126 protein-coding genes, 3 tRNA genes and 1 pseudogene (2 of these 130 cut by a window edge) are annotated in these 108458 nt (G+C 63.4%); 84 read left to right on the top strand and 46 right to left on the bottom strand.

Annotated elements, in window-relative coordinates:
- A protein-coding gene (locus HAH_RS10950) for a tRNA-binding protein (protein ID WP_014040962.1) crosses the window boundary here: on the bottom strand, positions 1 to 248 show its 5' portion. Its footprint begins 97 nt before the window's first position; 248 of the gene's 345 nt are visible here — the first part of the coding sequence; it begins with the start codon at positions 246 to 248; its stop codon lies off the left edge, out of view.
- Positions 249 to 299: 51 nt separating this feature from the next.
- On the opposite strand from HAH_RS10950, the gene HAH_RS10945 reads away from it, so the two are divergent.
- Together HAH_RS10945 and dnaG are read left to right on the top strand one after the other, a co-directional pair.
- Positions 300 to 1010 (top strand): sugar phosphate isomerase/epimerase family protein, encoded by a 711-nt coding sequence (locus tag HAH_RS10945; protein WP_014040961.1) that lies wholly within the window; start codon positions 300 to 302, stop codon positions 1008 to 1010.
- Between the two features lie 182 nt (positions 1011 to 1192).
- Positions 1193 to 2530: a DNA primase DnaG gene (dnaG, locus tag HAH_RS10940; protein ID WP_014040960.1), complete on the top strand. Its 1338-nt coding sequence runs from the start codon at positions 1193 to 1195 to the stop codon at positions 2528 to 2530.
- Here the strand turns inward: dnaG and HAH_RS10935 are convergent.
- Complete coding sequence (locus tag HAH_RS10935; protein ID WP_014040959.1) at positions 2527 to 2943, bottom strand: GNAT family N-acetyltransferase; 417 nt, start codon at positions 2941 to 2943, stop codon at positions 2527 to 2529. The two genes, dnaG and HAH_RS10935, sit on opposite strands and share 4 nt — an antisense overlap.
- Positions 2940 to 4298, bottom strand: a complete 1359-nt coding sequence (locus HAH_RS10930; RefSeq protein WP_014040958.1) for a DUF92 domain-containing protein — start codon at positions 4296 to 4298, stop codon at positions 2940 to 2942. Before HAH_RS10930 ends, HAH_RS10935 begins: the two co-directional genes overlap by 4 nt.
- 95 nt (positions 4299 to 4393) lie before the next feature.
- On the opposite strand from HAH_RS10930, the gene HAH_RS10925 reads away from it, so the two are divergent.
- Entirely contained in the window at positions 4394 to 5002 is a 609-nt protein-coding gene (locus tag HAH_RS10925; protein WP_023843370.1) for an undecaprenyl diphosphate synthase family protein, read from the top strand.
- 4 nt (positions 5003 to 5006) lie between these two features.
- Here HAH_RS10925 and uppS read toward each other — a convergent pair whose 3' ends face one another.
- Positions 5007 to 5933 (bottom strand): polyprenyl diphosphate synthase, encoded by a 927-nt coding sequence (gene uppS / locus HAH_RS10920; RefSeq protein WP_044951957.1) that lies wholly within the window; start codon positions 5931 to 5933, stop codon positions 5007 to 5009.
- A gap of 115 nt (positions 5934 to 6048) precedes the next feature.
- On the opposite strand from uppS, the gene HAH_RS10915 reads away from it, so the two are divergent.
- The 3 genes from HAH_RS10915 to HAH_RS10905 all read left to right on the top strand — a co-directional run bounded on the left by HAH_RS10915 (position 6049) and on the right by HAH_RS10905 (position 7025).
- Positions 6049 to 6243: a cold-shock protein gene (locus tag HAH_RS10915; RefSeq protein ID WP_004517065.1), complete on the top strand. Its 195-nt coding sequence runs from the start codon at positions 6049 to 6051 to the stop codon at positions 6241 to 6243.
- 2 nt (positions 6244 to 6245) lie between these two features.
- Positions 6246 to 6440 (top strand): cold-shock protein, encoded by a 195-nt coding sequence (locus HAH_RS10910; RefSeq protein WP_004591449.1) that lies wholly within the window; start codon positions 6246 to 6248, stop codon positions 6438 to 6440.
- A gap of 174 nt (positions 6441 to 6614) precedes the next feature.
- On the top strand, positions 6615 to 7025 hold the full coding sequence (locus HAH_RS10905; protein ID WP_014040955.1) for a DUF5778 family protein: 411 nt from the start codon (positions 6615 to 6617) through the stop codon (positions 7023 to 7025).
- 87 nt (positions 7026 to 7112) lie between these two features.
- On the opposite strand, the gene HAH_RS10900 is transcribed toward HAH_RS10905, so the two are convergent.
- Positions 7113 to 7403, bottom strand: a complete 291-nt coding sequence (locus HAH_RS10900) for a DUF7577 domain-containing protein (protein WP_014040954.1) — start codon at positions 7401 to 7403, stop codon at positions 7113 to 7115.
- Between the two features lie 100 nt (positions 7404 to 7503).
- Here HAH_RS10900 and ahbB point away from each other — a divergent pair, with 100 nt between their 5' ends.
- The 6 genes from ahbB to HAH_RS10870 all read left to right on the top strand — a co-directional run bounded on the left by ahbB (position 7504) and on the right by HAH_RS10870 (position 12102).
- Positions 7504 to 8559, top strand: a complete 1056-nt coding sequence (ahbB, locus tag HAH_RS10895; protein WP_014040953.1) for a siroheme decarboxylase subunit beta — start codon at positions 7504 to 7506, stop codon at positions 8557 to 8559.
- Positions 8560 to 8605: 46 nt separating this feature from the next.
- On the top strand, positions 8606 to 9253 hold the full coding sequence (locus HAH_RS10890; protein ID WP_023843369.1) for a precorrin-2 dehydrogenase/sirohydrochlorin ferrochelatase family protein: 648 nt from the start codon (positions 8606 to 8608) through the stop codon (positions 9251 to 9253).
- The gene (hemA, locus tag HAH_RS10885; protein WP_014040951.1) at positions 9250 to 10596 is read left to right on the top strand and encodes a glutamyl-tRNA reductase; all 1347 of its coding nucleotides are present in this window, start codon (positions 9250 to 9252) and stop codon (positions 10594 to 10596) included. The genes HAH_RS10890 and hemA overlap by 4 nt, the downstream gene beginning before the upstream one ends.
- Positions 10597 to 10637: 41 nt before the next feature.
- Positions 10638 to 10916, top strand: coding sequence for a 4a-hydroxytetrahydrobiopterin dehydratase (locus HAH_RS10880; RefSeq protein ID WP_008312658.1), 279 nt, complete (start codon positions 10638 to 10640; stop codon positions 10914 to 10916).
- Positions 10917 to 10926: 10 nt separating this feature from the next.
- Positions 10927 to 11346, top strand: a complete 420-nt coding sequence (gene lwrS / locus HAH_RS10875; protein ID WP_014040950.1) for an LWR-salt protein — start codon at positions 10927 to 10929, stop codon at positions 11344 to 11346.
- Positions 11347 to 11454: 108 nt separating this feature from the next.
- On the top strand, positions 11455 to 12102 hold the full coding sequence (locus HAH_RS10870; protein ID WP_014040949.1) for an HAD family hydrolase: 648 nt from the start codon (positions 11455 to 11457) through the stop codon (positions 12100 to 12102).
- Here HAH_RS10870 and HAH_RS10865 read toward each other — a convergent pair.
- Positions 12090 to 13016 carry a molybdopterin-binding protein gene (locus HAH_RS10865; protein ID WP_014040948.1) on the bottom strand — a complete coding sequence of 309 codons (927 nt, stop codon included), beginning with the start codon at positions 13014 to 13016 and terminating at the stop codon, positions 12090 to 12092. The two genes, HAH_RS10870 and HAH_RS10865, sit on opposite strands and share 13 nt — an antisense overlap.
- 111 nt (positions 13017 to 13127) lie before the next feature.
- On the opposite strand from HAH_RS10865, the gene HAH_RS10860 reads away from it, so the two are divergent.
- Genes HAH_RS10860 through HAH_RS10850 form a run of 3 tightly spaced genes read left to right on the top strand, consistent with a single transcriptional unit; the run spans position 13128 to position 16047 of the window.
- Positions 13128 to 13904, top strand: coding sequence for a GIDE domain-containing protein (locus HAH_RS10860; RefSeq protein WP_014040947.1), 777 nt, complete (start codon positions 13128 to 13130; stop codon positions 13902 to 13904).
- A gap of 49 nt (positions 13905 to 13953) precedes the next feature.
- A complete protein-coding gene (locus tag HAH_RS10855; RefSeq protein WP_014040946.1) occupies positions 13954 to 14310 on the top strand; it encodes an Hsp20/alpha crystallin family protein in 357 nt (118 codons plus the stop codon).
- Between the two features lie 18 nt (positions 14311 to 14328).
- A complete protein-coding gene (locus HAH_RS10850) occupies positions 14329 to 16047 on the top strand; it encodes an ABC1 kinase family protein (RefSeq protein WP_014040945.1) in 1719 nt (572 codons plus the stop codon).
- A gap of 21 nt (positions 16048 to 16068) precedes the next feature.
- Here HAH_RS10850 and HAH_RS10845 read toward each other — a convergent pair whose 3' ends face one another.
- Positions 16069 to 16596 carry a GNAT family N-acetyltransferase gene (locus HAH_RS10845; protein ID WP_014040944.1) on the bottom strand — a complete coding sequence of 176 codons (528 nt, stop codon included), beginning with the start codon at positions 16594 to 16596 and terminating at the stop codon, positions 16069 to 16071.
- Positions 16597 to 16816: 220 nt separating this feature from the next.
- Here HAH_RS10845 and HAH_RS10840 point away from each other — a divergent pair, with 220 nt between their 5' ends.
- Together HAH_RS10840 and HAH_RS10835 are read left to right on the top strand one after the other, a co-directional pair.
- Entirely contained in the window at positions 16817 to 18235 is a 1419-nt protein-coding gene (locus HAH_RS10840) for a sulfatase-like hydrolase/transferase (RefSeq protein ID WP_014040943.1), read from the top strand.
- A gap of 6 nt (positions 18236 to 18241) precedes the next feature.
- The gene (locus HAH_RS10835) at positions 18242 to 18652 is read left to right on the top strand and encodes a GtrA family protein (RefSeq protein ID WP_014040942.1); all 411 of its coding nucleotides are present in this window, start codon (positions 18242 to 18244) and stop codon (positions 18650 to 18652) included.
- Here HAH_RS10835 and HAH_RS10830 read toward each other — a convergent pair.
- Complete coding sequence (locus HAH_RS10830; protein WP_008312676.1) at positions 18649 to 19596, bottom strand: AAA family ATPase; 948 nt, start codon at positions 19594 to 19596, stop codon at positions 18649 to 18651. The two genes, HAH_RS10835 and HAH_RS10830, sit on opposite strands and share 4 nt — an antisense overlap.
- Before the next feature lie 85 nt (positions 19597 to 19681).
- On the opposite strand from HAH_RS10830, the gene HAH_RS10825 reads away from it, so the two are divergent.
- A tRNA-Ser gene (locus HAH_RS10825) sits at positions 19682 to 19766 on the top strand.
- Positions 19767 to 19993: 227 nt separating this feature from the next.
- On the opposite strand, the gene HAH_RS10820 is transcribed toward HAH_RS10825, so the two are convergent.
- From HAH_RS10820 to HAH_RS10805, 4 genes are all read right to left on the bottom strand, one after another.
- Positions 19994 to 21850: a DUF2070 family protein gene (locus HAH_RS10820; protein WP_014040941.1), complete on the bottom strand. Its 1857-nt coding sequence runs from the start codon at positions 21848 to 21850 to the stop codon at positions 19994 to 19996.
- Between the two features lie 55 nt (positions 21851 to 21905).
- Positions 21906 to 22475 carry a GMP synthase subunit A gene (locus HAH_RS10815; RefSeq protein WP_004957654.1) on the bottom strand — a complete coding sequence of 190 codons (570 nt, stop codon included), beginning with the start codon at positions 22473 to 22475 and terminating at the stop codon, positions 21906 to 21908.
- A 68-nt stretch (positions 22476 to 22543) separates the two neighbouring features.
- A complete protein-coding gene (locus HAH_RS10810; protein ID WP_008312682.1) occupies positions 22544 to 23641 on the bottom strand; it encodes an ATP-binding protein in 1098 nt (365 codons plus the stop codon).
- A gap of 71 nt (positions 23642 to 23712) precedes the next feature.
- Entirely contained in the window at positions 23713 to 24261 is a 549-nt protein-coding gene (locus HAH_RS10805; RefSeq protein ID WP_008312684.1) for a DUF7097 family protein, read from the bottom strand.
- Between the two features lie 82 nt (positions 24262 to 24343).
- Here HAH_RS10805 and HAH_RS10800 point away from each other — a divergent pair, with 82 nt between their 5' ends.
- Positions 24344 to 24688 (top strand): DUF192 domain-containing protein, encoded by a 345-nt coding sequence (locus HAH_RS10800; protein WP_014040939.1) that lies wholly within the window; start codon positions 24344 to 24346, stop codon positions 24686 to 24688.
- 196 nt (positions 24689 to 24884) lie between these two features.
- Positions 24885 to 26393, top strand: coding sequence for a (R)-citramalate synthase (locus tag HAH_RS10795; RefSeq protein ID WP_014040938.1), 1509 nt, complete (start codon positions 24885 to 24887; stop codon positions 26391 to 26393).
- Positions 26394 to 26467: 74 nt separating this feature from the next.
- Here HAH_RS10795 and HAH_RS10790 read toward each other — a convergent pair whose 3' ends face one another.
- The 5 genes from HAH_RS10790 to HAH_RS10770 form a co-directional block, all read right to left on the bottom strand.
- Complete coding sequence (locus HAH_RS10790; RefSeq protein ID WP_014040937.1) at positions 26468 to 27436, bottom strand: terpene synthase family protein; 969 nt, start codon at positions 27434 to 27436, stop codon at positions 26468 to 26470.
- A 424-nt stretch (positions 27437 to 27860) separates the two neighbouring features.
- A complete protein-coding gene (locus HAH_RS10785; protein WP_014040936.1) occupies positions 27861 to 28160 on the bottom strand; it encodes a HalOD1 output domain-containing protein in 300 nt (99 codons plus the stop codon).
- Positions 28161 to 28259: 99 nt separating this feature from the next.
- Positions 28260 to 30713: a bacterio-opsin activator domain-containing protein gene (locus HAH_RS10780; protein ID WP_023843367.1), complete on the bottom strand. Its 2454-nt coding sequence runs from the start codon at positions 30711 to 30713 to the stop codon at positions 28260 to 28262.
- Between the two features lie 90 nt (positions 30714 to 30803).
- Positions 30804 to 31478, bottom strand: coding sequence for an HAD family hydrolase (locus tag HAH_RS10775; RefSeq protein ID WP_014040934.1), 675 nt, complete (start codon positions 31476 to 31478; stop codon positions 30804 to 30806).
- A gap of 43 nt (positions 31479 to 31521) precedes the next feature.
- Positions 31522 to 31983: a bifunctional nuclease family protein gene (locus tag HAH_RS10770; protein ID WP_014040933.1), complete on the bottom strand. Its 462-nt coding sequence runs from the start codon at positions 31981 to 31983 to the stop codon at positions 31522 to 31524.
- Positions 31984 to 32301: 318 nt separating this feature from the next.
- On the opposite strand from HAH_RS10770, the gene HAH_RS10765 reads away from it, so the two are divergent.
- Together HAH_RS10765 and HAH_RS10760 are read left to right on the top strand one after the other, a co-directional pair.
- Complete coding sequence (locus tag HAH_RS10765) at positions 32302 to 32853, top strand: hypothetical protein (protein ID WP_014040932.1); 552 nt, start codon at positions 32302 to 32304, stop codon at positions 32851 to 32853.
- Positions 32854 to 32931: 78 nt separating this feature from the next.
- Positions 32932 to 33258, top strand: coding sequence for a hypothetical protein (locus HAH_RS10760; protein ID WP_014040931.1), 327 nt, complete (start codon positions 32932 to 32934; stop codon positions 33256 to 33258).
- Positions 33259 to 33311: 53 nt separating this feature from the next.
- Here the strand turns inward: HAH_RS10760 and HAH_RS10755 are convergent, their stop codons facing one another.
- The 4 genes from HAH_RS10755 to HAH_RS10740 all read right to left on the bottom strand — a co-directional run bounded on the left by HAH_RS10755 (position 33312) and on the right by HAH_RS10740 (position 34888).
- On the bottom strand, positions 33312 to 33548 hold the full coding sequence (locus tag HAH_RS10755; RefSeq protein ID WP_005537965.1) for a hypothetical protein: 237 nt from the start codon (positions 33546 to 33548) through the stop codon (positions 33312 to 33314).
- A 4-nt stretch (positions 33549 to 33552) separates the two neighbouring features.
- Entirely contained in the window at positions 33553 to 33942 is a 390-nt protein-coding gene (locus HAH_RS10750; RefSeq protein WP_004591484.1) for a prefoldin subunit beta, read from the bottom strand.
- 137 nt (positions 33943 to 34079) lie between these two features.
- Positions 34080 to 34589 (bottom strand): hypothetical protein, encoded by a 510-nt coding sequence (locus HAH_RS10745; protein ID WP_014040930.1) that lies wholly within the window; start codon positions 34587 to 34589, stop codon positions 34080 to 34082.
- Positions 34586 to 34888 (bottom strand): UPF0175 family protein, encoded by a 303-nt coding sequence (locus tag HAH_RS10740; RefSeq protein WP_004517029.1) that lies wholly within the window; start codon positions 34886 to 34888, stop codon positions 34586 to 34588. Before HAH_RS10740 ends, HAH_RS10745 begins: the two co-directional genes overlap by 4 nt.
- A 144-nt stretch (positions 34889 to 35032) precedes the next feature.
- Here HAH_RS10740 and HAH_RS10735 point away from each other — a divergent pair, with 144 nt between their 5' ends.
- Both HAH_RS10735 and HAH_RS10730 read left to right on the top strand, forming a co-directional pair.
- Positions 35033 to 35869, top strand: a complete 837-nt coding sequence (locus HAH_RS10735; RefSeq protein ID WP_014040928.1) for a pantoate kinase — start codon at positions 35033 to 35035, stop codon at positions 35867 to 35869.
- A 60-nt stretch (positions 35870 to 35929) separates the two neighbouring features.
- Positions 35930 to 36658, top strand: coding sequence for a DUF2103 domain-containing protein (locus tag HAH_RS10730; RefSeq protein ID WP_014040927.1), 729 nt, complete (start codon positions 35930 to 35932; stop codon positions 36656 to 36658).
- A 21-nt stretch (positions 36659 to 36679) separates the two neighbouring features.
- Here HAH_RS10730 and HAH_RS10725 read toward each other — a convergent pair whose 3' ends face one another.
- The gene (locus HAH_RS10725) at positions 36680 to 37324 is read right to left on the bottom strand and encodes a hypothetical protein (protein WP_014040926.1); all 645 of its coding nucleotides are present in this window, start codon (positions 37322 to 37324) and stop codon (positions 36680 to 36682) included.
- A gap of 35 nt (positions 37325 to 37359) precedes the next feature.
- Entirely contained in the window at positions 37360 to 37584 is a 225-nt protein-coding gene (locus tag HAH_RS10720) for a hypothetical protein (RefSeq protein ID WP_008312705.1), read from the bottom strand.
- Between the two features lie 75 nt (positions 37585 to 37659).
- Here HAH_RS10720 and HAH_RS10715 point away from each other — a divergent pair, with 75 nt between their 5' ends.
- The 3 genes from HAH_RS10715 to HAH_RS10705 all read left to right on the top strand — a co-directional run bounded on the left by HAH_RS10715 (position 37660) and on the right by HAH_RS10705 (position 38488).
- The gene (locus HAH_RS10715) at positions 37660 to 37968 is read left to right on the top strand and encodes a 50S ribosomal protein L37ae (protein ID WP_004591489.1); all 309 of its coding nucleotides are present in this window, start codon (positions 37660 to 37662) and stop codon (positions 37966 to 37968) included.
- Between the two features lie 26 nt (positions 37969 to 37994).
- A complete protein-coding gene (locus HAH_RS10710; RefSeq protein WP_004517024.1) occupies positions 37995 to 38129 on the top strand; it encodes a DNA-directed RNA polymerase subunit P in 135 nt (44 codons plus the stop codon).
- A 107-nt stretch (positions 38130 to 38236) separates the two neighbouring features.
- The gene (locus HAH_RS10705) at positions 38237 to 38488 is read left to right on the top strand and encodes a KEOPS complex subunit Pcc1 (RefSeq protein WP_014040924.1); all 252 of its coding nucleotides are present in this window, start codon (positions 38237 to 38239) and stop codon (positions 38486 to 38488) included.
- Between the two features lie 64 nt (positions 38489 to 38552).
- Here the strand turns inward: HAH_RS10705 and HAH_RS10700 are convergent, their stop codons facing one another.
- Positions 38553 to 39155, bottom strand: a complete 603-nt coding sequence (locus HAH_RS10700; RefSeq protein WP_023843365.1) for a metal-dependent hydrolase — start codon at positions 39153 to 39155, stop codon at positions 38553 to 38555.
- A 75-nt stretch (positions 39156 to 39230) separates the two neighbouring features.
- Between HAH_RS10700 and HAH_RS10695 the strand changes: the two genes are divergently transcribed.
- From HAH_RS10695 to HAH_RS10665, 7 genes are all read left to right on the top strand, one after another.
- Positions 39231 to 39872 (top strand): hypothetical protein, encoded by a 642-nt coding sequence (locus HAH_RS10695; RefSeq protein ID WP_014040922.1) that lies wholly within the window; start codon positions 39231 to 39233, stop codon positions 39870 to 39872.
- Positions 39873 to 39889: 17 nt separating this feature from the next.
- Complete coding sequence (locus HAH_RS10690) at positions 39890 to 40495, top strand: hypothetical protein (RefSeq protein ID WP_014040921.1); 606 nt, start codon at positions 39890 to 39892, stop codon at positions 40493 to 40495.
- A 237-nt stretch (positions 40496 to 40732) separates the two neighbouring features.
- Positions 40733 to 43501, top strand: a complete 2769-nt coding sequence (locus HAH_RS10685) for a PAS domain S-box protein (RefSeq protein WP_014040920.1) — start codon at positions 40733 to 40735, stop codon at positions 43499 to 43501.
- A 156-nt stretch (positions 43502 to 43657) separates the two neighbouring features.
- Positions 43658 to 44017 (top strand): DUF7344 domain-containing protein, encoded by a 360-nt coding sequence (locus HAH_RS10680; RefSeq protein WP_014040919.1) that lies wholly within the window; start codon positions 43658 to 43660, stop codon positions 44015 to 44017.
- A gap of 80 nt (positions 44018 to 44097) precedes the next feature.
- On the top strand, positions 44098 to 44859 hold the full coding sequence (locus HAH_RS10675) for an aldo/keto reductase (protein ID WP_014040918.1): 762 nt from the start codon (positions 44098 to 44100) through the stop codon (positions 44857 to 44859).
- A gap of 143 nt (positions 44860 to 45002) precedes the next feature.
- A complete protein-coding gene (hop, locus tag HAH_RS10670; protein WP_044951950.1) occupies positions 45003 to 45833 on the top strand; it encodes a halorhodopsin in 831 nt (276 codons plus the stop codon).
- 133 nt (positions 45834 to 45966) lie between these two features.
- Positions 45967 to 46149, top strand: a complete 183-nt coding sequence (locus tag HAH_RS10665) for a hypothetical protein (protein ID WP_014040916.1) — start codon at positions 45967 to 45969, stop codon at positions 46147 to 46149.
- A 332-nt stretch (positions 46150 to 46481) separates the two neighbouring features.
- Here HAH_RS10665 and aspS read toward each other — a convergent pair whose 3' ends face one another.
- On the bottom strand, positions 46482 to 47786 hold the full coding sequence (gene aspS, locus HAH_RS10660; protein ID WP_014040915.1) for an aspartate--tRNA(Asn) ligase: 1305 nt from the start codon (positions 47784 to 47786) through the stop codon (positions 46482 to 46484).
- Between the two features lie 193 nt (positions 47787 to 47979).
- On the opposite strand from aspS, the gene HAH_RS10655 reads away from it, so the two are divergent.
- From HAH_RS10655 to HAH_RS10630, 6 genes are all read left to right on the top strand, one after another.
- Positions 47980 to 48879 carry an ABC transporter permease subunit gene (locus tag HAH_RS10655; RefSeq protein ID WP_023843363.1) on the top strand — a complete coding sequence of 300 codons (900 nt, stop codon included), beginning with the start codon at positions 47980 to 47982 and terminating at the stop codon, positions 48877 to 48879.
- The gene (locus HAH_RS10650; protein WP_014040913.1) at positions 48876 to 49625 is read left to right on the top strand and encodes an ABC transporter ATP-binding protein; all 750 of its coding nucleotides are present in this window, start codon (positions 48876 to 48878) and stop codon (positions 49623 to 49625) included. Before HAH_RS10655 ends, HAH_RS10650 begins: the two co-directional genes overlap by 4 nt.
- A complete protein-coding gene (locus HAH_RS10645) occupies positions 49622 to 50194 on the top strand; it encodes a hypothetical protein (protein WP_014040912.1) in 573 nt (190 codons plus the stop codon). Before HAH_RS10650 ends, HAH_RS10645 begins: the two co-directional genes overlap by 4 nt.
- A gap of 148 nt (positions 50195 to 50342) precedes the next feature.
- Positions 50343 to 50834, top strand: coding sequence for an Lrp/AsnC family transcriptional regulator (locus tag HAH_RS10640; RefSeq protein ID WP_014040911.1), 492 nt, complete (start codon positions 50343 to 50345; stop codon positions 50832 to 50834).
- Between the two features lie 126 nt (positions 50835 to 50960).
- Positions 50961 to 51425 carry an NAD-binding protein gene (locus HAH_RS10635; protein ID WP_044952261.1) on the top strand — a complete coding sequence of 155 codons (465 nt, stop codon included), beginning with the start codon at positions 50961 to 50963 and terminating at the stop codon, positions 51423 to 51425.
- 2 nt (positions 51426 to 51427) lie between these two features.
- Positions 51428 to 53632 (top strand): APC family permease, encoded by a 2205-nt coding sequence (locus HAH_RS10630; protein WP_014040909.1) that lies wholly within the window; start codon positions 51428 to 51430, stop codon positions 53630 to 53632.
- On the opposite strand, the gene HAH_RS10625 is transcribed toward HAH_RS10630, so the two are convergent.
- A complete protein-coding gene (locus HAH_RS10625; protein ID WP_014040908.1) occupies positions 53633 to 54346 on the bottom strand; it encodes a phosphoglycerol geranylgeranyltransferase in 714 nt (237 codons plus the stop codon).
- Positions 54347 to 54507: 161 nt separating this feature from the next.
- On the opposite strand from HAH_RS10625, the gene HAH_RS10620 reads away from it, so the two are divergent.
- The 3 genes from HAH_RS10620 to HAH_RS10610 all read left to right on the top strand — a co-directional run bounded on the left by HAH_RS10620 (position 54508) and on the right by HAH_RS10610 (position 55636).
- A complete protein-coding gene (locus HAH_RS10620) occupies positions 54508 to 54984 on the top strand; it encodes a hypothetical protein (RefSeq protein ID WP_014040907.1) in 477 nt (158 codons plus the stop codon).
- A gap of 62 nt (positions 54985 to 55046) precedes the next feature.
- Positions 55047 to 55448 (top strand): Rieske (2Fe-2S) protein, encoded by a 402-nt coding sequence (locus HAH_RS10615; RefSeq protein WP_014040906.1) that lies wholly within the window; start codon positions 55047 to 55049, stop codon positions 55446 to 55448.
- Positions 55445 to 55636 carry a hypothetical protein gene (locus HAH_RS10610; protein WP_014040905.1) on the top strand — a complete coding sequence of 64 codons (192 nt, stop codon included), beginning with the start codon at positions 55445 to 55447 and terminating at the stop codon, positions 55634 to 55636. The genes HAH_RS10615 and HAH_RS10610 overlap by 4 nt, the downstream gene beginning before the upstream one ends.
- 24 nt (positions 55637 to 55660) lie before the next feature.
- On the opposite strand, the gene HAH_RS10605 is transcribed toward HAH_RS10610, so the two are convergent.
- On the bottom strand, positions 55661 to 58186 hold the full coding sequence (locus tag HAH_RS10605) for a DNA topoisomerase I (RefSeq protein ID WP_014040904.1): 2526 nt from the start codon (positions 58184 to 58186) through the stop codon (positions 55661 to 55663).
- A 223-nt stretch (positions 58187 to 58409) separates the two neighbouring features.
- On the opposite strand from HAH_RS10605, the gene HAH_RS10600 reads away from it, so the two are divergent.
- Together HAH_RS10600 and HAH_RS10595 are read left to right on the top strand one after the other, a co-directional pair.
- A complete protein-coding gene (locus HAH_RS10600; protein WP_014040903.1) occupies positions 58410 to 58955 on the top strand; it encodes a hypothetical protein in 546 nt (181 codons plus the stop codon).
- A gap of 170 nt (positions 58956 to 59125) precedes the next feature.
- Positions 59126 to 59422 carry a hypothetical protein gene (locus HAH_RS10595; RefSeq protein WP_008312747.1) on the top strand — a complete coding sequence of 99 codons (297 nt, stop codon included), beginning with the start codon at positions 59126 to 59128 and terminating at the stop codon, positions 59420 to 59422.
- Positions 59423 to 59469: 47 nt separating this feature from the next.
- Here the strand turns inward: HAH_RS10595 and gatB are convergent, their stop codons facing one another.
- Entirely contained in the window at positions 59470 to 60987 is a 1518-nt protein-coding gene (gene gatB, locus HAH_RS10590) for an Asp-tRNA(Asn)/Glu-tRNA(Gln) amidotransferase subunit GatB (protein WP_014040902.1), read from the bottom strand.
- A 143-nt stretch (positions 60988 to 61130) separates the two neighbouring features.
- Between gatB and HAH_RS10585 the strand changes: the two genes are divergently transcribed.
- From HAH_RS10585 to HAH_RS10570, 4 genes are all read left to right on the top strand, one after another.
- On the top strand, positions 61131 to 61433 hold the full coding sequence (locus HAH_RS10585; protein ID WP_008312751.1) for a DUF7518 family protein: 303 nt from the start codon (positions 61131 to 61133) through the stop codon (positions 61431 to 61433).
- Positions 61434 to 61454: 21 nt separating this feature from the next.
- Positions 61455 to 65042: a chromosome segregation protein SMC gene (gene smc / locus HAH_RS10580; protein ID WP_014040901.1), complete on the top strand. Its 3588-nt coding sequence runs from the start codon at positions 61455 to 61457 to the stop codon at positions 65040 to 65042.
- On the top strand, positions 65035 to 66000 hold the full coding sequence (locus HAH_RS10575) for a segregation and condensation protein A (protein ID WP_014040900.1): 966 nt from the start codon (positions 65035 to 65037) through the stop codon (positions 65998 to 66000). The genes smc and HAH_RS10575 overlap by 8 nt, the downstream gene beginning before the upstream one ends.
- 87 nt (positions 66001 to 66087) lie before the next feature.
- A complete protein-coding gene (locus tag HAH_RS10570; protein ID WP_014040899.1) occupies positions 66088 to 67191 on the top strand; it encodes a site-2 protease family protein in 1104 nt (367 codons plus the stop codon).
- Positions 67192 to 67221: 30 nt separating this feature from the next.
- Here the strand turns inward: HAH_RS10570 and HAH_RS10565 are convergent, their stop codons facing one another.
- Positions 67222 to 67872 carry a hypothetical protein gene (locus HAH_RS10565; protein ID WP_014040898.1) on the bottom strand — a complete coding sequence of 217 codons (651 nt, stop codon included), beginning with the start codon at positions 67870 to 67872 and terminating at the stop codon, positions 67222 to 67224.
- A gap of 48 nt (positions 67873 to 67920) precedes the next feature.
- On the bottom strand, positions 67921 to 68157 hold the full coding sequence (locus HAH_RS10560; protein WP_014040897.1) for a DUF7576 family protein: 237 nt from the start codon (positions 68155 to 68157) through the stop codon (positions 67921 to 67923).
- Positions 68158 to 68251: 94 nt separating this feature from the next.
- Between HAH_RS10560 and HAH_RS10555 the strand changes: the two genes are divergently transcribed.
- The gene (locus HAH_RS10555) at positions 68252 to 68503 is read left to right on the top strand and encodes a hypothetical protein (RefSeq protein ID WP_014040896.1); all 252 of its coding nucleotides are present in this window, start codon (positions 68252 to 68254) and stop codon (positions 68501 to 68503) included.
- A gap of 21 nt (positions 68504 to 68524) precedes the next feature.
- Here the strand turns inward: HAH_RS10555 and HAH_RS10550 are convergent, their stop codons facing one another.
- The 4 genes from HAH_RS10550 to HAH_RS10535 form a co-directional block, all read right to left on the bottom strand.
- Complete coding sequence (locus tag HAH_RS10550) at positions 68525 to 69223, bottom strand: SDR family NAD(P)-dependent oxidoreductase (protein WP_014040895.1); 699 nt, start codon at positions 69221 to 69223, stop codon at positions 68525 to 68527.
- 105 nt (positions 69224 to 69328) lie between these two features.
- On the bottom strand, positions 69329 to 69574 hold the full coding sequence (locus HAH_RS10545; RefSeq protein WP_014040894.1) for a hypothetical protein: 246 nt from the start codon (positions 69572 to 69574) through the stop codon (positions 69329 to 69331).
- A gap of 213 nt (positions 69575 to 69787) precedes the next feature.
- Complete coding sequence (locus tag HAH_RS10540; RefSeq protein ID WP_023843359.1) at positions 69788 to 70219, bottom strand: hypothetical protein; 432 nt, start codon at positions 70217 to 70219, stop codon at positions 69788 to 69790.
- Between the two features lie 12 nt (positions 70220 to 70231).
- Positions 70232 to 70669, bottom strand: a complete 438-nt coding sequence (locus tag HAH_RS10535; protein ID WP_014040892.1) for a pyridoxamine 5'-phosphate oxidase family protein — start codon at positions 70667 to 70669, stop codon at positions 70232 to 70234.
- A gap of 193 nt (positions 70670 to 70862) precedes the next feature.
- Between HAH_RS10535 and HAH_RS10530 the strand changes: the two genes are divergently transcribed.
- On the top strand, positions 70863 to 71453 hold the full coding sequence (locus HAH_RS10530; RefSeq protein WP_014040891.1) for a HalX domain-containing protein: 591 nt from the start codon (positions 70863 to 70865) through the stop codon (positions 71451 to 71453).
- 195 nt (positions 71454 to 71648) lie between these two features.
- Here the strand turns inward: HAH_RS10530 and HAH_RS19520 are convergent.
- Positions 71649 to 71793: transfer RNA gene (locus HAH_RS19520), tRNA-Met, on the bottom strand.
- Between the two features lie 145 nt (positions 71794 to 71938).
- Between HAH_RS19520 and HAH_RS10525 the strand changes: the two genes are divergently transcribed.
- Entirely contained in the window at positions 71939 to 72949 is a 1011-nt protein-coding gene (locus HAH_RS10525) for a DUF7115 domain-containing protein (protein ID WP_014040890.1), read from the top strand.
- Between the two features lie 129 nt (positions 72950 to 73078).
- Here the strand turns inward: HAH_RS10525 and HAH_RS10520 are convergent, their stop codons facing one another.
- On the bottom strand, positions 73079 to 73468 hold the full coding sequence (locus HAH_RS10520) for a DUF5830 family protein (protein ID WP_008312872.1): 390 nt from the start codon (positions 73466 to 73468) through the stop codon (positions 73079 to 73081).
- 51 nt (positions 73469 to 73519) lie between these two features.
- Between HAH_RS10520 and HAH_RS10515 the strand changes: the two genes are divergently transcribed.
- Positions 73520 to 74179 carry a TVP38/TMEM64 family protein gene (locus tag HAH_RS10515; protein WP_014040888.1) on the top strand — a complete coding sequence of 220 codons (660 nt, stop codon included), beginning with the start codon at positions 73520 to 73522 and terminating at the stop codon, positions 74177 to 74179.
- Here the strand turns inward: HAH_RS10515 and HAH_RS10510 are convergent.
- On the bottom strand, positions 74157 to 76736 hold the full coding sequence (locus tag HAH_RS10510; RefSeq protein WP_014040887.1) for a PAS domain S-box protein: 2580 nt from the start codon (positions 76734 to 76736) through the stop codon (positions 74157 to 74159). The two genes, HAH_RS10515 and HAH_RS10510, sit on opposite strands and share 23 nt — an antisense overlap.
- Before the next feature lie 46 nt (positions 76737 to 76782).
- On the bottom strand, positions 76783 to 76905 hold the full coding sequence (locus tag HAH_RS20390; protein ID WP_004591539.1) for an HVO_2523 family zinc finger protein: 123 nt from the start codon (positions 76903 to 76905) through the stop codon (positions 76783 to 76785).
- A 105-nt stretch (positions 76906 to 77010) separates the two neighbouring features.
- Here HAH_RS20390 and HAH_RS10505 point away from each other — a divergent pair, with 105 nt between their 5' ends.
- On the top strand, positions 77011 to 78531 hold the full coding sequence (locus HAH_RS10505; protein ID WP_014040886.1) for a sulfite oxidase: 1521 nt from the start codon (positions 77011 to 77013) through the stop codon (positions 78529 to 78531).
- A gap of 43 nt (positions 78532 to 78574) precedes the next feature.
- Positions 78575 to 78865 carry a DUF7526 family protein gene (locus HAH_RS10500; protein ID WP_014040885.1) on the top strand — a complete coding sequence of 97 codons (291 nt, stop codon included), beginning with the start codon at positions 78575 to 78577 and terminating at the stop codon, positions 78863 to 78865.
- Between the two features lie 753 nt (positions 78866 to 79618).
- Here the strand turns inward: HAH_RS10500 and HAH_RS10495 are convergent.
- Positions 79619 to 82720 carry an adenosylcobalamin-dependent ribonucleoside-diphosphate reductase gene (locus tag HAH_RS10495; RefSeq protein WP_014040884.1) on the bottom strand — a complete coding sequence of 1034 codons (3102 nt, stop codon included), beginning with the start codon at positions 82718 to 82720 and terminating at the stop codon, positions 79619 to 79621.
- A gap of 574 nt (positions 82721 to 83294) precedes the next feature.
- Here HAH_RS10495 and HAH_RS10490 point away from each other — a divergent pair.
- The 3 genes from HAH_RS10490 (at position 83295) to HAH_RS10480 (ending at position 86483) form a co-directional block, all read left to right on the top strand.
- On the top strand, positions 83295 to 83864 hold the full coding sequence (locus HAH_RS10490; protein WP_014040883.1) for a J domain-containing protein: 570 nt from the start codon (positions 83295 to 83297) through the stop codon (positions 83862 to 83864).
- 37 nt (positions 83865 to 83901) lie between these two features.
- Positions 83902 to 84585: a phosphoglycolate phosphatase gene (locus tag HAH_RS10485; protein ID WP_014040882.1), complete on the top strand. Its 684-nt coding sequence runs from the start codon at positions 83902 to 83904 to the stop codon at positions 84583 to 84585.
- A 266-nt stretch (positions 84586 to 84851) separates the two neighbouring features.
- The gene (locus HAH_RS10480) at positions 84852 to 86483 is read left to right on the top strand and encodes a GTPBP1 family GTP-binding protein (protein WP_014040881.1); all 1632 of its coding nucleotides are present in this window, start codon (positions 84852 to 84854) and stop codon (positions 86481 to 86483) included.
- Positions 86484 to 86495: 12 nt separating this feature from the next.
- Here HAH_RS10480 and HAH_RS10475 read toward each other — a convergent pair whose 3' ends face one another.
- The 5 genes from HAH_RS10475 to HAH_RS10455 form a co-directional block, all read right to left on the bottom strand.
- Entirely contained in the window at positions 86496 to 86993 is a 498-nt protein-coding gene (locus tag HAH_RS10475) for a hypothetical protein (RefSeq protein ID WP_014040880.1), read from the bottom strand.
- 6 nt (positions 86994 to 86999) lie between these two features.
- Entirely contained in the window at positions 87000 to 87932 is a 933-nt protein-coding gene (gene mch / locus HAH_RS10470) for a methenyltetrahydromethanopterin cyclohydrolase (protein ID WP_014040879.1), read from the bottom strand.
- Between the two features lie 24 nt (positions 87933 to 87956).
- Complete coding sequence (locus tag HAH_RS10465; protein ID WP_014040878.1) at positions 87957 to 88289, bottom strand: MTH1187 family thiamine-binding protein; 333 nt, start codon at positions 88287 to 88289, stop codon at positions 87957 to 87959.
- Positions 88290 to 88409: 120 nt separating this feature from the next.
- Positions 88410 to 89060 (bottom strand): HVO_2922 family protein, encoded by a 651-nt coding sequence (locus HAH_RS10460; protein WP_014040877.1) that lies wholly within the window; start codon positions 89058 to 89060, stop codon positions 88410 to 88412.
- A 307-nt stretch (positions 89061 to 89367) separates the two neighbouring features.
- Positions 89368 to 89439: transfer RNA gene (locus HAH_RS10455), tRNA-Gly, on the bottom strand.
- Between the two features lie 349 nt (positions 89440 to 89788).
- On the opposite strand from HAH_RS10455, the gene HAH_RS10450 reads away from it, so the two are divergent.
- The 26 genes from HAH_RS10450 (at position 89789) to HAH_RS10325 (ending at position 105497) form a co-directional block, all read left to right on the top strand.
- Entirely contained in the window at positions 89789 to 90634 is an 846-nt protein-coding gene (locus HAH_RS10450) for a putative RNA uridine N3 methyltransferase (protein WP_004957426.1), read from the top strand.
- Between the two features lie 4 nt (positions 90635 to 90638).
- Positions 90639 to 91655, top strand: coding sequence for a 50S ribosomal protein L3 (gene rpl3p, locus HAH_RS10445; protein ID WP_004957423.1), 1017 nt, complete (start codon positions 90639 to 90641; stop codon positions 91653 to 91655).
- Positions 91656 to 91658: 3 nt separating this feature from the next.
- Positions 91659 to 92399 (top strand): 50S ribosomal protein L4, encoded by a 741-nt coding sequence (gene rpl4p / locus HAH_RS10440; protein WP_014040876.1) that lies wholly within the window; start codon positions 91659 to 91661, stop codon positions 92397 to 92399.
- Entirely contained in the window at positions 92396 to 92653 is a 258-nt protein-coding gene (locus HAH_RS10435) for a 50S ribosomal protein L23 (RefSeq protein ID WP_004591553.1), read from the top strand. The genes rpl4p and HAH_RS10435 overlap by 4 nt, the downstream gene beginning before the upstream one ends.
- 2 nt (positions 92654 to 92655) lie before the next feature.
- Positions 92656 to 93378: a 50S ribosomal protein L2 gene (locus HAH_RS10430; protein WP_004957415.1), complete on the top strand. Its 723-nt coding sequence runs from the start codon at positions 92656 to 92658 to the stop codon at positions 93376 to 93378.
- Positions 93375 to 93797 carry a 30S ribosomal protein S19 gene (locus tag HAH_RS10425; protein WP_004516967.1) on the top strand — a complete coding sequence of 141 codons (423 nt, stop codon included), beginning with the start codon at positions 93375 to 93377 and terminating at the stop codon, positions 93795 to 93797. Before HAH_RS10430 ends, HAH_RS10425 begins: the two co-directional genes overlap by 4 nt.
- A gap of 2 nt (positions 93798 to 93799) precedes the next feature.
- Entirely contained in the window at positions 93800 to 94267 is a 468-nt protein-coding gene (locus HAH_RS10420) for a 50S ribosomal protein L22 (RefSeq protein ID WP_014040875.1), read from the top strand.
- The gene (locus tag HAH_RS10415) at positions 94267 to 95181 is read left to right on the top strand and encodes a 30S ribosomal protein S3 (protein WP_014040874.1); all 915 of its coding nucleotides are present in this window, start codon (positions 94267 to 94269) and stop codon (positions 95179 to 95181) included. The genes HAH_RS10420 and HAH_RS10415 overlap by 1 nt, the downstream gene beginning before the upstream one ends.
- A complete protein-coding gene (rpmC, locus tag HAH_RS10410; RefSeq protein WP_004516964.1) occupies positions 95178 to 95393 on the top strand; it encodes a 50S ribosomal protein L29 in 216 nt (71 codons plus the stop codon). Before HAH_RS10415 ends, rpmC begins: the two co-directional genes overlap by 4 nt.
- Positions 95393 to 95677 (top strand): ribonuclease P protein component 1, encoded by a 285-nt coding sequence (locus tag HAH_RS10405; protein WP_014040873.1) that lies wholly within the window; start codon positions 95393 to 95395, stop codon positions 95675 to 95677. Before rpmC ends, HAH_RS10405 begins: the two co-directional genes overlap by 1 nt.
- Positions 95668 to 96021: a 30S ribosomal protein S17 gene (locus tag HAH_RS10400; RefSeq protein WP_008312918.1), complete on the top strand. Its 354-nt coding sequence runs from the start codon at positions 95668 to 95670 to the stop codon at positions 96019 to 96021. The genes HAH_RS10405 and HAH_RS10400 overlap by 10 nt, the downstream gene beginning before the upstream one ends.
- On the top strand, positions 96021 to 96419 hold the full coding sequence (locus HAH_RS10395) for a 50S ribosomal protein L14 (RefSeq protein WP_004516961.1): 399 nt from the start codon (positions 96021 to 96023) through the stop codon (positions 96417 to 96419). Before HAH_RS10400 ends, HAH_RS10395 begins: the two co-directional genes overlap by 1 nt.
- A gap of 4 nt (positions 96420 to 96423) precedes the next feature.
- On the top strand, positions 96424 to 96786 hold the full coding sequence (gene rplX / locus HAH_RS10390) for a 50S ribosomal protein L24 (RefSeq protein ID WP_014040872.1): 363 nt from the start codon (positions 96424 to 96426) through the stop codon (positions 96784 to 96786).
- Positions 96783 to 97487 (top strand): 30S ribosomal protein S4e, encoded by a 705-nt coding sequence (locus tag HAH_RS10385; RefSeq protein ID WP_023843358.1) that lies wholly within the window; start codon positions 96783 to 96785, stop codon positions 97485 to 97487. Before rplX ends, HAH_RS10385 begins: the two co-directional genes overlap by 4 nt.
- Positions 97484 to 98017 carry a 50S ribosomal protein L5 gene (locus HAH_RS10380; protein WP_004591562.1) on the top strand — a complete coding sequence of 178 codons (534 nt, stop codon included), beginning with the start codon at positions 97484 to 97486 and terminating at the stop codon, positions 98015 to 98017. Before HAH_RS10385 ends, HAH_RS10380 begins: the two co-directional genes overlap by 4 nt.
- Positions 98014 to 98199, top strand: a complete 186-nt coding sequence (locus tag HAH_RS10375; RefSeq protein WP_004591563.1) for a 30S ribosomal protein S14 — start codon at positions 98014 to 98016, stop codon at positions 98197 to 98199. The genes HAH_RS10380 and HAH_RS10375 overlap by 4 nt, the downstream gene beginning before the upstream one ends.
- A 2-nt stretch (positions 98200 to 98201) precedes the next feature.
- Positions 98202 to 98594 carry a 30S ribosomal protein S8 gene (locus tag HAH_RS10370; RefSeq protein ID WP_004516956.1) on the top strand — a complete coding sequence of 131 codons (393 nt, stop codon included), beginning with the start codon at positions 98202 to 98204 and terminating at the stop codon, positions 98592 to 98594.
- A 2-nt stretch (positions 98595 to 98596) separates the two neighbouring features.
- On the top strand, positions 98597 to 99133 hold the full coding sequence (locus HAH_RS10365; protein ID WP_004591564.1) for a 50S ribosomal protein L6: 537 nt from the start codon (positions 98597 to 98599) through the stop codon (positions 99131 to 99133).
- Entirely contained in the window at positions 99133 to 99858 is a 726-nt protein-coding gene (locus HAH_RS10360) for a 50S ribosomal protein L32e (RefSeq protein WP_008312922.1), read from the top strand. The genes HAH_RS10365 and HAH_RS10360 overlap by 1 nt, the downstream gene beginning before the upstream one ends.
- On the top strand, positions 99858 to 100307 hold the full coding sequence (locus HAH_RS10355; protein ID WP_014040870.1) for a 50S ribosomal protein L19e: 450 nt from the start codon (positions 99858 to 99860) through the stop codon (positions 100305 to 100307). The genes HAH_RS10360 and HAH_RS10355 overlap by 1 nt, the downstream gene beginning before the upstream one ends.
- The gene (locus HAH_RS10350) at positions 100307 to 100870 is read left to right on the top strand and encodes a 50S ribosomal protein L18 (RefSeq protein WP_023843357.1); all 564 of its coding nucleotides are present in this window, start codon (positions 100307 to 100309) and stop codon (positions 100868 to 100870) included. The genes HAH_RS10355 and HAH_RS10350 overlap by 1 nt, the downstream gene beginning before the upstream one ends.
- Complete coding sequence (locus HAH_RS10345) at positions 100867 to 101505, top strand: 30S ribosomal protein S5 (protein WP_004957374.1); 639 nt, start codon at positions 100867 to 100869, stop codon at positions 101503 to 101505. The genes HAH_RS10350 and HAH_RS10345 overlap by 4 nt, the downstream gene beginning before the upstream one ends.
- Complete coding sequence (gene rpmD, locus HAH_RS10340; RefSeq protein ID WP_014040868.1) at positions 101505 to 101969, top strand: 50S ribosomal protein L30; 465 nt, start codon at positions 101505 to 101507, stop codon at positions 101967 to 101969. The genes HAH_RS10345 and rpmD overlap by 1 nt, the downstream gene beginning before the upstream one ends.
- Entirely contained in the window at positions 101969 to 102466 is a 498-nt protein-coding gene (locus HAH_RS10335) for an uL15m family ribosomal protein (protein ID WP_008312927.1), read from the top strand. Before rpmD ends, HAH_RS10335 begins: the two co-directional genes overlap by 1 nt.
- Before the next feature lie 6 nt (positions 102467 to 102472).
- On the top strand, positions 102473 to 103936 hold the full coding sequence (gene secY / locus HAH_RS10330) for a preprotein translocase subunit SecY (RefSeq protein WP_014040867.1): 1464 nt from the start codon (positions 102473 to 102475) through the stop codon (positions 103934 to 103936).
- Between the two features lie 1357 nt (positions 103937 to 105293).
- The gene (locus HAH_RS10325) at positions 105294 to 105497 is read left to right on the top strand and encodes a hypothetical protein (RefSeq protein WP_014040866.1); all 204 of its coding nucleotides are present in this window, start codon (positions 105294 to 105296) and stop codon (positions 105495 to 105497) included.
- A 628-nt stretch (positions 105498 to 106125) separates the two neighbouring features.
- On the opposite strand, the pseudogene tnpC reads toward HAH_RS10325, so the two are convergent.
- Positions 106126 to 107516, bottom strand: a pseudogene (gene tnpC / locus HAH_RS10320) (IS66 family transposase).
- A 390-nt stretch (positions 107517 to 107906) separates the two neighbouring features.
- On the bottom strand, positions 107907 to 108458 hold the end of the coding sequence (locus HAH_RS10315) for a lipopolysaccharide biosynthesis protein (RefSeq protein WP_014040865.1). The gene runs 918 nt beyond the window's last position; the window shows 552 of its 1470 coding nt (coding positions 919-1470); the start codon falls outside the window, past its right edge; it ends in the stop codon at positions 107907 to 107909.

Here is a 108458-nt window from a genome sequence, read left to right as displayed (position 1 = left end):
AAGCCGGCGATGGAGACCGTTCCGAGGTTGACGACAGCGACGACCTGCGAGCCGAGCAGGTCCTCCGGGTCGTACACGTCGGTCAGTCCCGCGGCGGACTGGCGCGTCTCGTCGCCGAAATCCACGTCGAGTTTGTACACGTCCTTGCGGGCTTCGGGGAACGGTTCGACGTCGACGATTTCGCCGATACGCATCTCTACGTCTTCGAGGAACCGCGCGGGGTCGATCTCCGTTTCAGTGAATCCCATGCCCCCCGGTAGTCCGTCCAGTTATTTTACGACAGCGTTCGCAGCAACGGTATGCAGACAGCGATCCAGCTCTGGACGCTCCGGGAACTCCGGGAGCCGCTATCGGACGTGCTCGACCGCATCAGCGCCGCCGGCTACGACGGCGTGGAGTTCGCCGGCATCGGCGACCCGGGCGCATCCCGACGTGCGCTCGACGAGGCGGGGCTCGGTATCGCCGGCGTCCACGTCCAACTGGAGGACCTGCAGTCCGACCCGCGCACTGTTGGCAATCAGACTCGAACACTCGACGCGCCGTACATCGTCCTTCCGTATCTCGATGACGACCACTTCGCGAGCGAGCGCGCCGTCGAGTCGACCGCGACGCTGCTCGGGATGCTCGACACGGAGTTCGACCGACCCCTGCTGTATCACAACCACGACCACGAGTTCGTCCCGCTCGGCGATGGCACCGCCTTCGACGCGCTCGTCGACCGGACGACGATCGACTTCGAGTTCGACGCCGGCTGGGCGCACGCGGCGGGTCAAGACCCTGCCGCCCTGATTCGGCGACTCGACGGGCGCGTTCCCGTCGTCCACCTCAAAGACATGACCGAGGAGGGGGAGCCGACCGCCCTCGGTGACGGCGTTGTACCGCTCCAGGCGGTGGTGGAGGCGGCCCGCGAGGCCGGGACTGAATGGCTCGTTTTCGAACACGACGACCCCGAGGACCCGGTCGACGCCATCCAGGCGGGTATCGGCGGTATGCGCCCGTTGCTGGAGTGAGTGGCTGACCCGTCTGGTGCACAGCGATCCATCGAGGCAGTGTCGGCTCGAAAGTCAACTGAGTGAGGGTTTTTCCTCCACCGACTCGCGTGCGCAAGGTTATTCCGCTGTACTTCCCAACATCAGTATAGTGACAGCAGTCCGTCGGAACAGCGTTCGACGGGCTGGAAAACAGGACAATCATGCAAGACACGGCGAAATATCTGATACATGCCGACATCACGGCGGCGGGAGTCGTCGAGCGGAGCGACGTCGTCGGCGCGGTGTTCGGCCAGACGGAAGGGCTACTCGGCGACGAACTGGACCTGCGGGACCTGCAGGACTCGAAGAAGGTCGGCCGCATCGACGTGGAGATACGCTCCGAAGGCGGACAGTCCTTCGGCGAGATCACCGTCGCGAGCGGTCTCGACAGAGTCGAGACAGCGATCCTCGCCGCAGCACTGGAGACCATCGAACAGGTGGGGCCGTGTCGCGCCGAAATCGAGGTCTCAGAGATAGAGGACGTACGCAGCGCCAAGCGGCGCGAAGTCGTCGAGCGCGCGACGGAACTCCTGAACGACTTCGAGGAGAAGTCGATCCAGACCGCGGACATCGTCGAGACGGTCAGACAGCAGGTCCGGGTCGCCGACGTGACCGACTACGAGGGACTCCCGGCCGGCCCGCGGGTGGCCGACTCCGACGCGATTGTCGTCGTCGAGGGTCGCTCGGACGTGATGCAACTGCTCAAATACGGCATCAAAAACGCCGTCGCAGTCGAGGGAACGGACGTCCCCGACGCCATTGCGGACCTGACGGCCGGCCGGACGGTGACCTCGTTCCTCGACGGCGACCGCGGCGGGGACCTCATTCTGAAGGAACTCGCGCAGGTCGGCGACGTGGACTATGTCGCCGTCACGCCTACCGGCAAGTCCGTCGAGGACCTCTCACGCAGCGAGGTGATGTCGGCGCTGCGGGACAAGGTTCCCTACGAGACGGTCGCAAGCGCCAAGAGCCTCGACAGCATCCGCGAGGAGATGTCCCATCCCGAGGAGTCGACGACCGCTGACGGCGGTGCCGTGGCGGCCGCGACGTCGGAGGACACCGCAGACAGCCAGCCCGCGCCCGCTCCGCAGGCCGGGTCGGCGCAGGCCGAAACGACCGAGGGGGCGACGAGTGTCGCGGACAACTCGAACGCAACCGCTGTGGCGGATGCCACAGCCGACGAGGAGTCGACCGAAAGCGGCGACGGACCGACCATCCCCTCGCTTTCGGACCACATCGAGGCCGTCATTCAGAACCACAGCGGGACGGCCAGGCTGGTCGACGAGGACGCGACGCTGCTCGCTGAAGGCGATGCTGATACCGTCGTCTCGCTGCTTGCAGCCGCTGAGGCCGTTCCCAAGACCGTCGTCATCGATGCCGACTGCACGCAGAAGCTCCTCGATGTCGCCGCCCAGCGCGGCGTCGATGTTGTCGTCGCCGCCGGCCACGGCGAGTACGTCAAACAGCCGACGGCCGTACAGGTTCGCATCGAGGACTAGAGTTCGCGAACGAGCAACACGCCGTCGCCGTCGTCGTAGTGGTCGGGTAGCTCGTCGGCGACCGAGAACCCGAACCCGTCGTAGAAGGAGCGCGCTCGCTCGTCGTCAGCGCGCGCGGTGAGTCTCGCTGTTTCGAACCCACCAGTCCGGAGCCTGTCCAGAAGCCCGTGCATAAGTGTCGTCCCGAGGCCCTGCCCCTGTTTGCCGGGCGTGATGGCGAACTCCGCCAGGTACGCGACCGGGTGGTCCGGCACGACAAGCGCGTAGCCGAGCGGTTCGCCGATATCGAGGACCAGCACGAGCGGCGGGCCGTCGATTCCGACGCCGAGGAGCTCCGGCCACGGCTCGTCGAGCGCGTCCGTCTGGATCGCCCGGAGACGGACCTCGTCTTCGGGGCGAGCCTCGCGGATCATAGGAGGCCGGCGGTCAGCACGACGCCAGCGCCGGTCAGCGCGGCCGCCAGGGTTGCGAGCATATTGACGCCCTGATTGCCGACGACCGAGCCCTCGACAGTCGCACCCAGCAGGCTGTCGACGGTCATGCCGACCAGCCCACAGAGGAGGATGACGCCGCTACCGACTGTACTGATGTCCTGCGTGAGCGCGGCGATGCCAGCGATGATGCCTGCCCCGATGGCCCCGGCGGCCACGCCCTGCCAGGTGACGCCGCCGTCAGTGCCCGGCTCGACGGGTTTGAGCGTCGTAATGAGTCGCGGGTTGTCGTAGAGCCCGCCGAACTCACTGGAGAACGTGTCGGTCATCGCGGCGGCGACGGCCCCGGCGAAGGCATAGAAGAACAGCAGCGGGTCGACGGCGATGTGGCTCGGACTCGCCGCCGCGGCGACGACGGCGAACAGCGCGACGATGGAGTTCGCGAGCACGTTCCCGCTCCCGCGTGCGCCCTCGTTCTCCTCGGCGATGCCGCGGTCCAGTTTCTCCTCGTAGCGGAACTTCGTCGAGAGGCCACCGAGCGCGAAAAAGGAAATCAGCATGGCGAACCAGCCGAAACCGCCGAGAACGATGGTCAAAAACGAGAGGAGAACGCCGGTGAGCATCCCCGGGAGGGACGCCGTGTCGAGCGCGTAGGAGAGATAGCCGAGCAGTACTGTCACGGCGAGCGCGATGACGACGCGCTGTGCAGTCACCGACGGGTCGAGTTCGAAAAACAGCCACAGCAGCAGTCCCACCGTGAGCATCACCAGCGGGTCGTCCCGTTCGAACAGGACCGAGCGAAGCAGGGCAGCGACGAACGCGCCGCTGGCGGCGAGAAACAGCACGAGTGGAATGTCGACGGCGGCCGCTCCCTCGCCGACGGCGGCCTGAATCCGCGTTCCCGCCACCTGTCCCGCGACGCCGGCGACGAAGCCGACGAGCACGAAGCCTGCGGTTGCGACCACCTCGTCGGAGCGGACGGTGTAGGCGAGTCGCTGGCCGAGGTTCCCGTAGGCGACGATGACGACGACGCCGACGAACACCGGCACCGGTAGACTGAATCGGACGGCAAGCAGCGCGAGCCCGGCGGCGGCAAGCGAGAAGGCCGCCAGGCCGTACAGTTTCCCGTCCTCGTAGTCGCCGGGACGGGCGAACAGGTCGAACAGCCGCGAGTCCTGCCCGATGACCGTCACGCCGAGCGCGGCGACGAGGACGAAGGGTGCGATAGCGGCGACAGTCGCGAGTTCGAGCGAGCGAAAGCCCGTTGCGGCCGGGACGGCGACCGCGAGGGTCCCCACGGCGGCGAACGCGCCTGCCCGACGGACTGTGCCAGTCACGTCCCACCGGTATCCCCGAGAGGCACTTACCCTTTCCGAACTGCGGAGGCGACGGTACCGTGAGATTTACTGGGGCTGTCAGCATACCGGCGGGCGTGGGACTATACGACCGATATCTCGCGATGCGCGTTCGGCGCAGCGACGCCGACCTGCCCGAGACGGTCGCGCTGGTGATCACCGAGCGGGACCTCCTGGGAGACGGTGCATACCGGACCTTAGAGCGATTCTTCGACTGGGCCGTTCAGTACGGCACCGATACCGTCGTCGTCTACGTGAGTGTCCTCGACGAGGAAGCGATCCCGACGCTGCAGCGTGAACTCGAAAGTGTCACCGCGCCACGGGAGATAGCGGTCAGAGTACCGGACGACGAGACGACGGCCGACGCCCCGATCCAGATTTCCATCGGCCTCGGCGGACAGTCGGAGTTCGCGACGGCCGTCCAGAAGCTCGCGGAAGACGTCGATGCAGGCTCACTCGACCCGAACGATATCGACGAGGCCGCGGTCGAGGAGCATCTCGTCTTCCCGACCGACCCGGATCTGGTTATCAAGACCGGGGCCGAACGGCTCTCGGATTTCATGATCTGGCAGTCCGTGTATTCGGAGCTGTATTTCACTGACGTGAACTGGCAGAACTTCCGGCTTCGGGATTACTTGCGGGCGTTGCGGGATTATCAGGAGCGACAGCGGCGCTTTGGCCGCTAGGAGGTCAGTCCGCGAGGTCGTACTCTTCGTCGAGTTGCTCGCGTTCGGTACTCGGGAGCGCGTCACGGAATCGCCCGAGCATCCGTTTGGCCGTCGGTAGCTCCGATTGCTCGATGGCACGAACCAGTGCCAGCGAGCGCTCGGCACGGGTCGTCCGCCAGGACTGCTCTCGGTTCTGGTACGTCCGAATCGCTCGCAGGAAGTCGACCTTCCGGAATTCGGGCCAGTAGGGCGTACAGAAGAACGTGGCAGCCTCGTTGCCGTTGGCGTGCCACGGCAGGAAGTTCGAGGTGCGTTCGTCACCGCCGGTTCGAACGATGAGATCAACGTCGCGGGTCGGCCCCTCGTAGAGCCGCGCTTCGATAGTCTCCGCGGAGACGTCCGTCGGGTCGAGGGTTCCGTCTTCGACGGCAGTGGCGACGTTGCGGGCCGCGCCGAGCAGTTCGGCCCGGCCGCCGTAGGCCAGCGCGATGTTGAGGTTGAGCTGGTCGTACTGGGCGGTTCGCCCTTCAGCGTAGTCGACAGCGTCTCGGACCCGGTCGGGTAGCATCTCTGTCTCGCCGATGGCGCGGATACACACGCCGGCCTCGTGGACCCGGTCGGCGTCGGCAAATGTTCGGAGCTTCTGTTCGACGAGGTCGAAGATGTGTTCGCGTTCCTCGGGGTCGCGGTCGAAGTTTTCCGTCGAGAACGTGTACAGCGTCACCTCACGAACGCCGAGTTCGTCACACCAGTTCAGCAGCGCCTCCGTTGTTTGGGCTCCTTCTCTGTGGCCTTCCTGTTTTTTGGCGCCCTGCTTTTCCGCGTATCTTCGGTTCCCGTCCATAATGACTGCGACGTGGTCGGGCGTCCCTGACAGTTCCCACTGGAGCAATCGCTCGTAGGCCGCATATCCCAGTCGCTTCCCCCTCGATAGCATCGTTGTGTACATTTCAACCACTCAATAAGGGCTTTGTGGAAGGGACTGGGTACAGTTATTTCCCACCTAATCTATCGAAATATATGCGCATAGTTTTAATATACCCCGGCTTAACGTTCAAATTGCAATGGCGACCGGTACGGTAGACTTCTTCAACGACACAGGCGGTTACGGGTTCATCGATACCGAAGACTCCGACGAGGACGTCTTCTTCCACATGGAGGACATCGACGGTCCTGACCTCGAGGAGGGGCAAGAAGTGGAATTCGAGATTGAGCAGGCCGACAAAGGCCCGCGCGCGAAAAACCTCACGCGGCTGTAACCATGGCGACAGGCACTGTCGACTTCTTCAACGATACGGGTGGCTACGGTTTCATCGAAACCGACGATGCCGACGAAGACGTGTTCTTCCACATGGAAGACGTCGGCGGCCCGGACTTAGAAGAAGGGCAAGAAGTCGAATTCGACATCGAACAGGCAGACAAAGGCCCGCGAGCGAAGAACCTCACGCGACTGTAAGCGAGACCGGCTCGCTTTTCAACGGGTTCGCGACTGACCGAGCGGTGCGACTCGGCAGCGCGTGGGTTCCCACCGCTGTCGCTGTGCCGCCCCTCGAACCGAATATCTTCGGGTAGAGCCGACCAGCGTTTGGAATCCGAAGTGTCTTAGGGACAGCAACACCGACCGCATGGTATGAGCGAGGCCGACGCACTTGACGACGACCTTTACCGCCGGACTAAACAACTGCTTGAGCCCGGCGAGATTCAGCTCAACGGCGCTGTCGTCCACACGGAGTACGACGGCAGCGACGAGATCGAGATGATGCAGGCCACCATCGAGGTCGGCGAACTCATCGCCGAAGGCGCGAGCCTGGACCCGAAGGATACGTACGTTTACTCCGGCAGCGACGACCCCGAGTTCGCGTCGAACCAGCACCAGGGCCTCACGCTGGACGGCGAGGAGTTCGTCTGGGAGTGCCAGCAACTCCTGCGCAACGGCTCCTTCGATCTGGTGTTCTACTACGAGGCCAGCGCCGACCACGACGGCATTCTCGAAGCTATCGAGGACGCCGGCTACGCGGTAACCGGTGTCGAAGGCGAGTAACCGCGTCGTACTGTCGGACGGAAGCCTTTCAAGAATGTCGCCACTCCCAGGGTTGCGAATAGCTGTACGAAGTTACGTCCAACAGTATCAGTCGCCGGCCGCCAGCCGTTCCTGGCAGTTGTGACAGTAGGTGTAGTCCGGGCCGTTCGCTGCGCCACAGATACGACAGGTCGTGGCCTCGACGGCGGCCTGTTCGAAGTAGGCGTTGAGCTGGCCGGTGTCGCGACCGTTACGTCGACCACTGAACTGCTCGACCAGCGTATCGTGTGCGGCGTAGTCCATGAGCCGGAACATCAGCACGAACCACAGCGGTACCCCTATCAGGACAAACAGGTAGACCAGCAGCCGGACCGCCAGCTCGGCTGTCGAGATTGCCACGCGCGGGTTAGGGGCGCAAGGGGGTAAAACGCTCCGGCGACCCGGACATGGTACCGGCTGTCCCGGACTGTTTTTATTCGCAGGCCCCCCAGCTTTCGGCATGAGCGAAGACCTCGGGACGGTAGACCGGGCGGTGTTGAACGCCTTCCAGGGCGGCTTCCCGGTCGTCGAACGGCCGTTCGAACCGGCCGCGGCGGCCCTCGCCGACCACGGCGTCGACATCGACGCGGACGAGCTGTTAGCGCGTGTACAGGACCTCGACGACGCGGGCGTTCTCACGCGGTTCGGGGCACTCATCAACGCCGAAGCTATCGGCGGTACCGCCACCCTTGTCGCAACTCACGCCCCCGAGGACAGCTACGACGAACACGCCGAGATGATAAACGCGTACCCGGAGGTCGCGCACAACTACGAACGCGAACATCCGCATCTGAACATGTGGTTCGTCCTCTCGGTGGCAGAGGAAGGCCGGGTTGAGGAGGTCCTGGCAGAAATCGAGGCCGAAACCGGCGAGGAGACGTACAACCTCCCGAAACAGCAGGAGTTCCACGTCGGCGCGAAGTTCCCCGTCGAGGGGCCACAGACGCAAGATATCGACTGTTCGGACCTGGGGCCGGACGTGACGCCGACCGACAGCCAGTCCCTGACCGCCGACGAACTGGACCTCGTGCTGGAAATCCAGGACGGCCTGCCGATTACCGCCACGCCCTACGCCGACGTGGCCGACGAAATCGACGCCGACGTCGACTGGGTGCTGGAGACGATACAGCGGTTCAACATGGAAGGGAAGGTCCGCCGCGTCGGGGTCATCCCGAACCACTACGCGCTCGGCTACAGCGAGAACGGGATGACCGTCTGGGACGTCCCCGACGAGGTCATCGACGAGGTCGGCCCGGCTATCGCCGAGTTCGACTTCGTGACCCACTGCTACGAGCGGCCGCGCCACGACGGCGTCTGGCCGTACAACTTCTTCGCGATGACCCACGGGCGAAGCGAAGCGGAGAGCCAGGAGCGCATCCAGCAGGTCCGCGACCGGATGGCCGACCACTGGGACGTGTCCGAGGACGACTGGGACACGCTGTTCTCGACGCGCATCCTGAAGAAGACGGGAATCAGGCTGGACGAACGAGCGCGGCAGAACACAGAGACGGCGTGACCGTGTCCGCTTGGTGTAGCAGCGCCAGATCAGGAGGGGAGCACCGATGATTCCGCTCATGCACGACTTCGAGGGCGAGACAGTGCTCGTCGTCGGCGGCGGTCCGGTCGGTGCGCGCAAGGCCCGAACGTTCGCCACGGAGGCGAGCGTCGTCGTCCTCAGTCCCGAGTTCGCCGACCGGGCGTTCGCGGACGCCGAAAAGGTCCGGGCCGCCCCGGACCCCGAGGATGCCGAAGAATGGGTCGAGCGGACCGACCCGGCACTGGTCGTCGCCGCGACGGACGACTCGGCCCTGAACGACGCCTTCACCGCGGTTGCCGAGGAGCACGGCGCGCTCGTCAACCGTGCCGACGACCACGGTGACCAGTCGTTCGGCAATGTCGTCGTCCCGGCGACAGTGCGGGACGACCCGGTGACGCTGGCGATTGCGACCGGCGGGCGCGCGCCGGCGCTGTCGAAACACCTCCGCGAGCGTTTCGAAGACGAGTTCGGAAACGCCGGTCTGATGGCGGAACTCGTTGGTGACCTCCGTGAGGACCTGCGCGACCGGGGCGTCCCGCCGGCCGAACGACGTGACGCCGTTAGACTCGTTGTCAGGTCACGGGAAGTTTGGAAGGCTTTAGATAGTGGCAGGTACAAGGGAGAGCAAGTAGCTAGAGACGTGATCGGAGAGTTACCTGGTGATCAAACGTGAGAGGGGACACTGGTGCAATCGTTGGGGTCTGTATCTCCCATGAACGCGCAAGCGTCGACCAATTAGAGACCGCTGCGGCGGACAGCGAGCGCCACGCCGTCGAATCCCTGCTCGCCAACCCAGAGGTCGAAGAGGCGATTGCGCTACAGACGTGTAACCGTACCGAGGGGTACGTCGTCGTCTCTGATCACGCGGACGGGCTCGACGCGCTCGAACTGTTCACCCGCGCCGTGCCCGAAGATGTCGTCGTCGAGATGGGTCACGAGGAGAGCCTCCGTCACTTGCTCCGGGTAGCCGCCGGGCTCGAATCGATTGTGCTGGGCGAGGACCAGATCCTCGGCCAGCTCCGGACCGCCTACGAGACAGCCCGCGGCGTTGGCGGCATCGGGCCGATGCTGGAAGACGGTGTCACGAAAGCGATTCACGTCGGCGAGCGCGCCCGCACGGAGACGAAGATCAACGAGGGTGTCGTCTCGATTGCCTCCGCCGCGGTTCGCTTGCTCAAACAGGAGAGTTCGCTGACTGACGGGACAGCGCTCGTCGTCGGTGCCGGCGAGATGGGCCAACTCGCTGCGGATGCGCTCAGCGAGGAGGTAGACCGGCTGCTCGTGGCTAATCGGACAGTGCCACATGCGGAGCACGTCGCCGAATCGGTCGACATCGACGCCAGTGCGGTTGCGCTCGACGGCATCGAAGCGGCCGTTTCCGAGGCCAGTGCCGTCATCTCGGCGACGGGGAGCGGCGACCAGGTGTTCGATATCGGGACCTTCAGCGATGCCGGTGACGTATCTATCGTCGATATTGCCCAGCCGCGTGACGTTCCGGCCGGCGCGGACCGACTCCCGTCGGTGACGGTGTACGACCTCGACGCGCTGGAGTCGGTGACCGCCGAAACGCGGAACAAGCGGCAGCGAGCCGCCGAGGCAGTCGAACGCATCGTCGACGAGGAGTTCGACCGCCTGCTCACGCAGTACAAGCGCAAACGCGCCGACAGAGTCATCTCGACGATGTACGAGAGCGCCGAACAGGTCAAGGCGGCCGAGATAAACAGCGCGCTCTCGGCGGCTGACTTCGACGATGACCAGGCGGAAGTCGTCGAAGCGATGGCCGACGCCATCGTCTCGCAGATCCTCGCCGCGCCGACCAAGAGCCTGCGCGACGCCGCGGAGGAGGACGACTGGTCGACGATTCATACGGCGCTCCAGTTGTTCGACCCGGACTTCGGCGGCCCGGACCAGGCCACCCCGCCCGAGTTCACCCAGGGCATGTCGGTCGACGACATCCCCGACGGCATGCGCGACGAGATCCCGAACGCGATGCTCGACCGACTCTCTGACGACTGACCACGCCCACCTTTTTGCCCACGCCGCCCGACGTAGCCGATATGGCAGACCTGCTCTCTGATGCAGAGATTAGCGACCGGCTACCCGAGGAGTGGACCCGCGACGGCGACGAAATCGTTCGCGTCTTCGAGTTCGACGGCTATCTGGACGCGTCGGGCTTTCTGAGCGCCGCCGCTGGCCTCGCCGAAGACGCGTGGCATCACCCGGAGATGACCATCCGCTGGGGCGAGGTCGAAGTCCGACTCACGACCCACGACGCCGGTGGCATCACCGAGAACGACATCGATCTCGCCGAGCGGCTGAACGGCATCCACGACTGACGGTGTGACCGTGGACACCGCCGATGGACTCGCGTCGCTCCGGCCGACCGACCCCGAGGGGGCGACCGCACGGTACGTCTTTCGGGTCGAAATCCGGCTGGAGCCGGACGCGGATGGGCTGTGGACTGACCCCGACCGGTTCGAGACGACGCTGTATCGAGCGGCCGACACCCCGGGGACCGGCGGCTGGCTGTTCTTCCGGGACACGCTCTGGCGGGGCGAACTGGCCGACGAACCGCACTTCCGTCGGCTTGTCGAGGACGAACTCGGCTGCCCGGTCGTCTCGGCGTCGTTCCGTGAACTCCGGACCGAGGAGGCGTACCTCGACGCGCTACAAGCCGAAATCGCCGACGACCTGGCCCTGTTCAACGCTGATTCGGTCAGCGAAGTGCTCAACAAGTACCTCGGCAGTTCGATCCGTGTGGCGTGAAAAGAAACGTCGCTGCGTAGTCAGTGTTTACAGCGGTGTTATACGCAGCAAAACTAGTCGTAGGGCCCGAAAGACTTTATTAGAAAATCCCCAATAAAATCACCCCTCATGACCACCGACTATGATTTCTGGCTGTTCGACCTCGACGGGACGCTCGTCGATATCGAGCCAGCCTACCCCCGGAAAGTGATGGGTGCCGTCGGCGACCGCCTCGGCGTCGAGTTCACGGACCGGGAGCGGGATGCGCTCTGGTACGGTTTCGGTGGAACACGGTCGCAGACACTCGCAGAGCGCGATGTCGACCAGCAGGAGTTCTGGCGGCTGTTCCACGAGGAGGAAGATCCCATTTCCCGGGCCGAGGCGACGTATCTCTACGACGACGCCGAGGCGTTCCTCGCCACCCTCGATACACCGGTCGGACTGGTCACGCACTGCCAGCAGTACCTCACCGAACCGGTGCTCGATCACCTCGACATCGCAGACTGGTTCGAGACGGTCGTCTGCTGTGACGACGACATCGGCTGGAAGCCCGACCCGAAGCCGGTGGAACTGGCGATGCGGGAGATGGACGTCTGGTACAACGGCCACCGCGGCGTGCTCGCCGGCGACAACCCGTCAGACATCGGCGCGGCGTGGAACGCGGGCCTCGACGGGGTCCACGTCGGTCGGCGGTCCCCGGCGGAGATGGGTCGGTGCGTGCGCGGCGACAGGCGCGTCGCCTCGCTGCTCGATCTGGCGTCGTCTCAGGGGAGGTAGTCCCAGTTTTCCACGGTGACAGTCGTTCCGGCATCGATACCAGTTTCGTCTGCAGGCACGGATACCCAGCCGTCGGCTCGGGTCGCCGTGGCAAGGTCAGCGCCCGGCAGTGGCGCCGCTGTCCCGTCGGTCACGGTGACCGGCACGAACGAACGGACGGATGCAGGGCTGTCTACCCCGTCGCTCAGTGAGGCTGATTGGTGGGGGTGATCCGACAGCGGTGCATCGGCAAACGCCTTCAGTAGCGGACGAAGGAGTTGTACCGCGCCGACGCGGGCTGCACTCGGCGACTCCGGCAACAGCAGGACCGGGCGGTCCTCGACGACGGCGACTCCCGTCCGCTGGCCGGGGTCGATATCGACGTAGTCGGTGAACACTTCGCCGAGGTCCGCAACGACCTCTCGAAGCGTATCCCCCGGCTCGGTTCCGGTGATGACGAGCGCATCACGGGTGAGGTCGCGCTGGACGGCCATCCGGAGCGCCGGTGCGTCGTCGGCGACGGGGTCCCGGTAGGTCACTTTCCCGCCCCACCGGTCGGCGTACTGCGCCAGCGTGAACCCCGCTGTCTCGACCTCGCGGGCCGCGCTGGCAGCCGCTCGGAGGTCGTCGCCAGTCGGTACGATTCCGACCTGCGGTCGCTGGCGGACGAGTAGCTCGGAGACGCCGGTCGCACGCAGCAGTCCCACGTCACCGGGCCGTACCTGATGCCCCTGGTCGAAGACGGTGTCATCGACCGAGATACCTGCCTCCTCGACGGGTTTGTTCGCCGTCGCATCTGTTGCCAGCACTCGTCCGACAGCGACGGACAGCGGAATCCTGTCTGTCCGGTCGACGGGGACGGCGAAGCTACCGAGCTGTCTGCGGGCAGTCTCCAGCGCGAGCGGCTCGGCCTCCGACGGCGGGGTGCCAGCCATACCCTTGCTAGTGGGTACTATGGCAAAAACGCCCCGAGTGGCCACGTCCCATCAGTCACTCGCCTACATGGACTGGGAACGCTTTTGTTCGGTCCGACGCGGAGTGGCCGTATGGTCCTCCCGCAACTGGTCGCCATCGTGTTCCTGGTCATCGGCGGCTTCGTCCTCCTCCGCGGTGGCCGGGAACTCCGAACGGTGTTTCACATCCTCCGGAACGATCCAGTCCCGGTGCGCTCGCTCGACGGGCACTCCGGTCCCGTCGAAATCACCGGCACAGCCGTCGCCGACGAAGACGCCGGCACGGTCACAGCCCCCTTCACCGGCAGCGAGTGTCTGGCCTACACCTACGAGGTCGAGGAGTATCGGTCGTCGGGGAAACACTCCAGCTGGGAGACGCTAGACGAGGGGCAGGCCGGCGTCGACTTCATCGTCGACGACGGGAACGCTCGCGTCCGCGTGAATCCCGACGGCGCGGACGTACGGTTCGAGTCCCAGTCCGTGACGGTATCCCCCGGGACTGAACTCCCCGAGCGCCTGGCCGGCTACGTCGAGCGAACGGATGCCGTCGAGGCACAGGACGGGTCCGTGAACCTGCTCGTGACTGAGATCAGCCTGGGGAACAAGCAGCGCTTTACCGAGCGCCGGCTGGACGTTGGCGAGGACGTGTACGTCTACGGTCAGGCGATGCGCGGCCCCGCATCGGAGTGGGGAAGTAATCTGGTCGACGCCGTCGTCGGGGATGGCGATGGGACGCCGGTGTTCGTCATCTCCGACACCAGCGAGCGTGGCACGGCCCGACGGATTGTTCGCGGCGCTATCGCTGAAACTGTGTTCGGACTAGCGGCTGTCCTTATCGGTGCTGCCGTCCTCCTCTCCGTACCCCTGTAGAGTAGCAGAGACCGTCGGGTTTACCACTGCGTACCACTTAGACAGGCGTATGCCAGCCCTGCGTGAAGCGCTTCGGGATCTTCCCGACGCCGTGTTCGCGGACGTGCTCGAATCCGAGGACGAATACCTGCTCGTGCTCGACCTGCCGGGTGTGACCGCGGACACAATCGACGTGACCGTTGAAGGGGGCCGCCTTCGTATCGACGGGCAACGGACCAAAGACGTGCCCGGGGAGTTCACGTTCGTCCGCGAGGACCGCTCCGTGTTCCTCGACGCCGAGCTCCCGCTCCCGCCGGACACGACCGGGCAGGGCGGGGAGGGGACCGTGGAAAACGGCGTCCTCGAGCTCCGCCTGCCGAAGGCGACAGCCGCACCGAGCACTACAATCCCGATCGACGGGGACTGACCCAGAGGTGGCAAGCCGGTGAACCTTCGCGCGTACTGGCGGTTCCTCGTCGTCGCTCGCCACTTCCTGCCCCTGTTGGTCGCGTACGCACGAGACCGAAAGCGGTTCTTCGTGGTCGGCTCGTCGCGCCGTGTCACGCCTGAACAGCGTCGCAAACGTGCACAGCAACTGCTCGACTCGCTGCTGACGCTCGGCCCGACGTTCATCAAACTCGGACAGATACTCTCGACCCGGCCGGACGTCCTGCCGCCGGAGTACATCGAGGAGTTCTCGAAGTTGCAGGACCGCGTGCCACCGGCGGACTGGGACGAGGCACGGGTCGTCATCGAGGACGAACTGGGCTCCGTCGACGACCGCTTCGACGAGTTCGAGACAGAGGCGATAAGCGGCGCGTCGCTCGGCCAGGTGTATCTGGCGGAGGTCGACGGCGAGAAGGTCGCCGTCAAGATCCGCCGGCCCGGTATCGAGACGCTCGTCGAGGCCGACCTGCGGGTCGTCCGCTGGTCGCTCCCGCTGTTGATGTATTTCATCGACGACTCCCGGTCGTTCTCGCTTGAGACGCTAGCCGACGAGTTCTCGAAGACCATCCGCGAGGAGATGGACTACCAGCGGGAGGGCCGCATGCTCACCGAAATCCGGGAGAACTTCCGGGACAACGACCGTATCTGCATTCCCAAGGTCAAGGAGTCCCACTCCACGCAACGCGTCCTGACGATGGAGTACGTTCCGGGCACGAAGATCAACGACATCGACAGCCTCGATGCGGGTGGTATCGACCGGACGGAACTGGCCGAGACGCTCCAGCGGGCGTACCTCCAGATGATTATCGACGATGGCGTGTTCCACGCCGATCCACATCCCGGGAACCTCGCTGTGCAGGACGACGGGACACTCGTCTTCTACGACTTCGGAATGTCCGGTCGAGTCGACCCGTTCGTGCAGGACAAGATCATCGACTTCTACGCCGCCGTCGCCGATCAGGACATCGACGCCATCCTCGATGCCCTCATCGAGATGGGGACGCTCTCGCCGGAGGCCGACCGGCAGGTGATGGGTGACGTGATGGAACTGGCCATCGCCGACGCCCGTGGCGAGGACATCGAGCAGTACCGCGTCCAGCAGATCATTCAGCAGGTCGAGGACACCATCTACGAGTTCCCGCTTCGCCTGCCGGCGAATCTGGCGCTCGTGTTGCGCGTCGCCACTGTCGTCGAAGGCGTCTGTGTCACGCTCGACGAGGACTTCGACTTCATCGGCGTTGCTACCGACTATCTCCGCGAGGAGGGGTATCTCGCCGAGGGCGTCCGGAACTTCGTCGAGGACCGGGCGACCGAAGTGTCCGACGCCGCCCGGTCGGCCGTCCGTATCCCGCCAAAACTGGAGTCCGCCCTCGACAGAGTCGAGCGGGAGGACTTCCGCGTACAGGCCGACATTGAGGACTCCGATGGCCTGCTCGCGACGATGACCAAGCGGCTCATCCTCGGGATGTTGCTCGCGAGCACGCTGTTCTCGACAGCGTTCCTCTACACGCAGGCGTCGCTGCCGGCCACTGGTGTCGGCATCGCTGGAACCGTCGGGCTCTCTCTGGCGCTGTGGTGGTCGTTCCGCTCGAAAAAGGCCGTCCGCGCCAAGCCGCAGTTCACGCGACAGAGTATGCGTGAGCAGGACCGGGAGAGCCCGAGTGGGCTCAACACCTCCTTCGGCGAGGACACCGACGACGCCTACAGCGGTGACTGAACGCCGCGTCCGATTGTTGGGTCAGAGCCGTTTCTCGAAGTGGACGAGTTCGTACTCGCCCTGTGTTGACTGGTCTACCTCCTGGTATCCTTCGTCGCGGTAGAACGCGACCGCGGCGGGCTGGCTCTGTGATGTCGTCGCAAGCAGGACCTCGTATCCCTGCTCGACCACTTGCTGTTCGAGTTTGTGGAGGAGGCTCCGACCGTAGCCACGTCGTTGCCGGGACGGAGCCACCCGCATCCGGTGGAGTTCGGCCGCGCCGGAGACGGTTCGCTCGTCCGCGTGCCCGACTTCATTCGGGAGGAACCCGCCCATCGCGGTTAGGCCGCCGTCGAACGTCTGTGGGAGGTCATCGTCGGCATCGGGAACGACGCCGACGAGAAACGCGCCGCCGGTGTCGAAATACCGCGTCTCGATGTTTTGCAGGTCCGACGTTCCGGGGATGTCACTGGGGTCATTGCCGGTCGCTCGCATTGCCCACTCGTGGAGACACCAGACAGCGTCGGCGTCCCGGTCGTCGTAGGACCGAAGCTGAATGGAGTTGGTCATCGAATATGTTCTGGACAGCACATTATCGGAGAACGGGTTTAATTCTACCTTATCAGAGTATGGTTCTATTATAGCCCCCTGAATTTATCCGGAACGTTCAGTATTCAGTGTCTGGTATAGGGGGTATGAGAAAATACGGTGGCACGTACCGGGTGCAAACCCCGGATCGCGGACGCGATACGTCGATACCATTACGATCACGGAGGAGTGTGGGCCGACAATGACGGCCCCGGCAACGAACAACGTGGTGCTGGTCACGGTTGATTCGCTGCGAGCGGACGCACTGGGTGGCGCTGACAGCGTCTCCCCAGTCCTGGACTCGCTCGCTGAGTCGGGCGTTGTCTTCGAAAACGCCGTCGCACAGGGGAACTGGACGCCGTTCTCGTTCCCGTCCATCCACGGCTCGCGGCCGGTGTTCGCTGAGAGCGACGACATCGGTCTGGCGTCGACGCCGACGCTGGCCGAGCAGGTGTCCGATGCCGGTATCGAGACGGCAGGGTTCAACGCCGCAAACGGTTTTCTCACCGATCACTGGGGATACGACCGCGGGTTCGACGAGTTCGAGCCGTTCGTCGACAGCGGCGGCTACAGCAAGTACCTGGCGGCCCACCCGACCATCCAGGCGTGGGTCCAACTCGGCACTTCACCGTTCCGTCGTGCTGCGACCGTCCTCAGCGGCGGGTCTGACGAACGGCCCTTCGCCGACGTGTCCCGGATGGGCGACCTCGAAGACCGCGCCACCGAGTTTCTGGCGACGACCGACGGACCGTTCTTCCTGTGGGTCCACTACATGGACACGCACACACCGTACGTGCCGGCCCCGCGGCACATCCGCGAGGTGTCGGACAACCACTTCGGTGTCCTCCGAATGCTCACCTCCCACCTCCGAACCGGGCTGGGCTGGGAAGTCGACGACCGGACGCTGGAGACGCTCCGGACGCTGTACGAGGCGACGGTTCGGCAGGTCGATGCCAGCGTCGGTCGGCTACTCGACACCCTCGAAACAGAGGGCCATCGCGATGATACGGCCGTCGTCGTCGCCGGCGACCACGGCGAGGAGTTCCTCGAACACGGCCATCTCGCTCACTACCCCAAGCTCTATCGGGAGCTCATCGACGTTCCCTACATCGTCTCGACACCGGACAGCGAGGGCCAGTCGGTCGAGACGACGGTCGGCCTCGACACGATCGCGCCGACGGTGTGCGATCTGCTGTCGCTCACGCCGGCGACGGAGTGGGACGGAGCGTCCGTCGCCCCGGCGATCCACGGCGCGGACATCGAGGACCGCGGCCCCATCGTCTCCGCAGCGGTCCGGGGCGAGAGCGTGACCAGCCAGCCGATCCCGCGGAGCCGCGCGGACGGGGAGCTCCTCCTCAGCGCACGCGACGAGCGCTACACGTACATCGAATTCACGGAATCGGGGCGTCAGGAACTGTACGACCGGACGAGCGATCCCGAAGAGCAGGTCGATCTGTGTTCGGACTCGGCGGACGCCGATCCGCCTGTGACCGTCCTCGACCGGCTCTCGGATGCAGTTGCCGAACACCTCGCAGAACTCGATAGCGACGGGACGGGGGCGGAAAACACCGAGGCATCTGACGAGATAACAGCACGGTTAAAGGCGCTCGGTTATCAGTAAGGCTGTATGGCGTCCGCTGTCGTCACACCGGCCCGACGACAGCAACTCGTCCGGTTCTTCCTCGTCGGTGTGTTTGCTGCGTCAATTCAGCAAGCGCTGCTATGGTTGTTCAACGATGTCGGTGGCCTGAATTACATTCTCGCGGCCGCTATCGCAATCGAGTGTACGATTCTGCTTCAGTACGTCCTCAACAACGCCTGGACGTTCCACCGGTCACAGCACTCGGATCTGCGAGAGTACGTAGTCGGGTTAGGGAAGACGAACCTCGTTCGTGGGACGGCGATCCCGCTCCAGTTGGGCCTCCTCTACGCGTTTGTCACTTGGGGCGGCGTCGTGCCGCTGGTCGGCAATGGCGGGGCTATCGTCATCACGGGTGTGTACCGGTACGCGCTTGACGCCCGCTGGACGTGGGGTTAGACGGTCGGGACGGGGACCTCGTCGAGCACGCTCTGGATAACGGTCCCCTTGTCGACTTGCTCGACGCGGGCGTCAGGCGTCAACACCAGTCTGTGTGCCAGCACTGGCTGTGCGACCCGTTTGATGTCGTCCGGTGCCACGTACTCCCGGCCCGCGATGGTCGCCATCGCCCGCGCTGCCTCGAACAGCCGCTGGGTCCCGCGCGGTGAGACCCCGACGTCCACGCGGTAATCGTCTCTGGTCGCCCGGGCGAGGGCAGCCATGTACTGCAGCAGGTCGTCGTCGACGGTAACCGTCTCCGGAACGCTCCGGAGTTCCGTGACCGACTCCGCGTCAAGTATCGGCTCCACGGTCGGACTCTGTGTCGTCCGGCCGGCACGCCGCCGGAGGAGTTCGACCTCGCCTTCGTCGTCAGGATAGCCGAGTGATGTCTTTGCCAGGAACCGGTCGACCTGCGCTTCGGGGAGTTCGAAAGTCCCCTCCATGTCGACTGGGTTCTGCGTGGCGATGACGAAGAACGGTTCGGGAAGGTCGTAGGTGTCCCCGTCGACGGTGACCTGTCCCTCTTCCATCGCTTCGAGCAGGGCGGACTGGGTCTTGGGCGGCGCGCGGTTGATCTCGTCGGCCAACAGAACGTTGGCGAACACCGGTCCTTCGGTGAATTCGAAACTCCGGGACTCCTCGTTGAAGATGTGCGTTCCCGTGATGTCGGCCGGCAGGAGGTCCGGCGTGAACTGGATGCGGGAGAACGACAGCCCCAGCGCGGTCGCGACGCTGCGGGCGGTCAGTGTCTTTCCCGTGCCGGGAACGTCCTCGAGCAGGACGTGGCCCTTCGCGACGACCCCCAGCAGCACTGTCTCGAAGAAACCGCGGTCGGCGATGACGGCACTCCCGATCTCGTCGAGGATCTGACTCGACACCTCGCTTGCCTCGGTAGCGTCCATAGCCTGTCATGTTACGGGTCCGGTAAAGGGGTGTCGAGTCTGAAATCGAAACCCCTAAAGAGCAAACGGCGGTACTGATGGGTGAGCCGAGGTAGCCTAGCCTGGCCAAGGCGGTTGCTTCGAGAGCAACTGTCCTCACGGACTCAGGAGTTCAAATCTCCTCCTCGGCGTTCTCTGCAGCCATTCCGACGAGCGCAGCGAGTCGGCAGTGCTGCAGGACCGTGATGCGTGGAGAGTTGGAGTAGACCAGTCGCAGCCCGGAACGGCGCACCGCGCCGCACGCCCGGACCGTCTGGGCGTGGTTCAAATCTCCTCCTCGGCGTTCTCTGTACCAGAGTCGGCGAGCGTAGCGAGTCGGTAGTGCTGCAGGAATCGGATCGTATCCGGCCGACCGCCGTCAGGTCAGCAGGAAAATCAACACGCTGATCGTCATTACGACGAGAATGAACGCCCCGGCCAGTGCGCCACCCATCGAGACCATCGCGTTGGCAGTCGAGGCCAGCGTCTCGGTCCGGTCGTTGCCGAACACCGTCACGGTCGCCTGTTCGCTCGCCATCCCGGCCTCGACGGGTTCGAGGTCGGCGACGGCTCTGTCGACGAGGTCCCCGATGAGCGCAACGATTTCCTTCTCGGGGATGACCTGTCCGACCTGATTCTCGGCCTCGACGGTGTTGACGATGTGGGTGTCGCTGGTCATCACCTCCATCATATCCACGCCGTCGGCGGCGTCGATGATGCGCTGACGGAGGCCCGGCTCCATGTTGTTGCCGTCGATGAGCACGTACGCCGTCCGCTGGCCGTTGACTTCGAAGACACAGACCCGGATTCCGAGCGGGCCGATGCCCTCCTCGGGCTCCCAGGGGGTCCTGTCCCAGGCGACTCCACAGCGGAGTTGGCCGGTTTCGGCATCTGTGAGCAAGTTTCCAAGCTGACCGGCCCCGTGGAGCATGTCGAATGACCGCTGACTGCCGGGAACGACGTGGCCGAGGTCGTCGCCCTCGAGCCCGTCGTTGCAGTTGTGTGCGTCGACCAGGAGTACGTCGTCGAGCCCGTCGGCCCGCGCTTCCGACATCGCTGAGAGACCCACGGCGTACTCCACGTCGTCGGCACAGCCCGGCGCGTACGTGTTCACGACGAGCGCATCGGTGCCGAAGGCCTGCCCCGTCAGCGTGGCCTCGCCCTCTGTGACACGGAGGCCCGCCGTCGCCTGGTCGTCGTATTCGAGGTTCTGGTACGCCGTCTCTGCGGTCGACAGGATCGTGTCGACCTCCCGCTCCGTGACGAGGTTGAAGTCGTGGCCGGCGGTCGCGTGTGGCGGGAAGGCCAGGCCGTCGGCCGATTCGGCGACGCGTCTGGGGAGGTTACCGCCGCCGATTTCACCCATCGGGCCGGGGTGAATCATCGGCAGGACGAACCGGGCTTTCTCCTCGCCGCCCGGCCGACGGACCGACAGCAAGGTGACCGGGACGACGGCTTCTTCGCCGATGTCCTCGAAAAACTCCTCCAGTTCGCGCGTGCCTTCGGCGATGTGCCCGATGAACCCCCGGAGGAAATCCAGCGCGGAAACGCCGAGCGAGGAGCGCCATGGTTGGTCGATGACGACCAGGAACAGCCAGACTGCTAGCGCGTAGATGACACAGATAACCGCGAGAATAACGAAGTCCTGCGGGATAAACCCCTGTACCTGCGGCGGGACCTCCTCCGGGCGGGAGAGGTACTCCCGAAGCATCGGGTCTTCGAGGATGAACGCGGTCGCCCCGCTGTATATCGCCAGCAACACGGCGGCAGTGACCGTCTGGACGCTCGCCGGAATCGCCGCCTTCAGCAGTGAGTGCCGCGAGACGGCCATCAGTATCAGCAGCCGGAAGGCGAATATCGACGCCAGCGCGACTAACAGCACGTCGAAGACGAAGTTCTGCCCGAGGCGGACGGTAAAGATGGCGATAACGCCGGCGACAGTCAGCATCGCGATAGTGATCAACTCACAGATGACCGCAAGCAGCGTGGCCCGGTTCGGGGTTAGCTGCCCGCCCAGCTGCCGGTCGACCCACGGCGTCACGGCACTGGCGATTGAGGTCGGCAGGCCGATGAGAAACACGCCCTGCCAGGCGTCGTCGAGGATGAACCGCGAATCGAACGCAACGATACCAGTCATCGCCGCGATGACCAGTGCAAAGGCCAGGCTCGTATACCAGGTCGGAGCCCTGAAAATAAACCGCGAAAGACTAGCGAGATTTCCCTGTGTCGCCGTCATTTATGTATCACATCCTACGCGTGAATATAAAACCAGTTACATCACGCTTCAGCGATTACTGGCGAGCGACAGACTGCTGGTCACAGACCGACAGGAAGTTCTCGAACACTTCCTCGCCCTCTTCGGTGTGAGCGACCTCTGGATGCCACTGGACGCCGTATATCGCTTCGTCTGTGTTGCTCATCGCCTCGACGCCACAGACATCGGAGGTCGCGGTCCGCTCGAATCCGGGCGGGACTTCCTTCACTTCGTCAGCGTGGCTGGCCCACACACGCGTTTCGGGATACAGCGAGCCGAGCAGCGGGTCGTCATCATCGAGGATGTCCACCGTCACGTCCGCGTAGCCGCCGTACTCGCCGCCGCCGACTCGGCCGCCGAGTTCGTCGGCGATGAGTTGCATTCCCAGACAGATGCCGAGCACTGGAACGTCGAGGTCGAGGTACTCGGGACAGTTCCCGATATCGTCCATGTCCGGGCCGCCCGAAAGGACGATGCCGTCGGCGTCGATCTCCTCCGGCGGGGTCGTGTTGTCCCTGAGTGAGACGTCGACGCCCATGTCCCGGAGCGCGCGCTGCTCCAGATGTGTGAACTGTCCGTGATTGTCGATAACGTCGATTCGGGTCATTACTGACGCGAAGGCTACGAAGGCGTATATATCTCCTGATGCGGTCGACGGTTCCCCCGCGTCCGGTTTCAGGGCCACTCTCGAAGGGTTTGGCGAACCCCGTCGAGAACTGTCGGGCCACGCAGTTCCAGCGTCACGGTGTTGCCGCCGTCCGAGGTCGTGAGGTGTACTGCCCCGCCGTAACTCTCGACGATCCACGTCGTCAGCCAGAGCCCGATCCCCTTTGAATGGCACAGTTGCGTTTCCACGCCGCTATTGAGGACATCTCGTTCGTGCTGTGGAATCGACGGACAGTTATCGCCGACGTGAACGAACACGGTTCGGCCGTGCTCTTCGACTGAGATATACAGCGTCGGGGTATTTTCGCAGTGAACGACCGCATTTTCGATGACGTTCCGAAGCACAGTGTCGAGCATCCAGTCGGCGTACACCTTCGACTGCTCCGGGAGGTCGAGTTCAACAGTTGTCTCCGGGTGCGATTGCGTGATTTTTTTCGCCTGTTCTCTGACACACGGCACGAGGTCGATCGGTTGCTGTGCGCGACGGTCCGCGTCGAACGCGAACTCTATCTGCCTCGCCTTCTCCGTAGTGGCGATGATATCGTCGATAGTACCGTTCAACTGCTCGACGTGCGCACGCGACTTGGAGTCGCCACGCTCTGCTGTCTCCCGCTGCAGTTCGCCGAGGTGCCCGAGTGCGACGTTGAGGTCGTTCCGGAGGTCGTGCCTGAGCACTCGAAACAACACCTCGTTGCTCTGGGTGAGTCTGCGCCGGGACCGCCGGAGCTCCAGCAGCCACCCGAACAGAACCCCGCCAAACCCGCCGACTGCGACCCCGCTTGCGAGTATCGACGGGATCATCGAGGACTGCGGTACTGGGGCGAGCAGCACGACGATTTTGATGAGCGTAAACAGCGCGATGCCCAGTCCGCACCACTCCGCGGCAGTCCATATCTGATCTCCGGACAGTCCGCTCACCGGGAGCCAGTAGTTCGCGGCTACCAGGGCTAGCGCCGGTGTCAACCCCACGCTGAGGATGACCACGTCTATCGGGGACGGCCGGACGATAGACATGCCGTGGGCAAGTAACGCGCCGGAAATCACGAAACCCGTTGCGACGACATATCCCGTCCCCAGCGACTGCTTCGTGAGCGCCGGAGAGGTCACTATACTAATCAGTTACTGTGTTCCTACTTATCCGTCTGCCACTGATTATCGGGTTTGATAATCGAGTGGGGCTACGAGTCGTCGTAGCGGTCGGCAGCCGATTCAAACCCCAGTTCGGATTGCTCCTTAGAGCGGCGCTGTTCCCGCTGTGCAATGGCTTCAGGGTCCGGGTTTGCGTCGTCGTCGAGCCGCGCCCACGACTGGTGGATCTTCGCGTGACACCACCGGCAGAGAAAGACCGTTATTTCGTGTGATAGCTCGTTGCCGCCTTCGCGGTACGAGAGGTGGTGTTCCTCTAGCAGCGGTCGGTCCGCAGAGTGGGCCATCCGTCGCTCTTCAAGTCCGCAACGAACACACTCCCGGTCGTGGTTCCGAGAGCGGAAATGCGGGCAGTCGACCCAATCCCATTCCGGCTCCGCGTCTGCGTCCGCGTCATCGGGTGCAATCGCTGCCGGACAGCGAAAGTCGTCGGCACTACGGGTGTTGGCGAACTCGGGGTCGTGGTGGCCGTGTTCGCGCGCCCAGCGACACTTCCCCTCGCCGGTGACGAAGTCACACCGCTGGACGTGGTCGTATGGGTCGTCGACGCCGACGGACGTCCCCCCGGGAGCCTTCTCCATGTGACATAGTGAGTGGCCGTGCCCCCTCAAACCCTCCGTTCCGACAGAAGACTTTTTGCCTGCCTACGACTTCCGCGGTGGTATGCGTCTCGTCCACGACCCCGACGGCGCGGCTCGCTCCCTCGCGACGGAGGTGGAGTACGCCGAGTCGATGCTCGAACAGGGCCGGGGGCTGATGTTCCGGTCGTCGATTCCCGACGACTACGCGCTGGTCTTCCCCTTCGACCGCGCGAGCCGACAGTTCATCCATATGCTGTTCGTCCGGTTCCCACTCGACGTGCTCTGGCTCGTCGACGAGGAGGTCCAGGCCGTCGAAACCCTACAGCCCTGGCGCTCGGTCGGCTACGCGAACGCGGATACTGTCATCGAACTGCCCGGTGGCGCGGCGTCGGACGTTTCCGAGGGCGATACGGTCCGTCTTGAATAACGAGTCTCAATAGCATGGGTCGTGGTAATCAGTTCCGTCACCTTTTAGACCGTGAAGAGTAGAGTAGACACCACTATGTCGGAATACCCGACGGAGGATAGAGGAAGTCGCCGCGAGGCGGCTGGCCGCGAAATTCGTGGCGCGTGATGGAGCATCTTCTGTGAGTCAGAACACATTGTTCGAGGGGCACCCAGCGATGCGTGCGCTCTCAGATGTCGGTGAGGTACAGTTTCTCGACACGACACTTCGCGACGGTGAGCAAGCCCCCGGCGTGTCGCTGACGCCGGACGACAAGGCCGATATCGCCCGCTCGCTCGACGCGGCCCGTATCGATGTCATCGAAGCCGGGAGCGCCTGTACCGGCCCCGGCGAGCGCGAGACGATCTCTCGCGTCGCGGGGCTCGACCTCGACGGTACCGTCACTAGCTTCTGTCGCGGTATCCGGAACGATATCGATCTCGCACTCGACTGTGGTGTCGATGGCATCAATCTCGTCGTTCCGGCCAGCGACAAGCACGTCGAGCAGAAGGTCGGCACGTCCAAGTCCGAGAACGTCGACAACACTGTCGAACTGGTGGAGTACGCCGCCGACCACGGGCTCTGGGTCGAGGTCATCGGCGAGGACGGCTCGCGAGCCGACCTGGACTACCTCGAAGAACTGCTCGGAGCCGCCGTCGAGGCCGGCGCGGACCGCATCTGCTGGGCCGACACCGTCGGTCACGCGACGCCGGACCGCGCACTCGAATGCGTCTCCCGGCTCTCCGACCTGGGCCCAGTCAGTACCCACACCCACGACGACCTGGGGCTCGCAGTGACGAACGCCCTGGTCTCCATCGCGGCAGGTGCAGACCTCGTCCACGGGACGATAAACGGCATCGGCGAGCGCGCCGGCAACGTCGCCCTCGAAGAGGTCGCTATCGCGCTTGACCACGGGTACGGCGTCGAGTCGATGGCCCTGACCGAGGTGTACGACCTCGCCCAGCTCATCGCCAACCGGACCGGCATCCCGCTGGCTCCCAACAAGGCGGTCGTCGGCGAGAACGCCTTCACCCACGAGTCCGGTATCCACACCGACGGCACGCTCAAGGACGACTCGATGTACGAGCCGTACCCGCCGGAGAAAGTGGGCCGCGAGCGCCGCCTCGCACTCGGCAAACACGCGGGCCGAGCCGGTGTCGAGGCCGCCCTCGACGAGCACGATGTCGAGGTCACCGATGACCAGCTCTCGGAAATCGTCAGCCGCGTCAAGGAGATCGGCGACCGCGGCAAGCGCGTCACCGACGCCGACCTGCTGACCATCGCCGACGAGGTGACCGGCGACGCGCGCGACCGCCGGGTCGAACTGCTCGGCCTGACCGCCGTTTCCGGTTCCGACACGCCGACGGCGAGCGTCCGACTCGCGGTCGACGGCGAGGAACGCAAGGAGGCAGCGGTCGGCTCCGGGCCGGTCGACGCCGCGATGAACGCCGCCGAGGTGGCGCTGTCCCACACCGCCGACGCGACGCTCGAAGACTACCACGTCGACGCCATCACCGGCGGAACGGACGCGCTCGTCACGGTCGAAATCGAGATGTCGCGCGGCGACGACCACGTCGTCGTCTCCGCCAGCGACTCTGACATCACACGGGCGTCCGTGCGCGCGATGGTCGACGCGATGGACCGCCTCGTCACCGACGACGAGGACCCGCTCGTCGCCGACGACTGACCGCACGGCAGCTACCTATCTCAGGCGCGCAGAATCAGGCCGGTCCTCTCCGCGGACCACGAAAAGTCGTGTTCTTACTTGTGTCCGCGGCTGGCTTCGTGGTACTGGAACACGGTTTCCATGCCCTCCACCAGCGCGTCGAGGTCGACGCTGTCCGTGTCGAACTCGCGGTCGCGCACGGACTGGTAGATGTCGGCCCACCGGTCCCGGAACCGGGCCTCGAACTGTTCGGCTTTGATTTTGTCGATGAGTTCGGCCTTTCCGTCAGGGTTTTCCAGTTCTTCGGGAGTGACGAACCCTTCTTGAAGGGCCAGCACGACGATTCCCGCGGTGTAGTCTCCCACCCTGACTTCTCGTTCCCAGGTCGTGAGCCAGTTGCCGATGCGGGCCATTTCTTGCAGGTCCCAGATCAGGTCCCGGACCGTGCCGTAATCGGCGAGTTCGAATTCCGGCGAATACATGAGGTCAACGGCCGCGTAGGGGAACATTACCATGTTATGTGCCCCGTATGTTTCGGCCCCGCTGAGGTTCGCAATCCGTGGGTTCTCGTTGACGACGGCGCTGTAATCCATCGCGTTCAGCGTCTGTCGCATATCGTAGGTGAACACGTCGTAGAACTCGTCGACCCGGGGCGCGTCAGCTAGTCCCCCCTCGAACTCTCGCCACACACGCTCGATAAAGGAGAAATATTCCTCGCTTACCGCCGCACGGCTCGGGTCAACGGACGACGGATCCTGCACGAGTCGTCGGGCCTCTTCGAAGGTGTCTCGGTCCCCGTCGTTCTCGACGATGTCATCCAGAATCGTGACGTACATCGTGAGTACCGTCTTCTGCGTCCGGACGTGGTCTGCGTGGTCCGGGTGGACGGAGGAGAGCGTGAACTCGGGGAACAGCGAGTAGATCCACTGCCAGAGGAACCGGTCACGCTCGCCACAGACCCGCTCGTACTCGTCTGCCAGTTCTGCAACCCGGTCGGGGAGACTGGTCGTCCGAACCTCTTCGAGAAGGTCCTGTGTATCGACCGAGGGTGACTCAACACTCATTGTGACTGTCCCCCAACGCTTGCACCCTGCATCTCGGCAGTGGAATAATGTTTGATTAACCGACTTTTGGGTGATTCTACTTCTTCAGATTGGCCGGTCACTGCCTCGACGCTCTTGCCCGACTGCGAGCCGGTTTCGATCAGTTGGTGTCCGAGGTCCATACATTCGAGAGGCGAAGTTGCGCTTATAGTGGTACTGACCTGTAGGGTGCTGGTAATGTGCTATTAACGGTATACTTACACAATTTTACTCCAAGTTACGTACCAGTTTTTCAATTGCTACTGCAAAGGAAATATCTGCTTACTGAACTTTCTCAATGATATTCAAATGAGTGAGGAAAATAAGGCGACAATAATGCACCTCTTGACGAGGGCCACGGGTAAGGGTACACAGCGCCAGCAGAACACCCGCACACGGAGTCGAGTTACGCTTCGAGTCCAGTTGCCGCCGAGACGTCGCGGGACGGTGTCACCAGCACCGAACGGTTCCCTTCGACTTCGATACGACAGCCAGCCATACTGAACACGACCAGCCCGTCAGGGCTCGGGGTGCCGTCCGTATCCGGACGGAACAGCCGGTCCAGCGCATCAGGGTCGATACAGTCACTGATTCGGTCATCGAGGTCGACGGGGTCGATACCCAGCGTGTCGGCCACAGCGTGGACGATGGTTTCGCTCAACGGTTCGTTGGGTGTCGGTCTGTAGACCAGTTTTGCCTGGGACATAGTTTGTCGCTGTTTGTCCCTTGATGAGTGATTGAAAAGGTGATTGTGGCTATACAGATACAGCCCGCCGGACTGGTCACTAATACTATAGCGACGGTCTCAGCTATCGCCGAACACGAGTTCGAGCAGTTTTCGCTCGCTGACGCGGAGATGCCGGTTGACCGTCGGCTGTGACACGTCCAGGCTGGCCGCGATTTCCTGGCCGGTCGTCTCCCGAGGCCAGTCGAAGAAGCCACTCAGATACGCCGTCTGGAGTACTTCGAGCTGTCTGTCGGTGAGTTGCTCCTCCAGCGCCGACCGGACTGTACTGTCCCGCTGGCCATTGGACTGTGCGCCGTCACGGCGCGCGATCAGTTTGACGTCCGCGTAGCGCTCGCCGAGTTGTTCGACGAACTGGCGGACATCAGTTTCGCCCGAGACGACAACTGTCACCGTGAGTCCGCCCGTCGACGTTCGGATCGATTTCAACCGCCCGCCCTGCTCCAGTAGCGTCTCCGCGACAGTCTGGCCGGTCACGACAACCTCATAGAGCCCGTCCAGTTGGTCGGTCGAAATCGCTCGCGCGGTGTCGACGCGAGCCATCGACAGCATCTGCTCCTCGACGACAGCCGGGTCGCAGTCCGAGATAGCGAGGAAGAGACGGATCGCACCGTCGCTCCGCTGGACGGCCCCTTCACAGACGACCGGGACGCCGACGCGATCCGAGAAGTGCGTCAAGAACGACTGCGGGGCTGACAGTGATAGTTCGAGTTCGACAGTGCCGTCACCCGCCCGGCGTTGCCGGGACTCGACCTCCCGTATCGCGTTCGCGATGGTCTCACCGAGTTCGGCAAACACCTCCTGAAGCATCTCGTCGAACCCGTCTTCTTGCTCGGCATACACCGTCAGGACACCGTAGACGAAGTCGTCGTATTCGAGCGGGATGCTGAGCGCCGACTGGAACTCGCGGGAGAGCGCCTCCGTCCGCCAATGGTCGCCTCGGAGGTTGTCAGCCACCGACGGGACGATAGTCATCGCTTCGGACTGTGCAGTCTGGACGGCCGGCGGCCCGCCCTCGCGCTCCAGCGACAGCGAGATGGCGTCCAGATAGCTGGCGGTGTCGCCCGCCCACGCTCTGGGGACGAGTTCCGTCGCGTCCTGTCGGCCGATCCAGGCGAAGGAGAACCACTGGGATTCGGCCAACTGGTCACACACGGCTTGTTCGATCTCCTCGGTGGTCTCCGCTTCGACCAGCACCTGATCGATCCGTCGAATGATCGCGTTGACCTGCTTGAGCCGCCGCAGTTCGCGGTTCTGTTCGCGGCGCTCGGCCTCGCGTTCGCGGAGCGTCGTTTCGCGGTCGACGCGCGCAAGCGCGGCTTCCGCGCTGGCGGCGAGCAGATCCACCATCTCTCGGGTCCTGGCGTCGCTGTGTTGCTCGCCCAGTTCGACGTAGAACACGCCGTGGTCTTCGAGCGGGAGGCAGAGTCGCTTCGCGTTCGCCGTGACCGGTCCCGCTCCGAGGTCGATGCTTTCGCCGGGGGCGACCTCGACGGCGCTGTCCTGCACGAACACGTCCCACACTGCGCTCTGACCCGGCCCGACCGACGCGCTTCGGTCCGCTTCGGCGTCGCCGACGCTGCGAAGGGTGTTGTCGCTTCGGTCGAACAGGTAGATCTCCACGTCGGGGAGTTCCAGCACGTCGACGGCCGTGTCGAGTATCTGTTCGGCCACGGCTGTCTTGGTTTCCGTGTGCAGCAGCTTTCTGGTCGACTCGTGCAGCGCCGCGAGCGTCTCCTCGAACCGCTTCCGGTCCGAGATGTCCCGAACGACGCCGACCTGCCGATAGCTTCCGTCTTCGCGGTCGTACGTCGTGAACTTGGTCTCTATCGGAAGCGTGTCCCCGTCAGCGGTTCTGAGGTCCGTCGTCAGCGTCCCGACGTCGCGCTCGCCCTCGATGAACTGCCGGGACATCTCCGCGGCCTCCTCGATAACGGATTCGTCCGCCAGTAGCGTCGCGTTCGACCCGACCAACGTGTCCTTGTCGTAGCCGGTCATCGACTCGACGGCGCTGTTGACCGTCTGCATCGTGAACCCCTCGTCGAGCGTGTAGATGCCGTCCTCGATGGTCTCGACGATGCGTTCGTACTGTTCGAGCATCTCCGTCCGCTCGTGGCGCTCGGTGATGTCGTGGACGATACCCAGGTACAGTTCCTCGCCGTCCCACTGCTGGGGTTCGAAGGCGATTTCGACCCACCGTTCCGTGTCGCCGGCGGAACACGACGACGTCAGCGGTGTTCCTGGCGACTGATTGCAGTGGGTTCCGAGGTCAACGTCACGCAGATCCGGGCAGAACTCGGCTATCGGACGCCCGAACACGTCCGACGGGTCGGAGTCGAGGAGGTCACAGAGGTGATCGTTCCCGGTCCGTATCTCCCCGTCCGCGGCGGTGACGACCACTGGCTCGGGCATTCGCGCGGCGAGAGTCTCCAACAGCACAGGGGGAGACTGCTGTGCCGGTGTGTCGCGTGCCGCTTGTTCGTTCTCGTCCGTTCCACCGACCGGCTTCTCCATACCGTTTCACGGCACTTGCCATGGGAAAGGTTGCTTTCAGTATACGTACCAGAATGTGCTGACTATGTATCTGTTAGGTCCGGATACGGCTCAGTCGCTCCCGCTGCGTCGGCCAGCGATCCGAACCACGTCTTCGAGGCCGGACACGTCGTGGTCCGGCGTCACGTCGAGTCGGGTGTCGGTCCGATGCGGACGACGGATGATCGCCGAGTCGATTCCGGCCCGGTGTGCCGCCTCGATGTCAGATTCGTTGTCGCCGACGAACAGGGCGTCACTGACATCGAGGTCCGCCATCGCCCGCTCGATGTAGTACGGCCGGGGTTTCTTCCGGCGGAGGCTCTCGACTGTCGGCTCGCGCGCCCAGACGGTGTCGAAGTAGTGACCGATATCGAAATGCTCGAACGCGAACGCCACGGTGTCCCGTTGATTCGATGAGACCACGCCCAGCGGACAGTCCAGTCGGTCGAGCATGGACACGTCGCTGTAGGGCTGTTTCTCGCCGGCCCGGATAAGCGCCCGCTGCACTGTAGTCAGTGCCTCGTCACGGGCCCGGAAGAACCGCTCGGGGTCGATATCGTACTGGGTACAGATGTCGGTGAGTTCGGGCACAGTCACGCCGATACTCATGGCCTCGACGTGGGCTGTCGACGGCGACGGCACGCCGAGTTCCTCGAAGGCCCGGCGCGCGCCGACGTAGTGTGCGTCCATGTCAGTCAGCGTCAGCAACACGCCGTCGTTGTCGAAAATGACCGATTCGTACCCCATCAAGGGTATCAAGGGTGGACAGACGCAGAAATGTTTCGTGTTCTCACAGTCCGAGGTCTTCGCTGCCGCTCCCACTCTGGTCGAACTGTTCCGGCGGTCGCCCGGCCTCGTCGATAACATCGTCTGTCACGACGACCGGACAATCCACCCGGAGGGCAATCGCGATGGCATCCGAAGGGCGGGCGTCGAACACCATGTCCTTCCGCCGGTCGTCGGTGTACTGCTCCGCGTCGATCTTCCCGTAGAAGGTCCCGTCGGCCAGATCGTCGATACGGACCCGGTCGATGGCGCCCCCGAACTCCGTCACCATCTCGACCAGCAGATCGTGGGTGAGCGGGCGCTCGAAGGGCTCGCCGGCCATCGCCAGTTGCATCGACTGGGCCTGGTCCTTGCTGACGAAGATGGGGACAATCTCTTCGCGCGCACGGAGCAGGACGACCGGCGTGCCACTCCCTTCTTCGCTGACGCCGACGCCGACCCCTTCGACCGTGGCATCGTGTTCCATGGGCCAGTGTTGGGTTTGCGGGTATGAAAAGCTACCCCGGCGGCGGTTTCAGGGGTCTATCCTGTCCGTTATTCGCCTGGCCGACTCCGGCTACGCCTCCGTCGACCGGACCGACCGCGTGACGCGCACGCCAGCCATCCCGCCCAGCAGTCCAGTCTGGACGCGACGGCCTGGTGAGCGCACACTGAATCGCGATTAAACCGAATTAAAACGGGCGATAGAACGGCCAATTCGGATAAATTCGACTTAATTCGCCTTTTCGGCTTGCCCTCTTCATATGCCACTGGGCCAGAGAGACGAGCGGAGGCAACGATCACAATGAAACTCACTACGATTGCCGGCGGCCTGCTTGCCGTGCTCGTCATCACGGGCTCGGCGGCGGCACTCCCCGGCGCAGCAGGCGCACAGGCCGATGACCACGCGGACAACGCACAGGCGGACAACGCCGCCGAGCAGGCAGCGAACGAAACAACGACCGCAGACGAGAACGAATCGGGCGGCGCTGCCGAGGCAGCTGACCGCCGCGGCCCGCCCGCTGACGCCGGCCAGGCAGGCGACCAGCGCGGCCCGCCGTCGGACCTCCCCGGACAGGTCCCTGACTTCGTCAGCGAGATCCACACGCTCATCGGGCAGAAGCAGGCCGGCGAACTCGCGGGCGACCTGGGCGCACAGATCAGCGACCTGACCCCCGGTGACGAGAGCGACGGGGCAGAGAACGAAACCGAATCCGCGTCCGAGGACGCTGACGCGGACGCGGACGACACCGACGAGGAGTCCACTGACGACGCGGATGCGGACGAGGACACCGACGAGAGGGACGCGGACGACGAACAGTCCACTGACGACGAAAGCGACGACAGCGACGCGTAATCCCCCTGACCTGACGGCTCTTCCTTCGACGATCGACCAAGCGCGGTTTTTTTGCTTGCTGAACTCCGAGTGACGGGTATGGATGACACCGCCGAGTCCAGCGTCCACGCCGACGACGGACCCCGTGACCGTACGACTGCAGACCTCCTTGCGGGTGACGAGGACTCGTCGGCGTCGGAATCGTCGGGCGAGATGAACCGGAAGCGGGCTCTCCTGTTCGTCTCGCCGTTTCTCGCTATCGGGCTGTTCGACCTGGCCCTGCTACTTGGCTGGGGACTGGACCCGCTATGGGGATTCATGATTCTCCCGCCGATACTGTTCGTCTCAGTGCTGGGCTGGATTGCGTTCCGAACCGGGTTCGCGAGCGACCGGACCGGGGACCCAGCCGTCGATAGCCACGACTGACGGTTCGCGGCGTCGGTAGAACACCGAGTGGCTGCCCGCTCCGTTGCGGGTGCCTATTCTTCGAACAGGTCGTCGACGGCGGCCCGTGCGGCAAGGGCAGCGTCGTCCGCGACCTGTGCCTCGTCCTGACGACTGTCGGGCGCGTTGACGTACACGTCGACATCTAGTACGCCATCTTCGAAGGTGACAGTCACGTCGAGGTCCTCGACCGCGCTAACATCGTATCGCGAGAAGACAACGTCTTCGGCCGCGGTCGAGGCTGTCTCGACGACCTCATCGTCTGTCGGCATCGCCTTATGCGCCGCCAGCGCCGGGGCCGCCGGCCGGACCCGCGCCGCCTGCGCCACCGAGCATCTGCTGGAGCTCGCTCTGGAGCTCTTCGAACTGCTCCTGGACGCGCTCTTCCTGCTTTTCGAGCGTCTCGACGCGGACTTCGAGGCTGTTGACCTTCTCTTCGAGGTCGTCCTGTGCCTCGTCGAACTCGGTCTTCACGAGGAGTTCGCCGACCTCGCGGTACATGGTCGAGTCCTCGTCGATGTCGTCGAGCTCGTCCAGAGCCGTCTGGGACTCCTGGAGCTCTGTCTCGGCCTGCTGTTTCTGTGCGGCGACCTGCTGTGCTGTCTGCTGAAGGTCCTGCAGTTCCTCGAGCTTCTCCTGTGCTTCAGGCGGAAGATTACCCTGCATACCTCCAGAGTTGGGGGCCGCACTGTTAAACCCACGCTTTCAAGTCCAGCAGCGGGGCGGCAAGGGGCTGAGAGCACAATCGTTCTGTCGAAAACCCGGCGCTAAAAGACATGAACCCACTATTCGCGGCAGTGAACTCAGGCGACCTCTCCAACCGCCCGCTCCCGTAGCTCCCCGGTCAGGTGCATCCCGTGTTGATCAATCCGCCTGACGATCCGCTTCGCCTGGGTCGGTTTGAGGTACTTGTCCTCGATAGCGGCCCGGACCACGACGCCGAAACTGCTCGTCACTTCCGCACCCAGGCCCTGCGCCATCCGGCGGACAGTGCGGTCCTCGGAGACGACGGCCACGGCGGAGCGGTCGTCGCTGTCGCGGTGGGCTAACACGCCGGCGAGCACCGTCACAGCGGCTCCGAGGTCGGAATCGCCGAGCAGGGACTCGGCCTGGTCGACGTAGTCCTCGTCGACGCCGGTGTCGATGCCGTTCTCGCGGTACTCGGTCAGGTTCGTTGCGGTCGGTTCGACCTGGACCTCGTCGATGACGGGCTCGGGAATGACGATGTCGCCGTCGAACGCGTCCAGCAGCGACAGTTCCCCCACCTGTCCCAGCGAGTACAGCGACGTCGGCCCGACGTAGATGCGGGTCATAGCTCCGCGGCCGTGTCGGCGTCGAGCTCCAAGTCGGACAGCTCAAGCTGCGTCGTCAGGTTTCGCTCGCGGGCCACGTCGAGCCACTCGGCGATGGAGAGGTCCGCAAGCTGTGCGGCTTCGGCCGCCGACACGTCGCCGGACTGGTACTGCTCGACGGCGACGCGGAGCCGGAGCGTTTCCAGTCCCTCCCGCAGGGCTTTCCGAATCGTGGTCGACCGGTCCTCGGAGAGCAACTCGGCGACGTCGTCCAGTTCGTCTTTCTCTTCACTCGGGAGCCGCGCGCTGATTGTCGGCATGTTTTCACAGTCATCTCGTGTAAACATACATCAAACTACGGGTCGGAGAACCGCCTGTCGGTCTCCTGAAACTCTGGGCGGAGCGTGTGCGGACGGAGCGGGCGACCACCAATCCTTAACGCCACTGGGTCCCACGAGGAGGCAATGACCGACGAAGCACACGCGTTCGTCCCCGGCCACATCACGGGCTTTTTTACCGTTGACCGTGGCGATGACCCGATCGAGACCGGCTCCCGCGGCGGCGGGCTGGCCCTGTCTGACGGCGTTTCTGTTACCGTCAGCCGCGGGGCTGAAACCAAGATAACGCTGAACGGCGAGGAAATCGAGGTGGAAGCCGTCGAGCGAGTGCTGGACGCGCTGCGAACCACGGCGACTGTCACTGCTGAAACGCCGCTCCCGCTCGGGTCGGGCTTCGGCGTCTCCGGCGCGCTGGCGCTTGGCACCGCACTGGCGGCCAATGCCGTCTTCGGCCACGGGCTCTCGTACAACGAACTGGTGACCATCGCCCACGGCGCGGAGGTCCAGGCCGGTTCCGGGCTCGGCGACGTTGTCGCGCAGGCCCGCGGCGGCGTGCCGCTCCGGCTCGAACCCGGCGGGCCGCAGTTCAACTATCTCGACGCCATTCCGGCCCGCAGCCGCATCGAGTACGTCACACTCGGGGAGCTATCGACGGCGGATGTCGTCGGCGGCGACACGGACATCCTGACAGCTGCCGGCGAGCGCGCGCTCTCTACCGTCGTCAAGGAGCCGAAACTGTCGACGTTTATCCAGGCCTCCCGGCAGTTCTCCCGTGAAGCGGAGCTGCTGACGCCGGAGGTGAAAAGCGTCATCGACGACGTGGCCGAAGCGGGCGGGGACGCCGCGATGGCGATGCTCGGCGAGACAGTGTTTGCGCTGGGGACCGGCCTCACCGACGCGGGCTACGATGCGACCGTCGCCGCTATCTATCCGCCCGGTGCGACCATCGAAGACGAGGGCTGACCACACGTCGCAAAACCACCGAACCGGCTTCCTTATCAGCGCGCAGCCGTAGCCACAGCTATGGACTGTCGGCAGTGTGCCACGCCGCTCGACCGACCGGGCGACTACTGCCTGGTCTGTCACACTGCCAATACGGACGCCGTCGTCCTCGAACTCGACCGCGAGCGGGCGACAGTGACCTCGCTGCTGGACGGGTCGGTCGTCGGCCAGCGGACGGTGACGACGACGCCGGAGGGCGAGGGGAGCGACGAAACGGTCGTCGTCGAGCTCCGCAACTTCGCCGGCCTCGTCGCGGACGAGGTGCGACGGAAACGACCGGAGGAGGTGTACGTCACGGGCGACCGCGACGTCATCGCCGCCGTCCGCCCGCAACTGCACTACGAGTTCTTCCGCGTCGAGGGCGACGATCCGGTTCAGCGGGTCATCGACCGCCAGGGCGAGCCCGCGCTGGAAGTGGTCGACGCCGCGCCCTCGGAGAAACTCGGCGGGAGCCACTCGACGCTCATCGGCGGCCGGTCGGGCCAGCGAGTCATCCAGACCGTCGCCGGCCACCCCCACGTCAAGAAGGTCATCCCCGGTCCCATCGACGCTGGCGGCGCGAGTTCGCCGACGGGCGTCCGGGCGAAGGCGACCCGCGCCGACGCCAACGGCAACGTCCGGGTGCTCATCCGCGACGGCTCAAGCGTCCAGGAGAACCGCGTTGTCACGACGGCCGGCGACCGCGAACTGGGCGAACACGTCCGGGCCGATCTGAACGAGGCACTCAAGGAAGCCGAACTGCAGGAGTAGCACCCGCGCCGGGACCGGTTGTCACGCCACGACAACGCCGACAACGAGCACAGCGGCTACCGCGGCTCCAACGACACCAGTCCGGTGAACAGCCGGTAACGCCGTCCGCACGTCGAGTACCATCGGACCTGCATGGAGCGCGGCGAGCGCCAGATAGCCGGTCGGGGCGACCAGCGGAAACGCGACGGCCCCGATAGTCAGCAGACAGAGGCCGACGACGCCCGCTCCGAGGTAGCCGCGTCCGCGCGCGGGCTGACCCGCCCCTTTCAGAACGCCGCCGGTCCAGCAGTAGCCGATGGCCGTCGCGCCGACCCACGCGTGCCAGTACGCCAGTTGTTCGGGGACGACACTGAGGAGGCCGCCGACCGTCAGCGCCGTCGCAGTGGTGTTGACCGTTCCCCAGGCGAGCATCGCGTCGGAGAAGCGGACCGAGTCCGGTGCGTGCAGGACCGTCAGGCCGACGAAGCCGCCGATCAAGACGACCCACAGCACCGTTGCGAGCAGCTGGCCGTTGGCGTGGTCGAGCCAGGTGAGCGCCTGGATGCCGCCCCAGCCGAGCAGTCCGGCTGCTGCGCCCGAGAGCAAGAACTCCGAGGCCGTAAGCCGCCCGCTCGTGGCCGGTGCGACCCGCTGGAGGCGACTTCGAAGCCCGTCGAACGCTGCCATCGACCGACGGTTTGCCCGCCTCCCTCTTGAGTTCTCTAGGCTAGCTCCGCGGTCAGCAGGAGAATGCTGGGCGCGACGAGCAGGACCATACCGGCGAGTATCAGCACTGCCGGCACGACGAGCAGTCCCATCTCGGTGAACAGCCACAGCCCGAGCCCGCCCAGCAGCGCGACGAGACCGACGATTCGCACGAGCCATGTGACGATACCCTCGAACCCGGAGTCCGCGACGAGGTCGACGACGTCGAGTAGCTCGTCCATGTCAGTCGGTCGTTGCCGGCCGGGCCTGTTAATCCCTGTGGCCGTCGGTCGACCGGGCCGCATCTCGAAGGCCTTATGTGGCCGCTCGGCGGACAACAGACCACTATGGCTAGCAAGAGCGGAAAGACCGGCAGCTCGGGCCGTTTCGGCGCTCGCTACGGTCGCGTGTCTCGACGCCGCGTCGCGGAGATCGAATCGGAGATGAACGAGGACCACGCCTGTCCGAACTGCGGCGAAGACCGAGTCGACCGCCAGGGGACGGGCATCTGGCAGTGCAGCTACTGTGACTACAAGTTCACCGGCGGCAGCTACAAGCCGGAGACGCCTGGCGGCAAGACCGTCCGACGCTCCATTCGGGCCGCACTGTCCGAAGACGAGGAGTAAAGGACCCCCGTTCCTATCTCTCAACTATGAGCTACAAGTGTTCACGCTGTAAGCGCGACGTGACGCTGGACGAGTACGGCGGCGTTCGCTGCCCGTACTGCGGACACCGCGTCCTGCTGAAGGAGCGGTCACCCGACGTCAAAGAGATCAACGTCAACTGAGACTGTCGGTACGCCGTTGACGGTCGACGGCCGACTGCGCCACGTTGCAAACGGCTTTTCTGGGGCAGTCCCGCGACTGATACGACGACGCTCCCATTTCGAACAGTATGACTGCACCACATCGGACCCACCTGACTGCGGAGTACGACAACGCCGACCGGGCTCGCGCCATCGAGCGGAGCATCCGTCCCGAAATCGACGACATCGAGGGGGACCGGACGACGGCGCGCCTCAGCCGGGACGGACAGCGGGTCGAACTCACGGTCGAGGCGAGTGATCTCGTCGCACTGCGGGCCGGAATCAACACATGGCTGACGCTACGCGGCGTCGCTGAAGACGCTGTCGCGGGACCGCAGTGAGGAAAGCGGCGCGGAAATAACGGCGGCGTCACAGAAATATCGGAAACGGGTCAGTAGCCGAGCGCTACTGCCGGTAACGGTCCGGGACGTGGGCCGAGATCGACTCGGGAACGTTGCCGAACACGACCGGGGCCAGGGTTGCCAGTCGACGCCGGAGGAGGCTGTACGTCGCACCGGTGACGAGGGCCGCGGCGACGACCCACCGGAACGGCCCGTCTAGAACGACGAACAGCGGCGAACCCACGAGTACCATCAGCCCCACATCCGACGGTGCACCGTCGTACTGTATCCATCGCTTGGGCGACCGCCATTGCCCGCGGACGTGGTCGTACACGGCGCGTTCGGACGTGCCTTCCCACGGGCGGAGTTCAAGGCCGCCGCCGTACCGGTCCATCCGGCAGTGGAGGGCAGCGCCCAGCAGTACGAACGTGAGCGCGACGAGCAGCGGTGTCTGGAGGATAGCGGCGAACCCGGCGGTCGGGAGCGCCGCGAGCGTGTACCCGCTTGGGTAATGCAGCGTACGCCGATGGCCCGAGTACAGGTCGAGGTCGGGCAAAACGCCACCGACGAGGCCGCCAGCGAGCGCTACTGCGGCGTGGTCTGGCGCAAGGACGAGCAGCGGTGTCGCGATTGCGAGCCCCGCTATCGCGTGCGTCGGCAGCATCATATACCTGTACAAGGGGCCGTAGCCGGTATAAACACGTCGCTGGGTTTATTCTCCGTCGTACCCCAGTCCACTGCAATGAGCGATGGTGCCGGCCGTCCCGACAGCAGTCTCGGGGCTATCGACCTCGATGACACGTTCGAGAAGCTCTTTCGTGACGGGCGAACCAACGCGATCATCGCGTGGGTGCTCGTCGCGATTCTCACGGCTGTGTTCGTCGAAAGCGTCCTCGATATCGACTACCAGTGGATACTGCTCGTCGGTGTCGTCGGCTTCGTCGTCCTCGTGCCGCCGGTGGCGTTCCGCGAGTGGCGCGTCATGCTGCCCTGGGAACTGCTCTTTCTCGCCTGCCTGCCGATCCTGGTCCGCGGCCTCGTCGGGGGGACGGTCGGAACCTTTGCCACGTATCTCTCGCTGGCAGCGCTGTCGCTACTCGTCATCGTGGAACTGCATATGTTCACCGAGCTGGAAGTCACACACTGGTTCGCCGTCTGTCTCGTCGTCTTGACGACACTCGCCGCCGTGGCGGCCTGGACGGTGTTCCGGTGGAACGCCGACCGGTTTCTCGGGACGTCGTATCTCACGACCAACGAGGCGCTGATGACCGAGTGGCTGTACGTCACCCTCGCCGGACTCGCCGCGGGTGTGTTGTTCGATGGCTACTTCAGACGGCGGGACCGCCGCCTCTGGCGTGGTCTCCGACGGATGGTGCGGCGATGAGGCTGCCCCGACCGTCGATGCGGAACCAGCGGCGGATCACCCGCGCGATGCAACTCGTCTTGCTCGGGCTGGTCGGCTACGGCATCGTCGCCGGCCAACCGAAGCCAATCACGAACGGCGGTATCGGCCTGCTCGTCACGTTTCTCCCCGCAGTGATGCGGCGAAACTACAATCTGGCCCTGGACCCGTGGCTCGCCCTCTGGATCACGACCGCGGTGTTCCTGCACACCCTCGGGTCGGCCGGGCTCTACGGACAGATCGGCTGGTGGGACCACCTCACCCACGCGATGTCAGCCTCGCTCATCGCCGCGTTCGGGTACACGACGGCCCGGACCATCGACCTCCACAACGATTCGATTCACATCCCCAAGCGCGTCTTCTTCGTGTACATCTTCGTCGTCGTGCTGTCCTTCGGCGTGATCTGGGAACTGTTCGAGTTCGCGCTCGACATCGTCGCCACCGAAACGGGTGTCACGATGCCGCTGGCGCAACACGGCCTCGATGACACGGTCCGGGACACGATGTTCAATTCGCTCGGGGCGTTGCTGGTCGCGGCGTTCGGACAGGCTCATCTCACTGACGTCGCCGAGACCCTCCGGGAGCGGCTGTTCGTGCTCGACTGACGCCGAAGCGTCACCGGCCCCGTTACCCGGGTGACAGCTAACGGGGACGTGGTGGCTAAATACGGTGCGTCATCGGTCCGAGCGTTCTCTGTCCGATGGGCTACGACAGGAACCGTGTGTTATCCCCGATGGGGTAGCCACTGTGTCGGCGAACGTGTCGGATCGTTGTCTGGAGCCGCTGTGGCCGCCGAACAGTTATTATGCCTCAGTAAAGTGGTTGAACAGCATACCAGGGCGATGATTGGGAATGGCCTCGACGATGTCGCGTTTGCGGGAGCGAGACAGACCGGCGCTGCCAGTCGAGACATCGAAGTCGTGTATCTCGACTCCGACGCGACGGCACGAGAGCAGATACACGAGGTTCTGGCGGATCACAGCGCCGAGATGACGGTGACGAGCGTGGCAACGACGGATGCCGCGTTGGAAGCTGCCGCGTCGACAGCGGTCTCCTGTCTCGTCCTCGACCCGACTGGACTGGGCGATATCCCGGCCCCACTGGTGTCGAACGACCGCTACCCGGTCGTCCTCTACACCGACGCCACTGCCCCGGACAGCGCTGCGACTGTCTTCGACGATGCAGAGACGGTCGTCAGGAAACAGGGGGACGGACAGCCGACGTTTCTGGCGGAGAAGATTGTCAGCGTCGTGTCGGCGTCGGCCGATCGGACCGAGTCCGCGCTCCGAGATGCGCTGTCCGGAATCGAATCGCGCGCTGAAGCGAACGAAATCGCTGTCCTACTGGCGGATGACGGAACGGTACACTGGTCGAGCGACTCGGTGTCGACGTTCGTTGACCGCCTCGACGATACCCGCCGGGTCGAGGGCTTTTACGACGCCATGCGGACGGCACTCCCCGACACGCCCGGCGGCCGTCGACAGCTACAGCGACTCCGGGACGCCCCGACCGAACCGGTTGCGGTCCGGGTTCCGGGTAGCGACCGCGACCAGTACCTCCTTCGACACGGGCACGAGCTACCGGACGCCGCAGGGGGACTCACGCTCGTCCTACTGCGAGACATCACCGAAACCGCCCGGCGTGATGCCCGCACGGCGCTGCTGGATCTCCTCGTCGAGCAGGCACAGGACGGCCTCTACACGCTCGACGAACGGGGTGTCATCGACTTCTGTAACGAGTCGTTCGCGGCGAACCTCGGGTACGAGCCGGACGAACTGTGTGGCGAACACGCCTCGACAGTGCTGGCCCCCGGTGAACTGTCGAAGGGGCAGGCGACTGTGGAAACGCTGCTCGAAACGCCTGAGAAGGAGAGCACGACTGCCGATCTGACGTTCTATCGGAAAGACGGTACCGAACGGGAGGTGTCGATCAACTATACGCTGATTCACGACGAAGCCGGCAACTACAGCGGGTTGATCGGCGTCGCTCGGGACATCACGGAGCGCTGTAACCGCGAGCGGGAGTATCAGGAGATGACTGAGCGATTGAATCTCGCGCTCGAAGGCGCGGAACTCGGCGTCTGGGACTGGAACCCCAAAACCAACGATGTCACCTTCGACGAGCGCTGGACCGGGATGCTCGGCTACACCACGAACGAACTGGAGCCACACTACGAGACGTGGGCCGACCTCGTCCATCCAGACGACCTCAACCGAGTGGAACAGGCGCTCGCGGAACTGAAGTCCGGGGAGACCGATCTGTATCAGAGCGAGTTCCGGATGCGGACAAAAGACGGGGACTGGCGATGGATCCGGGACATCGGGAAGGTGTTCGAGTGGAACGACGACGGCGAGGCGATCAGGGCCGTCGGGATCCATCAGGACATCACCGAAGAGCGGAAACGTCAGGATGCGATCGAACGACAGCGCGACGAACTGGCGACACTCAACGGGGTCAACATGCTCATACAGGACCTCATTCACGCTTTGGGTGGTGCCGCGACTCGCCACGAGACTGCAGAGACAGTGTGTGAGCGCATTGTCGAATCGGACCTCTGTGAGCTAGCGTGGATCGGTGAGCGAGCCGGCGCGGACGATAGACTCGTGCCGAAAACGGTAGCCGGCGACAATAGTGACGTTCTCGACGACCTCATCGTTAGTGACGGGAACGACCAAGTGCTGTGTGCAACAGCCCTCGTGACAGGTGCGGTCCAGACGATACAGGACTGCGGCGACCCGTCCGAATTCAAGCAGTGTGGGGCCGCTGCTCGCGAACAGGGGTTCAAGTCCGCCGCAGCGATTCCACTGGTTCAGGGAAACACCGTCCACGGCGTTCTCTGCGTGTACGCCGACCAGCCAGCGGCGTTCGGCGGCCGAATAGCTGACAGTTTCGCTGTCCTCGGCAAGATGGTCGGGTACACGCTCGCCGCGGTCCAGAACAGGCAACTCCTGTCTGACGATACCACGCTCGAACTGACATTCGAATCGGAATGTTCCGACATACCCCTTGTCTCGGCAGCGAATGCGTACGGATGCCGAATCGAGGTCGTCGAATCTGTCGATACCGAGCCGACGCATCTCCTCTATGTCTCCGTCGACGAAGGGCCGCCCGATGCAGTCTCTGCGCATCTCTGTTCTCAGACGGAGATTCTCGGTTCGCGGGTCGTCCGTGCAGACGATTCCAGCGGCATTATCGAGTTGCAGGTTACAGAAACCGTCCAATCGCTGCTTCTCGATGTCGGTGCCCGCTGCCGGACTGTGGTTGCCGACGACGGGGCGCTCTCTATTACTGTCGAGGCCCCGCCGGATGCCGACTCCCGGGCGATACGGGACGCAGTCTCCGACCGGGTGCCTGACAGCACGCTGACGGCAAAGCAGGAGTGCGACCGGACAGACGACATACTTGACACCGAAACGGACCCACGCAACCACCTGACTGACCGCCAGAAGGAAGTCCTCCGCACGGCCTTCCTGACGGGCTACTACGCCTGGCCCCGAGATACGAACGCCGAGCAACTGGCAGAGAGGCTCAGTATCGCATCACCGACGCTCCATCAGCATCTCCGGCGAGCGCAGCGGAATCTCATCGACGCTGTGTTCGATATGCAGTGATACGCGCCGGTGACGCTGTTGGCAATTACAGCCAGCGTGTTCGACGGGTACCTAGCCGTCTAGGTACAGAGTTAATAATATTGGGGGCCATTAATTTAATGCGCGTAAATGAGTAACCAAAGGAATGGAGGGTCTCAGAGTGACCAGTGGTGTGGGATGACACCGTCGGACAGAACGCTGTCTACGGCGGATGTAGACGACGTGTTCGAGGTTTTGGCTGATTGGCGGCGCCGTGCCGTCTGTCACTACTTCGCGAGCGGTGACCAGACGGCCGCTGACGTCACGGCGCTAGCCTCGGCAATATCGGAGCATGGGGAGACGAGCACGGTCGACGCAACAGATACGTCACCCTCGACGATCCGAACGCAGCTCGAAGAGGAGCACCTGCCAGTCCTCCATCGGATCGGGCTCATCGACTACGACGAGCGAAGCGGCGCAGTGAAGTACTGGGGGTCCCCGACCGTAGAAAAGTGGGCTAACCACGCGGAAGCTGTCACGCAGCGGACCGACTTCTAACCGACCGGCGGGCCGCATCTGGGGGGCTGTGGCCCGTCGGAGCCGCTACTCCTTTTTAACGGGGGTCCGAACGCCGGAGCATGGACCTCCCGCCAGTCGGACTCGGCACGATGGGTATCGAGGACGAGGCTGTCGTTCGGACAGCCATCGACTGTGGCTACCGCCACCTCGACACCGCTCAGATCTACGATAACGAGAGTACTGTGGGTGCAGGCATCGCCACCGCCGACACCGATCGGGCTGACCTGACTGTCGCGACGAAACTCTGGATCGACGCCCTTGAGCCGACCGCTGTCCATCCGAGCACGGAAGCCAGCCTCGACCGACTCGGTCTCGACACCGTCGACCTCCTGTACGTCCACCGCCCGCGTGGCGACTACGACCCAGAAACGACGCTGCCCGCTGTCGAGTCCGTGCGCGAGGCGGGACTGACCGAGCACGTCGGGCTCTCGAACTTCGAGCCGGACCAGTTGACTGTCGCGCGCGAGCACCTCGATGGAATTGCTGCACACCAAGTCGAGTTCCATCCGCTATTCTGGCGCGAACCACTGCTCGCTGACGCCCAGAAACACGGCTACCCGCTGGTCGCGTACGCACCGCTGGCGGGCGGTCGCGTGTTCGAGGAGCCGACTGTCGTCAACATCGCGGACCAGCACGACACGTCGCCGGCCGCCGTCAGCATCGCCTGGGTGACCAGCTACGAGAACGTCGTCACAATCCCGAAGGCGTCCTCCCGACCCCATCTCGAAGCCAACCTCGCCGCTGCCGACCTGGAACTGACCGACGCCGAAATTGCGCGCATCGAAGCCATCGAACGCGAAAAAGAACTGTTTCCTGAGTGATGCTTGCCCGGAGCGGTTAGCTGTTGGCCGTTTTTCATATCATTCTCGCGGAGTGAGCGTTCCTTTCCGAAGTCTGAATATAAACCGAATACCGATACCGTTTGGCCATACGGTCTTAAGTGGTCCTTTCGTATATTGAATGTATGACAGCTGCCAGTACCACTGCAACGACAGTACTCCAGGCGACACAGTCAGATGTGCTCCAGGAGATACAGTCGAATTTCCTCCTGAACTCATCGCTCTGGGTGAACATCGCGCTGGCGGGCGTGGTCATCCTCCTGTTCGTCGCGATGGGTCGGGATATCGAGTCGCCTCGCGCCAAACTCATCTGGGTTGCGACGATGCTGGTTCCGCTGGTCTCGATCTCCAGCTACGCCGGTCTGGCCTCGGGCCTGACGGTCGGCTTCCTGCAGATGCCGCCGGGCCACGCTCTCGCCGGGCAGGAAGTCCTGTCACCGTGGGGCCGCTACCTGACGTGGACGCTCTCAACGCCGATGATTCTCCTGGCGCTGGGCCTGTTGGCCGACACCGATATCGCGTCGCTGTTCACCGCAATTACGATGGACATCGGCATGTGCGTGACCGGCCTCGCCGCCGCGCTGATCACCTCCTCGCACCTGTTGCGCTGGGTGTTCTACGGCATCAGCTGCGCGTTCTTCGTCGCGGTGCTGTACGTCCTGCTCGTCCAGTGGCCGGCCGATGCGGAGGCCGCCGGGACAAGCGAGATATTCGGGACGCTCAAGCTCTTGACAGTCGTGCTGTGGCTCGGCTACCCGATTCTGTGGGCGCTGGGCTCCGAAGGGGTGGCCCTCCTGAGCGTCGGCGTCACCTCGTGGGGCTACTCCGGGCTGGACATCCTCGCGAAGTACGTCTTCGCGTTCCTGCTCCTGCGCTGGGTCGCCGCTAACGAAGGCACCGTCTCGGGGTCCGGGGCGAGCATCGGCTCCGGCGGCGCGGCTCCTGCTGACGACTGAGTAGCGTATCGAGACGTGAGCAGTATTCGTCCTGCCTGCGTCCCCGTAGCTATATTTTGACCGTTCTCCATCCCTGCCCGCACAGTAGCAAATGCAGAAAAGATAAGTTATGTCGGCCAAGCGACTAGTCTGTATGCCCTCCCCTTTCGAAAACCCAGCCCTTCGCTACGGTATCCCACTGGTCAGCGCCACGGTCGTCGCGGCTGTCGCGTTCCTCTTCTTGGAAGGGACGATACGGTATGTCGCACTCGGGATCGCCGCGCTCGAAGTTGTGGTTGCGCCACAGATTCTGAAACAGGCGGCGGCGAACGCATAGTTGGGGACGGGTCGTACTCCCGTCCTCGTGTCGGTCCGATAGAGTGTGTCGATCCGCGGCTATCCCTCAAGACTTGCCGAACTCAAACCGCTGCGAGACAGTGCGCTCGCGTATCGCTACGCTCGCGCTCGCTGTTTCGAGGTTCCTATGGAGAGATTCGCTGTCGGTCCTACGGGACTCACTGCGTTCGTCCCGCTGGCTCTCAGGTCTCGCCGCTCACGGGTCGTTCCTCCCCGTCGTCGGGCGGTGGTACCGCCCGACTGCCTGCGGGACCTTCGGTCCCGCTCTGCTCGCGATTTCGAGGGTCTTCCCTGCAGTCAGAACCTCGCTTCCTACGGGCTCAGACGCTGTCGGTCTCGCGGGAACAGCACCGCTTCCCGGATGTTCTCCAGCCCGAGCATCGTCATGATGAGGCGCTCGCCGCCGAGGCCCCAGCCGGCGTGTGGCGGCATGCCGTACTTGAACATCTTGGTGTAGTACTCGAAGGCTTCCGGGTCCAGTCCCTGCTGTTCGAACCCTTCGACGAGGTGGTCAAAGCGGTGCTCACGCTGGCCGCCCGAAACCAGTTCCATCGACGGGTGCATCATGTCGAAGCCCGTCGAGACCTCCTCGTCGTCGTCGTGGTCCTTGATGTAGAACGGCTTGATCTCGCTGGGCCAGTCGGTGATGAAGTAGTGCTCGCCGACTTCCTGCCCGAGGACGTGCTCGGCCTCCGTCGAGAGGTCGTCGCCCCACACCAGCGGCTCGTCGAGTTCGCCGGTGGCGTTGATGCGGTCCAGGGCGTCCTCGTAGGTGAGTCGCGGGAAGTCGCCCTCGGGGGCCGCGAACTCATCTTCGAGGCCGAGCGCTTCCAGTTCGTCCTGACAGTTCTCGGCGACGCCCTCGTAGGCGGACCGGACGACGTGTTCGCAGGCGTCCATCGCTTCGGTGTGGTCGTAGAACGCTGACTCGAAGTCGATGGAGGTCGCCTCGTTGAGGTGTCGCGGCGTGTTGTGCTCCTCGGCACGGAAGATCGGGCCGATCTCGAAGACGCGTTCGAGGCCGGAGCCGACCATCAGCTGCTTGAACAGCTGCGGGCTCTGGTTCATGAACGCTTCCTGCCCGAAGTAGGTGATCGGGAACAGCTCGGTGCCGCCCTCGGTCCCCGTAGCGACGATCTTCGGCGTGTTGATCTCCGTGCAGTTGAGGTCGCGGAACGCCTCGCGAACGGAGCGGAGGACTTCTGCGCGGATCTCGAAGATGGCCTTCACTTCGTCCTTGCGGAGGTCGAGCGTGCGGTTGTCGAGGCGGGTCGGGAGTTCGGCGTCGACCTTGCCCGAGGGGTCGAGCGGCAGTTCGGGGTCGGCCTCGGAGATGACGTCGACCGACTCTGGCGTGACTTCGACGCCGGTCGGTGCGCGCGGCTCCTCCTCGACGTCGCCGGTGACCGAGATGACCGACTCGCGCTGGACGTTCAGCCCCGTCTCCACGAGGTCGTCGTCCATCTCGTCTTTCTCGAACTTGACCTGAATCTTTCCGGTGGTGTCCCGAAGGATAAGGAAGGCAATACCACCGAGGTCTCGGATCTCGTGGACCCAGCCGGCGACGGTGACCGTGTCACCCGGCGTTGCGTCCGCCGTGTAGGTTCGGTTTTCCATGGACGTTGGTTCTTGTGGGCCTAACTTAAGAACAGTCTTTCGAGGCGAGGGCGCAGGTCCCTCTCGGACGCGGTTGGTCTCGGGACAAGACGCCATTGATGATCAGGCCCGGCCGAAGCGATAGCTCGGTGCCGTGTAAACAGAGTAGCCGTTGACAGTGTGTTTTATATGATACACTTTCAAACCCGCCAACATGGCCCTCCCCCGATGGTTTCCCGTCGCACAGAAAGAGGCAGTCGCGTTACTCAAATCGAAAGGAACCTGGATACTTGCGCCCCTGCTCGTCGTCTGGGGGTATGGTCCCACCTACCAGAGTTGGGACGTGCTTGGCCCGAACGTCACGGTTGGCTTCGTTCAGGTGGCCGGGTCGTTTCTCCTCCCGCTGGGTGTCCTGTTACTCACGTATCGGTCGATTATTCAGGAGCGCACGTCGGGCAGTTTGAAATTCCTGCTTGGACTGCCCCTCACGCGAACTGATATTCTCATCGGCAAGGTCTTCGGTCGGAGTGTCGGGGCTGTGCTCCCGTTTGCCCTCGCAACAGTTATTCTCGGCGTGATTGGCGGTGTCAAGTTCGGGCTGTTCTCCCCGTTACGTTTCATCGGCGTGTTTCTGGTGACAGTGCTGTACATCGTTGTGCTCGTGTCAGTCGCAACAGCGGCATCGGCAGCCACGACCAGCACAGTCCGTGTCACCAGCGTACTCTTCGGCGGTTTCTTTTTGCTGCTGACACTGGGGTGGAAAGTCGTTGGTGTCCGTCTCTACCTGGCTGTGACCGGCAACGCAGTTAATCCGCTCGAACCGCCGGCTGACGGTCTGTTGTTCGCTATACTTCGGCTTTCGCCGGGTCGAGCGTACCGAACTGTAACGAACTGGATACTCGGACTGGCGAACTCCGGTGGCCAGTACACGTCAGTCATCGACGTGCTGTATCCCGGTATCTCAACCAACGAGTACGTCGTTGATGCAGCCTTTAGTGGACAGCCAGTTCCGGTCTACCTTCACGAATCGCTCGCCCTCGTCGTACTGCTTTTCTGGGGTGTCGTCCCGCTGGCACTGGCCGGCTATCGGTTCAAGCGAGGTGACCTCGCATGACGCCGCCGGCAATCGAGACCGACGAGCTTTCGAAGCAGTACGGCGAGACTGTTGCGCTCGATGCGCTGAACATGACCGTTGCACAGGGCGAGGTGTACGGCTTCCTCGGCCCGAACGGTGCCGGCAAGTCGACCACGATCAATCTACTGATGGACTACATCAAACCAACGTCGGGAACGGCCCGCGTTCTCGGCCACGACCCGTGGAACGATGTCGTCGCCTGCCACCAGCGTGTCGGTATCTGTCCCGACCGCTTCGAGACGTATGCGTCGCTGTCTGCGCGGCGGCACCTCGAACTGGTGATCGATACGAAGCGTACGGACGACGACCCGCGAGCACTGCTCGAGCGCGTTGGACTGGCCGACGCTATCGAAAGACCCGCTGGCGAGTTCTCACAGGGGATGGAACAGCGGTTGGCACTCGCGATGAGTCTCGTCGGGGAGCCGGACCTCCTGATTCTCGACGAGCCGTTCACCGGGCTCGACCCCCACGGCGTCGCGCTGGTGCGAGATGTTGTCGAAGCCGAGTCCGAACGCGGTGCGACGGTGTTCTTCTCCAGTCACGTCCTCGGGCAGGTCGATCTGGTCTGTGACCGTGTCGGGATCCTCTATGAAGGGGACCTCATTGTCGAAGGGACCCTGCCGGCGCTCCGGGACACCTGTGACCTTTCGTCTGACGCGACAGTCGAAGACATCTTCATGACACTGACTGACGGCTCCGATCACGCCGAGGCGGTGGACGCATGAACCGCCGCCAGTATCTGGCTGTGTCGACAGCAGCGCTGTCCGGTCTCGCCGGCTGTCTCGGCGATACCGAGTACACTATCTCCAGCGTTGAAACCGAAGATGATTCGCACCCGCTCGCACTCGACGTGACAGTCGTTGACCGGGATATCGAGATCGAAAGCCCCGGTCGGCTGGACATAACCCTCCGAAACACTGGGACACAGGACCTCAGCATCAAGAACACCGGCGTCTGGCCACTCGGGGTGTTAGGACTGGTTTCAGCAGGCGATTCGGGGTCACTCGACATCTTACTACTGACTGACGAGTATGCGGAGGTAGATACCGTCGAGATACGGCCAAACGGAGCGAACAAAGACAACGCCCCACTCACCGGAACGCTGGAGGCTGGTGAATCCATCGAGCGGCAGTACGAACTCATCGGGCGGCGGGTTTCAACTGCCGGCACGTACACGTTGCAGGGCTACTTTGACGAAGTCCCCCTCTCCTACCGCACGGACGAGGATGCGGACTGGGTCGCGTACCACCCGTCAGTATCCGTGACACTCACCGAACAGTCGGTGCTTCCCTGAGACACAGCGGCGTCTGTGTCTCGAATCCACATAGCGAGTCCCTGTGTTGCTGGCGAACCACAGCGGAGTGTCGAGGACAGTCGGGCGATACCAAGGCGTCGGGACAATATCCTGAACCTTTGTACTGGTAGCCGCCGAAACAATCGACATGGCCGACGCGGAGTACCCTATCGACGATCTGGACCGGAACATCATCTACGCGCTCCAGCAGGATGCGAGACACACGTCGGCGAGTGAGATCGCTGAATCGCTTGACGTCTCCGCACGAACTGTTCGGAATCGCATCACAAAGCTCGAAGAGGCCGGCGTTATCGCCGGCTACGATGTCGATGTCGATTACGAGGCCGCGGGGTACCAGCTCCATACGCTTATCGTCTGTACGGCACCGATCCACGAGCGCGAGGAGGTCGCACAGCGGGCGCTCGACGTGTCCGGCGTCGTTGCCATCCGGGAGGTCATGACCGGGGCCGACAACGTCCACGTCGAGGTGGTCGGAACCGACGGGAACGACCTGAGCCGAATCGGCAGGGACCTCAACGATATCGGACTGGAGGTCGTCGACGAGGACCTTATTCGGAACGAGTACACCCGGCCGTTCCACCAGTTCGGGCACGACGATACCGAGGGTGAGTCTAAATAGTATAATCTTCCGAAAGGTGATTATATATCTATAATAGTCCGGAATCGGAATTACCTCCTAGATATTTATCGGCTTCCGGAACCAATGGGTGGATACCGGTCGGGTAACTCCGGCCCCTACGAACTCATGGTATCTCTTACCGGACTCCGCGAACGAGTGGACGACGACATCGACCCCCCGTCGGTGCTGGTCATCAGCGACCGTCACGTCGGGTCTGAGGTAGTAACGGCGTTAGACCGAGGCATCGATGCCTGTCTCGTCACCGACCACGACGGCGTTGCCGGGCAAACGCCCGACGACACCCGCGTGGTAGTCGGTGACGGGCGGGAGCGTACTGTTCTTCAGGACGCCGGGGCCCAAACGACCGATGTCGCTCTGGTATCGATGCAGACGGACCACGGGGCGTTCCTCGTGACACAACTGCTTCGGACACAGTTCGATGTCGAAACCGTGGTCGTCGTGCTCAACGACCCACAGAACCGGCCGGCGTTCGAGTCGGCTGGCTCGACGGTGATCTGTGGCTCACGCGTTCTGGCGACGGAACTGGAACGCTCCGTCGAAACATCGCTCCGGACGCCGGAAACCGCGTAACCATGGCCAAGGATCTGGAACGCGACCTCGGACTGCTGTCAGTGGTAGCGATATCCATCGGCGCGATGGTCGGCAGTGGTATCTTCATCCTGCCGGCGCTGGCGGTGAAAGACGCCGGGGCCGGCATCATCGCTGCCTACCTCCTCGCGGGCGTGCTCGTGCTGCCCGCCGCACTCAGCAAGGCCGAGATGGCGACGGCCATGCCGGAGGCCGGCGGTACGTACGTCTACATCGAGCGGTCGATGGGGCCGCTGCTTGGCACAGTTTCGGGACTCGGAACGTGGTTCTCACTCTCGTTCAAGGGCGCGCTCGCGCTCGTCGGCGGCGTGCCGTACCTCGTCCTTCTGTTCGACCTGCCGATCCGTCCGGTTGCAATCACGCTCGCCGTCGTTCTCGTCCTCGTCAACATCCTCGGCGCGGAACAGACCGGGCGACTCCAGATCGGCATCGTCGCGGTGATGCTCGTGGCGATCGGCTGGTTCGTCGCCGGCGGCGGTCCGGCGGTCAACACCGCGAGTTACGGCGGGATGTGGGAGTACGGCGCGAGCGGCATCTTCGCCGCGACCGGCCTCGTGTTCGTCTCTTTCGCGGGCGTGACGAAGATAGCCTCTGTCGCCGAAGAAGTCGAAGACCCGGACCGCGTCATCCCGCTCGGGATGCTCGGCTCGCTTGGCTTCACCACACTGCTGTACGTCCTCGTCGTCGCCGTCGTCGTCGGCGTCATCCCGCTCGACCAACTCGCCGGGAGCACGACGCCCATCGCGGACGCGGCCGAGGCGACGCTGGGAACTGCTGGCGTCGCGGCCGTCGTTCTCGCGGCGATTCTGGCGCTGGTCAGCACGGCCAACGCCGGCATCCTCTCCTCGTCGCGGTACCCGTTCGCCATGAGCCGTGACGGCCTCGCACCCGACCTGTTCAGCACGGTCAGCGACCGGTTCGGGACGCCGGTGACCGCGATTTCGCTGACCGGCGGCGTAATGTTGCTCCTCATTCTCTTCGTCCCGATCCTGGAGATCGCGAAGCTCGCGAGCGCGTTCAAGATTCTCGTCTTCGCGCTCATTAACGTCGCGCTCATCGGCTTCCGCGAGAGCGACGCCCCCGACTACGACCCTTCCTTCGAGGTGCCGCTGTACCCGTGGACGCCGATATTCGGCACCATAACCGGCTTCGCCCTGCTGACGCAGATGGGCCTCATCGCGATCGTCGGGGCCGTCGGTATCGTCGTCGGCAGCGTCGTCTGGTATCTGGGCTACGTCCGGCCGCGGGTCACCAGAGAGGGCGCGATCAAGGAGTCCGTCCGCCGGAGCATCGGCGACCGCGCGCTCGACCGGACCGAAGAGACACTCGACGAGACGGCGGAGACTGCCGTGCTCGTCGCGCTTCCCGAAGGGTCCTCGCGACGGAGCGAAGCGACACTGCTGGAAGTCGGGGCCGCGCTCACACCCAACGGTAGCAGTCTCTCTATCGTCCAGTTCGACGAAGTACCCGACCAGCAGCCCCTCGATTACGCCTCCGGCGTCCAGTCCTCCGACGACCTCGAGTTCGAGTGCCGGACCGACACGCTGGCGGCTGAGTTCGATGTTCCCGTCGAATACGGCGAACTCGTGAGCCACCATCCCGAGCGGGCCGTCGCCAACGCCGTCGACGAGCGTGGCGTCGATGTGCTGCTGGTGGAACGCGGTGCGTCGTTCGAAGACTCGCTACTGGGTGACAGTATCGACCGCATCCGGAAACAGGCCGACTGTGACACTATCGCCGTCGACGCACAGCCGCTTGACGCGCTGGAGACGATCACGCTTGTCACCACCCGCGGCCCGTACGACCCGCTGAAAGTCCGCGTCGGCAACGCCGTCGCGACGGAGACCGGAGCCGACCTCCAGTTCCTCTACCCGCTCGACGAGCGCCAGTCCGCGGAGGAACGCCAGCAACTCGAAGCGTACCACGACGATCTGCTGGACCTCTGTGACGTGCCGACGGAGCGGACCTTCGTCGACCGACAGGAGTTTTCAGCGGCGATAGACGCGGCTGACAGCGACAGAACGCTCCTGATACACGCGAACAACGGTGGGCTCGCGGCTCGTACGTCAAACGACGACGGGTCTACGCAGTCAGCAATTCAGGACAGCGACCACGCGTCGATTGAAGTGGACACGAAACGTCACCCCGACGGCGTCGTCGGCCGACTGCTCGAACGGCTGGCGTTCTAGCTACCGGACCGTCGCCGTCGCGTCTTTCGCGCCTTTCACCGTCTCTCGCACCGCGTCAACACCTTCGTCGTGGACGAGGTCGCCGACAACGATGGTGTCGGCGTGCTGTGCCATCGTGCGGGCGGATTCGTAGTCGTGGATGCCACCGCCGTAGAACAGCGTGGCGTCGTCGAGGATGTCCGCGGCGGCGGCGACGATGTCGGTGTCGCCGAGCATCCCCGAGTACTCGACGTAGACGATCTCCTGACCGAGGAGGTGTTCGGCGGCTTCGGCGTAGGCGGCCACGTCGTCCGCGTCGAGGTCGCAGTTGGCCTGCGTGTAGGACGCCACCGACGCTTCCGGATTCATCACGATGTAGGCCTCGGTGAAGGTCCGCGACCAGTCGATATCGTCGTCCATGCGTATCCACTCCTTGTGCGCGCCGGTGATCCATGCCACGTCGCCGGCGTTCATCACGACCGGGATGAGATAGCCGTCGTGGCGGTCGCTGTGGACGACCGATGCAGGGTTGGACGGCTCGATATACACGGGAATGTCGTGTTTCCCGCAGGCGTCGACGACCCGCTTCATCTTCTCTTCTGTCATTCCGGTGGTCCCGCCGACTTCGATGGCGTCGGTCCCCGTCGCCGCGACGTCTTCGAACGTCTCTCCGTCGACCAGCGTCTTGTCGGGGTCTATCTTCACGATGTGGTCCCAGTCCGCCCAGTCGCTCATACCTGCCAGACTTGCGCGTGGCCGTATAACCGCTTCGGATACACCGACCACAGTGGGTCACACTGACAGCCCGCCCGGACAGACAGATAGCGACCGAGTGGCGTCGGCGCTATACGTATATCTCCGAAGATTTATGATGGCTATGTTACAATCGTCAGACAATGACAGCGGACAGGCACCGGTACGTCGTCGCTACCATCCGGGCCGTCCTCGTGTTTACGGGGGTCGTCGTCACGGTGGGAGTGCTGTACTCCTTCTCGACGATGCCGACAGCGTCGTCGTCCAGTGCGGGCTTCGTCCGCGGGCTCTCGTATCTGTTCGGTAGCGTTTTCTTTATTCTTGCGCTGGCCGGTGCCGGACTCGGCATCGCCTTGCCATCGCTGCTGGGAGCCGACGACGCGCTGGCGTTCGACCGCTGGCAACGCCGCTGTCTCCAGGGCGCTGGCGGTCTCTTCGTCGGCGGGTTCGTCGTCGGCCTGGCGACGGGGCTGCTCACCGAGTTGCAGTTCGGCCTCCTTCTCTGGCTCGTCGCCATCGTCCTTGCCGTGCTCGTCATCAGTTGCGTCTTGGTCTGGCGACTGTTCGAGGTGTTCGTTACTGCACTGGTGCGCCTCATCGCCGCGGAGACCGGCGAATGACGCGCACAGTTCCCGCCGTACTACGGTAACGCTGATACCGGCGGCAGCCAAACACGCCAGCCGTGCAGCGACTTACGACAGTCGAGACGGTCCACGAGGACGGGTCGTGGCTGTTCACCGCCGAAGACCCATACGGCGACCTGGAGGAGGTCGTTCTCGTCCCCTGCGAGGACGGCGTCGAGGCGTGGGTAAACCGATGTACGCACGAGGCACAGCGGTTCGACACCGGGCGAGGCGTTCCGATGCGGGACGACCAGCTCATCTGCCCCCGACACGGCTCACTGTTCGATGCCTGCGACGGCGGCTGTGACAACGGCGACGCCGCGGGGACGACGCTCCCCGGCGTCGAGATCTCGGAGACTCACGGCGACGTGTTCCTCACGGACGACGACTACACGTTCGCCCACGAGGGCGGCATCGACGACGATGACGGCCCGAGTTCCACGTCCCACCTCCAGCTGTGACCGGCGGCCACAGCATCGACCGGGACCGACTCCGGGCCGGCGTCGTCGAATGCCCGCTCTGTGAGCGCCAGATCCCCGAGCCGGTCACACACGCGGTCGCCTACGGTACCGTCGACACAGTCACAGCCGACAACGCGGACGCCGTCGAGTGTCCGGTCTGTGACGGCGTGACGTTCGTCTCCGACTGACCGGAAAACCGGCGACTTCAAATCTCAGGCTTCCAGTTCGTCCTGCCACTCCCGGACCTGCGTGGCGCTGACACCCTGCACCTCGGTAGCGACGATGTCGGGGTCGGCCTCCCGGAGCGCCGCCAGCGAGTCGACGCCGGCATCGCCGAGCTTCTCCGCGGTCGCCGAGCCGATGCCGTTCAGGTCCTCCAGGTCCTCGACAGCGGTGCGGGCCTGGTACTCCTCGTAGTTGCAGATGGGACAGCCAAGCTCCCAGGGGTCGTCACTGTCGGCGTCGATGACCAGCTCCGGCAGGTCGTGCTCCTCGCAGTAGGCCTCCGTCACCGAGATATCGCCGTTGCGGGGCAGCGGCAGCGAGTAGTCACAGTCGGGGTAGCGCGTACAGCCGACGAGCCGGGAGCCCGAACGGAGGTGTTTGATGGCGAGTTCGCCACCCTCCGCTTCGGCGGCTTCGCCGCCGTCGCCTCGTTGCTCCGCCGGAGCAACGCCACACTCGGGACACGGCCCGATGACCTCGTCCTCGCTCTCGTCGGCCTTCTCGGCCTCACAGCGGGGACAGCCGTGGACGAACGTGTCCCGGCCGGCGAGCATCTTGACGTGGTACATGTCGTGTTCCTCGCAGTGCTCTTCGAGCACCTGCGGCTCGCCCGTCGACGGCAGCGGGAGCGTGTTGCGACACTCGGGGAAGCCGTCACAGCCGACGAAGTACGACCCCTGACGCGAGCGCCGGACGAGCATGTCCTCGCCGCACTTCGGACAGGGACCGAGCGTCTTGTCGGCCTTCAGCGACTCCTGGAGGTGCTCGCCGATCTCCTCGCGGGAATCACGCAGTTCATCGAACACCCGTTTGAGCATCTCGCGGGACTCGTCGGCCACGTCGTCGAGCGTCGCCTCGCCGTTGGCGATGGCGGTCATGTCCGCCTCTAACTGGGCGGTCATCTCGTCGCTGACGACGTGGTCGGCGAACTCCTCGGCGGCCTCGACGACGGCCATCGCCAGCGTCGTCGGCCGGGGCGGATCGCCCTCGATGTAGCCGCGGTCGTACAGCTTCTCGATTGAATTGTGACGGGTCGACTTCGTCCCCAACCCCTTGTCCTCCATGGTCTGGATGAGCCGTGACTGGCCGTAGCGGCGCGGCGGCTGGGTCTGCTTGGCCTCCATCCGGACCTCGGAGATGGCCAGTTCCTCGCCCTCCTCCACGTCGGGGACGTGGTTCTCGCTGGCGCTGGAGTAGGGGTACACCTCGTGGTAGCCCGGTTCGACCAGGCGCTTGCCGTTGGCCTTCAGCGAGCGGCCGCCGGCGTCGGCGACGACGCGGAGGTGCTCCCACGTCGCGGCCTCGGCGACCGTCGCGAAGAAGCGCCGGACGACCAGTTCGTAGATCTCCCACTCGTCGTCCGAGAGGTCGACCTTCGGCGGAATCTCTCCCGTCGGGTGAATGGGCGGGTGGTCGGTGGTCTCCTCGTCGCCCTCGGTCGCGGTGATGTCGTCTTGCTCCAGCAGCTTCTCGGCGTCCTCGCCGAAGTGTCCGGCTCCGACGAACTCATCGAGCAGGGCGTCCTCTTCGAGGTCGTCCGGGTAGACCGTGTTGTCCGTTCGCGGGTAGGTGATGTAGCCGGTGGTGTACAGTTCCTCGGCGATAGACATCGCCTGCTGGGCGGAGTAGCCCAGCGAACTGGCGGCGGAGATGAAGGCGGTGGTGTTGAACGGCGTCGGCGGGCTGTCGGTGCGGGTTCGGCGGCGGACGCTCGTGACCGTCGCCGCGTTGACGCCCGTCAGGTCGGCGTAGGCGTCGTCGGCGTCGTCCTCGACCCAGACCCGCTCGGCCTCCTTCCCGTCGTCGTCGTAGAAGTACTGGGCCTCGAAGCCCGAGCCGTTCTTCTGGAGGTCGGCGAAGATCTCCCAGTAATCCTCGGGGTCGAAGGCCTGGATCTCGCGCTCGCGGTCGACGATGAGCTTCAGCGTCGGCGACTGGACCCGACCAACGGAAATGAAGTCGTCGCCCAGTTGTCGGGCCGACAGCGAGAGGAACCGCGTCAGCGCCGCGCCCCACACGAGGTCGATAATCTGGCGGGCCTCGCCCGCGGCCGCCAGGTCGAAGTCGATGTCGTCGGGGTTGGCGAAGGCGTCCCGGACCTCCCGCTCGGTGATCGAGGAGAAACGGACGCGGTCGACGGGCGCGTCGGTCTCCTCGCGGATGAGTTCGTAGGCCTCCTTGCCGATGAGTTCCCCTTCGCGGTCGTAGTCAGTCGCGATGGTGGCCTCGTCGGCCTCCCGGGCCAGTTGCTTCAGCGTCGTGACGATGTTCTCCTGGGTCGGCTCCTTCGTCACGTCGGCGTCGATGAGTTCGACCGGCTCCACGTCGCGCCAGTCGTTGTACTCCTCGGGGAAGTCGACGCCGACGACGTGCCCGGAGAGGCCGACGACGCGGGTGTTCCCCCACCGATAGACGTTGACGCCGTTTTGCCTGCTCGCGGACGCGCTCCCCTCGGAGAGGATCTCCGCGATGCGGCGGGCGGCGTTGTCTTTCTCGGTGATAATCAGCCGCATGGGACACCACCTGTCTCTGTCATTACTCGTCGCTACGGAGTCAGTTGTTCTAAAGGCTTTCGGGAAAATCAGGCGACAGCGCGGGTGTGCGGGCGCTTGCGGGGCCGCTCGCGCTCGCGCGGAGGTAGCCTCTTACCACTCGGTAGCGGTCCCGCACTGCCGCCGTGACCGGCGGCACTTATCACTTCGATGCACTCTTGCCACTGCCACCCCGACTGCCGGTATGGATCGCCGGACGACCAAACTCCTCCGCGGAACCGCCGCCGCACTCGTCTTCGCGACGGCGGCGTTTCACCTCTGGTGGGGACTCCCGCGAAGCATCATCTACGCGCAGGCGATCGAGGGACTCTTCGGACGAGGCCTCCCGCCGGACCCTCGGCCCTTCTTGTTTGTGGCCTTCGCCGCGGTGTTGTTCGCCGGCCCGTATCTCATCACCCGGGGCGTCATCGGCCTGCGGAACGCCTACATCGCCGGGACGCTCCTCATGATCGCGTCCATCGCCGGCTGGGTGTTCTGGCACGCTACTGGACACGGTGCCTTCCTCGTCGAGGGGTTCTCTGCACCGTCGTCCGGTGGCGGCGGACACCACGGCGGGAGTACCGCGTTGCTGATACTAGACCATTTCAACACTGAACCGACCGAATCAGCTATCAAGACCCTCGAAGCCCTCGCCGCTGCGATATTCGTCACGCTGCTGTGGAAGGACCCCGCGATCATCCCGGGCGAGCGGCGCGAGAGCGTCGAGTCGAACGCGTCGAGCGAATCGTAGCACGCAGCTCAGCGTAGCGGCTATCGGGCCGGCCTCTCAAATCAAATCCACCTGTACGATTCAGGATCGATTCGGCAAGGAAACGGCGGTATCGTGACATTTATCATCAATAGTATGTCTCTTGTTACAGGATGGAAACCTCTATCCCGGATGTGATATGGGACCCAGGGATGGACCGGGTGTTCGAGGCGTTGTTTACCCGCCGTCGACGAATGATTCTGTTTATGGTAAAACAGAGTAGTCCACGGCCGATTGTCGACTTTCTGCCCAGAAGTGCCGGGGCCAGAAACACCGAAACCGAACTCCGCCACGACGACCTGCCGCGGCTGGCCAGTCTGGCATACATCGACTGGGACCGAGCGGCCGATGAAGTATCTCGGGGCCAGCGATTCGACGAAATCGAACCGATGCTCGACCTGCTCGAGAACCACGCTGATGAACTGCCAGCCGACTGGCCACAGCGGTGACTGTGACAACTCACCACTGTGCCGCGCAGGCCGCGTAGGACGCTGTCTTAGCTCTCCAACTCCTCGCGAAGCAGCCCGTTCACGTCGCCGGGGTCGGCGCTCCCGCCGGTCTTTTGCATGACCTGCCCGACGAGGAAGTTGATTGCGCCGTCCTCGCCGCTGTGGTAGTCCTCGACGGCGTCGGGGTTTTCGTCGATGGCGTCCACGACAGCCTGCTGGACCTCGTCGCCGGAGGTCTTGCCAAGCCCTTCGCGGTCGACGACAGCGTCGGGGCCGTCACCCGTGTCGAGCATCTCCCGGAGCACGGTCTCGTGCGCGTTTTTCGCCGTGATATCGTCCTCGGCGACGAGTTCGACGAGCCGGGTCACCTCGTCGAAGCGGTCGTCGATATCGGTGATGGCCATGTCGCGGTAGTTCAGTTCGCCGAGTAGATTATCGGCGACCCAGGTCGCAGCGAGGTCGGCGTCGAAGCGCTCGGCCACGTCCTCGAAGAAGTCCGCCACCTGCTTCGTGCTCGTGAGCTTCGAGGCGGCTTCCTCGCTGAGGCCGTACTCCGCGACGAACCGCTCGCGGCGGGCGTCGGGGAGTTCCGGAATCGGGACCTCGTCCTTCCAGTGGCTCACGCGAAGCGGCGGCAGGTCGGCCTCCCGGAAGTAGCGGTAGTCTTTCTCCTCTTCCTTCGAGCGCATCGACACCGTGTTGCCGTGCGTTTCGTTGAAGTGGCGGGTCTCCTGCTCGACGGCGCGGCCCGACTGGATGAGCTTCCGCTGGCGGGAGGCCTCGAAGGAGAGCGCCTGTTCCGCGCCCTTGTGACTGGAGATGTTCTTGACCTCGGTGCGGTTGGCGTCTTCGAGGACGGACTTGTCGATGTCGCCGTCTTCGCCAACTTCGCTGGCGTCGACCATTGAGAGGTTCGCGTCGATGCGGAGACTGCCATCCCGCGTCGCGTCGAACACGCCCAGATACTCAAGCACTTCTTCGAGTTTTTCGAGGAACGACCGGACCTCGCCCGGCGCACGGAAGTCCGGCTCCGTGACGATCTCCATCAGCGGCGTCCCGGCGCGGTTGTAGTCGATGAGCGTGTAGTCCGCGCGCTCGATGGAACAGGTCCGGGACTCAAGCGGACCCGAGCCCTCGCGGACGTGCTTGATTGACCCGGGGTCCTCTTCGAGGTGTGCCCGGCGGATGTCGACGCTGCGGCGCTCGCTCTCGACGGAGAATTCCAGCTCCCCGTCCTGGCAGATGGGCGAGTCATACTGCGTGATCTGGAAGTTCTTTGGGAGGTCGGGGTAGTAGTAGTTCTTCCGGTGGAAGGTGGTTTCCTCCGGAATATCGGCGTCGATGGCCTTGCCGACCTTCACGGCGGCCTCGACCGCCCCCTCGTTGACGACCGGGAGCGCGCCGGGTAGTCCCAGACACACCGGGCAGGTGTGGGTGTTGGGTTCGGAATCGGCCACATCGGTCGAACAGCCACAGAAGATCTTCGTCTCCGTCTCGAGCTGGACGTGGACCTCCAGCCCGATGACGGCCGCGAGTTCGCGGGCTTCGGACGCTTGCGCAGTCATTGTCCGGGATTCGGTGGCGCGTGGCTAAAGGCTAACGACCCTGTACAGTGTCGGGACGGACTCGGCCCTTCGGAGCGGACGTATCACTCGGACTGCCAATGTCTGACGTAGGTATAAGTGTCCACAATGGCTGGGTTACGGATATGTGCGGCAACCGAGTCGAGGAACTCGAAACGCGCGTCAGAGAACTGGAAGCGTCGGTCGAAGGACTGACCGACGAACTCGTCGAATGCAAGGTCCGCATCCGGGAACTCGAAGCCAGCGTCGACGAAGACAACGGATTCAGCGCTGACGAGTCCGACTCGGAGGAATCGGCCGCTACCCCGACGGAGGCCGACACACCTAACACTGAGGATACCGACGAGGTTGATAACAGGGAGGAAGCCGAGGCCGCGTCGGAGACCGAGACCGAGGAGGACTCGGAGTCCGACATCATCGTCGCGTAGGGCTGTCGGCCACACCACCGCATGCATATCAAAGAGCTCGTCCTCGACAATTTCAAGAGCTTCGGACGCAAGACCCGAATCCCGTTCTACGAAGATTTCACTACTATCAGCGGCCCGAACGGCTCGGGCAAGTCCAACATCATCGACGCGATTCTGTTCGCGCTCGGACTCGCTCGCACCTCGGGTATCCGCGCCGAGAAGCTGACTGACCTCATCTACAACCCCGGCCACGCCGACGAAGACGCCGAGTACGACGGCGAACGCCAGGCCAGCGTCGAGGTAATTCTGGCCAACGACGACCGGACGCTGTCACGTTCACAGGTCGTCAACGCCGCCGGCACGGAGGACGTGGGCGACGTGGACGAAATCGCCATCAAGCGCCGGGTCAAGGAGACCGAGGACAACTACTACTCCTATTACTACATCAACGGGCGCTCGGTCAACCTCTCAGACATTCAGGACCTGCTCGCCCAGGCCGGCGTGACCCCGGAGGGGTACAACGTGGTCATGCAGGGCGACGTGACCGAGATCATCAACATGACCGCCGGCTCCCGCCGGGAGATCATCGACGAGATCGCCGGCGTCGCCCAGTTCGACGCAAAGAAGGCCGACGCCTTCGACGAACTGGAGGTCGTGCAAGAGCGCATCGACGAGGCCGAGCTCCGCATCGAGGAGAAACAGGAGCGTCTTGATCAACTTGAAGACGAACGGGAGACGGCGCTCAAGTATCAGGACCTCCGTGACGAGAAAGAGGAGTACGAGGGGTACCGCAAGGCTGCCGAACTCGAAGACAAGCGCGAGGAACTGACAGCCGTTGAGGAGTCCATCGACGAACTCGAAAGCGAACTCACCGAACTCCAGACGGAACTCGACGAGCGCCAGGGTGCGGTCATCCGACTGGAAGACGAGCTCCACGAACTCAACCAGGAAATCGAGCGCAAAGGCGAGGACGAACAGCTCGCCATCAAGCGCGAGATCGAGGAGATCAAAGGCGACATCTCCCGTCTGGAGGACAAGGTCGAGTCCGCCGAGGAGACCGTCGAGGCCGCCGAGAACGAGCGCCGGCAGGCGTTCGTCCAGATCGACCGCAAGCAGGAGACCATCGACGACCTCGAAAGCGACATCCGCGAGACGAAGGTCGCCAAATCCAACGTCAAAGCCGACATCGCCGAGAAGGAGTCCGAACTCGCGGAGGTCCAGCAGCGCATCGACGAGGTCGGCGAGGAGTTTCAGGAGGTCAAGGACGAACTGGAGGCGAAGCGCTCGCGGCTGGAGACGCTCAAAAGCGAGAAGAACGACCTCCAGCGCGAGCAGGACCGCCTGCTCGACGAGGCCCGCCGGCGCTCGAACGCCGAGGACGAGAAGCGTGAAGCCATCGAAGACGCGGAAGCCGAGATTCCCGACCTCGAAGCCGATATCGAGGACTTAGAGACGGAACTGGAGAAAGCAAAGCAGAACAAGGCCACCATCGGCGAGGTCGTCGACGACCTCCGGGCCGAGAAGCGGGAACTCCAGTCGGACCTGGACGAACTCGAAGACGAAATCAGCGCGAAACAGCAGGAGTACGCCCAGCTAGAGGCGAAAGCCGGCGAGGACGGGGACTCCTCGTACGGGCGTGCCGTGACAGCGATTCTCAACGCCGGTCAGGACGGCGTTCACGGTACCGTCGGCCAACTGGGTGGCGTTGACCCCGAGTACGCCACGGCCTGTGAGACGGCGGCTGGCGGGCGGCTCGCACACGTCGTCGTCGACGACGACAGCGTTGGTCAGCGCTGTATCGAGTACCTCAAATCACGCAGCGCCGGCCGGGCGACGTTCCTCCCGATCACACAGATGCAGAACCGCTCGCTGGGATCGCTGCCCAGCGCTGACGGCGTCATCGACTTCGCGTACAACCTCGTCGACTTCGACCGCGAGTACGCGGGCATCTTCTCGTACGTGCTCGGTGACACTGTCGTCGTCGATAGCATGGACACCGCCCGCGACTTGATGGGCGACTACCGGATGGTCACGCTCGACGGCGACCTCGTCGAGAAGTCCGGGGCGATGACCGGCGGCTCCTCCTCGGGCACACGCTACTCCTTTTCGGGCGGCGCGGGCAAGCTCGAACGCGTCGCCACGCGCATCAACGAACTCGAAGACGAGCGTGCGGACGTGCGTGAGGACCTCCGGGACGTGGAGGAGCGCCTTGACGACGCCCGCGACCGCGAGTCCGATGCGACCGAACAGGTCCGGGATATCGAGACGAGCATCGAACGCAAGCAGAGCAAACTGGAAGACACCCGTGACCGCATCGATCAGCTGGAAGCCGACCTCGAAGACATCGCCGCGGAACGCGAAGACGTGGCCGACCAGATGGACGAACTGGAGGCCGACATCGAGGAAAAGACCGAGGAGATCGACGCGCTCCAGCGCGATATCGACGACCTCGAAGCCGAGGTCGAGGACTCGGAACTGCCGGACCTGACGGACCAGCGCGAGTCCATCAAGGACGACATCGACGGGCTCGAAGACCGCCAGGGCGAACTCGACGCCGAACTCAACGAGTACGAACTCGAAAAGCAGTACGCCGAGGACGCCATCGAGGACCTCCACGACGACATCGAGGCGGCCCAGAACCGCAAGGCCGAACACGAGGAGCGTATCGACGACCTCGAAGCGAAAGTCACCGAGAAACAGGAGCTGAAAGCCGAGAAAGAGCAGGCCGTCGCCGACCTCGAAGAGGAACTGGCCGAACTCAAGTCCGAACGTGAGGACCTGAAAGACGACCTGGGGGAGGCCAAGGAGGCCCGGGACGAGCAACAGGCCGCGGTCTCCGAAATCGAGCGGGATCTCGAGTCCGAGCAGGAAACCCAGGAGCGCCTGGAGTGGGAGATCGACGAACTCGAAGCGCAGGTCGGCGACTACGACCCCGAGGACGTGCCCGACCACGAGACGGTCGAGCAGGAGATTGACCGGCTGGAAACGGAGATGGAGAAACTGGAGCCGGTCAACATGCGCGCCATCGAGGAGTACGACCGCGTCAACGACGACCTGCAGGAACTCGAAGACAAAAAGGCGACGCTGGTCGAGGAGGCCGACGGCATCCGCGACCGCATCGATACCTATGAGGCCCGCAAGAAGGAGACGTTCATGGAGTCGTTCACGGAGATCAACGACCAGTTCCAGAACATCTTCGAGCGGCTCTCGAACGGCACCGGGCACCTTCACCTCGAAGACGAGGACGACCCCTTCGAGGGCGGGCTGACGATGAAGGCCCAGCCGGGCGACAAGCCGATTCAGCGGCTGAACGCGATGTCCGGCGGCGAGAAGTCGCTGACGGCGCTGGCGTTCATCTTCGCCATCCAGCGGCACAACCCCGCGCCGTTCTACGCGCTCGACGAAGTGGACGCCTTCCTCGACGCGGCCAACGCCGACCTCGTCGGCGAACTGGTCGACGAACTCGCCGGCGACGCCCAGTTCGTCGTCGTCTCGCACCGCTCGGCCATGCTGGAGCGGTCCGAGCGCGCCATCGGCGTGATGATGCAGGGCGACAACGTGAGTGCGGTTACTGGGATTGATCTCAGCGGTGAGGGTGACGGTGACGAGGAGGTGCCGGCTGATGACTGATGAAGGGGTTGAAAGTCAAGCGGATGACATTCCACTCAACATTACCGGCCACGAGGACCGCGACCCGCCCGGTGAGTCGGGCGATGCGGCGGCGCTGCTGGGCGAATCCCCCGATTCAGATGATCCCTCTCCCGAGCAGGACGGCCCCGAAAGCGACTCGGACGACGACAGCGACGACGAGGACGTCGAACCGGTCGAGGTTCTGGTCCAGCTCGCCGACGACGGCGAAATCGACCCCTGGGACATCGACGTGGTGAGGGTCACCGACAAGTTCCTCCAGCGCATCGACGACGCGGACTTGCGCACGTCGGGCCGGGCGCTGTTCTACGCGAGCGTTCTGATCCGGATGAAAAGCGACGCGATGCTGGGCGAGGGCGACGACGAGGAGGACCCCGTCGAGCCGTGGGAGCAGGCGATGCACGAGGACGCACCCATCGAGGACCCGGATCCCTTCGCCGCGCTGGAATCGGAGATGGACCGCCGGCTCGAACGCCGGCGTGCCCGTGGGATGCCACAGACGCTCGACGAACTCGTTCGGGACCTCCGGGACGCCGAGCGGGAGTCGTGGTGGAAAGAGTCCCGGGAATACGACACCAGCGACTCCCCGAGCGGGTACGACCGCGGGACGCAGGAACTGGATTACCGCGGGGCCGACGACATGCGACTGGACGAGGAGCCGTCAGCGGCGGACGTGACCGGGACGGCTCACGCCGAGAACATCGACGACATCATCGCCGATGTCCACGACGCCGTCCGCGAGCAGTACGATCAGGGCCGCGAGGAGGTGCTGTACCGCGAGGTCGACACCGCCGGCGGGACCCGCGTCGAGACGTTCCTCGGACTGCTCTTTCTTGCCCATCGCGGCCAGGTCCGCCTCCAGCAGGACGACCTTTTCGGCGACCTCTGGATTCAGGACCCCAGCGCCGCGACCGGGTCGGACGAGGCCGTCGCGGACTAACGCCCTCCGAGTCCTCTATGGACGGTGTGCCCCTCTTCTAGTGCCGCGGCAAACAGGTTCAAACGGGTCGAACCCCAAACGCGAGTAATGGCGACCCAGTCCTCGCCGCCGGAGTTACCGGACCCGGAAGCGCTCGCAGACACGTTCTACGTCTACGAGGTCGACAGGACCGCCGAGGACGGCGTCCGGTATTACGGCGAGCCGATGACCGAGTCCGAACAGGTCATCCACCGCATCGCACCGGCGTTCCGTCAGCGCGGGTATCGCGTCGCGCTCAAGCGGGAGATGGGCGAGTGGGTCCTGATCGCGCGGGAGCGGTCCCTCGGCGTCGACGGCATCCCGTGGTTGAACGTCGGGCTCGCCGTCCTGACGCTGTTGTCGACACTGTACGCCGGGTCCCGCTGGTACGGGCTGTCTGTTCTCGACGACCCGACAGCCATGCTCGAGGCGTGGCCCTTCGCCGCCGCTGCACTGGGAATCCTTGCGATTCACGAGTTCGGCCACTACGTCATGAGCCGCTACCACGAGGTTGAGGCGAGCCTGCCGTACTTCCTGCCGTTTCCGAACGTGCTCGGGACGCTGGGCGCGGTCATCAGCATGAACGACCACATCCCCGACCGGAAGGCGCTGTTCGACATCGGCGTCGCCGGTCCGCTGGCGGGCCTCGCCGCGACTGTCGTCGTGACCGCCATCGGCGTGACGCTCCCGCCGGTGGAGGTAACCCGTGGGATCGTCACGAACATCGAACTCGGCTACCCGCTGCTGTTGCAGGGCATCGCGGCGGTGATGGGTGAACAACTGGAGTACGCGAACCCGCAACTCCTCCCGAACCCGGTCGTCATCGGCGGCTGGGTGGGGGCGTTCGTGACCTTCCTGAACCTCCTGCCTGTCGGCCAACTCGACGGCGCGCACGTCGCCCGGGCGCTGTTCGGCGACCGACTGTCGCTGGTCCAGCTAGCCGTCCCCGTCGCCCTGTTCGGGCTCGCGGGCTACCTCGTCGCCTTTGAGGGGGGCCGAGCGGCCGGACTGTGGGCATTCTGGGGGCTGCTAGCGCTGGTGTTCGGTCGGCTCGGGTCGGCGACGCCGCTGGACGAGACGCCGCTGGGGCCGGGCCGCTGGGCTATCGGCCTGGTCACGTTCGTTCTGGGCATGCTCTGTTTCGTTCCAGTACCGCTCGTCATCACGATGTAGTGGCTTCCGGTGGACCGCACTCCCGACCCCTCACAGCCCGTACGGGTCGTACTCGGGCCTGTTGTCGGCGTCGGCAGAGAGATTATATCGGTCCCGGAACTCAGCGAGTAGGTCGTCAGCGGCGGCGGTGAACAACACGGCGACGCCGTAGGGGCGGGCGTACGAGTCGGCGTCGGGCGGGTCGGGGTCGATGAAGATAGCGTCTGTCGGCGGTTCGCCGATACCGGGGAGTTCGGTCAGCAGTGATTCCATCGGCACGAGGCCGGTGAGCACGCTCGGGACGAACGTGCCGCCGGGCAACGGCGCGCGCGACTGCACGAAACACTCCGCGACCGGCTCGCCGTCTTCTTCGAGCACGGCGCTTGCCGGGCGTTCGAGCCCCGGTTCCCAGAGGTCGGCCGCCACTTCTGGGACTTCAGCATCCACAGCAAAGTCCATCGCGACGCGGTCGAGCCGCTCGAAGGAAAGTAGCGACCAGGCCTCGTCCGAATCGTCGGGATCGCCGCCGAGCGTCGCCTCGACGAGGGCTCCCGTTCGGAGGCCGTCGACTGCCGGTTGGCGTTCGCCGTAGCCGGACTGGTACACGGTGTAGAGCCGCGTCGCGTCGGTGTCGAATAGATTGATGTGCGGGACCGCTTCGACGACGCGGTAGACCCTGAATACGCCCGTACGCTCGTCCATATCTTCCCGACGGGTTCCACCGTCAAGACTCCGCGGACTCACCGCTGCTCAGGCACCCGCCACGAGCTTGAGCCACTCGGTCAGGCAGTCGTCGCTACAGTGGTGGTGGCGCTGTCGTCCGCCGGCCGTATCCAGAACTCCGACGACGAGGTGCCAGTCGTCGGCGTAGACGTGGCCGCCACAGACCACGCAATCGCGCACCGTCTCGTCGTCCGTCCGTTTTCCGACGGATACCGTCTCGACGTAGTAGGTCCCCCCGAGGGCGTACGGCGTTTCCAGCTCCATCGAAACCGTCTGAGTCCCACACACCCGTAAATAGCAGGGGTGAACCGACCGGTTCGACGCAACACGGAGGTAGCCTCGGTTCCAAGCCACAGGTATGAGTCAATCTACAGACCTTCCAGACCCGGACCCGGAACAGCTCCGCCTGGCCGTTGAACGGTTGCTCGACGAGACGGTCGACCGCGACGAGGCGCTCCACGTCACGGCCGACGATATTTCGGTCTCTATTCCGATGCGGTTCGGTTCGGACTCCCCGCAAGCGACGTGGCGGTTCGACGGCGACGTGACGATCTCAGTCGACGGTATTCGGGGGCCGCTCAGAGAGTGGGTCGACCTCCTCGAAGAATAGCCGGCATCGGAGCCGAGGCGCTCAGAACGTCTCGACGTGGGGGCGGAGATCGAGTTCCAGCGTCCACGCCGAGCGGTCCTGTTCGACGAGATGCCAGTACGACTGGGCGATCTCGTCCGGATCGAGATACGGTTCCGCGTCGCGGTCAGCTGCGTCGGCGGCGTTCGTCGGGAGAATCTGACCGTCGATGACGACGTGGGCGACGTGGATGCCTTCGGGCCCGAGTTCTCGGGCCATCGATTCGGCCAGCCCGCGGACGGCGAACTTGGCGGCGCTGAACCCAACTCCGCCGTCGCGGCCCCGGACGGCGGATGTCGCACCGGTGAAGATTATCGTCCCTCCGTCACCCGTCAGCATGTCGTCGACGGCCTCCTGGGAACAGGCCAGCCCGCCCGCCGGACCGACGGCGAGCGCGCGCTGGAACTCGTCGTGTGAAATCTCCTGCGTTCCCTTCCACGCACCGCCGCTGGCGTGGTTCACGAGCACGTCGACGGGGCCGAACTCGTCCCGGACCTGCTCGAAGCCTGCTGCGACCTGGTCCGGGATGGTAATATCAGTCTGTACTGCGAGCGCGTTGTCACCGAGGTCTGCCGACAGTGACTCCAGATACGACGCCGACCGGGCGAACAGGCCGACCTGACAGCCTTCGTCGACGAACGTTTTGGCCAGTGACTCCCCGAGGCCCGGACCGACACCTGCGATAACTGCTGTCCGTGACATATGCATACGAACGACTACTAGGTGGATGAAAGTATGGTCACAGCGGCAATGCGGAGTGGAGGGCCGCAATATCCATGGTGGTGACCGGCACCGAAGGGTTCCGTGTCAGTCGTCTCCTCCGTGTGCGTGGCCGATACGCAGCGCCACGGCGTTGAAGACGACGAGCGCGACGAACGCGATCCGCGTCGCCCCGGAGTTCAGGCCGGTAATCAGTAGCGGGAGATATAAAAACGGGAGTGCAATCGCCGTCCAGAACGCGATACCTCGAACGGCGGAGACGAGCGACTCGTCGAACTCCGGGACGGACTCATCAAACTGGGCGAGTAATTCGTATGCGGACGAACTTGACATATGGGGGACCTACCCACGGCTTCTACTGGAGATAGCTTATAACCTCTAGAGGTTTCCGCCCGTTTCGCTTCGTTTCACGCACAGCGGCCCCTAGCCGTTCATTTTATTACCGGCTGAAAGACGCTTAGACGTTTTATCGGCGGTGTAACTGTGGTATAACCTACTGTAACACTCCCAGTCCCGGTGACGCCTCCGGTGGACGTGTACGACCGATTACGGTCCGAGTAGTGACACAGTTACGTCGTGCGCTGTGTCGCTTAGTGTCGTGCTATCGACGACGTGGTCCGGAAGCGACTCCCGCCACTCGGCGAGTCGCTGCTCGTGGTAGGTCCGATGGCGCTCCACCGAGTACGTCTCATCGTCCGCGGCCCGGAGTTCGTCGGCGGTGTCATCGGGCGTCGGATACGACGGTGCATCCGTAGTCAGCAGTGAGTCGGGCTCGATGTGAACCGTGTCATCGTCGTCGTCGGCCTGAACGACGTGGAGACGCGCCCGCATCCGGCCGCTGAACGGTGGTGTGACGCGCAACACGGTCTCTGATTCGTCTGCAGTCGCTTCAATAGCTGCGACGAGGTCGGTGGCGCTTATCGCGATTGATTTGATGTCTGTCGGGTCAGTTTCCATGGCTGAGTCTGTGTGTCCCATTGGTTCAGGCAGTTACATCCGGTTGCTATAGTCCCAGGTGTGGAGACGGTCGGGTGTGATCGTGATCTGGATCTCGCGGCGGTCGGGTGCGAGCAGTCGTTCGGCCAGTGGTGAGTCGGTCCCGCCGAGATAGCGGTGCAGCAGGTCGGTGAGCACCGTCTTGTCCTCGTCTGTTGTCATCGTCGCTGTGCCATTGCCTCTGACGCCGCGGTACGGCGGCTCGTTCGTCGAGACTTCGAATGACACGTCGCCGTCATAGTCGAGGTAGTCGACAACCGCTGCGTCTGCCCCGGTCGCACACTCGAAGACACCGTCAACGAATCGGTACCAGAGCGAGAGCATCCAGGGCCTGTCTGCTGGAGTTCGGCACCCGAGACGGAGTGGAACCGTTTCGGCGCTGAGAAACTGTTCCATCTCCCCGCTCGTCCACGGTCCGGAGACGGTCACCATACACACAGGGTACGGTCGCCGCTATGTTAACATCTCTGGCATGAGTCACTGCCCTGTGACAGCACGCCTCCATGAAAAAGTCAACAGACCAACTGCAGTGTTCTCAGAATCGATAATATGCTGGGTACCTTTATCTTGCTGTTCGGGAAAGTCACCGTGAGAGCAGTACGTGAGTCGACAGGAGGGACAACAAGTGCAAAAGCGTGTTGAGACGGAGGAGGCAACGGTTCTCGTCGTCGACGATGAACAAGATATCGCGGATCTGTATTCGACGTGGCTGCTGACCGCACACGACGTCCGGACCGCACACAGCGGTACGGAAGCGCTCCAGTTAGTCGACGCGTCCGTCGACGTCGTCTTTCTGGACCGGCAGATGCCCGATATGAGCGGTGACGAAGTCCTCGATACCATCGCAGAACGGGGTGTCGACCCGGCGGTAGTGATGGTAACGGCCGTCGACCCGGACTTCGACATCGTCGAGATGCCCTTCGACGAGTACCTGACTAAGCCGGTCAGCCGCGAGGACCTTCTCGACACCGTCTCGGAGATGCTCGTCCGGACCACGTACGACGATCAGGTGCAGGAGTACTTCGCCGTGGCCTCGAAGAAGGCGACGCTTGAAACGCAGAAGAACACCGCGCAACTGGAAGCCAGCGACGAGTACCGGACTGTCAGCGAGCGACTCGAAGAACTCCGCGAGACAGCCGATTCCACGGCCGCAGAGATCGACGACTTCGAGGCCGTGTTTCAGGAGTTCCCCGGCGGCGGCCTCTCGTCTGGCTGACCGCTGGCGGTTCTTTTCCCACGAAATTACCATCTAAGTCTCCAAACAGTCGTGACAAGCACGACAGCGTTCGGGAGCGACTCGGCGAGGATACCGTCTGCTCGCTCGGAACAGCCCTGCTCGGGCTAGTCGCGTACCGTTTGTTCGACACGGGTCAGCGATGCTGCTGGCTGCTGGCCGATGTGATCTGGAAAATGCCCGGGGAGGGCTCCGAACCCTCGATCTCCGCATGGCCCAGGTCTGGGGCGTGACGAGCGCCCCGGGGTCATGACGGGTGCACTGCCGCATGAGTCGAAAGACCCTATGAGTGCGGCGCTATGTCCAGCTAAGCCACCCGGGCGCGGGTGCATTCAGCCGTTGGCCGTTAGCCGTCTTGAAGGTTCTCATCTCTGCCGGGACTGTGGCACAGTCCCACGCTTTGTCCGCCTGATCGGCGCTGATAATCGACCCGCGGATTTAAGCCACCACGCAGGTATGCAGGCAGTATGGAGATACCAGACCTCGTCCAGCAGGAACTCGGGGACGAGGAGATCCGGGGCGGTGTCAACCTCGGCGACGAAGACGCGGCCTGTTTCACACCGACCCGGACGCTCGTCTACCGCGGTGAGGGCCTTCTCAGCGACGAGAAGGTCGCCAGCTATCCGCACGACTTCGAACGGCTCACGGTTTCGGAAGGCCGCCGCAAGACCAAGTTCTCGCTCATCTACACCAGTGAGAAGCTCGAACTATCCGTTCCCGGCAGCCGCGGCGATGCCGTCCTCGAACGGCTGCTCGAAGGGAAGCTCACCGTCTCGGGCGGTATCGCCCCAGACGAGAGTCTCGCCGGCGTGTTCCGGTTCAGCGAACTGACGCTGGTCGTCACCGACCGCCAGCTACTCAAGCACATCGGCAACGTCACCTGGGACGCCGACTACGAGGCGTTCTCCTTCGACGACGTGACCGGTCTGGAGTTCGAGGAGGGCAGCGTCGCCACGGCTGTCGTGCTCTCGTTCAACGAGCGGCCAGAGCGCATCAAGGCCCCGTCCGAGCAGGCACCGATGGTCCGGAAAACACTCGAAGAGGCTCTCTTCGCGTACCACGAAGTTGATTCGCTTGCCGACCTCAACGCCAAGGTCGGGGCCGACCCCGAGAAGAATGCTGACGAATCCGGCAACGGTCTCGGCCTCGAATCCGGTATCGACCCGCTCGTGAGCAACGACGAGGAGGGCGGTGACGGCTCCGAAGCTGAATCTGCGAGCGCCGGGACACAGGCCACGACTGCAGCGACCACCGAGCAGGGAACCACCGCCGAAGCCACGACGGATACCCAATCCAGTGACGTAACCAGCGTAGACACCGACTCGGTCGAGCCGGACACCTCGGCAGACCCCGATATCGCTGAACTCGAAGCACAGGTCGCCGAACTGACCGCCGCTGTCGAGGCCCAGAACGAACAGCTCCAGAAGCAGGAGCGCACCATCAAACAGCTCATCAAGGAACTCCGCCAGGGCCGCTGAACGGTCTGTTTTTGACTGCCTGTCCTTCACAACGAGGGGCGCTCACTCCGTCCACGACTTCGCTACTCGCGGCTCATTTCGTTCGCCGTTCGTAATTCCGAGGGCCGCTCGCTTCGCTCGCGCCCCCCGCTACTCCCGCCCTAACACTTTCCGAATACACGTCGACCCGAACGGTCCCAGTTCGCCGCCGTCGAACTGGACGAAGTGGCCCGTACTGATAGCTGCGCCACAGCGCTGACACGAGAACTCCCCCTCGCGGACGACCACGTCGCTGTCGAAGTTCACGTACGACCCCTGTGACCGCGGGCGGACGACGCCGTTCTCGCGCTCGATGAGGCCACGCATCACTGCAGTATCGAGTATCTCGCGCTGGACCTGTGGGTTGGTCGTCACTGTCTCGATACGGTCGAGCGCGTCGGCGACGGACAGCTCCCCGTGTTCCAGATGGGCGAGCAGTTCGACGCCGAGTTCGACCGGATCACGCCTCTCGGACACAATCGCCGATTCAACCCCGAACAACCTAAAAGATACCACAAAGCGTTTGTCGATTGCTACCGCTCAATTGGGTAGATGGACCGCCTCGCGAAGCGACAACTGGTCGGGACTGCCGGGCTGGTGGTAGTCGTCGCCGTCGCGACAACGCTGCTCACCCCCGAGCGGGTGGTAGCCCAGACGACGCATCTCGCCGACCACCCTGTCTACCTCGCGGGCGTCATCGTCGGGCTGTACCTAGTTCGCCCGTTCTTCGCGTGGCCGACGATGCCGCTGTCCGCGTTCGTCGGGTTCGTCCTCGGCGTCAAATACGGCTTCCCGGTCGCACTGATGGGCGCACTCGTCACCTGCCTCATCCCCTACCGGTTCGCGCTCCGGGCCGGCGAACAGGGCGGGATGTTCGGCTGGCTGGGGGACTCAGGCCGCCGGATTATCGAGGTGACCGGCGAGACGCGGGGGGTGCTCGCGGCACGGCTCTCACCGGTGCCTGCGGACCCCGTCTCTTATGGAGCCGGGTTCGCCCGCGTCTCGCCGCGCTCCTTTGCGGTCGGGACGTTCCTCGGCGAGATTCCGTGGGTCGCGGTCGAGGTCACCGCGGGCGCGTCGCTGCGGTCGCTGACGCTCACGGGGCTCAGTGTCGACGCGCTCCCGCACGTCCTGTTGTTCTCCGCGGCACTGGCTGTGCTGGTACTCGCCGGCCCGGCTTACCGCCATGTCAGCGCTCCGAACTCGTCGTGAACTCGAACCGCGCGCCGCCGTCCTCGCTTTCGGTCACCGACACAGACCAGCCGTGGGCCTGTGCGACCTCAACGACGATTGCCAGCCCGAACCCGGTCCCGGTGTCGCTCGTGGTGTAGCCGCGCTCGAACACGTCATCTCGCTCTTCCGGTGGGATTCCCACGCCGTCGTCGGCGACGTAAAATCCGTCGTCCGTTGTTCCGACGGAGACAGTGACCGGGGCTGCGCCGTCTGCACAACGTCCGTGTTCCACACTGTCGTCGGACTCCGTCCGACTGCTCGTGGAGCCGTGTTCTACGCTGTTCCGGAACAGGTTCTCGAACACCGTGCGAAGCCGTGCCGCGTCGGCTTCGACCGCCGCTGTCCCGTGTTTTTCGAGCGTGGCTTCGCCGGTTTCGACATCGATCCAGGCCTGGCTCGCGAGGGCAGCGAGGTCGACCATCGTCGTCTCGCCGACCGTATCGCCCTGTCTGGCGAGCGTCAACAGGTCGTTTATGAGTTCGTCCATCCGATCGGCCGCGGACTCTGCCGCTTCGAGGTGCGAGACGTCGCCCGACGTCCGAGCGACCGATATTCGCCCTTTGACCACGTTCAGCGGGTTTCGCAGGTCGTGGCTGACGACAGACGCGAACTCCGCAAGCTGTCGCTCCCTGTCTTTCCGGTCGCTGATATCGCGGATGACGCCCGCTGTGCCGTTGAACTCCCCGTCCGCGGCTGGAAGCAACGCGATATGGATCTCGATAGGCGTGTGATTCCCGGTCTGGTCGACAATATCCGTTTCGAAGGTCACGTTCTGTCGGGTCGGGTCAGACAGGATGGTCCGGATGAGCTCGCTTCCGCGGTTGATGTCCTCGCCGGTCATGATCGTCGAGATGTGCTCGCCGATCAGCTCGTCCGGTTCGAACCCCGTCAGTTGCTCTATCGCCTCGTTCACGTAGGTGAACACACCCTCGTCGTCGAGGGTGTACACCGGGTCGCCGACGGCCTCGATGATCGTCTCGTAGCGTTCGAGTTCCCGTTCGCGTTGCTTGCGCTCCGTCGTCTCGCGCATCACGCCGACCGAGCCGTCGAAGTTCCCGTCCTCGTCGAACAGCGGTGCGATCCTGTCCTCGTTGATCCGGACTGTCCCGTCAGCGGATATCGTCCGCATCTCGTAGGCCCCCCACGTCCGCTCGTCGTCGTCGAGCAGGTTACAGATGAGTGCTGTCGCTCTTTCGACATCCGTCTCGGGCATGAAACGGACTGGTTCCGAGCCGACGATTTCCGAGCGGTCGTACCCCAGATGGGCGGCCATCGCCTCGTTTACCATCTCTACTGTCCCGTCAGTATCGAGGACGTACATCGGGTCCCCGACGTTTTCGACCAGCGTCCGGTACTCCCTGAGCTCCCGTTCCCGGCGTTTCCGTTCGGTAATATCCCGGCCGATACCGGCAATCCCGAACAGGTCGCCGCGCTCGTCTTCGATGAGCGAGCCCTTGAATTCGTACTGGAGCGCCCTGCCGTCAGCCGTCTCGACACCTGCTTCAACGGTTCCGTATCCGGTCTCCAGCGTCTCCTCGAACACTCGCCATAATTTCTCGTGGTCGGAATCCACGATGAGTTCCCCAATGCCCATCGACGCTAGCTTCTCGTTTGTGTAGCCGGTCACCGACGAGACGGTGTCGTTCCATCGGACCAGACTGCCATCGGGACCGACAACGTAGAACATATCGTCGACGGAGTCGATGAGCTTCTCGGTAAATGCCCGCTGATTCGCGAGTTCGCGCTCGCGCTCCTCGCGCGCGGTTACGTCAGTGATGAACCCTTCGAGGATTTCGACCCCGTCGTCGTCAGTGCCGACGACGCGCCCGCGCTCCCACATCCAGCGGGTCTCACCGTCGGCCGTCTCGATCTGGTAGGAGACTTCGAACGGTTCGTCGGCGGCGATACAAGTCTGGACCGTCTCCCAGAGACGCTCCGTCTCGGATTCTTTGATCAGCGTCCCCCAGGAGACGTCGCCGCTCTCAAGCGCCTCCGAACTGTAGCCGACTAACTCCGTCGCACCGTCGCTGACGAACTCCATCGGCCAATCGGGCACGTTCCGTGCGCGATACACCATCCCCGGCAGGTTCGAGATGAGCGTCGACAGCATCCGCTCGGACTCTTCGAGCGCGACCTTGGCCCGCCGTTCCCCGACAGCCCGCTCGATACGGTTGGCAAGGACGGTGTACTGGTCCGTCCCGACTCCTTTCTGGAGGTATTCGGTGACGCCAGCGGAGATGGCATCACTCGCGATTTCCTCGTTTCCTTTGCCAGTAAAGAGAATAAAGGGTAGCTCCTCGTACTCCTCGCGGACGACCTTCAGGAATTCGAGTCCGTCCATGCCCGGCATGTCGTGATCGCTGACGACACAGTCGAACGTACGCTCGGACAACCGCTGTAACCCATCTGCCGCGCTTCGCACGGTACAGACGGAGATATCATTGTGAGTTTGCTCCAGATGGACCGCAACGAGATCGCCAAGGTCGGGGTCGTCGTCGACGTGCAGCACTGAAATCTCTCCCCCGTGGCCACTCATATCACTTCTTTCGTTGTTCCAAGATATTAAACCCGCGAGCGTATCGTCAGTAGAACGTGTCAGCGCAGTCATATACGACGCCGTGCTCCGGACAGACGTACTTGCAGTGTCGGTGGTACATTGCCCGTTCACAGAGTGGGCAGGGCCGACCCCCGGGCTGCTCGTCCATGATTTCGTAGAACAGCTCCGCTCGCTTGTGTCTTCCGGAGTTTCGGAACGGAATCCGGACGAAATTGGAACAATCCCTTTTGCGAGGTAGACCCTCGATTGAGTCGTGACTGACGACCTCCTTGACTCGCCCGGCGGTCGGCTGCTGGTTAGCGTTGCCGCCGCCGTCGCAGGCCTGGCGGGCTCCTACGCTGTGACCGGCTACGCACCCACATTCATCGCCTCGCCAATCGAACGGACGCTCGCGCGGTCGATGCCCGGCGTCGTCGTCTCGACTGCCATCTCGACGCTCGGTAGCCTCGGTCAGCAACTCAATCTCCTGCTCGCGATTGGCCTCGCGGGGCTGTTCATCGCGCTGGCGGCCAGAGCGGCCATCCTCACCGGCCAGTTGGCGAACAATCGCGCCCTCCCGGTCGTCGGAACGGCCGTCGTAACTTGGGCCGTGAGTGTCGTTCTCACCGGCGAGGTCGTCCTCGCGGCCGGTCCGGCGGTTCCCGCCGCCGCCGTCGTCGGACTTGCACAGACACTCGACAGATTCGGTGGTCCGATGTCACCGATCTCCTCGAAACGGCGGCGGGCGCTCTCGACGGTCGGCGCGGCCGTCGGCGCGGCGACGGTCGGCTACGCAACTGGCAACCAGCGGTCGGTCGTCGCGACGGGTGACGATGCGCCCGTGCTGAATGCGCCGGGAGCGGACCTCGACGATGTCGACGAAAAGCTCGCCGTCGCGGCAGACTATTCCCTTGGCCTCGGCGATATCGACCCGCTGGTCAGCGAAAACTTCTACGAGGTCGACATCAACTCCATCGACCCGGAGCTCTCGGCCGCGGACTGGTCGCTCTCTATCACCGGTGCTGTCGAAGAGGAGGTCACGCTCGACTATGAGGATATCATAGAGATGGATGCCGAAAACCGGTTCGTTACGCTCCGCTGTGTCGGTGAAAGTCTCAACGGCTACAAGACAGACACCGCGCTGTGGACCGGCGTTCCCGTCGACAGCCTCCTCAAAGAAGCCGGCGTTCAGAGCGGCTGTGAATGCGTCATGCTCCGGGCTGAGGACGACTACTACGAGGAGTTCCCCATCGACGCGCTCCGGGGCGGGATGCTCGCCTACGGCATGAACGGAAAGGTCCTCCCGCGGGGCCACGGCTACCCCGTCCGAGCACTGGTCCCCGGCCACTGGGGCGAGGTCAACGTCAAGTGGCTCTCAGAGATCGAAATTCTCGACGAGGAGGCCGACGGCTACTGGGAGAAACGCGGTTGGCAGGGGACCGGCCCCGTCAATCCGGTTGCCAAACTCCACCACGAGTCGACGCTTTCGGACGGCCGCCGCCGCATCGGTGGCCACGCCTACGCCGGCCTGCACGGCGTCCAGCGCGTCGAAGTCTCCACCGACGGCGGCGAGACGTGGGCTGACGCGACGCTCTCGGACCAACTGCCGGCGGCCGACGGCAACGGCCCCGCAGAGGACGCGTGGCGACAGTGGGAGTACACCTACGACCTGCCCTCGGGCGGCCACACCGTCGTCGTCCGAATGGTCGACCAGCGCGGCGAGGTGCAGCCCGAAGAAGAAACGGACTCCTATCCCAGCGGTCCCTCGGGCTGGGTGTCGAAGCAGTATTCGTAGTGCAAAGCGAGCGGCACATACCGCTGTAGTCGCTACCTGAGGTATGGACGAGACGATTGCGGGCGAGGTCATTCACGTCGTGGAGCCGGCCGAGCACGAGGATTACGACTTCGAGCCCAAGATGGCGTCGCTCGCGGACTCACGCTACGTCATCGTCTGTCGCAAGGGCGGGAAGCCATCGTGGCTCGAACGGATCGCGGCCTTTCTCCGCCGCCAGCCTATCGAGCCGGTGACGCTCGTCGCGGACTCGGCGGCCGAGGAGGGCGCGGAAATCACGGCGGCTGTCGAGGAAACGACGATTACCGGTGTGTACGACGTCACGGAATTCCGGTAGCGGACGCACCGGATACCGACACTAAATATTTCATAGAGTGATAAGAATAACTGATGTTTATTCAGCAAGGGGTAATCTCATCTCCATTAACTCTCATTATATTCGCACCATCAATTAGATAGAGGGCCTTTGATTCGTAATCCGCTTCTAATTCTTTCGTTGAGTAGTGATACGGGACGTTTACCTCAACATACTTTCCACGATTTGTCTCATTTATTATTTCAGCATATTTCGTTCCAGTTTGCCCTCCAGGTGCACCACTTGCACAAGAAGCATTTTGTAGCTGATTAAAAATATAATCCTCCTCAGCGGATAGTGCTCGTTTTTTGCACTGTTATTTACCACTAGTTGAGGAGTTTGCTCATCGGTTGTTGTATCCTCACGTAAAGACTCGGTTGATGTGCTGATCTCAGAACTATTCGGAGACACACAACCCGCGCCAACCAGACATAGGACAAGTACTGCCAGAAAGACCGATCGTGAGGAATCCATTACAGTTTGGTTAGTGTTATCGAGTGAATACTTTGTGATCCAACTCATATAGGCCCCATACCGGGTGGACACTCTTGCCGGAACCATTGAGAAAGAGCGGATAATATTAACCAATAGTTTTTGATGATTTAATCAGTATGTCATCTGTATTGACAATTTATCAATAACCGACACGGGGTTTGCGAATAGTTCTATGACACGCTGTTACTAGAAAAGAAACGGCGTCAATCGCGGTGAAAGCCGATTCCGTGTGTCACCGACTCAGCACTCGGACCAGCCACAGGACTCGCAGGTCTTGCAGCCTTCCGAGTAGTACAGCGACAGCGAGCCACAGTCAGGACACTCCGGGCTCTCGCCGGCGTCGATGATGTCCTGCTGGTCGCCACCTGCGTCAGATGCGGCGGCGGCCGCACCGCCGTCAGTCTGGGTCTGCGTGGCGGTCTCGCCGTCGGCCTTCTCGGCAGTCTCCTCCAGCGTGGTCTGGTCGGGGTAGGCCTTGTCGACGTCGCCGTCGAGGTAGCGACGCAGGGCCGTGCCGATGGCGTCCGGGATGGACTGGATCTGCTCGCCCTTGTCCCAGGCGACCTTCGGCGACCGGATGCCCTGCAGTTCGTCGGCGATCTCTTCGGGGTCGACGCCCGAGCGCAGCGCCGTCGAGATGGTCTTGGCCAACGCCTCGGTGAAGGAGGCAGTGAAGCCGCCGGAGTTGCCGATGTTGGCGAACAGCTCGAACGGCCGGTCGGTTTCGGGGTCCTCGTTGATGTTGACGTAGAGCTTCCCGTAGCCGGTGTCGATACGCTGGGTCACGCCGTGGAGCACGTCCGGCCGGGTCTGCTTTTCGGCGTACTCGGCGTCCCCGTCGGCGACACCCAGCACCTGCTGGATGGAGTCGTCGATGGCAGCCTGCACGGCCTCGTCCTCGAGGAAGCCTTCGATGCCACCGAAGACCTCCTCGATCTGGGCGACGATTTCGTCGGCGTCCATGTCCGAGAACTCGGTGTTCTGGGCACGCGTGGTCAGCACCTGTTTGCTGCGGGTGCCGTCGCGGTAGTAGGTGACGCCCTTGCCGCCGTGGTCGTAGATGTACTCGAAGACTTCGGCGGCGTCCTCGGTCGTGGAGTCGTTCGGGGCGTTGACCGTCTTCGAGATGGCGGAGTCGACGCCCTCCTGACAGGCCACCTGAATACCCGCGTGCTGCTTCGCCGAGAGGTCGCCGGTGGTGACGAACAGCTCGCCGATAGCGTCGGGCACGGTCGTCAGCCCGTCGACGCCGTCGAACTCGTTGTTGGCCATCTGCTCCTGAGCCTCCTGTTTGACGGCCTCGACGTCGATGTCGTTGTCCTCCAGCGCGCGGAGGAAGTAGTCGTCGAACTCCACGAGCATCTCGTCGCCCTGTACGTCGTCGGAGACGTTCTTGTAGTAGGCGACGTTGTAGATGGGCTCGCACCCGCCGGTGGTGTTGCCGATCATCGAAGTCGTCCCGGTCGGGGCGATGGTCGTGGTATTGTGGTTGCGGATCGGGTAGCCGTCCGCCCAGTCCTCGGCGTCCTCGCCGGTCTGCTTCTCGAACCACTCGGGGTAGTCCGTCGGGTTCGCGTACTTGGAGTTGTCCCACTCCTCGAAGGTGCCGCGCTCGGTCGCAAGCTCGTGGCTCGCAGCCTTGGACCCGTGGTTGATGTGGCGCATCGTCTGGCGGGCGATTTCGTTGGCCTCCTCGGTCCCGTAGGCGACGCCGAGCTGGATGTACAGCTGGGCGAGGCCCATGATACCGAGGCCGATCTTGCGCATCTCCCGGACTTTCTGCTCGATTTTCTCGACCGGGAAGTCCGACATCGTGACGACGTTTTCGAGGAAGCGGGTGCCCAGTTCGATGCGTCGGTCGAACTCGTCCCAGTCGATGGCGTCCTCGAGGAACGCGTCGATGGCGGCTTCCGTCGAGTCGTACTCGTCGGCGTGGGCCTCCGACCAGACGCGCCAGTCCGGCGCGTCCGTGGCGGCCAGCGTCGAGAGGTTGATGTGCCCGAGGTTACAGGCCTCGTACTCTTCGAGGGGCTGTTCGCCACACGGGTTCGTGGCGAGAATCTCGTGGTCGGGGTGCTCCTCCACGTCGAAGGAGTGCTGCTTGTTCACCCGTTCGAGGTAGATGACGCCGGGCTCGCCGTTCTCGTGAGCGCCCTCGACGATGTCGTCCCAGAGTTCCTCGGCCGGAATCGAGAGTTCCTCACCGACCTCGACGTGTTCGCCGAGACCGAACATGTCGTACAGTTCCTTCGTCTCCTCGGTGGCGATGTGGGCCTCGCCCGTCCGCGGGTTGGTGAAGGTGAACTCCTCACCGGCCTTCAGCGCCTCCATGAAGTCGTCGGTGACGCCGACGGAGATGTTGAAGTTCGAGAGGTGGCCCTCGACGGCGTTGCGGAGGTGCTTTGGCACCTTTCCGTCGTCGTCGATGAGTTCGCGAGCCTCCTCCAGCGCCTCGGCGAAGGAGTTGTGCGTGAAGTCGTCCGGGTCGTTCAGGCGCAGCGTCTCGGCGAGCGAGACGTCCTTGTTCTTGGCGTGGATGAACTGGATGACGTCCGGGTGGGAGACGCGCATGACGCCCATCTGGGCACCGCGGCGGGCGCCACCTTGGGCGATGGTCTCGCACATCTGGTCGTAGGTCCGCATGAACGTGATGGGACCGGAGGCGATGCCGCCGGTCGAGCCGACGGGGTCGCCGTACGGGCGGAGCTTCCAGAACGCATAGCCCATGCCACCGCCGGACTGGAAGACCTGTGCGGCCTCCTTGGCGGTCTGGTGGATGTCGTCGATGTCGTCAGCCGGTGAGTCGACGAAACAGGCGGAGAGCTGCTGGAGTTCGTCGCCGGCGTTCATCAGCGTCGGCGAGTTCGGCATGAAGGAGAGCTGCTCCATCTGCTCCTGGAATGCGTCGGCGGTCGATTCGACGTGGTCGCGGACACCCTCGGGCAGTTCCGGGACGACCGTCTCGTAGGCGAATTTGTTGACGTTGTAGACAGAGAGCTCGGTCTCGACGTCGTCGTCGACGGACGTTCCCTTGCCGAACACTTCGTCGGCGAGTTCGTCGCGGCGCGGGTGGTCGGGCTTCAGCTGGTCCGGCGAGACGTGTACGTCGACGTCCTGCTTGTTGGCCTCGAACACGGCCTCGGCGAGCGCGATGTTCTTTGCGACACGGTCGAAGAGGTCTTCGGGTTCCTCGATGAGGTCGCCGTTGGCGTCCTTCCGGAGGTAGCGAGCCGGGAGGATGTTGTGGTAGGCGTTGCCTGTGAGTCGCTCTTCGATAGTGTCACCGTCGGTACGTTTGATCGGGAGCGTGATCTCGTCGGCGGAAAGGTCGCTGTTACTCATCGCCCGCTCCTCCTCCCGACAGCGGCCGTCTGTCGGTCGATACCCCTCGTCGTAGCTACCCGTGATCCTGTCATTTCTGGCGGCGAATACGTATTCATCGATAGCGTTTAATCCTTCTTGTCTGCGATTCGGCGGCGGCCGTAGCAATCTCCGGAGTCGCGGCTACGGTGCTCGACGAACTGTGCTGGTGACGCGTGAAACGATAGTCGCGTACAACGGAATAGATGCCGTCGATTCTCCTTAATACTGTCCAGACCGAAGTGAAAGTGAAACCCCGTCCCTGTGAACCACCAGACGTGAGTGAGATATCCAGTAGAAACTGACGGGGGTTTGCGGGTGGTGATATACGCTCGCTAACAGTGCGTAGGGAGGGAGTAAGGCTGTGTCAGACGCACCGCAGTACTGCGGTTTTGGCAAAACAGGCCTGTCAGTCCATGCGGTGTCGATATGGTGTGGTGGTAGCTCAGTTCGTCCCTGTGCCATCCGGGAACGTGCCCGGTATTCAGTCCGAGGCCGGACCGAATGGAAGGCGAGAGGCGGGACGCTTACAGGTCTGTGGACCGAAGGAGTGTGCGTGCAGTACGACGGGCTCACCAAGGGAATCGCAGTGGTGTTTGGAGGCCTGACAGTCGTCCTGACAGCGGTGGGCCTCGTGATCAATCCCGCGGTACTCTTCCTGGCGCTCATGTTCGGCGTGTCGACGTATTTCATGTACTACCACCTCAGTGGGAAGATGGCCGCGAGCCTCTACGAACGGGTCGAGCGACAGGCGGCACAGAACACGGGGAACGCCCGTCGCGGTGGGTTCGGTGCCGGCCCACGGGAGGAGTGGGAACCACCGCGAGACGGCCGCCGAGCGCGCCGCTCGCGAGCGTCGCAGGGTGGCCAGCGTCGTCGCCAGGGACGGCAGCGACAGCGTCGCCAGGCAGCGGGCGGCCGGCAGCGCCGACAGCGGGTTCAGTCGTCGGGACCGAGTCCGGCGGAGGCCTACCAGCGGCTCGGCATCGAGCCGGACGCCGATCAGGGGACGATCAAGCGGGCTTACCGGGAGAAAGTCAAGGAGGTCCACCCCGACACTGACAGCGGGAGCGAAAGGGAATTCAAGCAGGTGCAAGCGGCCTACGAAACGCTGACTGACGACTGACCGCAATTCCCATATGCAGCGCTCCGAACCCGGACGTATGGACAACGACACGCCGCCGCTCATCGTCGACATCGACGGAACGTTGACTGACGAAAGCCGAGCGATTGACCCCCGCGTCATGCCGGTCCTTCGCGAGTGGCCCGCACGCGTCGTCATCGCGACCGGAAAAGCGATGCCGTTTCCAATTGCGCTCTGTGAGTTTCTCGGCATCGAACGGACGGTCGTCGCCGAGAACGGCGGCGTGGTGTTCGTCGAAGCTACCGACGAGCTCAGGCTCGAAGGCGACCACGAGGCGGCGCTCGCGGTCGGCGAGGCCTATCGCGACCTGGGCCATGACCTGGGATTCGGACAGGTCGACTTGGCAAACCGATGGCGCGAGACGGAACTCGTCGTGTCGCTCGACCAGCCGCTCGAACCGCTGGAGGACCTGGCCGCGGCACGCGGGCTCGTCGTCCTCGACACCGGCTTCGCGTACCACGTTACAGACCCGGTCGTCGACAAGGGGACGGGCCTCGAAGCGGTGTGTGCTGAACTGGACCTCGCTCCGGAGACGTTCCTCGCCGTCGGCGACTCAGTGAACGACGCCCAGATGTTCGACCTGGCTGGAGAGGCCGTGGCCGTCGCCAATGCCGACGAGACAGCGCTCGAACGCGCCGACCGGGTTACCGACGGGACCTACGGCGACGGCTTTCTCGAAGCGGTCGCGCCGTACCGGGAGTGACAGTCGTGTGATTCACTTTTAGACCAGTCGCTAATCAGATGGGCAAACAGGTGACGCCATCGGCGCAACCCAGCACACGGAGCGGCGTCACACAACCGCAAACTCCGTGTGGCGACTCAGTCCACGACCCGGTCTGGCAGCGCCTTCGCGTATAAATATCCGTCCGACTGATACTGTGAGAGATACACTCAGCCACCGCTCTCAGGAGTTCTCTGGAGCCGTAAATCCGGGGAAGGCTTATATCTACCCCACAGTAACGGGTGGGTATGAGCCCCGACCGGGCTGTCCTCCGGCGCGCGCTTGACCGCGGTGAACGGGAGGGCGGCAGCGTCGAGTTCAAAGAACGGCTCACCGAAGATCTCCACCTGTCAGAGGGGCGACTCGAATCCCTCGCAGCGCAACTCCGCCACCGCGTTCTCTCCGGGGATGGGGAGGCGACGTACGTCGTCGGCGTCACCGACGACGGCGGTCTGGCCGGCATCTCACCGGCGGAGTTCTCTGAGTCGATGGACGTACTCAGCCTGCTGGCAGAGGAAGCCGGTGCACACATTGAAGAGGTGAAAACGTGGGGCGTCGACGGCGTCTCGGAGAACGGGCCGACAGCCTCCGATGGCATCGTCGGTGTCGCGACCGTCTCGGAGGGATCGGTCCTCGCGGACGACGACCACATCGTCGTCGGAACCGCCGGCCACGTCGACCACGGCAAATCCACGCTCGTGGGGTCGCTGGTCACTGGTGACGCAGACGACGGGGAAGGCGGGACACGCGGCTTCCTCGACGTGCAACCACACGAAGTCGACCGAGGTCTCTCGGCGGACCTCTCCTACGGCGTCTACGGCTTCGATGAGGACGGTGAGCCGATCCGCATGGACAATCCGCACCGGAAGGACGATCGAGCGCGGGTCGTCGAAGCATCAGACCGGCTCGTTTCCTTCGTCGACACTGTGGGCCACGAGCCGTGGCTCCGGACGACGATCCGCGGCCTCGTCGGGCAGAAACTCGACTACGGCCTCCTGACCGTCGCGGCCGACGACGGGGTGACCGAGACGACGCGGGAGCACCTCGGGATCCTGCTGGCGACGGATCTCCCGACGATTGTCGCCATCACCAAGACCGATCTGGTGGACGAGGAACGGGTCGCAGAAGTCGAACGGGACGTCGAACAGGCACTGCGGGAGGTCGACAAGACGCCACTTCGGGTCGAGCGCCACGGCGTCGACACGGCCATCGACGAAATCTCCGAGACCGTCGTCCCCGTCGTCACCACAAGCGCCGTCACGAAGGAGGGGCTGGACGACTTAGACGAGATGTTCGAGGCCCTGCCAAAGACCGCCGGGGAGGTGGGCGACTTCCGCATGTACGTCGACCGGACGTACAACGTCCAGGGAGTCGGCGCGGTCGCCTCGGGCACCATCAAATCCGGCGAGGTCGAAGCTGGCGACGAACTGCTACTCGGCCCGATGCAGGACGGGAGCTTCCGCGAGGTTGAGGTCCGGTCCATCGAGATGCACTACCACCGGGTCGACGAGGCAAAGGCCGGTCGCATCGTTGGTATCGCACTGAAAGGCGTCCGCGAGCAGGACATCGAGCGCGGGATGGTCCTGCTCCCGGCCGACGCCGACCCCTCGCCCGTCCGGGAATTCGAGGCCGAGGTGATGGTGCTGAACCATCCGACCCGCATCGGCGACGGCTACGAACCCGTCGTCCACCTCGAAACGGTCAGCGAGGCCGCGGCCTTCTATCCAGAGGGCGGGCAGTTGCTCCCGGGCGACGCGGGCAAGGCCCGGGTTCGGTTCAAGTTCCGTTCCTACCTCGTCGAGGAAGGCCAGAAGTTCGTCTTCCGCGAGGGGAGTTCGAAGGGCGTCGGGACCGTCACCGACATCGACCCGGCGGAGTAGCGGTCCGCTGTCTCACTGGTCTTTCCCGTCTTCAGTCGGCTGTCTGTAGCCGTCAGTCGTTTTCTCGGCGAGTCCGAACAGTACGGCCCACTCCAGCAGATTCGCCGTGCGCTCCTGCCAGACGGCTTCCCAGTCAGCGTGACGCTCTCGCTCCCAGCGGGGAATCTCAGCCCGAAGGGCATCGAACGCATCATCAGTATCTACCGGCTCCGAATTGAGAGCCTCAACGAGCACGTCGACGCCGAAGACTGATTTCTCGAACGCTGTTGCGAGGGCCGCCTGGTCGTGGTCGGTCCGCGTCCGGTAGTAGCCCCGGTCGCTCTCGGCGACCAGTCCCAGCGCCTGTAGGAAAACCAGATATTTTTGGGCCGTTTCGCGGTCGGACACGTCAGTCGCCGTCTGAATCGCGCGACAGCAGTCGGCCTCGCTGTCGGGGACGAGCGGAATCGCGTCTCTGGCGCTCTCCAGAAACGAGTGCGAGCGGGCCGGTGGCGCGACCTTGTAACGCATACCCGATTACAGGCCGAAGCTCTCGGCCAAGACGCCCTCGCTCGTCCCACCGACGACGTGCGTGTCGCCGCCGACCACGTCGATGGTGACCGCCGCGGGGCCGAACAGTTCGACGGGGAGCTCCGCGAAGTCCCAGCCGACGTCCTCGAAGACGCCTTCCAGCGGCTCGCCGTATTCTTCGGCTGCGACGGAAGGCACCTGGTCGAAGCGGTCGAAGGACTCGTCGACAGTGAGGTGGACCTCGCTGCCGTAGGCGAGCGCGTCCGTGGTCCGGGCCATCGCGGTCGCTTCGTCGCCGGCGACCGGCGCGACCGGCGCGCGGCCGCTGGCCGACAGCACCGACACCGGGTCGAAGCCGAGTTCGGCCAGCCGGAAGACGGCCAGTTCGGCGGCCCGGGCCGCGGCGACGACGCTCCCGGTGACACTCGCGGTTGCGAACGACGGCAGGAACACGCCCGTCTCGGGGACGCCGGTGCGCTCGGCGACCTGGCTCGCAACGTCCTCGTCCGGCAGTTCGTCGGTTTCCAGGGCCAGCACGGCGAAGTCGGCGTCCTCGCGGTAGCCGATGCGCTGGAAGGCCTCCTCCTCAGCGACGAGCGCGCGTGCGGGACCGCTCCCGAGTGCCTGAAAGTCGTCGACAGTCAGTTCCCAGCCGCCCTTCTGCGAGCACAGCAGGGCCAGCGCCGGGTGGTCCGTCGACAGTTCGACGTGGTTCAGCGGCGCACCGTCGACGGTGGCCATCGTGGACTGGACCGTCGCCAGCCCGGCCGTCTGGATTTCCGCGAGTAGCATGCCGGCTTCGACAGCGCCGGGGACCTCGACGCCGAAGTCCAGCACCGCGGCGTCGCCCTCCAGCGCGTGTACGTCTATCGTGAGTTCGTCGGCGAAGTCGATGGCCTCGTCAACGAGTTCCGTGGCCATCCGATTGAGACTATCCATACGCCGTCTTTGGCACCCTTCCCTTTAATCTCCGCCTTCGGCCGCGTCGCTTCTGGCTGCCCGACCCAGATGCTCCTCAACGGCGTCGACCTTGTCCCGCGCCTGCTGGTCGACGGTCCGCTTGTCGTCGATCTTCAGGAACGTGCTCACGCGGTCGCTCTGCTCGCCGACGGCCTCGTGAGCCGCGTGGGTGGCCGCGAACAGCTCCTCGCTGTCCTCCGCTTCGATGATGGTCCCCATCGGCGTCGTCTCGTATTCGACGTCGAACGCTTCCAGCGCCGCGACGGCGTCGGCGACGTAGGAAGACATGCTCCCTTCGATGACCGGTGCGACCGAGAGAAACCCTATGCAGGTCATACCGGTTCCGACGCGTGCCCGCGACCTAACCGCTGTGGTGTTCGCGCGACCCGCCGTGGTGCTCGCGTGACGCTACCCGCTGTCGGACTGGAGTAAAGAAGACGCCGCTGTTCGGAACGCTTACTCGCCTTCCTCGACCGGAGCCCCGCGAGCGTTCGTCTTCACGCTCTGGAGGCCCTGCTTCGCCTTCTGCTTGGAGGCATAGCCCTGCCCGCAGTCCGCGATTATCTCCCCGTTGTCGTGGCGGAGCCGCCAGCGCGCCTTGCCCTCGCTGTCTTTGAAGAGTTCGAACGTCGCTTTGCTGCCCCCCTCTTCGACAACACCGTCGTCGTCTTTGGACTCGTCGACGACGTACGCGCCGGGTGCGTTGGATTTGACGCTTTCGAGCCCCTGTTCGGCCTTCTGCTTGGAGGCGTAGCCTTCCCCGCTGTCGGCGATGATGTTTCCGTTGTCGTGGACGAGCCGCCAGCGGTACTGCTCGGCATTGTCCTCGTACACCTCGAAGGTCGCCTTGCTCGCAGCCATGTCAGTCGCTACCTCCCCCTCGTCTTCGTCCCACTGCATATCGATTTCAAGTGAGACAGTGCCGTCTTCCTGCTCGACCTCAACCTCGAACTCGGATTCGGCCGGCGGCGTGACCGTCACAGTCTGTTCCTCATCTGCCGGGGCCGGCTCACCGCGGCTGAGCCTGTTCGCCAGCCGTCGGAAGTACGACGCAATTCCTCTTCGGCTCCGCGTTTCCTGTGACTCGTGGACCGTCTCGTCTGTCATACAACCGGACTGTCGATGGGGTAGCAAATAATGGTACTCCCCATCTGTCAGGCAATGCGATAGTCGCTCAGGGGAACCCTCGATACGTGGTGTGCAATCAGATGACTCAAAGGGACGCATCGCTCGTCGGTTTGCGTCGTCAGAAATGCGCTGGCTGGGATTTGAACCGGAGCCAGACGGTCGCCCTCACTCGCTACGCTCGTTGTGGGCGCTGCGACTGGCAGGATTCAAATCCAGTTCGATTTTATGACTCACAGATTACGAGCACACGCTACGCGGTGCTCGGTGGAGTTGTTCGTCGTAGAAATGCGCTGGCTGGGATTTGAACCCAGGTTGTGACCATGGCAAGGTCACGTGATACCAACTACACTACCAGCGCTCGCTTCGTTCTGCACTGACCCTCACGGCCGTCGGCCGCTCGGTACCAGCGCGCAACGCCTCGTTGCAATCAAATCTGGCGGGGGTGAGAGTAAAAAGCCTTCCGTTTTCCGGGGAAAACCATGGGAAGTGAGGGCAATCGCCGCCCCGTCTGAGAGCCGTATCGTGTGATGACTTCACGGGGCATGGCCTTTCGGAAGCGGCAATCCAGTGAACGGTCCCATCGGTCCCGAACCGGCATGACGGACCATGTGAACGCGACGCATCGCGAACGCGAAACGGGGCCTTTTTAAGCCCGGGAAGGGGAGATATCGGCACAGTCTAGTGGCGCGACGTGGAAGCGTCACGGCATGACGACCAGCGTACTCGTGCCGTCTTCCCTCGCACGGGAAGCCGAAGACAGACGCGAGGCAACTCGCAAGCTCGGTTACGTGGCCCGCGCGGCCGCGGTCTACCGGGTTGATCGGCTGACAGTGTACCCCGACCCTGACGGGGCGGGCAAGTGGGAAGACGGGTTCGTCGAAACCGTGCTGCGGTACGCCGCGACGCCCCCGCACCTCCGAAAGGAGATGTGGGGTAAGCGGGACGAACTGGAGTACGTCGGCGTCCTGCCGCCGCTCCGCGTGCGTTCACAGACCGGCTCCGGATCTGAGGGTTCGGGGTCGTTAAGACAGGGAATCGTGACCGAGGTCGGAGCTGATGGGCGCGTCCGGGTCAATTGCGGCATGCAACACCCGATCTCTCTTCCCGTCCCAGCGGATATGGACGTGGAACAGGGGGAGCGCGTGACCGTCAGGGTCTCTTCGCGACGGCCGGTCCGGGCGAAACTCGTCGACGCCCCCACAACGGGATTCGACGTTGTCGCCGCGGACCTCGATGCGGCACTCTCGCGCGACGATGCCGGGCTCACTATCGCGTCCTCGCGATACGGCGAGCCGGTAACGTCGACCCGTCTCGGCCAGTTGGCCGAGCGGCGCGACGCCGAGGGCGGCATGACCGTCGCCTTCGGGGCACCCGAGCGCGGGTTACCGTCGATACTCGACGTTGCCCCGGACGCCGTCGGGGGAGACCAGACGAGCGACGAACCAGAAGGGTTCGACCTCTGGCTGAATACGGTTCCGAACCAGGGCAGTGAGGTCGTGCGAACGGAAGAAGCTCTGTTCGCCTCCCTCACCTGTCTAACCCTCACGGAGTAAACGAATGCCACAACCAAGCAGACCACGCAAAGGCTCGCTGGGCTTCGGCCCGCGCAAGCGCTCGACGAGCGAGACGCCTCGCTTCAACAGCTGGCCGTCTGACGACGGGCAGCCGGGCGTCCAAGGGTTCGCCGGCTACAAGGCAGGCATGACACACGTCGTGCTCGTCAACGACGAACCCAACTCCCCCCGCGAGGGGATGGAGGAGACTGTCCCGGTGACAGTCATCGAGACGCCGCCGATGCGCGCCGTCGCCCTGCGAGCGTACGAAGACACGCCGTACGGTCAGCGTCCGCTGACGGAAGTCTGGACCGACGAGTTCCACTCGGAGCTCGACCGGACCCTGGACGTTCCGGAGGACCACGACCCGGACGCTGCTGAGGAACAGATACGCGACGCACACGAGGCCGGTGACCTCGGGGACCTGCGACTCATTACGCACACCGTCCCCGACGCCGTCCCGAGCGTCCCGAAGAAAAAGCCCGACGTGATGGAGACTCGCGTCGGCGGTGGGTCCGTTTCGGACCGCCTCGACCACGCCCTTGACATTGTCGAGGACGGTGGCGAACACGCCATGAACGACATCTTCCGCGCCGGCGAGTACGCCGACGTGGCCGGTGTCACGAAAGGCAAAGGGACGCAGGGTCCCGTCAAGCGGTGGGGCGTCCAGAAACGGAAAGGCAAGCACGCCCGCCAGGGATGGCGCCGACGGATCGGCAACCTCGGTCCGTGGAACCCGTCCCGCGTGCGCTCGACGGTCCCCCAGCAGGGGCAGACCGGCTACCATCAGCGCACCGAGCTCAACAAGCGCCTCATCGACATCGGCGAGGGCGACGAGCCCACCGTCGATGGCGGCTTCGTCAACTACGGCGAAGTCGATGGGCCGTACACGCTCGTGAAGGGCTCCGTGCCCGGTCCGGACAAGCGCCTGGTGCGCTTCCGGCCCGCGGTGCGTCCGAACGACCAGCCGCGCCTCGACCCCGAGGTGCGCTACGTCTCCAACGAATCGAACCAGGGATAACCTATGCAGGCAACAATCTACGACCTGGACGGCAACACAGACGGCGAGGTCGACCTGCCGGACGTCTTCGAGACGCCGGTTCGGTCCGACCTCATCGGCAAAGCTGTACGTGCCGCACAGGCCAACCGAAAGCAGGACTACGGGTCCGACGAGTACGCCGGCCTCCGAACGCCGGCCGAGTCCTTCGGTAGCGGCCGCGGCCAGGCACACGTCCCGAAGCAGGACGGCCGTGCCCGCCGCGTCCCGCAGGCGGTCAAGGGGCGAAGCGCCCACCCGCCGAAAGCCGAGAAGGACCGCTCGCTCGACCTCAACGACAAGGAACGGCAGCTGGCCGTTCGCTCGGCGCTGGCCGCGACGGCCGACGCCGACCTCGTCGCCGACCGCGGCCACGAGTTCGACCGTGACGAAGTGCCCGTCGTCGTCTCCGACGACTTCGAGGACCTCGTCAAGACGCAGGAAGTCGTCTCGCTGCTGGAGGCGCTCGACGTCGACGCCGACATCGACCGCGCCGACGAGACGAAGATCAAGGCTGGACAGGGTTCGGCCCGTGGACGGAAGTACCGTCGTCCCGCCTCGATCCTCTTCGTGACCAGCGACGAGCCGTCGACGGCCGCCCGCAACCTCGCGGGGGCCGACGTGGCGACCGCCAGCGAGGTCAACACGGAAGACCTCGCGCCCGGCGGCGCGCCCGGTCGACTCACCGTCTTCACGGAATCCGCACTCGCGGAGGTGGCCGAGCGATGAGCTGGGATGTCATCAAACACCCACACGTCACCGAGAAGGCCATGAACGACATGGACTTCCAGAACAAGCTCCAGTTCGCCGTCGACGACCGCGCCTCCAAGGGCGAAGTCGCCGACGCCGTCGAGGAGCAGTACGACGTGACAGTCGAACAGGTCAACACGCAGAACACGATGGACGGCGAAAAGAAGGCCGTCGTTCGCCTCTCTGAGGACGACGACGCCCAGGAAGTCGCCTCCAGAATTGGGGTGTTCTAACGATGGGACGACGAATCCAAGGACAACGGCGCGGCCGCGGGACCTCCACGTTCCGTGCTCCGTCGCACCGTTACAAGGCTGATCTGGAGCACCGCAAGGTCGAGGACGGCGACGTCATCGCCGGCACGGTCGTCGACATTGAGCACGACCCTGCCCGCTCGGCTCCGGTCGCTGCCGTCGAGTTCGAAGACGGCGACCGACGACTTATTCTCGCGCCGGAAGGCGTCGGGGTAGGCGACGAGCTACAGGTCGGCGTCAGCGCCGAGATCGCACCCGGGAACACGCTCCCGCTGGCCGAGATCCCAGAGGGGGTCCCGGTGTGCAACGTCGAATCCAGCCCCGGTGACGGTGGGAAGTTCGCCCGCGCGTCGGGTGTCAACGCCCAACTGCTCACCCACGACCGCAACGTCGCGGTCGTCAAGCTCCCCTCCGGGGAGATGAAGCGGCTTGACCCGCAGTGTCGTGCCACCATCGGCGTCGTCGCCGGTGGCGGCCGAACTGACAAGCCGTTCGTGAAGGCTGGCAACAAGCATCACAAGATGAAAGCGCGAGGGACGAAGTGGCCCAACGTCCGCGGTGTGGCGATGAACGCCGTCGACCACCCGTTCGGTGGCGGCGGCCGCCAGCACCCCGGCAAGCCCAAGTCCATCTCGCGGAACGCCCCGCCTGGCCGTAAGGTCGGGGACATCGCCTCGAAGCGAACAGGTCGAGGTGGCAACGAATGAGCTCAGAATATCAAATCGGCCACGAAGGAGAGTTCTCCTTCCGCGGCCACACGCTCGACGAGCTGCAGGAGATGGAGCTCGAGGAAGTCGCGGAACTGCTCCCCGCTCGACAGCGGCGAAGTATCGTACGCGGCCTGACCGAGGAGAAACACAAGCTCCTCGAGAAGGCCCGCGAGGCCGGCGAAGAGGAGACAGCCAACGACCCGATCCGGACGCACCTGCGCGACATGCCGGTGGTCCCGGAGATGGTCGGGCTGACCTTCGCCGTCCACGACGGCCAGAACTTCGAGCGTGTCAAAGTCGAGCCCGAGATGCTCGGCCACTACCTCGGTGAGTTCCAGCTCACCCGGAGTAGTGTCGAACACGGTCAGGCCGGTATCGGAGCGACACGCTCCTCGAAGTTCGTACCGCTCAAATAATCATGGGAATCAGTTACTCAGTCGAAGCCGACCCGGACACGACGGCCAAAGCGATGCTCCGGGAGCGGCAGATGAGCTTCAAGCACAGCAAGGCCATCGCCCGCGAGATCAAGGGCAAAACGGCCGGCGAGGCTGTCGACTACCTCGAGGCGGTTATCGAGGGCGACCAGCCCGTTCCGTTCAAACAGCACAACTCGGGCGTCGGCCACAAAAGCAAGGTCGACGGCTGGGACGCCGGACGCTACCCGGAGAAGGCCAGCAAGGCCTTCCTCGACCTGCTCGAGAACGCGGTCGGCAACGCCGACCACCAGGGCTTCGACGGTGAGGCCATGACGATCACGCACGTCGCCGCCCACAAGGTCGGCGAGCAGCAGGGTCGCAAGCCCCGCGCGATGGGGCGTGCCTCGGCGTGGAACAGCCCGCAGGTCGACGTCGAACTCATCCTCGAAGAGCCGGAGGTCGAAGACTAATGGCCGACGAACAACAGTTCATCGAGGACGGACTTCAGCGGACCCAGATAGACGAGTTCTTCGCAGAAGAACTCGGTCGCGCTGGCTACGGCGGCATGGACGTCGCCAAGACGCCGATGGGAACCCAGATCGTGCTCAAAGCCGAGAAGCCAGGGATGGTCATCGGCAAGGGCGGGAAGAACATCCGGAAGATCACGACGGAACTCGAGGACCGATTCAACCTCGACGACCCGCAAGTCGACGTGCAGGAAGTCGACGAGCCGGACCTCAACGCCCGCATCGTCGCGGACCGACTGGCCAACGCACTCGAGCGTGGCTGGTACTTCCGCAAAGCGGGCCACACCACCATCGACCGCATCATGGAGTCGGGCGCACTCGGTGCAGAGATCGTCCTCTCCGGGAAGGTCACCGGTGCACGCTCGCGCGTGGAGAAGTTCAACCGCGGCTACGTCAAGCACAACGGCGAGCCCGCGGAGGAGATCGTCGACAGCGGTGTCGGCGTCGCCGTGATGAAGCTCGGTACCATCGGGGTCCGAGTCAAGATCATCCCGCCGGACGCGGAGCTCCCCGACGACTTCGAGATCTACGAGGATGTCGACGTCGAGGACTACGTGGCCGACACCGACGGCGAGTCGGTCGAGGAACTCCTCGAAGGCGAGCCCGAAGACAGCGAGACGGCCGAGGAACTCGAGGAAGACGTGGCCGCCGGGGCCGACGACGCCGAAGCTGACGAGGAGTTCGTCGACGAGGAGATCGTCGAGGAAGACGTCGAAGTCCCGACTGACGACGACGTCGAGGACGTCGACGTCGACGAACTCGAAGACGCTGTCGACGAGGAACTCGACGAGGACGTCGAGGCGGAAGCCGAAGAGCTGATGGACGAAATGGACGACGAGGAGGCTGACGACGAATGACCGTCCTGCACGTCCAGGAGATTCGGGACATGACGCCCGCCGAACGCGAGGCGGAACTCGACGACCTGAAGACCGAACTGCTGAACGCCCGGGCCGTGCAGGCCGCGGGTGGTGCGCCGGAGAACCCCGGCCGCATCAAGGAGCTGCGGAAGGCCATCGCCCGCATCAAGACGATTCAGGGCGAAGAAGGCGACCTGCAGGAGAACGAATAATGCCACTGACACCCGAGACGCTCCCACGACACGAACTCGTCGGCCTCGACTGCGAGGTCGTCGCGGCGTCCAACCCGGCCGCCGTCGGTATCCGCGGAACTGTCGTCATGGAGACGACACAGATGCTGACAATCGAGGGGGCCGACCGGGTGTGGCACGTGCCGAAGGACAGCGCGACCTTTTCGTTCGCCATCGACGGACAGCGAGTCCGGGTCGACGGCGACCGACTCGTCGCGCGTCCCGCTCGTCGCACAGAGAACACAGGAGATTCACTATGGCGCTAGGACTGAACGTACAGGAACCGGAGGAGACCTGTGCCGATCAGAACTGCCCGTTCCACGGAGAGCTCTCCGTGCGCGGACAGACACTGAACGGCGAGGTAGCCTCCACTGACATGGAGAAGACCGTTGTCGTCGAGCGCGAGTACGACGTGAAGGTGCCGAAATACGACCGCTTCATGAAGCGGCGGAGCCGCGTTCCGGCTCACGCACCCGATTGTCTCGACCTCGCGGTCGGTGACACGGTCACGATAGCAGAGTGTCGACCGCTCTCGAAAACGAAAAGCCACGTCGTCGTTAGCGCGGGCTCGGACGAGGCCGCGAACGACGAACAGGACGGTGATGCCTGATGGAAGCACTCGGTGCTGACGTCACGCAAGGCCTCGAGAAGGGCTCGCTCATTACGTGTGCGGACAACACGGGAGCGCGCGAACTCAAGGTCATTTCCGTCCACGGCTACTCGGGAACGAAGAACCGCCACCCCAAAGCTGGGCTGGGCGACAAGATCACGGTCTCGGTCACCAAGGGGACGCCCGAAATGCGTCGTCAGGTGCTCGAAGCCGTCGTCGTCCGCCAGCGAAAGCCGATCCGTCGACCCGACGGCACCCGCGTCAAGTTCGAAGACAACGCGGCTGTCATCGTCGACGAGAACGAGGACCCGCGAGGGACCGAGCTGAAAGGCCCCATCGCACGGGAAGTCGCACAGCGATTCGGCAGTGTGGCATCAGCAGCGACGATGATCGTATAGAACCATGAGCAAGCAACCAGACAAACAACGCAAGAGTCAACGACGTGCCCCGCTTCACGAGCGGCACAAGCAGGTCCGGGCGACGCTCAGCGCCGACCTCCGCGAGGAGTACGGCCAGCGCAACGTCCGCGTCAACGCTGGTGACACCGTCGAGGTGCTCCGCGGCGACTTCGCCGGCGAGGAAGGCGAAGTCCTTGAGGTCAATCTCGACAAGGCCGTCATCCACGTCGAAGACGTCACGCTCGAGAAGACGGACGGCGAGGAAGTCCCGCGACCGCTTGACACCTCGAACGTCCGCGTGACGGACCTGGACCTCGAAGACGAGAAGCGCGAGGCGCGTCTCGAATCGGAGGATGATTCCGCATGAGTAACCACCAGAAGCGACTCTCGGTGCCCAACAGTTGGCCCGTAGAGCGCAAGACCGCGACGTTTACGGTGAAAGCCGGCGCTGGCCCGCACGGTGAGGACGGGGTTCCCCTACTCATCGTTCTTCGGGACGTGCTCGGCTACGCCGACAACCGCAAAGAAGCCCGCTACGCTCTCAACGAGGACAACGTCCTCATCAACGGGAAGGCCATCTCCGACGAGGAACGCCCCGTCGGGATGTTCGACATCCTGGCCTTCACCGAGCGCGAGGAGTACTACCGCGTGTTCCCCGGCGAGGGTGGTCGGCTGGCGCTGACCGCAATCGACCCGGACGCGGCCGAGTCCAAGCTCGGTAAAATCGTCACCAAGACCCACGTCTCCGGTGGCGACGTTCAGCTGGGCCTCCACGACGGTGAGACGCTCGTCGTCGAGGACGCCCAGACCTACGACGCTGGCGACTCCATCGTCGTCGGCAACGAGGACGGTGAAATCGTCGCCCACTTCGAGTACGAAGAGGGCGCGCTCGTCACCGCCGTCGACGGCGCCCACGCGGGCGAAGTCGGCGAAATCGAGGAGATTCAGGTGACGCCGGGTTCGGCACAGAACAACGTGATAGTCTCGCAGGATGGCGACGAAGGCTTCGAGACGGTCGAAGAGTACGTCGTCGTCATCGACGAGAACTTCACAGGTGATGACGAATGAGCTCCGAGAGTGAGTCCGGCGGCGACTTCCACGAGATGCGCGAACCGCGTATCGAGAAGGTCGTCGTTCACATGGGTATCGGCCACGGTGGCCGTGACCTCGCCAACGCAGAGGACATCCTCGGGGAAATCACCGGGCAGACGCCGGTACGAACGAAGGCCAAGCGGACTGTCGGCGAGTTCGACATCCGCGAGGGCGACCCCATCGGTGCGAAGGTCACCCTCCGCGACGAGATGGCCGAGGAGTTCCTCCAGACGGCGCTGCCGCTGGCCGAACTGGCGACGAGCCAGTTCGACGACACCGGCAACTTCAGCTTCGGCGTCGAGGAACACACCGAGTTCCCGAGCCAGGAGTACGACCCGAGCATCGGAATCTACGGGCTGGACGTGACGGTTAACCTCGTCCGTCCCGGCTACCGCGTCGCCAAGCGCGACAAGGCGTCGCGCTCGATTCCGACCAAGCATCGACTCAACCCGGCCGACGCAGTCGCGTTTATCGAGTCGACCTACGACGTGGAGGTGAGCGAATGAGCGAAAGTGAAACCACAGACGAGCCCGATTCCGAGACGGCATCCAGTGAGCGAACTGGCCAGCTCGAGTCCTGTCAGCGCTGCGGTCGCGAACAGGGACTCGTCGGCAAGTACGACATCTGGCTGTGCCGCCAGTGCTTCCGCGAGATTTCGCGAGGCATGGGCTTCAGGAAGTACAGCTAACAATGACAGGGAACGACCCATTTGCCAACGCACTGTCGGCGCTTAACAACGCCGAAAGCGTCGGGCACCTAGAGCAGACAGTATCGCCCGCTTCGAACGAGATCGGCAGCGTCCTCGAGGTCTTCTACGACCGCGGGTACATCGACGGATTCAGTTTCGTCGACGACGGCAAAGCCGGCGAGTTCGAAGTCGAACTGAAAGGAGCCATCAACGAGTGTGGCCCGGTCAAGCCCCGCTACTCTGCGGGCGCAGACGAGTTCGAGAAATGGGAGAAGCGGTTCCTCCCGGCCCGTGACTACGGGACCCTCGTCGTGACGACCAGCCACGGCATCATGAGCCACTACGAGGCTCGTGAGCAGGGCGTCGGTGGCCAAGTCATCGCGTACGTATACTAACAATGCCACGAGTAGAACTGGAGATTCCGGAGGACGTGGACGCCGAGCAGGACCACCTTGACATCACCGTCGAGGGGGACAACGGCAGCGTCACGCGTCGGCTCTGGTACCCTGACATCGACGTGTCCGTCGACGGCGACACGGTCGTCATCGAATCCGATGAGGACAACGCCAAGACGATGTCGACGATCGGTACCTTCCAGAGCCACATCGAGAATATGTTCCACGGCGTGACCGAGGGCTGGGAGTACGGTATGGAGGTCTTTTACTCTCACTTCCCGATGCAGGTCGACGTCGAGGGTGACGAAGTCGTCATCGAGAACTTCCTGGGCGAGAAGGCCCCCCGCCGCACGACGATCCACGGCGACACGGACGTCGAAATCGACGGCGAGGAGCTGACCATCAGCGGTCCCGACATCGAAGCTGTCGGCCAGACCGCCGCGGACATCGAGCAGCTCACGCGCATCAACGACAAGGACGTGCGCGTGTTCCAGGACGGGGTGTACATCACCCGCAAACCGAACCGAGGTGACGCCTGATGGCGGATAACGAAGAAGACGTCGAAGCAGAGGAAGAGTACACCGAACTGACTGACATCAGCGGCGTCGGCCCGTCCAAGGCGGAGTCGCTCCGCGAGGCCGGCTTCGAATCGGTCGAAGACGTTCGCGGTGCCGACCAGTCCGCGCTCGCCGATGTCAGCGGTATCGGGAACGCGCTGGCGGCCCGAATCAAGGCCGACGTCGGCGGACTCGAAGTCGAGTCCGAGACCGAAGCCGAAGTCGAAGAGGAAGGCGGCGAGGAAGCGCCCGACGAGGACGTGGAGACGGAACTCCAGGCCCGCGGGCTCACCGACAAGACGCCGGACCTCTCCGACGAGGACGCGCGGCTCCTGACCCAGCGACACCGGGTCGGCAAGCCGCAGTTCAACCGCCAGGACCACCACAAGAAAAAGCGCGTCTCGACCTCGTGGCGCAAGCCCCGCGGCCAGCTCTCGAAGCAGCGCCGCGGCATCAAGGGCAAGGGCGACACGGTCGAGGCGGGCTTCCGCTCGCCGACCGCGGTTCGCGGCAAGCACCCCTCGGGCTTCGAGGAGGTCCGCGTGCACAACGTGGACGACCTCGAAGGCGTCGACGGGGACACGGAAGCCGTCCGTATTGCCTCGAAGGTCGGCGCTCGCAAGCGCGAGCGAATCGAAGAGGAAGCCGAGGACGCGGGCATCCGCGTGCTCAACCCCACCTACGTCGAAGTCGAGGTGAGTGAGTGATGACAGACCTCTCCGCACAGAAGCGACTCGCGTCGGACGTCCTCGACGTCGGGAAGAACCGCGTCTGGTTCGACCCCGAGCGACAGGGCGATATCGCCGATGCGATTACCCGCGAGGACGTTCGCGAACTGGTCGATGAGGGCGCCATTCAGGCGAAAGACAAGAAAGGCAACTCCCGCGGACGCGCCCGGGAGCGCCAGAAGAAGCGTGCGTACGGCCACCAGAAGGGAGCCGGTTCCCGGAAGGGCAAGGCAGGCGCACGGCAGAACTCCAAGGAGGACTGGGAGTCACGCATCCGCGCACAGCGGACGAAGCTGCGCGAACTGCGTGACGAGGGAACGCTTTCGAGTTCGCAGTACCGCGACCTGTACGACAAGGCCGGCGGTGGCGAGTTCGACAGCGTTGCCGATCTCGAACGTTACATCGACGCAAACCACGGTGACGCATAATGGCGACAGGACCACGATACAAAGTACCGATGCGGCGACGCCGCGAGGCCAGAACCGATTACCATCAGCGGTTGCGCCTGTTGAAATCCGGTAAGCCACGTCTCGTTGCTCGAAAGAGCAATAAACACGTCAGGGCGCAGCTGGTGACGCTTGGCCCCAACGGCGACGACACTCTCGCGTCCGCTCACTCGAGCGACCTCGCCGAGTACGGCTGGGAGGCCCCGACGGGCAACATGCCCTCGGCCTACCTCACCGGTCTGCTCGCCGGGCTTCGCGCGCAGGAAGCGGGCATCGAGGAGGCAGTGCTCGACATCGGACTCAACAGCCCGACCCCCGGAAGCAAAGTATTCGCAATACAGGAAGGCGCAATCGACGCCGGCCTGGACATTCCACACAACGACGACGTACTCGCCGACTGGCAGCGCACGCGCGGTGCCCACATCGCCGAGTACGACGAGCAGCTCGAGGAGCCGCTGTACAGCGGCGACTTCGACGCTGCAGACCTCCCGGAGCACTTCGACGAGCTCCGAGAGACCCTACTGGACGGTGACATCGAACTATGAGTGCTAACAACGGATGGGAGCCACGGACACGCCTCGGCAAGCAGGTCGTCGAGGGCGAAATCGACTCCATGCAGGAGGCGCTGAACTCCGGACTCCCGCTGAAAGAATCGGAAGTCGTCGACCAGCTCGTTCCCGACCTGGAAGACGAAGTGCTGGACATCAACATGGTCCAGCGGATGACAGACTCCGGCCGCCGCGTGAAGTTCCGCTGCGTGGTCGCCGTTGGCAACCGCGACGGCCTCATCGGCTACGCCGAAGGGCGTGACGACCAGGTCGGCGGTGCCATCCAGAAAGCCATCGACATCGCGAAGCTGAACATCATCGACGTCTCCCGCGGCTGCGGGTCCTGGGAGTGTGGCTGTGGCCGTCCGCACACGGTCGCGCTGCGCACCGAGGGCAAGGCCGGGAGCGTCGAAGTCGAGCTGCAGCCGGCCCCGCGCGGGCTGGGCCTCGCGGGCGGAGAGACCGTCCGCAAGGTGCTCGAACTCGCCGGTATCGAGGACATCTGGACACGCAGTAGCGGGAACACGCGCACCACGGTCAACTTCGCAAAGGCGACGTTCAACGCCCTGCAGAACACGGCCGAGGCACGCGTCCCCGAACGAACCTTCGAGAAGCGAGAGGTGATCGAGTGATGCACGCGCTCGTCCAGCTCCGTGGCGAAGTCAACATGCACAGCGACATCCAGGACACTCTGGAGATGCTCAACATCCACCATGTGAACCACTGCACGCTCGTCCCCGAGACGGACGCCTACCGCGGCATGGTGACGAAGGTCAACGACTTCGTCGCCTTCGGTGAGCCGAGCCAGGAGACGCTGGAGACAGTCCTGGCGACGCGCGCCGAGCCGCTCGAGGGCGACGCCGACGTGGACGACGAGTGGGTCGCCGAGAACACGGACTATGACGACATCTCCGGGCTCGCGTTCGCGCTCCTCTCCGAGGAGACGACGCTACGCGAGCAGGGACTGTCCCCGACACTCCGTCTGCACCCGCCCCGCGGCGGTCACGACGGCGTCAAACACCCCGTCAAGGAGGGCGGGCAGCTCGGGAAACACGACACCGAGGGTATCGACGACCTCCTGGAGGCGATGCGATAATGACGAGCAAAAAGAAACGACAGCGCGGCTCGCGCACGCACGGCGGCGGCTCGCACAAGAACCGACGTGGTGCCGGCCACCGCGGTGGTCGCGGTGCCGCAGGCCGTGACAAGCACGAATTCCACAACCACGAACCGCTCGGCAAGAGCGGCTTCAAGCGCCCGCAGAAGGTGCAGGAAGAGGCCGCCACTATCGACGTTCGCGAGATCGACGAGAACGTGACGCTGCTGGCCGCCGACGACGTCGCCGAAGTCGAAGACGGTGGCTTCCGCGTCGATGTCCGTGATGTGGTCGAAGACGCCGACGACGCCGATTACGTGAAGGTACTCGGTGCCGGCCAGGTTCGCCACGAACTCACGCTCATCGCCGACGACTTCTCCGAGGGCGCTCGCGAGAAAGTCGAAGCCGCAGGCGGGAGCGTCGAACTGACCGACCTCGGCCAGGAGCGCCAGGCCGAGGCCGAGACAGACGAAGACGCGGACGCGGACGAGGAATAACGAACGATGAGCTGGAAGGACACCGCCGAACCACTGCTTGTCCGGATGCCCGCAGTCCAGCGGCCGGACGGACACGTTCCGTTCAAGCGCAAGCTCACCTGGACAGGAGGCGTGCTCCTGCTGTATTTCTTCCTGACGAACGTGAAGCTGTTCGGGCTGGACATCGACGCCAGTCAACAGGTGTTCGGGCGCTTCTCCTCGATTCTGGCCTCTGGCCAGGGGAGCATCATGCAGCTGGGTATCGGTCCGATCGTTACGGCGTCCATCGTGTTACAGCTCCTCGGTGGGGCGGACCTGCTCGGGCTGAACACCCAAGACGACCCGCGAGACCAGATCCTCTATCAGGGGCTCCAGAAGCTGCTGGTACTCGTGATGATCTGTCTTACCGGGCTCCCGATGGTGTTTGCCGGCGGCTTCCTCCCGGCTGACACGGCGGTCGCGAACTCACTGGGTATCGGTACGGCCGGTGTCCAGTGGCTCATCTTCGCCCAGATGTTCGTCGGCGGTGTCCTCATCCTGTTCATGGACGAGGTCATCTCCAAATGGGGCGTCGGCTCCGGTATCGGCCTGTTCATTGTCGCCGGCGTGAGCCAGCGACTCATCGGTGGCATCCTGACGACGCCGTTTATCGGCAACAACGAAGGGATAATCTACACCTGGTACCTGTTCATCACCGGCGAGCGCGGCACCGGGCCAGTGCTGGCTGCTGATGGCCTCCAGACCGTGTTGCTGCAGGGCGAACTGCTGGGACTGTTCACGACGGTCCTCATCTTCGCAGTGGTCGTCTATGCCGAATCGGTCCGCGTGGAGATCCCGCTGTCGAACGCCCGCGTGAAAGGAGCCCGTGGCCGCTTCCCGGTCAAGCTCATCTACGCGAGCGTCCTGCCGATGATCCTCGTCCGGGCACTGCAGGCGAACATCCAGTTCCTGGGCCGTATCCTGAACGCCCAGCTGGGTTCGATGCCAGCGTTCCTTGGCACGTACGCCAACGGCCAGCCGACCGGCGGCCTGTTCTACTTCCTCGCCCCCATTCAGAGCCGTGGCGACTGGATGTGGTGGCTGGAAGGGACTGCTCAGCCGGTCTGGCAGATCCTGACCCGCGTTGGAATCGACCTGTTCGTCATGCTGGTCGGCGGCGCAGTCTTCGCCGTGTTCTGGGTCGAAACCACCGACATGGGCCCGGAAGCAACGGCCAAGCAGATCCACAACTCCGGGATGCAGATCCCCGGCTTCCGACAGAACGTCGGCGTCATCGAAAAGGTCCTCGAGCGGTATATCCCGCAAGTGACTGTCATCGGCGGCGCCTTGGTTGGGTTGCTCGCCGTGATGGCCAACATGCTGGGTACCATCGGCGGCGTCTCCGGTACCGGGCTGCTACTGACGGTCTCCATTACGTACAAGCTGTACGAGGAGATCGCCGAAGAGCAACTCATGGAGATGCATCCGATGATGCGCCAGATGTTTGGATAGAACTGCTGAATGTCTATACTTCTTTATTTTATCAAGTGCTGGTAAGCCGCTGTTTTGTCTCCAATTTCCTCACTACGGGGTTATCGGCATGATCCATGTCGCCACTGTCCGAATTTGAGGGCAATCCCTTCTTCACGACGCCCGGACTGAGCCGTATTGGATCGTGAGCAAACTACTTGTAGGCCGCTGTGGGTTCGCGATTGGGGCAGGTGCCAGGGTCGGTCTAAACTCGCTTAGCTCCAGCAGGGTGATCTCCTAGATGTTGTACAGCCCCCTTGGAGGTGTCTAACAGGCGAGTGATCGAAGATAGAACTGCGTACGGGAAGCTGTCGCTCGTGGGGTGTAAACTGGGTGTCATGGGTCATCGCGGCCCATTTATCACCCACCGAATGGGGGTTGGTCGTGGCGTTGGTAGCTAAGATCTTGAGGAGCGGTACGTACTCTGTGCCACGAAACTCGCCTCGCAGACTGAAATAACTTTGTCGGTGAGATCGCCGAACCGATTCCTGCGGCAGGTATCATGGCGTCCGTATCGACGAGGTAGGCCAGGAGACGTCCCAATCCATCGTCCCCGTACTGCCGTGTGCGCCCTTTCTCCGGACGTATCCGGGAGAGGCATCGCCATCGTCCACTTCGTACTACTCGCGGTATGACATGAATCTGATGTTTGAATACTGGGAAGGAGACCTGAAATTGAATCGTCTGGTCTCAAATTATGCCGACAAAGCGTCGATACTGGCGGAAATCTGCATGTCAAAATTTCAATCACGCCGCTGTCCTGCGTTCAACAGTACAAAATGACGGAATCTCTGTGGAGCCTCTCCCGGAGAATACCCGACTGGCCCACAGAAGATGACGAAATTGAACAAAAGGGGGCCAATATCAAGAAGAGGTCCAACGACAACGAGAGCGTATTTCAAAGAGGAGGAACGAGGGGTCATAAAATACTCTTTGGTAGCAGTCCGCATGAGGATACTGATACTCCAAATCGTGGTTGAGTCACCAGTTGCTCGGAAACATCTCACAGCAGTGATTGATGTAGCACTTCCATTGAGCGTTCCGAGACATCAAAAGATGGGTGTGACAACCGTTCTATGGCACCTTATCGGAGTTAAATCTCTCTTCGACACACCCCTCGTTCGGAGTTAAATCTCGACAGCGTGTCATGGAATACGTCTCACACCCTCTACCTGACGATTATACACCCTTCAATTCGAACTTAGTCCCGTGGTTTCGCTATTCGCCGGTTCTGTTCAAGCTAGAGACCGTGAATTATGCCTGTTGAGATCTATTGTATGACAGGCTCCTCGAACCAACTTCCCTGGTTTCCTAAGGTCTCGATGACTAACCTTGGATTATGACGAAGTACGATGCTATCGATCCAACCGAACTCGACCAGCACACGCTGAGAGAGGTAAAGCGACTCGTCGAGTCATACTCGGTCGTTAGCTCAGATGAGACATACCATGAGCTCGACAGCTATCGACAAGGCAAAACGGATGCATACACCAACATCGCTGCAGTCTTGTCGGACTGGATCGATGAACTCGATGAATCCTGACGACCAATTCTATACTATCGCCCCGTGAGTAGACGATATAAACGCTGACGAGATCCGAGACTGGAGCAAACGATACGACGACGGGTATCCACAAGAGGACTAGGCTATCGAAGTGACTCTTCACGAACGTCTCACGGAGCAACAGTTCATCACCCAAGATCAACTGGCAATGGTCTAGGTTGTCATAGAACTCTTGTCATAGTGTTTATTTTCACTATCTCATAGCCGAATCATCCGGCAGATTGTACCTGCGAATTGATCGTTGTGATTTCTACCAGCTCGGAGAGAAGTCCTGATGGCGTGCGAGTCCAACGCGCACATTTTGCATTCCAGTAATCGTAGTTCTATCTACAATCTCCAGAAATAGAATGGATTCCTATATCTGCCCGGATTTACTTTGTATACGATGGCTTCTTTCAATATTGCAATCATGAGGACTAAAATTAGCGCTAAATCACTGAGGTCAATACCGAAAAAGAGTTGACCAACAATCACAATTGTTTGATATAATCCGGGGAAATAAATACCAATTAATGTTGTTACGATGTATGATGTCGGAACGAAAATCAGTCCGACTTCTGTCCCACGCCTAAGCAAGTCGTTTCTATAGTTGATTGAACGTACGTATTTACCCCGAGGTCTCAACGGCCGGCACAGCCTGATCTCGTGAAATAATCTCGTTGCTTCGGGAAACTCGCTTGAGTTTGTCGTAGGGATTGCGTCCCTGCTGGCGCCACGTCGCCAGCAGGGACAGCACCGTCTCATGAATGAACATCCCGCGGTCATTGCGGAGTGTTCCGATAAGTTTCCGGAGAACCACCGGCTCACGGAGCGCGTTTTCCGCGGCATTGTTCGCCGGAGAGACCGCTGGCTCACCGACGAAGGTGAGCCAGTGGTCGAGGCCACCTTCGACCTTTCTGATGAGTGTTGCCAATGGTCCATCGGGAACTGACCGCTCAATCAACGATTCAAGCACTCTCCGTGCAACACGCTGGAGCTCTGCTCGCTCACGAATGGTCAAGTCGCTCTCCAGCCGCGTCTGGAGAGCGACGTACAACTGCTTGAGAGAGTCGTAGATCGGTTTGCCTTCAGGTTGCATCTCAGCGGCATCTTCAGCCTCTCGCAGAATATGAGCCCAACACCGCTGGAGATTGTCGCTGAAGGGTGGATAGGCCGTCCACCCATCGCAGATGATCGTTCCCGCGAAGTCCTCGCCGAGGACTTCTGCGGGAACATCACTTCCGCGACTTTTTCTAACCGCGTAGAGCGTATGATTCTCGGTGGTGAACGTCCAGATCCATGCTTGCTCACCATTCCGCTTGATGCCTGTTTCATCGATGTGAACAACGTCAGCCTGCTGGATCTGGCGGCGGATCTGCTCATATTCACAGCGACCGGCGCGCGCAGCGCTCTCGGTCGCGTGCCAAGTGGCTGCGCCTGATAACTCCAGTCCGTGCAACTGCTCGAAACGGTCTGCAATCTTCCGGTAGGGCAGGCGGTAATCGTACCTCGACAGTGCTGATTGGGCAATAACGTTCACCCCGAACTGCCCCTCACTGGGGCAGTCGGGGTGGGGTGTGTAGCAACTGTCTCGGTTCCACAGGAGTCGCACTGGTAGCAGTGGCGGTTGTACTGTGTGATTTCTGGTGGTTGCGGGTCCGGTATCTCCTCGACGAGTCGGGGGCTGACGCCCACCGACTCGTCGAAGTGTTGGCCACACTCTGGACAGCAGTCACAGGTGACCTCAACTTGTTCGTCCGGATCAGCTGTAGAGCGCCACTCCGGGTCGTGACCGTCTTTTCGTCCGGGAGTACCGCCGTCAGTTCTGACATCGTCGTCTTTGTCATCTTGCGAGGTCGGGGACTCGTCAGTCCCCGACCGTTGCTTACTCGGCGGGGTATGTGGATTCTCGTATTTGCGAAGCCGTGTTTCGAGTTCCTCAATCCGTTCCTGCTGCTCTTCGATTCGTTCGTCCTCCTGCTCAAGCTTCTTCTCCAGCTCGTCGGTTCGCTTTTCCATCTGGAGAAACCGCGAGAGAAGTTCGTCTTTGCTGAGGTCATCCCAATCCACTATGATCACCTCAGCGCTACCTCAGCAGGGCCACCGGGATGGTCTCCGAGCGGAGACCATCCCTGGAGAAACTCAATTAGCCCTTGCTGAGGATACATATCCGCTTGATTGGTCGCTTACTACGAGACAGTGGCGAAATTCGTCGGGACTAACACGCACTATAATCCTTTGGACGGGGTAGCAAATCTACGATAGCGACGGAAGTGTTCGTCCAGTGAACCGATTCAATACGCGATTTTTTCAGCACAATTCTACTGACCACGAACCACTCCCGTTACTGGATTTATTTCCGTGTTAGCCCAGGAGAATACCGCCGACGGGGAAGAAAACGAATCCGAATCACGCTTTCGCTTCGACGATGTCTTCCCGGATCTTGTAGAGTTTGTCTTTATCAATTGCTAAAATGACCATAGTGTAGAATAATATCCCGAGGAGTATCAACGATATGAGTTTGAGGTACGAGTCCCCACCAACGCCCTGTGTTTTAACTGCATAGACGCCCGCTACCATTAAAGTGGTTGCCAGCATCTGGGTGCCCATCGTTCGAACGATTGAAGAAATCCTGATTCCCGTTATTTTATAAACAATGAATAAATGGACTGGGAGACTGATCAACGCATTGAATCCGATGACAAGCGGGACGACGAGCAGTTCGTCGATCCAGAACGCTAGTATTGACAGCATAGAAATATATTTTGTCGCCGTGAAAATGGCAGCCAGCCGAAACATAATGTCAGGATTGTCAGACGCCTGGTAGAGGCTACCGAAGTTCGCAACGATAGAACGGACGGCGGCAAGTACACAGAGCGCTCTCATTAGCGGGATTATCGGTGTCCAATCGGAACCGAGCACCAGCGAGACAAATTCTGGGGCGATGACAAATATGCCCCC

The sequence above is a fragment of the Haloarcula hispanica ATCC 33960 genome, assembly GCF_000223905.1.
GTDB lineage: Archaea > Halobacteriota > Halobacteria > Halobacteriales > Haloarculaceae > Haloarcula > Haloarcula hispanica.
Note: the sequence above shows the minus strand (reverse complement) of the source record. Positions and strands in the feature narration are given on the sequence as shown.

What these genes read in the sequence shown, in the direction of transcription:
- HAH_RS10945 (WP_014040961.1), top strand. Translation starts at nt 300, where the DNA reads ATGCAGACAGCGATCCAGCTCTGGACGCTCCGGGAACTCCGGGAGCCG.
- dnaG (WP_014040960.1), top strand. Translation starts at nt 1,193, where the DNA reads ATGCAAGACACGGCGAAATATCTGATACATGCCGACATCACGGCGGCG.
- HAH_RS10935 (WP_014040959.1), bottom strand. Translation starts at nt 2,943, where the DNA reads ATGATCCGCGAGGCTCGCCCCGAAGACGAGGTCCGTCTCCGGGCGATC.
- uppS (WP_044951957.1), bottom strand. Translation starts at nt 5,933, where the DNA reads ATGTACACAACGATGCTATCGAGGGGGAAGCGACTGGGATATGCGGCC.
- HAH_RS10915 (WP_004517065.1), top strand. Translation starts at nt 6,049, where the DNA reads ATGGCGACCGGTACGGTAGACTTCTTCAACGACACAGGCGGTTACGGG.
- HAH_RS10910 (WP_004591449.1), top strand. Translation starts at nt 6,246, where the DNA reads ATGGCGACAGGCACTGTCGACTTCTTCAACGATACGGGTGGCTACGGT.
- HAH_RS10905 (WP_014040955.1), top strand. Translation starts at nt 6,615, where the DNA reads ATGAGCGAGGCCGACGCACTTGACGACGACCTTTACCGCCGGACTAAA.
- ahbB (WP_014040953.1), top strand. Translation starts at nt 7,504, where the DNA reads ATGAGCGAAGACCTCGGGACGGTAGACCGGGCGGTGTTGAACGCCTTC.
- HAH_RS10890 (WP_023843369.1), top strand. Translation starts at nt 8,606, where the DNA reads ATGATTCCGCTCATGCACGACTTCGAGGGCGAGACAGTGCTCGTCGTC.
- HAH_RS10880 (WP_008312658.1), top strand. Translation starts at nt 10,638, where the DNA reads ATGGCAGACCTGCTCTCTGATGCAGAGATTAGCGACCGGCTACCCGAG.
- HAH_RS10870 (WP_014040949.1), top strand. Translation starts at nt 11,455, where the DNA reads ATGACCACCGACTATGATTTCTGGCTGTTCGACCTCGACGGGACGCTC.
- HAH_RS10865 (WP_014040948.1), bottom strand. Translation starts at nt 13,016, where the DNA reads ATGGCTGGCACCCCGCCGTCGGAGGCCGAGCCGCTCGCGCTGGAGACT.
- HAH_RS10860 (WP_014040947.1), top strand. Translation starts at nt 13,128, where the DNA reads ATGGTCCTCCCGCAACTGGTCGCCATCGTGTTCCTGGTCATCGGCGGC.
- HAH_RS10855 (WP_014040946.1), top strand. Translation starts at nt 13,954, where the DNA reads ATGCCAGCCCTGCGTGAAGCGCTTCGGGATCTTCCCGACGCCGTGTTC.
- HAH_RS10845 (WP_014040944.1), bottom strand. Translation starts at nt 16,596, where the DNA reads ATGACCAACTCCATTCAGCTTCGGTCCTACGACGACCGGGACGCCGAC.
- HAH_RS10840 (WP_014040943.1), top strand. Translation starts at nt 16,817, where the DNA reads ATGACGGCCCCGGCAACGAACAACGTGGTGCTGGTCACGGTTGATTCG.
- HAH_RS10835 (WP_014040942.1), top strand. Translation starts at nt 18,242, where the DNA reads ATGGCGTCCGCTGTCGTCACACCGGCCCGACGACAGCAACTCGTCCGG.
- HAH_RS10830 (WP_008312676.1), bottom strand. Translation starts at nt 19,596, where the DNA reads ATGGACGCTACCGAGGCAAGCGAGGTGTCGAGTCAGATCCTCGACGAG.
- HAH_RS10820 (WP_014040941.1), bottom strand. Translation starts at nt 21,850, where the DNA reads ATGACGGCGACACAGGGAAATCTCGCTAGTCTTTCGCGGTTTATTTTC.
- HAH_RS10815 (WP_004957654.1), bottom strand. Translation starts at nt 22,475, where the DNA reads ATGACCCGAATCGACGTTATCGACAATCACGGACAGTTCACACATCTG.
- HAH_RS10805 (WP_008312684.1), bottom strand. Translation starts at nt 24,261, where the DNA reads ATGGAGAAGGCTCCCGGGGGGACGTCCGTCGGCGTCGACGACCCATAC.
- HAH_RS10800 (WP_014040939.1), top strand. Translation starts at nt 24,344, where the DNA reads ATGCGTCTCGTCCACGACCCCGACGGCGCGGCTCGCTCCCTCGCGACG.
- HAH_RS10795 (WP_014040938.1), top strand. Translation starts at nt 24,885, where the DNA reads ATGCGTGCGCTCTCAGATGTCGGTGAGGTACAGTTTCTCGACACGACA.
- HAH_RS10790 (WP_014040937.1), bottom strand. Translation starts at nt 27,436, where the DNA reads ATGAGTGTTGAGTCACCCTCGGTCGATACACAGGACCTTCTCGAAGAG.
- HAH_RS10785 (WP_014040936.1), bottom strand. Translation starts at nt 28,160, where the DNA reads ATGTCCCAGGCAAAACTGGTCTACAGACCGACACCCAACGAACCGTTG.
- HAH_RS10780 (WP_023843367.1), bottom strand. Translation starts at nt 30,713, where the DNA reads ATGGAGAAGCCGGTCGGTGGAACGGACGAGAACGAACAAGCGGCACGC.
- HAH_RS10775 (WP_014040934.1), bottom strand. Translation starts at nt 31,478, where the DNA reads ATGGGGTACGAATCGGTCATTTTCGACAACGACGGCGTGTTGCTGACG.
- HAH_RS10770 (WP_014040933.1), bottom strand. Translation starts at nt 31,983, where the DNA reads ATGGAACACGATGCCACGGTCGAAGGGGTCGGCGTCGGCGTCAGCGAA.
- HAH_RS10765 (WP_014040932.1), top strand. Translation starts at nt 32,302, where the DNA reads ATGAAACTCACTACGATTGCCGGCGGCCTGCTTGCCGTGCTCGTCATC.
- HAH_RS10760 (WP_014040931.1), top strand. Translation starts at nt 32,932, where the DNA reads ATGGATGACACCGCCGAGTCCAGCGTCCACGCCGACGACGGACCCCGT.
- HAH_RS10755 (WP_005537965.1), bottom strand. Translation starts at nt 33,548, where the DNA reads ATGCCGACAGACGATGAGGTCGTCGAGACAGCCTCGACCGCGGCCGAA.
- HAH_RS10750 (WP_004591484.1), bottom strand. Translation starts at nt 33,942, where the DNA reads ATGCAGGGTAATCTTCCGCCTGAAGCACAGGAGAAGCTCGAGGAACTG.
- HAH_RS10745 (WP_014040930.1), bottom strand. Translation starts at nt 34,589, where the DNA reads ATGACCCGCATCTACGTCGGGCCGACGTCGCTGTACTCGCTGGGACAG.
- HAH_RS10740 (WP_004517029.1), bottom strand. Translation starts at nt 34,888, where the DNA reads ATGCCGACAATCAGCGCGCGGCTCCCGAGTGAAGAGAAAGACGAACTG.
- HAH_RS10735 (WP_014040928.1), top strand. Translation starts at nt 35,033, where the DNA reads ATGACCGACGAAGCACACGCGTTCGTCCCCGGCCACATCACGGGCTTT.
- HAH_RS10730 (WP_014040927.1), top strand. Translation starts at nt 35,930, where the DNA reads ATGGACTGTCGGCAGTGTGCCACGCCGCTCGACCGACCGGGCGACTAC.
- HAH_RS10725 (WP_014040926.1), bottom strand. Translation starts at nt 37,324, where the DNA reads ATGGCAGCGTTCGACGGGCTTCGAAGTCGCCTCCAGCGGGTCGCACCG.
- HAH_RS10720 (WP_008312705.1), bottom strand. Translation starts at nt 37,584, where the DNA reads ATGGACGAGCTACTCGACGTCGTCGACCTCGTCGCGGACTCCGGGTTC.
- HAH_RS10715 (WP_004591489.1), top strand. Translation starts at nt 37,660, where the DNA reads ATGTGGCCGCTCGGCGGACAACAGACCACTATGGCTAGCAAGAGCGGA.
- HAH_RS10710 (WP_004517024.1), top strand. Translation starts at nt 37,995, where the DNA reads ATGAGCTACAAGTGTTCACGCTGTAAGCGCGACGTGACGCTGGACGAG.
- HAH_RS10705 (WP_014040924.1), top strand. Translation starts at nt 38,237, where the DNA reads ATGACTGCACCACATCGGACCCACCTGACTGCGGAGTACGACAACGCC.
- HAH_RS10700 (WP_023843365.1), bottom strand. Translation starts at nt 39,155, where the DNA reads ATGATGCTGCCGACGCACGCGATAGCGGGGCTCGCAATCGCGACACCG.
- HAH_RS10695 (WP_014040922.1), top strand. Translation starts at nt 39,231, where the DNA reads ATGAGCGATGGTGCCGGCCGTCCCGACAGCAGTCTCGGGGCTATCGAC.
- HAH_RS10690 (WP_014040921.1), top strand. Translation starts at nt 39,890, where the DNA reads ATGCGGAACCAGCGGCGGATCACCCGCGCGATGCAACTCGTCTTGCTC.
- HAH_RS10685 (WP_014040920.1), top strand. Translation starts at nt 40,733, where the DNA reads ATGATTGGGAATGGCCTCGACGATGTCGCGTTTGCGGGAGCGAGACAG.
- HAH_RS10680 (WP_014040919.1), top strand. Translation starts at nt 43,658, where the DNA reads ATGACACCGTCGGACAGAACGCTGTCTACGGCGGATGTAGACGACGTG.
- HAH_RS10675 (WP_014040918.1), top strand. Translation starts at nt 44,098, where the DNA reads ATGGACCTCCCGCCAGTCGGACTCGGCACGATGGGTATCGAGGACGAG.
- hop (WP_044951950.1), top strand. Translation starts at nt 45,003, where the DNA reads ATGACAGCTGCCAGTACCACTGCAACGACAGTACTCCAGGCGACACAG.
- HAH_RS10665 (WP_014040916.1), top strand. Translation starts at nt 45,967, where the DNA reads ATGCCCTCCCCTTTCGAAAACCCAGCCCTTCGCTACGGTATCCCACTG.
- aspS (WP_014040915.1), bottom strand. Translation starts at nt 47,786, where the DNA reads ATGGAAAACCGAACCTACACGGCGGACGCAACGCCGGGTGACACGGTC.
- HAH_RS10655 (WP_023843363.1), top strand. Translation starts at nt 47,980, where the DNA reads ATGGCCCTCCCCCGATGGTTTCCCGTCGCACAGAAAGAGGCAGTCGCG.
- HAH_RS10650 (WP_014040913.1), top strand. Translation starts at nt 48,876, where the DNA reads ATGACGCCGCCGGCAATCGAGACCGACGAGCTTTCGAAGCAGTACGGC.
- HAH_RS10645 (WP_014040912.1), top strand. Translation starts at nt 49,622, where the DNA reads ATGAACCGCCGCCAGTATCTGGCTGTGTCGACAGCAGCGCTGTCCGGT.
- HAH_RS10640 (WP_014040911.1), top strand. Translation starts at nt 50,343, where the DNA reads ATGGCCGACGCGGAGTACCCTATCGACGATCTGGACCGGAACATCATC.
- HAH_RS10635 (WP_044952261.1), top strand. Translation starts at nt 50,961, where the DNA reads ATGGTATCTCTTACCGGACTCCGCGAACGAGTGGACGACGACATCGAC.
- HAH_RS10630 (WP_014040909.1), top strand. Translation starts at nt 51,428, where the DNA reads ATGGCCAAGGATCTGGAACGCGACCTCGGACTGCTGTCAGTGGTAGCG.
- HAH_RS10625 (WP_014040908.1), bottom strand. Translation starts at nt 54,346, where the DNA reads ATGAGCGACTGGGCGGACTGGGACCACATCGTGAAGATAGACCCCGAC.
- HAH_RS10620 (WP_014040907.1), top strand. Translation starts at nt 54,508, where the DNA reads ATGACAGCGGACAGGCACCGGTACGTCGTCGCTACCATCCGGGCCGTC.
- HAH_RS10605 (WP_014040904.1), bottom strand. Translation starts at nt 58,186, where the DNA reads ATGCGGCTGATTATCACCGAGAAAGACAACGCCGCCCGCCGCATCGCG.
- HAH_RS10600 (WP_014040903.1), top strand. Translation starts at nt 58,410, where the DNA reads ATGGATCGCCGGACGACCAAACTCCTCCGCGGAACCGCCGCCGCACTC.
- HAH_RS10595 (WP_008312747.1), top strand. Translation starts at nt 59,126, where the DNA reads ATGGACCGGGTGTTCGAGGCGTTGTTTACCCGCCGTCGACGAATGATT.
- gatB (WP_014040902.1), bottom strand. Translation starts at nt 60,987, where the DNA reads ATGACTGCGCAAGCGTCCGAAGCCCGCGAACTCGCGGCCGTCATCGGG.
- HAH_RS10585 (WP_008312751.1), top strand. Translation starts at nt 61,131, where the DNA reads ATGTGCGGCAACCGAGTCGAGGAACTCGAAACGCGCGTCAGAGAACTG.
- smc (WP_014040901.1), top strand. Translation starts at nt 61,455, where the DNA reads ATGCATATCAAAGAGCTCGTCCTCGACAATTTCAAGAGCTTCGGACGC.
- HAH_RS10575 (WP_014040900.1), top strand. Translation starts at nt 65,035, where the DNA reads ATGACTGATGAAGGGGTTGAAAGTCAAGCGGATGACATTCCACTCAAC.
- HAH_RS10570 (WP_014040899.1), top strand. Translation starts at nt 66,088, where the DNA reads ATGGCGACCCAGTCCTCGCCGCCGGAGTTACCGGACCCGGAAGCGCTC.
- HAH_RS10565 (WP_014040898.1), bottom strand. Translation starts at nt 67,872, where the DNA reads ATGGACGAGCGTACGGGCGTATTCAGGGTCTACCGCGTCGTCGAAGCG.
- HAH_RS10560 (WP_014040897.1), bottom strand. Translation starts at nt 68,157, where the DNA reads ATGGAGCTGGAAACGCCGTACGCCCTCGGGGGGACCTACTACGTCGAG.
- HAH_RS10555 (WP_014040896.1), top strand. Translation starts at nt 68,252, where the DNA reads ATGAGTCAATCTACAGACCTTCCAGACCCGGACCCGGAACAGCTCCGC.
- HAH_RS10550 (WP_014040895.1), bottom strand. Translation starts at nt 69,223, where the DNA reads ATGTCACGGACAGCAGTTATCGCAGGTGTCGGTCCGGGCCTCGGGGAG.
- HAH_RS10545 (WP_014040894.1), bottom strand. Translation starts at nt 69,574, where the DNA reads ATGTCAAGTTCGTCCGCATACGAATTACTCGCCCAGTTTGATGAGTCC.
- HAH_RS10540 (WP_023843359.1), bottom strand. Translation starts at nt 70,219, where the DNA reads ATGGGACACACAGACTCAGCCATGGAAACTGACCCGACAGACATCAAA.
- HAH_RS10535 (WP_014040892.1), bottom strand. Translation starts at nt 70,669, where the DNA reads ATGGTGACCGTCTCCGGACCGTGGACGAGCGGGGAGATGGAACAGTTT.
- HAH_RS10525 (WP_014040890.1), top strand. Translation starts at nt 71,939, where the DNA reads ATGGAGATACCAGACCTCGTCCAGCAGGAACTCGGGGACGAGGAGATC.
- HAH_RS10515 (WP_014040888.1), top strand. Translation starts at nt 73,520, where the DNA reads ATGGACCGCCTCGCGAAGCGACAACTGGTCGGGACTGCCGGGCTGGTG.
- HAH_RS10510 (WP_014040887.1), bottom strand. Translation starts at nt 76,736, where the DNA reads ATGAGTGGCCACGGGGGAGAGATTTCAGTGCTGCACGTCGACGACGAC.
- HAH_RS20390 (WP_004591539.1), bottom strand. Translation starts at nt 76,905, where the DNA reads ATGGACGAGCAGCCCGGGGGTCGGCCCTGCCCACTCTGTGAACGGGCA.
- HAH_RS10500 (WP_014040885.1), top strand. Translation starts at nt 78,575, where the DNA reads ATGGACGAGACGATTGCGGGCGAGGTCATTCACGTCGTGGAGCCGGCC.
- HAH_RS10495 (WP_014040884.1), bottom strand. Translation starts at nt 82,720, where the DNA reads ATGAGTAACAGCGACCTTTCCGCCGACGAGATCACGCTCCCGATCAAA.
- HAH_RS10485 (WP_014040882.1), top strand. Translation starts at nt 83,902, where the DNA reads ATGGACAACGACACGCCGCCGCTCATCGTCGACATCGACGGAACGTTG.
- HAH_RS10480 (WP_014040881.1), top strand. Translation starts at nt 84,852, where the DNA reads ATGAGCCCCGACCGGGCTGTCCTCCGGCGCGCGCTTGACCGCGGTGAA.
- HAH_RS10475 (WP_014040880.1), bottom strand. Translation starts at nt 86,993, where the DNA reads ATGCGTTACAAGGTCGCGCCACCGGCCCGCTCGCACTCGTTTCTGGAG.
- mch (WP_014040879.1), bottom strand. Translation starts at nt 87,932, where the DNA reads ATGGATAGTCTCAATCGGATGGCCACGGAACTCGTTGACGAGGCCATC.
- HAH_RS10465 (WP_014040878.1), bottom strand. Translation starts at nt 88,289, where the DNA reads ATGACCTGCATAGGGTTTCTCTCGGTCGCACCGGTCATCGAAGGGAGC.
- HAH_RS10460 (WP_014040877.1), bottom strand. Translation starts at nt 89,060, where the DNA reads ATGACAGACGAGACGGTCCACGAGTCACAGGAAACGCGGAGCCGAAGA.
- HAH_RS10450 (WP_004957426.1), top strand. Translation starts at nt 89,789, where the DNA reads ATGACGACCAGCGTACTCGTGCCGTCTTCCCTCGCACGGGAAGCCGAA.
- rpl3p (WP_004957423.1), top strand. Translation starts at nt 90,639, where the DNA reads ATGCCACAACCAAGCAGACCACGCAAAGGCTCGCTGGGCTTCGGCCCG.
- rpl4p (WP_014040876.1), top strand. Translation starts at nt 91,659, where the DNA reads ATGCAGGCAACAATCTACGACCTGGACGGCAACACAGACGGCGAGGTC.
- HAH_RS10435 (WP_004591553.1), top strand. Translation starts at nt 92,396, where the DNA reads ATGAGCTGGGATGTCATCAAACACCCACACGTCACCGAGAAGGCCATG.
- HAH_RS10430 (WP_004957415.1), top strand. Translation starts at nt 92,656, where the DNA reads ATGGGACGACGAATCCAAGGACAACGGCGCGGCCGCGGGACCTCCACG.
- HAH_RS10425 (WP_004516967.1), top strand. Translation starts at nt 93,375, where the DNA reads ATGAGCTCAGAATATCAAATCGGCCACGAAGGAGAGTTCTCCTTCCGC.
- HAH_RS10420 (WP_014040875.1), top strand. Translation starts at nt 93,800, where the DNA reads ATGGGAATCAGTTACTCAGTCGAAGCCGACCCGGACACGACGGCCAAA.
- HAH_RS10415 (WP_014040874.1), top strand. Translation starts at nt 94,267, where the DNA reads ATGGCCGACGAACAACAGTTCATCGAGGACGGACTTCAGCGGACCCAG.
- rpmC (WP_004516964.1), top strand. Translation starts at nt 95,178, where the DNA reads ATGACCGTCCTGCACGTCCAGGAGATTCGGGACATGACGCCCGCCGAA.
- HAH_RS10405 (WP_014040873.1), top strand. Translation starts at nt 95,393, where the DNA reads ATGCCACTGACACCCGAGACGCTCCCACGACACGAACTCGTCGGCCTC.
- HAH_RS10400 (WP_008312918.1), top strand. Translation starts at nt 95,668, where the DNA reads ATGGCGCTAGGACTGAACGTACAGGAACCGGAGGAGACCTGTGCCGAT.
- HAH_RS10395 (WP_004516961.1), top strand. Translation starts at nt 96,021, where the DNA reads ATGGAAGCACTCGGTGCTGACGTCACGCAAGGCCTCGAGAAGGGCTCG.
- rplX (WP_014040872.1), top strand. Translation starts at nt 96,424, where the DNA reads ATGAGCAAGCAACCAGACAAACAACGCAAGAGTCAACGACGTGCCCCG.
- HAH_RS10385 (WP_023843358.1), top strand. Translation starts at nt 96,783, where the DNA reads ATGAGTAACCACCAGAAGCGACTCTCGGTGCCCAACAGTTGGCCCGTA.
- HAH_RS10380 (WP_004591562.1), top strand. Translation starts at nt 97,484, where the DNA reads ATGAGCTCCGAGAGTGAGTCCGGCGGCGACTTCCACGAGATGCGCGAA.
- HAH_RS10375 (WP_004591563.1), top strand. Translation starts at nt 98,014, where the DNA reads ATGAGCGAAAGTGAAACCACAGACGAGCCCGATTCCGAGACGGCATCC.
- HAH_RS10370 (WP_004516956.1), top strand. Translation starts at nt 98,202, where the DNA reads ATGACAGGGAACGACCCATTTGCCAACGCACTGTCGGCGCTTAACAAC.
- HAH_RS10365 (WP_004591564.1), top strand. Translation starts at nt 98,597, where the DNA reads ATGCCACGAGTAGAACTGGAGATTCCGGAGGACGTGGACGCCGAGCAG.
- HAH_RS10360 (WP_008312922.1), top strand. Translation starts at nt 99,133, where the DNA reads ATGGCGGATAACGAAGAAGACGTCGAAGCAGAGGAAGAGTACACCGAA.
- HAH_RS10355 (WP_014040870.1), top strand. Translation starts at nt 99,858, where the DNA reads ATGACAGACCTCTCCGCACAGAAGCGACTCGCGTCGGACGTCCTCGAC.
- HAH_RS10350 (WP_023843357.1), top strand. Translation starts at nt 100,307, where the DNA reads ATGGCGACAGGACCACGATACAAAGTACCGATGCGGCGACGCCGCGAG.
- HAH_RS10345 (WP_004957374.1), top strand. Translation starts at nt 100,867, where the DNA reads ATGAGTGCTAACAACGGATGGGAGCCACGGACACGCCTCGGCAAGCAG.
- rpmD (WP_014040868.1), top strand. Translation starts at nt 101,505, where the DNA reads ATGCACGCGCTCGTCCAGCTCCGTGGCGAAGTCAACATGCACAGCGAC.
- HAH_RS10335 (WP_008312927.1), top strand. Translation starts at nt 101,969, where the DNA reads ATGACGAGCAAAAAGAAACGACAGCGCGGCTCGCGCACGCACGGCGGC.
- secY (WP_014040867.1), top strand. Translation starts at nt 102,473, where the DNA reads ATGAGCTGGAAGGACACCGCCGAACCACTGCTTGTCCGGATGCCCGCA.
- HAH_RS10325 (WP_014040866.1), top strand. Translation starts at nt 105,294, where the DNA reads ATGACGAAGTACGATGCTATCGATCCAACCGAACTCGACCAGCACACG.